Source organism: Streptomyces sp. NPDC048370 (assembly GCF_043200825.1).
GTDB lineage: Bacteria > Actinomycetota > Actinomycetes > Streptomycetales > Streptomycetaceae > Streptomyces.
In genome coordinates this window covers 629,393-742,568 of record NZ_JBICYI010000002.1, presented here as the reverse complement: position 1 = coordinate 742,568, position 113,176 = coordinate 629,393, and the positions used below count along the sequence as shown (strand labels likewise).

At 72.6% G+C, this 113,176-nt stretch carries 96 protein-coding genes and 2 pseudogenes (2 of these 98 cut by a window edge); 42 read left to right on the top strand and 56 right to left on the bottom strand.

From position 1 onward, the window contains the following. From ACGFYP_RS06985 to ACGFYP_RS06960, 6 genes are all read right to left on the bottom strand, one after another. A protein-coding gene (locus ACGFYP_RS06985) for a fumarate reductase/succinate dehydrogenase flavoprotein subunit (protein ID WP_393487288.1) crosses the window boundary here: on the bottom strand, positions 1 to 1,019 show its start. It extends 1,744 nt beyond the left edge of the window; only the first 1,019 of its 2,763 coding nucleotides appear in the window; its start codon is at positions 1,017 to 1,019; its stop codon lies beyond the left edge, outside the window. Between the two features lie 119 nt (positions 1,020 to 1,138). Beyond that, positions 1,139 to 1,891, bottom strand: coding sequence for an ABC transporter ATP-binding protein (locus ACGFYP_RS06980; protein ID WP_393487285.1), 753 nt, complete (start codon positions 1,889 to 1,891; stop codon positions 1,139 to 1,141). Then, complete coding sequence (locus ACGFYP_RS06975) at positions 1,888 to 2,772, bottom strand: ABC transporter permease (protein ID WP_393487282.1); 885 nt, start codon at positions 2,770 to 2,772, stop codon at positions 1,888 to 1,890. Before ACGFYP_RS06975 ends, ACGFYP_RS06980 begins: the two co-directional genes overlap by 4 nt. After that, positions 2,769 to 4,127: an ABC transporter substrate-binding protein gene (locus ACGFYP_RS06970; protein ID WP_393487280.1), complete on the bottom strand. Its 1,359-nt coding sequence runs from the start codon at positions 4,125 to 4,127 to the stop codon at positions 2,769 to 2,771. Before ACGFYP_RS06970 ends, ACGFYP_RS06975 begins: the two co-directional genes overlap by 4 nt. 14 nt (positions 4,128 to 4,141) lie before the next feature. Next, positions 4,142 to 4,369: a ferredoxin family protein gene (locus ACGFYP_RS06965; protein WP_189962398.1), complete on the bottom strand. Its 228-nt coding sequence runs from the start codon at positions 4,367 to 4,369 to the stop codon at positions 4,142 to 4,144. An 87-nt stretch (positions 4,370 to 4,456) separates the two neighbouring features. Next, the gene (locus ACGFYP_RS06960; protein ID WP_361961408.1) at positions 4,457 to 5,224 is read right to left on the bottom strand and encodes a GntR family transcriptional regulator; all 768 of its coding nucleotides are present in this window, start codon (positions 5,222 to 5,224) and stop codon (positions 4,457 to 4,459) included. Between the two features lie 275 nt (positions 5,225 to 5,499). Here ACGFYP_RS06960 and ACGFYP_RS06955 point away from each other — a divergent pair, with 275 nt between their 5' ends. Next, positions 5,500 to 6,408: an LLM class F420-dependent oxidoreductase gene (locus ACGFYP_RS06955; RefSeq protein ID WP_393487275.1), complete on the top strand. Its 909-nt coding sequence runs from the start codon at positions 5,500 to 5,502 to the stop codon at positions 6,406 to 6,408. A gap of 150 nt (positions 6,409 to 6,558) precedes the next feature. Further along, positions 6,559 to 6,855 carry a hypothetical protein gene (locus ACGFYP_RS06950; protein WP_361961412.1) on the top strand — a complete coding sequence of 99 codons (297 nt, stop codon included), beginning with the start codon at positions 6,559 to 6,561 and terminating at the stop codon, positions 6,853 to 6,855. A gap of 67 nt (positions 6,856 to 6,922) precedes the next feature. Here the strand turns inward: ACGFYP_RS06950 and ACGFYP_RS06945 are convergent, their stop codons facing one another. The 5 genes from ACGFYP_RS06945 to ACGFYP_RS06925 form a co-directional block, all read right to left on the bottom strand. Continuing rightward, the gene (locus ACGFYP_RS06945) at positions 6,923 to 7,681 is read right to left on the bottom strand and encodes a lactate utilization protein C (RefSeq protein WP_393487271.1); all 759 of its coding nucleotides are present in this window, start codon (positions 7,679 to 7,681) and stop codon (positions 6,923 to 6,925) included. Beyond that, positions 7,678 to 9,111, bottom strand: coding sequence for a LutB/LldF family L-lactate oxidation iron-sulfur protein (locus ACGFYP_RS06940; protein WP_393487269.1), 1,434 nt, complete (start codon positions 9,109 to 9,111; stop codon positions 7,678 to 7,680). Before ACGFYP_RS06940 ends, ACGFYP_RS06945 begins: the two co-directional genes overlap by 4 nt. After that, the gene (locus ACGFYP_RS06935; protein ID WP_393487267.1) at positions 9,108 to 9,863 is read right to left on the bottom strand and encodes a (Fe-S)-binding protein; all 756 of its coding nucleotides are present in this window, start codon (positions 9,861 to 9,863) and stop codon (positions 9,108 to 9,110) included. Before ACGFYP_RS06935 ends, ACGFYP_RS06940 begins: the two co-directional genes overlap by 4 nt. A gap of 74 nt (positions 9,864 to 9,937) precedes the next feature. Continuing rightward, complete coding sequence (locus ACGFYP_RS06930; protein WP_393487266.1) at positions 9,938 to 10,711, bottom strand: DJ-1/PfpI family protein; 774 nt, start codon at positions 10,709 to 10,711, stop codon at positions 9,938 to 9,940. Positions 10,712 to 10,863: 152 nt separating this feature from the next. After that, a complete protein-coding gene (locus ACGFYP_RS06925) occupies positions 10,864 to 11,316 on the bottom strand; it encodes a MarR family winged helix-turn-helix transcriptional regulator (RefSeq protein ID WP_393487264.1) in 453 nt (150 codons plus the stop codon). Between the two features lie 114 nt (positions 11,317 to 11,430). On the opposite strand from ACGFYP_RS06925, the gene ACGFYP_RS06920 reads away from it, so the two are divergent. The 5 genes from ACGFYP_RS06920 (at position 11,431) to ACGFYP_RS06900 (ending at position 16,059) form a co-directional block, all read left to right on the top strand. Then, the gene (locus ACGFYP_RS06920) at positions 11,431 to 12,405 is read left to right on the top strand and encodes an SDR family NAD(P)-dependent oxidoreductase (protein WP_393487262.1); all 975 of its coding nucleotides are present in this window, start codon (positions 11,431 to 11,433) and stop codon (positions 12,403 to 12,405) included. Then, the gene (locus tag ACGFYP_RS06915; protein ID WP_393487259.1) at positions 12,402 to 13,271 is read left to right on the top strand and encodes an amidohydrolase family protein; all 870 of its coding nucleotides are present in this window, start codon (positions 12,402 to 12,404) and stop codon (positions 13,269 to 13,271) included. The genes ACGFYP_RS06920 and ACGFYP_RS06915 overlap by 4 nt, the downstream gene beginning before the upstream one ends. 13 nt (positions 13,272 to 13,284) lie before the next feature. Further along, entirely contained in the window at positions 13,285 to 14,826 is a 1,542-nt protein-coding gene (locus tag ACGFYP_RS06910; RefSeq protein WP_393487256.1) for a long-chain fatty acid--CoA ligase, read from the top strand. Then, entirely contained in the window at positions 14,823 to 15,287 is a 465-nt protein-coding gene (locus ACGFYP_RS06905) for a MaoC family dehydratase (RefSeq protein ID WP_393487253.1), read from the top strand. The genes ACGFYP_RS06910 and ACGFYP_RS06905 overlap by 4 nt, the downstream gene beginning before the upstream one ends. 223 nt (positions 15,288 to 15,510) lie before the next feature. Continuing rightward, positions 15,511 to 16,059, top strand: a complete 549-nt coding sequence (locus ACGFYP_RS06900; protein WP_393487250.1) for a DUF1062 domain-containing protein — start codon at positions 15,511 to 15,513, stop codon at positions 16,057 to 16,059. 217 nt (positions 16,060 to 16,276) lie between these two features. Here ACGFYP_RS06900 and ACGFYP_RS06895 read toward each other — a convergent pair whose 3' ends face one another. The 5 genes from ACGFYP_RS06895 to ACGFYP_RS06875 are packed head-to-tail and all read right to left on the bottom strand — an operon-like array spanning position 16,277 to position 21,639. Beyond that, complete coding sequence (locus ACGFYP_RS06895; RefSeq protein WP_393487247.1) at positions 16,277 to 17,131, bottom strand: ABC transporter ATP-binding protein; 855 nt, start codon at positions 17,129 to 17,131, stop codon at positions 16,277 to 16,279. Continuing rightward, positions 17,128 to 18,165 carry an ABC transporter ATP-binding protein gene (locus tag ACGFYP_RS06890; protein ID WP_393487528.1) on the bottom strand — a complete coding sequence of 346 codons (1,038 nt, stop codon included), beginning with the start codon at positions 18,163 to 18,165 and terminating at the stop codon, positions 17,128 to 17,130. The genes ACGFYP_RS06895 and ACGFYP_RS06890 overlap by 4 nt, the downstream gene beginning before the upstream one ends. Before the next feature lie 20 nt (positions 18,166 to 18,185). Further along, complete coding sequence (locus ACGFYP_RS06885) at positions 18,186 to 19,064, bottom strand: ABC transporter permease (protein WP_393487245.1); 879 nt, start codon at positions 19,062 to 19,064, stop codon at positions 18,186 to 18,188. Next, positions 19,061 to 20,014 carry an ABC transporter permease gene (locus tag ACGFYP_RS06880; protein ID WP_393487241.1) on the bottom strand — a complete coding sequence of 318 codons (954 nt, stop codon included), beginning with the start codon at positions 20,012 to 20,014 and terminating at the stop codon, positions 19,061 to 19,063. The genes ACGFYP_RS06885 and ACGFYP_RS06880 overlap by 4 nt, the downstream gene beginning before the upstream one ends. Further along, on the bottom strand, positions 20,011 to 21,639 hold the full coding sequence (locus ACGFYP_RS06875; RefSeq protein ID WP_393487526.1) for an ABC transporter substrate-binding protein: 1,629 nt from the start codon (positions 21,637 to 21,639) through the stop codon (positions 20,011 to 20,013). The genes ACGFYP_RS06880 and ACGFYP_RS06875 overlap by 4 nt, the downstream gene beginning before the upstream one ends. A 136-nt stretch (positions 21,640 to 21,775) precedes the next feature. Here ACGFYP_RS06875 and ACGFYP_RS06870 point away from each other — a divergent pair, with 136 nt between their 5' ends. Further along, positions 21,776 to 22,927 (top strand): LacI family DNA-binding transcriptional regulator, encoded by a 1,152-nt coding sequence (locus ACGFYP_RS06870; RefSeq protein ID WP_393487239.1) that lies wholly within the window; start codon positions 21,776 to 21,778, stop codon positions 22,925 to 22,927. A 2-nt stretch (positions 22,928 to 22,929) separates the two neighbouring features. On the opposite strand, the gene ACGFYP_RS06865 is transcribed toward ACGFYP_RS06870, so the two are convergent. Beyond that, positions 22,930 to 24,564, bottom strand: a complete 1,635-nt coding sequence (locus ACGFYP_RS06865; protein WP_361961442.1) for an amidohydrolase — start codon at positions 24,562 to 24,564, stop codon at positions 22,930 to 22,932. Positions 24,565 to 24,659: 95 nt separating this feature from the next. Here ACGFYP_RS06865 and ACGFYP_RS06860 point away from each other — a divergent pair, with 95 nt between their 5' ends. Beyond that, positions 24,660 to 25,358 carry a TetR/AcrR family transcriptional regulator gene (locus ACGFYP_RS06860; RefSeq protein WP_393487234.1) on the top strand — a complete coding sequence of 233 codons (699 nt, stop codon included), beginning with the start codon at positions 24,660 to 24,662 and terminating at the stop codon, positions 25,356 to 25,358. A gap of 85 nt (positions 25,359 to 25,443) precedes the next feature. On the opposite strand, the gene ACGFYP_RS06855 is transcribed toward ACGFYP_RS06860, so the two are convergent. After that, the gene (locus ACGFYP_RS06855; RefSeq protein ID WP_393487231.1) at positions 25,444 to 26,196 is read right to left on the bottom strand and encodes a sigma-70 family RNA polymerase sigma factor; all 753 of its coding nucleotides are present in this window, start codon (positions 26,194 to 26,196) and stop codon (positions 25,444 to 25,446) included. A 117-nt stretch (positions 26,197 to 26,313) separates the two neighbouring features. Next, entirely contained in the window at positions 26,314 to 27,006 is a 693-nt protein-coding gene (locus ACGFYP_RS06850) for a hypothetical protein (RefSeq protein ID WP_393487228.1), read from the bottom strand. Between the two features lie 183 nt (positions 27,007 to 27,189). Between ACGFYP_RS06850 and ACGFYP_RS06845 the strand changes: the two genes are divergently transcribed. Beyond that, a complete protein-coding gene (locus ACGFYP_RS06845) occupies positions 27,190 to 28,413 on the top strand; it encodes an MFS transporter (RefSeq protein ID WP_393487226.1) in 1,224 nt (407 codons plus the stop codon). 107 nt (positions 28,414 to 28,520) lie between these two features. Beyond that, positions 28,521 to 29,675 (top strand): sugar ABC transporter permease, encoded by a 1,155-nt coding sequence (locus ACGFYP_RS06840; RefSeq protein ID WP_393487224.1) that lies wholly within the window; start codon positions 28,521 to 28,523, stop codon positions 29,673 to 29,675. On the opposite strand, the gene ACGFYP_RS06835 is transcribed toward ACGFYP_RS06840, so the two are convergent. After that, positions 29,662 to 30,825, bottom strand: coding sequence for an acyl-CoA dehydrogenase family protein (locus tag ACGFYP_RS06835; protein WP_393487222.1), 1,164 nt, complete (start codon positions 30,823 to 30,825; stop codon positions 29,662 to 29,664). The genes ACGFYP_RS06840 and ACGFYP_RS06835 overlap by 14 nt on opposite strands. 216 nt (positions 30,826 to 31,041) lie before the next feature. Between ACGFYP_RS06835 and ACGFYP_RS06830 the strand changes: the two genes are divergently transcribed. Both ACGFYP_RS06830 and ACGFYP_RS06825 read left to right on the top strand, forming a co-directional pair. Then, a complete protein-coding gene (locus tag ACGFYP_RS06830; protein ID WP_393487220.1) occupies positions 31,042 to 32,922 on the top strand; it encodes a CoA transferase in 1,881 nt (626 codons plus the stop codon). After that, on the top strand, positions 32,919 to 34,715 hold the full coding sequence (locus ACGFYP_RS06825; protein WP_393487217.1) for an AMP-binding protein: 1,797 nt from the start codon (positions 32,919 to 32,921) through the stop codon (positions 34,713 to 34,715). Before ACGFYP_RS06830 ends, ACGFYP_RS06825 begins: the two co-directional genes overlap by 4 nt. Positions 34,716 to 34,822: 107 nt before the next feature. Here the strand turns inward: ACGFYP_RS06825 and ACGFYP_RS06820 are convergent, their stop codons facing one another. Genes ACGFYP_RS06820 through ACGFYP_RS06810 form a run of 3 tightly spaced genes read right to left on the bottom strand, consistent with a single transcriptional unit; the run spans position 34,823 to position 37,100 of the window. After that, positions 34,823 to 35,647, bottom strand: coding sequence for a metal ABC transporter solute-binding protein, Zn/Mn family (locus ACGFYP_RS06820; protein WP_393487214.1), 825 nt, complete (start codon positions 35,645 to 35,647; stop codon positions 34,823 to 34,825). Beyond that, a complete protein-coding gene (locus ACGFYP_RS06815) occupies positions 35,590 to 36,468 on the bottom strand; it encodes a metal ABC transporter permease (protein ID WP_393487210.1) in 879 nt (292 codons plus the stop codon). Before ACGFYP_RS06815 ends, ACGFYP_RS06820 begins: the two co-directional genes overlap by 58 nt. Continuing rightward, positions 36,465 to 37,100: an ATP-binding cassette domain-containing protein gene (locus tag ACGFYP_RS06810; protein ID WP_361961466.1), complete on the bottom strand. Its 636-nt coding sequence runs from the start codon at positions 37,098 to 37,100 to the stop codon at positions 36,465 to 36,467. The genes ACGFYP_RS06815 and ACGFYP_RS06810 overlap by 4 nt, the downstream gene beginning before the upstream one ends. A gap of 220 nt (positions 37,101 to 37,320) precedes the next feature. On the opposite strand from ACGFYP_RS06810, the gene ACGFYP_RS06805 reads away from it, so the two are divergent. Beyond that, a complete protein-coding gene (locus ACGFYP_RS06805; RefSeq protein ID WP_393487207.1) occupies positions 37,321 to 42,297 on the top strand; it encodes a CHAT domain-containing protein in 4,977 nt (1,658 codons plus the stop codon). Between the two features lie 35 nt (positions 42,298 to 42,332). Here ACGFYP_RS06805 and ACGFYP_RS06800 read toward each other — a convergent pair whose 3' ends face one another. Continuing rightward, positions 42,333 to 42,503 (bottom strand): hypothetical protein, encoded by a 171-nt coding sequence (locus ACGFYP_RS06800; protein ID WP_393487205.1) that lies wholly within the window; start codon positions 42,501 to 42,503, stop codon positions 42,333 to 42,335. Next, a complete protein-coding gene (locus ACGFYP_RS06795) occupies positions 42,478 to 43,173 on the bottom strand; it encodes a DUF6338 family protein (RefSeq protein ID WP_393487202.1) in 696 nt (231 codons plus the stop codon). Before ACGFYP_RS06795 ends, ACGFYP_RS06800 begins: the two co-directional genes overlap by 26 nt. Positions 43,174 to 43,329: 156 nt before the next feature. Between ACGFYP_RS06795 and ACGFYP_RS06790 the strand changes: the two genes are divergently transcribed. Further along, positions 43,330 to 46,509: a BTAD domain-containing putative transcriptional regulator gene (locus ACGFYP_RS06790; RefSeq protein WP_393487199.1), complete on the top strand. Its 3,180-nt coding sequence runs from the start codon at positions 43,330 to 43,332 to the stop codon at positions 46,507 to 46,509. Between the two features lie 133 nt (positions 46,510 to 46,642). Here the strand turns inward: ACGFYP_RS06790 and ACGFYP_RS06785 are convergent, their stop codons facing one another. Continuing rightward, on the bottom strand, positions 46,643 to 47,725 hold the full coding sequence (locus tag ACGFYP_RS06785; RefSeq protein WP_393487196.1) for an ATP-binding cassette domain-containing protein: 1,083 nt from the start codon (positions 47,723 to 47,725) through the stop codon (positions 46,643 to 46,645). Positions 47,726 to 48,037: 312 nt separating this feature from the next. Between ACGFYP_RS06785 and ACGFYP_RS06780 the strand changes: the two genes are divergently transcribed. The 8 genes and pseudogenes from ACGFYP_RS06780 (at position 48,038) to ACGFYP_RS06745 (ending at position 57,956) form a co-directional block, all read left to right on the top strand. Beyond that, on the top strand, positions 48,038 to 49,801 hold the full coding sequence (locus tag ACGFYP_RS06780) for an APC family permease (RefSeq protein ID WP_393487524.1): 1,764 nt from the start codon (positions 48,038 to 48,040) through the stop codon (positions 49,799 to 49,801). 310 nt (positions 49,802 to 50,111) lie between these two features. Beyond that, positions 50,112 to 50,240, top strand: coding sequence for a hypothetical protein (locus tag ACGFYP_RS06775; RefSeq protein WP_361961487.1), 129 nt, complete (start codon positions 50,112 to 50,114; stop codon positions 50,238 to 50,240). Further along, entirely contained in the window at positions 50,237 to 50,326 is a 90-nt protein-coding gene (gene kdpF, locus ACGFYP_RS06770) for a K(+)-transporting ATPase subunit F (protein ID WP_329853613.1), read from the top strand. Before ACGFYP_RS06775 ends, kdpF begins: the two co-directional genes overlap by 4 nt. Positions 50,327 to 50,334: 8 nt before the next feature. After that, the gene (kdpA, locus tag ACGFYP_RS06765) at positions 50,335 to 51,999 is read left to right on the top strand and encodes a potassium-transporting ATPase subunit KdpA (protein WP_393487191.1); all 1,665 of its coding nucleotides are present in this window, start codon (positions 50,335 to 50,337) and stop codon (positions 51,997 to 51,999) included. Beyond that, positions 51,996 to 54,131, top strand: coding sequence for a potassium-transporting ATPase subunit KdpB (kdpB, locus tag ACGFYP_RS06760; protein ID WP_393487189.1), 2,136 nt, complete (start codon positions 51,996 to 51,998; stop codon positions 54,129 to 54,131). The genes kdpA and kdpB overlap by 4 nt, the downstream gene beginning before the upstream one ends. A gap of 19 nt (positions 54,132 to 54,150) precedes the next feature. After that, complete coding sequence (locus tag ACGFYP_RS06755) at positions 54,151 to 54,825, top strand: potassium-transporting ATPase subunit C (RefSeq protein ID WP_393487187.1); 675 nt, start codon at positions 54,151 to 54,153, stop codon at positions 54,823 to 54,825. Between the two features lie 101 nt (positions 54,826 to 54,926). Further along, a pseudogene (locus ACGFYP_RS06750) lies at positions 54,927 to 55,366 on the top strand (DNA-binding response regulator). 49 nt (positions 55,367 to 55,415) lie between these two features. Then, on the top strand, positions 55,416 to 57,956 hold the full coding sequence (locus tag ACGFYP_RS06745; protein WP_393487185.1) for an ATP-binding protein: 2,541 nt from the start codon (positions 55,416 to 55,418) through the stop codon (positions 57,954 to 57,956). A 57-nt stretch (positions 57,957 to 58,013) separates the two neighbouring features. On the opposite strand, the gene ACGFYP_RS06740 is transcribed toward ACGFYP_RS06745, so the two are convergent. From ACGFYP_RS06740 to ACGFYP_RS06730, 3 genes are read right to left on the bottom strand one after another with little or no spacing between them, the layout of a single operon-like run. Next, the gene (locus ACGFYP_RS06740; protein ID WP_393487181.1) at positions 58,014 to 58,331 is read right to left on the bottom strand and encodes a hypothetical protein; all 318 of its coding nucleotides are present in this window, start codon (positions 58,329 to 58,331) and stop codon (positions 58,014 to 58,016) included. Then, positions 58,328 to 58,756, bottom strand: coding sequence for a hypothetical protein (locus tag ACGFYP_RS06735; protein WP_393487179.1), 429 nt, complete (start codon positions 58,754 to 58,756; stop codon positions 58,328 to 58,330). Before ACGFYP_RS06735 ends, ACGFYP_RS06740 begins: the two co-directional genes overlap by 4 nt. After that, positions 58,743 to 59,627 carry a hypothetical protein gene (locus tag ACGFYP_RS06730; RefSeq protein ID WP_393487176.1) on the bottom strand — a complete coding sequence of 295 codons (885 nt, stop codon included), beginning with the start codon at positions 59,625 to 59,627 and terminating at the stop codon, positions 58,743 to 58,745. Before ACGFYP_RS06730 ends, ACGFYP_RS06735 begins: the two co-directional genes overlap by 14 nt. Positions 59,628 to 59,808: 181 nt before the next feature. On the opposite strand from ACGFYP_RS06730, the gene ACGFYP_RS06725 reads away from it, so the two are divergent. The 3 genes and pseudogenes from ACGFYP_RS06725 to ACGFYP_RS06715 form a co-directional block, all read left to right on the top strand. Continuing rightward, positions 59,809 to 60,030 (top strand): hypothetical protein, encoded by a 222-nt coding sequence (locus tag ACGFYP_RS06725; RefSeq protein ID WP_361961504.1) that lies wholly within the window; start codon positions 59,809 to 59,811, stop codon positions 60,028 to 60,030. Between the two features lie 82 nt (positions 60,031 to 60,112). After that, positions 60,113 to 60,472: an ArsR/SmtB family transcription factor gene (locus ACGFYP_RS06720; RefSeq protein WP_393487173.1), complete on the top strand. Its 360-nt coding sequence runs from the start codon at positions 60,113 to 60,115 to the stop codon at positions 60,470 to 60,472. Positions 60,473 to 60,573: 101 nt separating this feature from the next. Next, positions 60,574 to 61,782 (top strand): annotated as a pseudogene (locus tag ACGFYP_RS06715) (MFS transporter); the annotation flags it as partial. Between the two features lie 98 nt (positions 61,783 to 61,880). Here ACGFYP_RS06715 and ACGFYP_RS06710 read toward each other — a convergent pair. From ACGFYP_RS06710 to ACGFYP_RS06690, 5 genes are all read right to left on the bottom strand, one after another. Further along, positions 61,881 to 64,931, bottom strand: a complete 3,051-nt coding sequence (locus ACGFYP_RS06710) for an alpha-mannosidase (RefSeq protein ID WP_393487170.1) — start codon at positions 64,929 to 64,931, stop codon at positions 61,881 to 61,883. Between the two features lie 34 nt (positions 64,932 to 64,965). Then, positions 64,966 to 66,243, bottom strand: a complete 1,278-nt coding sequence (locus tag ACGFYP_RS06705) for a glycosyl hydrolase (RefSeq protein WP_393487168.1) — start codon at positions 66,241 to 66,243, stop codon at positions 64,966 to 64,968. 26 nt (positions 66,244 to 66,269) lie between these two features. Further along, a complete protein-coding gene (locus ACGFYP_RS06700; RefSeq protein WP_393487165.1) occupies positions 66,270 to 67,124 on the bottom strand; it encodes a carbohydrate ABC transporter permease in 855 nt (284 codons plus the stop codon). Positions 67,125 to 67,126: 2 nt separating this feature from the next. Continuing rightward, the gene (locus ACGFYP_RS06695) at positions 67,127 to 67,999 is read right to left on the bottom strand and encodes a sugar ABC transporter permease (RefSeq protein WP_361961513.1); all 873 of its coding nucleotides are present in this window, start codon (positions 67,997 to 67,999) and stop codon (positions 67,127 to 67,129) included. A 101-nt stretch (positions 68,000 to 68,100) separates the two neighbouring features. Continuing rightward, positions 68,101 to 69,387: an ABC transporter substrate-binding protein gene (locus ACGFYP_RS06690; protein WP_393487160.1), complete on the bottom strand. Its 1,287-nt coding sequence runs from the start codon at positions 69,385 to 69,387 to the stop codon at positions 68,101 to 68,103. Between the two features lie 215 nt (positions 69,388 to 69,602). On the opposite strand from ACGFYP_RS06690, the gene ACGFYP_RS06685 reads away from it, so the two are divergent. From ACGFYP_RS06685 to ACGFYP_RS06670, 4 genes are all read left to right on the top strand, one after another. Next, the gene (locus ACGFYP_RS06685) at positions 69,603 to 70,637 is read left to right on the top strand and encodes a LacI family DNA-binding transcriptional regulator (protein ID WP_393487156.1); all 1,035 of its coding nucleotides are present in this window, start codon (positions 69,603 to 69,605) and stop codon (positions 70,635 to 70,637) included. Positions 70,638 to 70,797: 160 nt separating this feature from the next. After that, positions 70,798 to 73,236 carry a discoidin domain-containing protein gene (locus ACGFYP_RS06680; RefSeq protein WP_393487153.1) on the top strand — a complete coding sequence of 813 codons (2,439 nt, stop codon included), beginning with the start codon at positions 70,798 to 70,800 and terminating at the stop codon, positions 73,234 to 73,236. A 215-nt stretch (positions 73,237 to 73,451) separates the two neighbouring features. Continuing rightward, positions 73,452 to 74,240: a TIGR01458 family HAD-type hydrolase gene (locus ACGFYP_RS06675; RefSeq protein WP_393487149.1), complete on the top strand. Its 789-nt coding sequence runs from the start codon at positions 73,452 to 73,454 to the stop codon at positions 74,238 to 74,240. A gap of 104 nt (positions 74,241 to 74,344) precedes the next feature. Continuing rightward, complete coding sequence (locus tag ACGFYP_RS06670) at positions 74,345 to 74,689, top strand: hypothetical protein (protein WP_393487146.1); 345 nt, start codon at positions 74,345 to 74,347, stop codon at positions 74,687 to 74,689. 32 nt (positions 74,690 to 74,721) lie between these two features. Here the strand turns inward: ACGFYP_RS06670 and ACGFYP_RS06665 are convergent, their stop codons facing one another. From ACGFYP_RS06665 to ACGFYP_RS06655, 3 genes are all read right to left on the bottom strand, one after another. Next, on the bottom strand, positions 74,722 to 75,174 hold the full coding sequence (locus tag ACGFYP_RS06665) for an SRPBCC family protein (RefSeq protein WP_393487144.1): 453 nt from the start codon (positions 75,172 to 75,174) through the stop codon (positions 74,722 to 74,724). Between the two features lie 135 nt (positions 75,175 to 75,309). Beyond that, entirely contained in the window at positions 75,310 to 76,008 is a 699-nt protein-coding gene (locus ACGFYP_RS06660) for an HAD family hydrolase (RefSeq protein WP_393487141.1), read from the bottom strand. Positions 76,009 to 76,074: 66 nt separating this feature from the next. Further along, positions 76,075 to 76,557, bottom strand: a complete 483-nt coding sequence (locus ACGFYP_RS06655; protein WP_393487139.1) for an Lrp/AsnC family transcriptional regulator — start codon at positions 76,555 to 76,557, stop codon at positions 76,075 to 76,077. Between the two features lie 310 nt (positions 76,558 to 76,867). Between ACGFYP_RS06655 and ACGFYP_RS06650 the strand changes: the two genes are divergently transcribed. Both ACGFYP_RS06650 and ACGFYP_RS06645 read left to right on the top strand, forming a co-directional pair. Then, positions 76,868 to 78,370 (top strand): FUSC family protein, encoded by a 1,503-nt coding sequence (locus ACGFYP_RS06650; RefSeq protein ID WP_393487137.1) that lies wholly within the window; start codon positions 76,868 to 76,870, stop codon positions 78,368 to 78,370. A gap of 128 nt (positions 78,371 to 78,498) precedes the next feature. Then, on the top strand, positions 78,499 to 79,551 hold the full coding sequence (locus tag ACGFYP_RS06645) for a lactonase family protein (protein ID WP_393487134.1): 1,053 nt from the start codon (positions 78,499 to 78,501) through the stop codon (positions 79,549 to 79,551). Between the two features lie 123 nt (positions 79,552 to 79,674). Here ACGFYP_RS06645 and ACGFYP_RS06640 read toward each other — a convergent pair whose 3' ends face one another. Together ACGFYP_RS06640 and ACGFYP_RS06635 are read right to left on the bottom strand one after the other, a co-directional pair. Further along, entirely contained in the window at positions 79,675 to 80,598 is a 924-nt protein-coding gene (locus ACGFYP_RS06640; protein ID WP_393487131.1) for a sirohydrochlorin chelatase, read from the bottom strand. 87 nt (positions 80,599 to 80,685) lie between these two features. Beyond that, complete coding sequence (locus ACGFYP_RS06635) at positions 80,686 to 81,702, bottom strand: N-acetylglucosamine kinase (RefSeq protein WP_393487129.1); 1,017 nt, start codon at positions 81,700 to 81,702, stop codon at positions 80,686 to 80,688. 129 nt (positions 81,703 to 81,831) lie between these two features. Here ACGFYP_RS06635 and ACGFYP_RS06630 point away from each other — a divergent pair, with 129 nt between their 5' ends. From ACGFYP_RS06630 to ACGFYP_RS06620, 3 genes are all read left to right on the top strand, one after another. Beyond that, positions 81,832 to 82,509: a uracil-DNA glycosylase gene (locus ACGFYP_RS06630; protein ID WP_393487126.1), complete on the top strand. Its 678-nt coding sequence runs from the start codon at positions 81,832 to 81,834 to the stop codon at positions 82,507 to 82,509. Positions 82,510 to 82,554: 45 nt separating this feature from the next. Continuing rightward, complete coding sequence (locus ACGFYP_RS06625; protein ID WP_393487124.1) at positions 82,555 to 82,923, top strand: low affinity iron permease family protein; 369 nt, start codon at positions 82,555 to 82,557, stop codon at positions 82,921 to 82,923. Positions 82,924 to 83,230: 307 nt separating this feature from the next. Then, on the top strand, positions 83,231 to 85,663 hold the full coding sequence (locus tag ACGFYP_RS06620; RefSeq protein WP_393487121.1) for a polysaccharide lyase 8 family protein: 2,433 nt from the start codon (positions 83,231 to 83,233) through the stop codon (positions 85,661 to 85,663). A gap of 39 nt (positions 85,664 to 85,702) precedes the next feature. Here the strand turns inward: ACGFYP_RS06620 and ACGFYP_RS06615 are convergent, their stop codons facing one another. The 7 genes from ACGFYP_RS06615 to ACGFYP_RS06585 all read right to left on the bottom strand — a co-directional run bounded on the left by ACGFYP_RS06615 (position 85,703) and on the right by ACGFYP_RS06585 (position 95,866). Continuing rightward, the gene (locus ACGFYP_RS06615; protein ID WP_393487119.1) at positions 85,703 to 87,202 is read right to left on the bottom strand and encodes an HAD-IA family hydrolase; all 1,500 of its coding nucleotides are present in this window, start codon (positions 87,200 to 87,202) and stop codon (positions 85,703 to 85,705) included. Between the two features lie 80 nt (positions 87,203 to 87,282). Continuing rightward, entirely contained in the window at positions 87,283 to 90,168 is a 2,886-nt protein-coding gene (locus ACGFYP_RS06610) for a glycoside hydrolase family 2 TIM barrel-domain containing protein (RefSeq protein ID WP_393487117.1), read from the bottom strand. Positions 90,169 to 90,269: 101 nt separating this feature from the next. Beyond that, positions 90,270 to 91,247, bottom strand: a complete 978-nt coding sequence (locus ACGFYP_RS06605; protein ID WP_393487521.1) for a hydroxyacid dehydrogenase — start codon at positions 91,245 to 91,247, stop codon at positions 90,270 to 90,272. Between the two features lie 86 nt (positions 91,248 to 91,333). After that, positions 91,334 to 92,269 (bottom strand): carbohydrate ABC transporter permease, encoded by a 936-nt coding sequence (locus ACGFYP_RS06600; protein WP_393487114.1) that lies wholly within the window; start codon positions 92,267 to 92,269, stop codon positions 91,334 to 91,336. Next, a complete protein-coding gene (locus ACGFYP_RS06595; protein WP_393487518.1) occupies positions 92,266 to 93,087 on the bottom strand; it encodes a carbohydrate ABC transporter permease in 822 nt (273 codons plus the stop codon). Before ACGFYP_RS06595 ends, ACGFYP_RS06600 begins: the two co-directional genes overlap by 4 nt. Before the next feature lie 254 nt (positions 93,088 to 93,341). After that, the gene (locus ACGFYP_RS06590; RefSeq protein WP_393487112.1) at positions 93,342 to 94,649 is read right to left on the bottom strand and encodes an ABC transporter substrate-binding protein; all 1,308 of its coding nucleotides are present in this window, start codon (positions 94,647 to 94,649) and stop codon (positions 93,342 to 93,344) included. Positions 94,650 to 94,774: 125 nt separating this feature from the next. After that, positions 94,775 to 95,866 carry a substrate-binding domain-containing protein gene (locus ACGFYP_RS06585; RefSeq protein WP_393487110.1) on the bottom strand — a complete coding sequence of 364 codons (1,092 nt, stop codon included), beginning with the start codon at positions 95,864 to 95,866 and terminating at the stop codon, positions 94,775 to 94,777. 264 nt (positions 95,867 to 96,130) lie between these two features. On the opposite strand from ACGFYP_RS06585, the gene ACGFYP_RS06580 reads away from it, so the two are divergent. Next, a complete protein-coding gene (locus tag ACGFYP_RS06580; RefSeq protein ID WP_393487107.1) occupies positions 96,131 to 97,279 on the top strand; it encodes an ROK family transcriptional regulator in 1,149 nt (382 codons plus the stop codon). 58 nt (positions 97,280 to 97,337) lie between these two features. Next, positions 97,338 to 98,591, top strand: a complete 1,254-nt coding sequence (locus tag ACGFYP_RS06575; protein ID WP_393487103.1) for a Gfo/Idh/MocA family protein — start codon at positions 97,338 to 97,340, stop codon at positions 98,589 to 98,591. 119 nt (positions 98,592 to 98,710) lie between these two features. On the opposite strand, the gene ACGFYP_RS06570 is transcribed toward ACGFYP_RS06575, so the two are convergent. Both ACGFYP_RS06570 and ACGFYP_RS06565 read right to left on the bottom strand, forming a co-directional pair. Further along, on the bottom strand, positions 98,711 to 99,796 hold the full coding sequence (locus tag ACGFYP_RS06570; protein ID WP_393487100.1) for a WD40/YVTN/BNR-like repeat-containing protein: 1,086 nt from the start codon (positions 99,794 to 99,796) through the stop codon (positions 98,711 to 98,713). Between the two features lie 214 nt (positions 99,797 to 100,010). Continuing rightward, the gene (locus tag ACGFYP_RS06565) at positions 100,011 to 101,093 is read right to left on the bottom strand and encodes an NADH:flavin oxidoreductase/NADH oxidase (protein WP_393487097.1); all 1,083 of its coding nucleotides are present in this window, start codon (positions 101,091 to 101,093) and stop codon (positions 100,011 to 100,013) included. 132 nt (positions 101,094 to 101,225) lie between these two features. Here ACGFYP_RS06565 and ACGFYP_RS06560 point away from each other — a divergent pair, with 132 nt between their 5' ends. Further along, positions 101,226 to 101,576, top strand: a complete 351-nt coding sequence (locus ACGFYP_RS06560) for an ArsR/SmtB family transcription factor (RefSeq protein WP_393487095.1) — start codon at positions 101,226 to 101,228, stop codon at positions 101,574 to 101,576. Positions 101,577 to 101,686: 110 nt separating this feature from the next. Here the strand turns inward: ACGFYP_RS06560 and ACGFYP_RS06555 are convergent, their stop codons facing one another. Together ACGFYP_RS06555 and ACGFYP_RS06550 are read right to left on the bottom strand one after the other, a co-directional pair. Next, a complete protein-coding gene (locus tag ACGFYP_RS06555) occupies positions 101,687 to 103,093 on the bottom strand; it encodes an FAD-dependent oxidoreductase (protein WP_393487092.1) in 1,407 nt (468 codons plus the stop codon). Positions 103,094 to 103,362: 269 nt separating this feature from the next. Then, positions 103,363 to 104,016 carry a DUF305 domain-containing protein gene (locus tag ACGFYP_RS06550; protein WP_393487090.1) on the bottom strand — a complete coding sequence of 218 codons (654 nt, stop codon included), beginning with the start codon at positions 104,014 to 104,016 and terminating at the stop codon, positions 103,363 to 103,365. A 196-nt stretch (positions 104,017 to 104,212) separates the two neighbouring features. Between ACGFYP_RS06550 and ACGFYP_RS06545 the strand changes: the two genes are divergently transcribed. After that, on the top strand, positions 104,213 to 105,760 hold the full coding sequence (locus tag ACGFYP_RS06545) for an LVIVD repeat-containing protein (RefSeq protein ID WP_393487088.1): 1,548 nt from the start codon (positions 104,213 to 104,215) through the stop codon (positions 105,758 to 105,760). Here ACGFYP_RS06545 and ACGFYP_RS06540 read toward each other — a convergent pair. The 4 genes from ACGFYP_RS06540 to ACGFYP_RS06525 form a co-directional block, all read right to left on the bottom strand. After that, positions 105,718 to 106,410 (bottom strand): helix-turn-helix domain-containing protein, encoded by a 693-nt coding sequence (locus tag ACGFYP_RS06540; RefSeq protein ID WP_361963469.1) that lies wholly within the window; start codon positions 106,408 to 106,410, stop codon positions 105,718 to 105,720. The two genes, ACGFYP_RS06545 and ACGFYP_RS06540, sit on opposite strands and share 43 nt — an antisense overlap. A 129-nt stretch (positions 106,411 to 106,539) precedes the next feature. Continuing rightward, complete coding sequence (locus ACGFYP_RS06535) at positions 106,540 to 107,229, bottom strand: phosphatase PAP2 family protein (RefSeq protein WP_393487085.1); 690 nt, start codon at positions 107,227 to 107,229, stop codon at positions 106,540 to 106,542. A 54-nt stretch (positions 107,230 to 107,283) separates the two neighbouring features. Beyond that, the gene (locus ACGFYP_RS06530; protein WP_361963465.1) at positions 107,284 to 108,219 is read right to left on the bottom strand and encodes a M56 family metallopeptidase; all 936 of its coding nucleotides are present in this window, start codon (positions 108,217 to 108,219) and stop codon (positions 107,284 to 107,286) included. Positions 108,220 to 108,408: 189 nt separating this feature from the next. Continuing rightward, a complete protein-coding gene (locus ACGFYP_RS06525) occupies positions 108,409 to 108,990 on the bottom strand; it encodes a DUF5134 domain-containing protein (RefSeq protein ID WP_393487083.1) in 582 nt (193 codons plus the stop codon). A gap of 148 nt (positions 108,991 to 109,138) precedes the next feature. Between ACGFYP_RS06525 and ACGFYP_RS06520 the strand changes: the two genes are divergently transcribed. Then, complete coding sequence (locus tag ACGFYP_RS06520) at positions 109,139 to 109,690, top strand: GNAT family N-acetyltransferase (RefSeq protein WP_393487080.1); 552 nt, start codon at positions 109,139 to 109,141, stop codon at positions 109,688 to 109,690. Between the two features lie 48 nt (positions 109,691 to 109,738). Here the strand turns inward: ACGFYP_RS06520 and ACGFYP_RS06515 are convergent, their stop codons facing one another. Both ACGFYP_RS06515 and ACGFYP_RS06510 read right to left on the bottom strand, forming a co-directional pair. Further along, on the bottom strand, positions 109,739 to 110,422 hold the full coding sequence (locus ACGFYP_RS06515; protein WP_393487078.1) for a glycerophosphodiester phosphodiesterase: 684 nt from the start codon (positions 110,420 to 110,422) through the stop codon (positions 109,739 to 109,741). Positions 110,423 to 110,743: 321 nt separating this feature from the next. Continuing rightward, entirely contained in the window at positions 110,744 to 111,358 is a 615-nt protein-coding gene (locus ACGFYP_RS06510) for a PadR family transcriptional regulator (RefSeq protein WP_393487075.1), read from the bottom strand. 259 nt (positions 111,359 to 111,617) lie between these two features. Between ACGFYP_RS06510 and ACGFYP_RS06505 the strand changes: the two genes are divergently transcribed. After that, entirely contained in the window at positions 111,618 to 113,024 is a 1,407-nt protein-coding gene (locus ACGFYP_RS06505) for a DUF6421 family protein (RefSeq protein WP_393487073.1), read from the top strand. A gap of 29 nt (positions 113,025 to 113,053) precedes the next feature. After that, positions 113,054 to 113,176: the start of an SDR family NAD(P)-dependent oxidoreductase gene (locus ACGFYP_RS06500; protein ID WP_393487069.1), read on the top strand. The gene runs 636 nt beyond the window's last position; only the first 123 of its 759 coding nucleotides appear in the window; the start codon lies at positions 113,054 to 113,056; the stop codon falls past the right edge of the window.

The following is a 113,176-nucleotide window of genomic DNA, read 5'->3' as shown; positions in this document are numbered from 1 at the left end:
TGGAAGGTGCCGCGCGTGGGGCGCTCCGTCGTGTGCAGGATCGACTCGACGGCGCCGATCGTCTCCTCGGGCAGATGGCTGAGCTTCAGGTACACCGGCCCACGGTCCGAGGCGAGTTCGGCAGCGAACTCGGACATCATCTGCCCGGACCAGTAGTCCGACTCCACGAACCGCTCGCCGTGTCGGTTCACCTGGTACCCGCCGAACGGGTTCGCCACGTAGGCGCAGGCGGGCCCGTTGTAGTCCTTGATCAGCGGGTTGATCTGGAAGCACTCGATGCCGGTCAGGGCGGCGCCCGCGTGGTACGCCATGGCGTAGCCGTCACCCGCGTTGGTGGGGTTCTCGTACGTCCCGTAGAGGTAGCCGGAGGCGGGCAGTCCGAGCCTGCCGCAGGCGCCCGTCGCCAGGATCACCGCGCCCGCCCGCACGGTGACGAACGCGCCGGTACGGGTGTGGAACCCGGCCGCGCCGATGGCCCGCCCGTCCTCCGGGTGCGTGAGGACGCGCACCGGCATGATCCGGTTCTCGATCCGGATCCGCTCCCGCATCTCGCGTCGCCGCAACTGCCGGTAGAGGACCTTCTTGACGTCCTTGCCCTCCGGCATGGGCAGCACGTACGAGCCGGAGCGGTGCACCTGGCGGACCGCGTACTCGCCGTGCTCGTCCTTCTCGAACTTCACCCCGTACGACTCGAGCCGCTGGACCATCGCGAAGCCTCGGGTCGCGGTCTGCCGGACGGTCGACTGGTCGACGATGCCGTCGTTGGCGCGGGTGATCTCGGCGACGTAGTCGTCGGGTTCGGCCCGGCCCGGGATGATCGCGTTGTTGACCCCGTCCATGCCCATCGCCAGGGCGCCGGAGTGCCGGACGTGCGCCTTCTCCAGGAGGAGGACGTCGGCGCCGCGCCCGGCGGCCGTGAGCGCGGCCATGGTGCCGGCCGTACCGCCGCCGATGACGAGGACGTCGCAGGTCAGCTCGGTCGCGTCGGCGAGGTCGGGGACGGCCAGGGGGGTCTCCACGAGGGTGTCCACGGGGTGCCTTTCGGGATCTTCGGGCGGGTCGGCGGAGCAGCGGATCGGTGAGGAGCGGATCGGCGGAGCAGCGGATCGGAGCAGGAGCGGGTCGGCGGATCCGCCGGTCAGAGGGATGCGAGGACGCGGCGGCGCAGCGCAGCGGTGGCGGGCGCCTGCCGGGCGTCCCGACGGCGCGGGTGCGGTACGTCGAGCACCTGGCCGGAGGGGAGGAGCGCGACGCGGTCGCCCAGGTGGAGGGCCTCGTCCACGTCGTGCGTGACGAAGACGACGGTGGCTCCCGTGCCGCGCAGGATCTCCACGAGGAGGTCCTGCATCCCGGCGCGGGTGTGCGCGTCGAGCGCGCCGAAGGGCTCGTCCATGAGGACCGCCCGGGGCCTGCCGGCCAGGGCCCGGGCCAGCTGGACGCGCTGCCGCTGCCCGCCGGACAGTTGGTGGGGCAGTTTGGCGGCGTGGTCGGAGAGGCCGACCCGGTCCAGCCAGTCGGCGGCGGACCGGCGCCGTTCGGCGCGGGGGACCCGGCGGATCGCCAGGGGCAGTTCCACGTTGGCGCGGACGGTCCGCCAGGGCAGCAGCGCGTCGTCCTGGAAGACCAGCGCCCGGTCGGCGTCCGGCCCGTCGACGGGCCGGCCGTCGTGGGTCACCCGCCCGGCCAGGGGCGGGAGCAGCCCGGCGAGGGTGCGCAGCAGGGTCGACTTGCCGCACCCGGACGGGCCGACCACGGCCAGCAACTCGCCGGGCCGCACACGCAGTTCGGCGGCCGTGAAGACGACGGCACCGTCCGCGTGCCCGAGCCGTACGTCGTGCAGGGCGAGTTCCGCGCCGGAGGCGAGGGTGTCGGACGCGGGCGCGCTGGTCATGGCACCGGCTCCTTGTCGAGGGTGGGAACGGGGGCGGGGGCGGAAACGGGGCCCGTGGCGGAGTCGCCGCGACGGAGCAGCGGTCGAGCGCGCAGGCGGGACACCGGCCGCGCGGCCGGCCGGGGCAGCCAGGAGGTCACCCGGCGGCCGAGGAGCTCCACGGCGGTGGAGGTGAGCCAGCCCAGGGCCCCGATGGTGGCCATGCCGACGAAGACGCCCGGATAGTCGACGACCGTGTAGTCCTGCCAGGTGCGGTAGCCGACCCCGTACTCGCCGGAGATCATCTCCGCCGAGATCACACAGATCCACGAGACGCCGACCCCCACCGAGAGCCCGCCGAAGACCCCCGGCAGCGCGCCGGGCAGCACCACCGAGAACAGCACCCGCAGCCGGCCGCCGCCCATGGTGAGCACGGCCTCCTCCCATACGGGGGAGAGGGCCCGCACCGCGTGCCGGGTCGACACGAGCACCGGGAAGAAGGCGGCGGTGAAGGTGATGAAGACGATGCCCTGTTCGTTGCTGGGCAGCAGCAGGATGGCGACCGGGACCAGGGCGATGGCCGGAATCGGACGCGCCACTTCGAGGACCGGACCCAGCAGGTCGGCGGCCCAGCGGGAGCGGGCCACCAAGGTCCCGACCGCCACGCCGAGCACCGAGGCCAGCAGGAAGCCGACCACGATCCGGCGCAGGCTGTGGCCCAGGTCCTGCCAGTACGCGTCGGTCGGGACCCGGTCGGCGAACGCGGAGGCCACCTCGCCGACCGTGGGGAACTGCTCGAACCGCAGCCAGACGTTGACGTCCAGGGTGGTCAGCAGCTGCCAGAGCCCGAGGGCCGCCACGAGCGAGCCGACCCGCAGCAGCCGGCGGCCGACCGCGCTCATGACGACGCCAGCCGAAGGGCGGTCGCGTAGTCGACCACCCGCGACGTGGCATGCCCGTCGACGTACGCCCGCGCTCCGGCCGGGGTCACGAAGGCGCGGAGCTCGGTGCCTTCGGCGACCCAGACCGCCTTGTCGGCGAACCAGGACGTGCCGGTCACCGCGTCCGGCACGTACGCGGCCCGGACATCGGCGCCCGAGCCGCCGACCGCCTTCAGGAGCGCCTTCGGGCTGTCGAACGTACGGGTGGTGCTCTGCCCCTTCAGCCACAGCTCGGGCCGGGCGGCGGAAGCCTTCGGGTACGGGGCGTGCTTCGCGGCGGCGCGCGCCAGCGGCGCCCGGTCGACGAAGGCGTCCACGTCGACGTCGCCCACCAGCTTCGCCGCCTTCAGGAGCGGCACGTCCTTCTTCAGCGCGTCGATCAGCTCCGGGCGGAGCTCGGGGTCGAAGGTCGCGATGCCCTGGGCGCCGTTGTAGAGGTGCACGACCTCGGCCGGAAGACCGGTCTCCTTCGCCACCGACTCGGCGGCGGCGACCGGCCGGGCGCGCAGGTGGTCGGTGGCCCGCCGCTGCGCGGTGAGGAAGTCGTCGAGGACGCCCGCCCGTTCCTGGGCGAACTTCTCCCGGACGGTGACCCCGTGGAAGGTCGGCAGGTTCAGCTCGGCCCCGTCGTACAGCGCCTTCGCCCGGCCATCGAAGGCCAACAGGCCCGGCCAGGCGACGAACTGGGACAGTGCGTCGACGCTCCCGGCGGTCAGGGCGGACGCGCCGACGCTGGGCTGCTGGTTCAGCTTCCGGATGTCCTTCTCCGGGTCGACGCCCGCGCGCTGGAGGGCCCGGACCAGCGTCCCGTCGGCGGCCGAGCCGACGCTGGTGGACACCTTCCTGCCCCGCAGCTCGGCCAGCGAGCGCAGGGGCGAATCGGGCGCGGTCACCACGGTGTTGAGGCCGCCGCGCAGGTTGTAGCCGGTGACCGAGACCAGCCGCGTCGGCTGCTTCAGTTGCTTGCCGCGCGCCGCGTTGATGAGCAGCGGGAAGTCGCCCATCGAGCCGATGTCGATCTTTCCGGCGGTCATCTGGGCGGTGATCGGGGCACCGGTCGCGTAGTCCTGCCAGACGACCTCGTAGCTGACGCCGTCCTTCTTGCCGCGCGCCGCGAGCTCCTCCTCGAAGTAGCCGAGCGAGCGCAACAGGGTGCCGGCGGTGACCGTGTTGATGGTCTTCGACTGGTAGCCGACGGTCACCGTGACGGTGCGCGAGCCGGCCGGTTCTCCGGCATCCGCCGCGCCGCCGCAGGCGGTGGCCAGCGGCAGCAGCAGCGCGAGGGGCAGGAGGGGGATGAAGCGCTTGCCAAGCATGGGAGTCGAGCCTTTCACCGGAGCAGGTAGGGCATGTTGACGGTGACCGCGCCGGTGGGGCAGCGGGCGGCGCACGGGCCGCAGTACCAGCACTCGTCCACGTGCATGTACGCCTTGCCGTTGTCCTCGCGGATCGCGAGCGAGTCCAGGGGACACATGTCGACGCAGAGCGTGCAGCCGTCGATGCAGAGGGACTCGTCGATGGTCACGGGCACGTCGGCGCGTTGCGGCACCAGAGGCATGGCTGTCTCCAGGAAGGAAGTACGAGGGAAGGCGGGGAGTCGGGGTGCGCCCGCGGAGGGTGCGGAGGGTACGGAGGGGTGCGGCGGTCAGAGGGAGCGGTGCAGCACGCCGCTCATGGTGATCCGGTCGCCCCGGAACCGGATGAACTCCAGGTCCACGGGGCGCCCGTCGGGCAGACAGGTCAGCCGCTCCAGCATCAGCACGGCCGCCCCGCGCGGGGCCTGGAGTACGGCGGCGGAGTGCGCGTCGGCGTTGACGGCTTCGAGAGTGATCTCGGCGTGCCCCAGTGGCCGGCCGGTCAGGGTCTCCAGGAGCCGGAAGACATCGGTGTTCTCCAGGTCGCAGCCGAGGAGTTCACCGCCGATGTCCATGGGCAGGTACGACAGGTCGAGGGAGAGCGGCAGTCCGTTCAGCCGACGCAGCCGCTCGATGCAGAGGACGTCCGTGTGCTCGGGCAGGCGCAGCCGGTGGGCCACAGGACCGGACGCGGCGACCGGCCCCATGGTCCGTACCTCGTTGGTGACCCGACCGTGTTCGTGCAGGGTCTCCGCCAGGCCCTGGAGCCGGTCGAGGCCGTGCGGGTACTTCTCGCAGACGACGACCGTGCCGACCCCCGGCTGCCGCTCGACGAGCTGCTCGCCGCGCAGCAGGTCCAGGGCCTGGCGGACGGTGTTGCGGCTGGCCCGGTGGTCTGCGGCGATGACGTCCTCCAGGGGGAGGACGCCACCGGGGAAGCCGCCCGTCAGGATCTGATGGCGCAGCAGGTCGGCGAGTTGCCTGGCCCGGTCCGCGCGGAGTCGCCGACGCCGCGCGGCGGCGACCGGGAGGGAGGCGGGAGTGGGTTCGGCTGGCATGTCGAGGAACGTACCGGCGCGGGCCCGGGGTTGGTGTTGCGGCGGTATTGCGCCACCTGACGCCCCGAGAGCACCGCTGTGACCTGCGGTTTCCCGGGCGGCCCCACAAGATCCGCCACCCGTGCGACCACCTGGTGGACACCTTCTGCCCACGATGTGACACCCCGTGCCCGGACCGGACGGGTGCTCGAACCCGGGCGGGACGGCGTCCGAACCCCCACGAGACGGGTACCCCGCCCCGGAATGCCGGTCGCATCGCGCGCTGTTGCCCGACCATGACCATCGGAGTGACTCTGAGCTCGACCGCCTACCAACTCTCCATCGACAGCACCGTGCGGCTCGCGCGGGAGGCCCACGACGCGGGCCTGCGCTCGGCCTGGTTCGGGCAGACCTTCTCGTACGACTCTCCCCAGCTCGCCGCGATCGTCGGGCGCGAGGTGCCCGGGCTGCAGGTGGGGACCTCCGCGATCCCGATCTTCGGCCGCCACCCGCTCCTCGTCTCCAGCCAGGCGCAGACCGCGCAGGCGGCGACCGGCGGCCGCTACCACCTCGGGCTCGCCCTCGGCACCCGGCACCTGACGGAGGACGGCTTCGGCATCCCGTACGAGCGTCCCATCGCGCTGCTCCGGGAGTTCCTGACCGCCCTGCGCCCATTGGTGGAGACGGGCGTCGCCGACTTCCACGGCGAGCTGCTGACCGCCACGACCCCGCTCCCGGCGGCCGTGCCGATCCTGGTCGCCGCGATGGGGCCGCAGGCCCTGCGCGTCACCGGTGAACTCGCCGACGGCGCCCTGCCGTTCCTGGCCGGGCCGCGCGCCCTCGCGGACCACATCGTCCCGGCCCTCACCGCGGCCGCCGAGGCGGCCGGACGGCCGGCGCCGCGTGTCGTGGCGCTCGTCCCCGGCGTGGTCACGTCCGACGCCGACGCCGTACGGGAGAAGGCGGCGGAGACCCTGGCGCTGTACGAGAAGATCCCCTCCTACCAGCGGGTCATCGGCCTGTCCGGCGCCGAGCGGGCCGCCGATGTGGCGGTGATCGGCGACGAGGAGACCGTCGCGGCGGAGGTCCGGCGCTACCGGGACGCGGGGGCGACGGAGGTGGTGTTCACGGCGACCGACCTGGGCGGCGAGGACGACCGGCGCCGCACCTGGAAGCTGCTCGGAGAGCTGGCGTCCGGCAGCTGAGGGGCCCGGGCGCCGACGACGGGCGGGGCCGGCCGCAGGAAGGGTGCCTGACCTGGGTTTTCCCGGGGCAAATGCCGGGAACCTGGCTTTTTGCCCTTGGTTCATCCGCTGGAGGCCGGGGCCATACCCGAGGTTCCGTCTGGAGGTCGCATGCTTCTCACCCACCACATCGACGTCGGCACGCTCCACGTCACGCTGCATCAGGGCCTCGACGTCACGAACCGGGCCGCGGCCGCCCTGCTCATCCAGGCCCTGGTCGACGCCCACCGGCCCCGGGCCGTCGTGCTCGCCCTGCCCGGCGGCCCGGCCTCCGCCGCGACCATGAGCGCGGTCGCCCGCGCGAAGAGGATGTGCGACAGCCTCTCCATCCCGTTCACCCTCGTCCACGGGCCGGCCGAGCGCATGCCGCTCTCCCGTGAGCGGCTCGCGGCGGCAGCGGGGGAGTGAGGGGGGTCCCGCCGGGCAGGCGCCCGGCGGGACGGTGCTCAGGGCGCCGCGCGGGCGGTGCCGTTCATCAGCCGACCGGGGCGTCGACCGGGGCGTCGACCGGGGTGTCGACCAGGACATCGACCAGGGCGTCGACCGGGACATCGACCAGGACGACGTCCAGCCGTCGCGGGCCGTGGACGCCCTCGACGCGGTCGAGTTCGATGTCGCTGGTGGCCGAGGGGCCGGAGATCCAGGTCAGGGGGCGGGTGGGGTCGAGCCGTTCGAGGGCCTGGGGGACCGAGCCGACGACCTGGTCCGGGACGCGGACCAGACAGACGTGGTGGTCGGGAACGAGGGTGATGCGGCGGCCGCCCTGGTCCGGGCCGGCGTCGAGGACGACGGTGCCGGTCTCGGCGACGGCCACCGCGCAGCCGGTCACGACGGTGTCGACGGCGTCGAGGTCGTACGGGGTGAGGTCGGGCCGGTCCTCCACGACGGTGGCGTCCGTCCGGCTCAGGAGCGGGCGCGGCAGTCCCGCCGGGACGAGGACCCGGCGTGTGCCGCGCTCGGCGAGGAGCGCGCCGATCAGCTCCGCCAGTCCGTCCTGGCGGCAGCGGTGGACGACGGCCCGGTACTCTGCCAGGTTCTCGGCGAGGAGCTCGACGGTCCGGTCCGTGTCCCTGTCCCCGTGCTCCCGCAGGTACGTGCGGGGTACGGCCTGTTCGTAGAGGGTGTCGGTCTCCGGTACGTCGGTCTGCGGTACGTCGGCCTTCGGCACGTCGGTCCGCGGTACGTCGGTCAGGGCTCGGCGGATCCGGCCCAGGACGAGGTCCCTGCTGCTCACGCGGACCCCTCCTTTCCTTCGTGCTCGCGCTTCCACCAGGTACGGAACGACTCCGCGGGGACCTCGGGCAGATCGCGGCTGTCCGACCACGCACGCCCCGGACCGGGCAGGCGGGAGGGGTGCAGGCGCCGGGTGAGGGAGGCGAGTCGCTGCCCGGCCTCGTACGCGCGGGGATGGTCGAAGGCCCAGGCCGCCGCCCCCATCGCCGCTCTCTCCAGGCGGTGCCCGCCCTGTTCGACGACCTTCTCGCGGAGGTGGACGAGGACCTCGGGGATGTCGATGGCGACCGGACACACGTCGTAACAGGCCCCGCAGAGGGAGGAGGCGTACGGCAGCGAGGCATCGATCTCGCTCGCGGTGCCCCGGAGTTGGGGCGTGAGGATCGCGCCGATCGGGCCGGGGTAGACGGAGCCGTACGCGTGGCCGCCGGCCCGTTCGTACACGGGGCACACGTTGAGGCAGGCGGAGCAGCGGATGCAGCGCAGCGCCTGGCGTCCGACCTCGTCGGCGAGGGTGTCGGTGCGGCCGTTGTCGAGCAGGACGAGATGGAAGTCCTTCGGCCCGTCCCCGTCCGTCGTCCCCGTCCACAGGGAGGTGTACGGGTTCATCCGCTCGGCGGTCGAGGAGCGGGGCAGGGTCTGGAGGAAGACCTCCAGGTCCCGCCAGGTCGGCACCACCTTCTCGATGCCGACGACGGAGATCAGCGTCTCGGGCAGGGTCAGGCACATCCGGCCGTTGCCCTCGGACTCGACCACCACCAGGGTGCCCGTCTCGGCGACCATGAAGTTGGCGCCGGAGATGCCGACCTTGGCGCGCAGGAACTTCTCCCGCAGATGGAGCCGGGCGGCCTCCGCCAGGTCGGCGGGGCGGTCGGTGAGGGTCTCGGGCGCCGGGCGGCCCCAATTCCCCATCTCCGCGCGGAAGATGTCCCGGATCTCGGCCCGGTTGCGGTGGATGGCCGGGACGAGGATGTGCGAGGGACGGTCCTTGCCCAACTGCACGATCAGCTCGGCGAGATCGGTCTCGTAGGCGGCGATGCCCTCCGCCTCCAAGGCCTCGTTGAGCCCGATCTCCTGCGTGGCCATCGACTTGACCTTCACGACCTCGCTCTCCCCGGTGGCCTTCACCAGGTCGACGACGATCCGGTTGGCCTCGTCGGCGTCGGCCGCCCAGTGGACCGTCCCGCCGGCCGCCGTGACGGACTCCTCCAACTGGACCAGATAGTGGTCGAGATGGCGCAGGGTGTGGTCCTTGATCCGCTTTCCGGCCTCGCGCAGCTCCGCCCAGTCCTCCAGCTCCGCGACCGCCTTGGCCCGCTTGTCGCGGATGGTGTGCGTGGCGTGCCGGAGGTTGGCGCGCAGGGTCGGGTTCCCTACCGCCTCGTGTGCGGCCACCGGGAAGGCGGGCATGCCCAGGAAGGTACCGCTCATACCAGGGGCTCCTCTTCGGTGCTCGCCAGGATCTCGGCGATGTGGACGGGCCGGACTCCGACCGCGAGCCGGCTCATCGTGCCGCCGAGGTGCGTCAGACACGAGTTGTCGCCGGCGCACAGCACGTCCGCGCCGGTCGAGACGGCGCTCCGGACCTTGTCGGCGCCCATCGCGGCGGACACATCGGGGTTCTTCACCGCGAAGGTGCCGCCGAAGCCGCAGCACTCCTCCGCACCCGGCAGCTCCACGAGCTCCAGGCCCTTGACCGCCGCGAGCAGCCGGTGCGGCCGGTCGGCGAGGCCGAGGCCGCGCAGGCCGTGGCAGGTGGGGTGGTAGGTGACCTTGTGCGGGTAGTACGCGCCGACGTCCGTCAACCCGAGGACGTCGACGAGGAATTCCGTCAGCTCGTACGTCTTCGGCACGACCGGCGCCACGGTCGCGGCGAGCCCGTCGCCGCGCCCCTCGGCCCGGGCCCGCGCGCCCATGCGCGGGTACAGCTCGCGCACCATGGCCCCGCACGAACCGGACGGGGTGACGATGGCGTCGTACGCGCCGAAGACCTCGGCGAAGCGCCGGGCGAGCGGCTCCGCCTGATGGCGGTAGCCGGTGTTGTACTGCGGCTGCCCGCAGCAGGTCTGGCCCGGCGGGAAGTCGACGTCGACGCCCAGCCGGTTCAGCAGCCGCACGACGGCGCGCCCGGTGTCGGGATGGAGCGTGTCGTTGACACAGGTCAGGAAGAGAGCGACACGCATCAGGCTCCTAGGGTCAGGTCACGTCCTTCGATCTTGCCCCGGAACGTACCCCGCGGGCACCCCTGCCCAGGAGCTCATGCTCCAGCCGTACGCAGGACCGTGCCACGGCGCTCGAACTCCATCAGCGCCTCGACGCGCGTGGCCACCTCGGAGCCGAGCTCCCGCTCCAGGAGCCACAGCGAGCCGTCCATGCCGGAGCTGACGCCACCCGCGCACACGAGGTTGCCGTCGTCGACGACACGGACGGTACGGACGTCGGCGCCCTGGTCCTTCAGGTACTGCTGCGCCCCGTGGTGGGTCGTGCAGGGGCGGTCGCGGATCAGGCCGGCCGCGTGCAGGACGATCACTCCGGTGCAGACGCCGAGCACGGTCAGGGACGGCCGTTCGGCGCGGCCCAGCGCGCGGGGGAGGACGCCCTTGGCGATCTCGGACCAGATGCCGGGCGCGTCGCGCTTGCGGAAGCCGCCGCCCGGGACGACGACGACGTCGGCCGTGCTCGCGTCCCAGCCGTTCGGGACGGCGATCTCGGTGCCGAAGCTCGCCGTGACCCGGCCGGGCCGCCTTCCGCCGGTGACGAGCAGGGGGCGTACGGGATACCCCATGGCCGCGGCCGCCGCGAACACCTCCAGCGGGCCGAAGACATCGAGCTCCTCGGCGCCGTCGAACGCGACGATGTGGACGCGCAACGGCCGCTCGGCACTCCACGCGGGCCTCGCGGCCGCCGTTGCCCGTGCCGCCGTCGGGGCGGTCCCCGCTGTCGCGGTCCCCGTCGTCGCGCTCAGGCCGGCGACGGCCGCGCCCGCGCCCGCCGCCGACCTCAGCGCGCTCCGTCGATCGATCCCCACCATGCTGTCCGTCTCCCGCACTGCTCAGCCGTGCCGCTGAACCTCAGCGGCCTCACGGGAAGTTGGTCGCATCGCGGAGCACGGGAGTTCCGGGGGGTCTTGCTCGGGCCTTGCTCGGGCCTTGCTCGGGCCTGCTCGGGCCCAGGGCGGGTGTCTCAGCCCTCGCCGGCGACGCGCAGCAACAGGTCACGCAGGACCGTGCGTTCGTCGGCGGTCAGGGGGGAGGTCAGCTCCTCGCTCACGCCCTGGCTCGTCCGGTCGGTGTCCCGCAGGAATGCTCCGCCGTCGCCGGTCAGGACGACGATCCGGCTGCGCCGGTCGCCGGGGGCAGGGCGGCGCTCCACGAAGCCCAGCCGCTCCAGGTCGTCGACGAGGCTGACGATCGCGCTCGGGTCGTAGCCGAGGCTCGTGCTCAACTCCCGCTGCAGGGCGCCCTCCACGGTGGCGAGGTACCGCAGCACCGCGTAGTGCCGCAGGCGTACGCCGGACTCCTGGAGTGCCGCGTTGAAGAGCTGCCCCGAGCGCAGGCCGAGCCGGTAGAGCAGGTAGCCGGTGTCGGAGTGGAGCGAGCGCATCCACGGTTCGTCGGAGTCCATCGCCAGGTTCATGGCCCCAGGATGCGCCATCCTCGACCCTTACGACAACTATTGACGTCAACAATCATTGGTCTTAGCTTCCATCTCGTCGCTCCATCACCAGCACCACCTGTCGAAGGGACACCCGTGTCGTCACCCACCCCTCCGCCCACGCAGCTCGCCGCCCCGCCGGTCGACCTGCGGGGGAAGGTCGCCGTCGTCACGGGATCCGGGCGCGGTCTCGGCCTCGCCTACGCCACCGCCCTGGCCCGCGCCGGAGCCCGCGTCGTCCTGAACGACCTCGACCCCGAGGTCGCCGAGCGGGCGGCCGAATCCGTCCGTGAGGCCGTCGGCGAGAGCGCCGCCGTCGCCGAGGCCGTGGCCGTCGGCACCGCCGAGGCCGCGCAGCGGCTGGTCGACCGGGCCGTCGCGGAGTTCGGCCGGCTCGACGTGATGGTCACCAACGCCGGCATCCTGCGCGACCGCGTGCTCTGGAAGATGACCGACGACGACTTCGACGCCGTCGTCACCACCCACCTCAAGGGCACCTTCACCTGCGCCCGCGCCGCCGCCGTGCGGATGCGCGAACAGGGCGAGGGCGGCAGCCTCGTCCTCGTCGGCTCACCCGCCGGCCAGCGCGGCAACTTCGGCCAGACCAACTACGCCGCCGCGAAGGCGGGCATCGCGGCCATGACCCGTACCTGGTCCATGGAGCTGGCCAAGGCCGGCATCACCGTCAACGCGATCGTCCCGGTCGCCGCCACCGCCATGACGGAGACCGTCCCGGCCTTCGCGCCGCACGTCGCGGCGCTCCGCGAGCGCGGCGAGCCGCTCCCGGACGCCCTGCGCAAGGGCGAGGGCTTCGGCACCGTCGAGGACTGCGCCGCACTCGTGCCCTTCCTCGCCTCGGACGCGGCACGCCACGTGACCGGCCAGTGCGTCGGCATCGGGGGCGACCGGCTGACGCTCTGGTCGCACCCCCAGGAGATCGCCTCGGCGTACGCGGACGGCGGCTGGACCCCGGACGCGATCGCCACCGCCTGGCACACGTCCGTCGGCGCGCAGCCGCAGACCGTGGGCATCCCAGCCCCCAGGGTCCCGGCCCCGGTGGACCCCCGATGAACCTCGACGCCCTCGTCGCCATCGACGTCCACACCCACGTCGAGGTCTCCGCCCAGGGCCACGTGTCCCTCGGGGACGAGCTGAACGCGGCCTCCTCGGCGTACTTCAAGGTCGCGGGCGAGCGCAGGCCGACCGTGCCGGAGATGGCCGCCCACTACCGTGAACGGAACATGGCCGCCGTCGTCTTCACCGTCGACGCCGAGTCCGCGACCGGCACCCCGCCGGTCCCGAACGAGGAGATCGCCGAGGCCGCCGCGGCCCACTCCGACGTGCTGATCCCCTTCGCCTCCGTCGATCCGTTCCGGGGCAGGGCGGGCGTCCGGCAGGCCCGCCGACTGGTCGAGGAGTACGGCGTACGGGGCTTCAAGTTCCACCCGAGCATCCAGGGCTTCTTCCCCAACGACCGGTCGCTCGTCTACGCGTTGTACGAGGTGCTCGAAGAGACCGGCGCCATCGCGCTCTTCCACACCGGCCAGACCGGCATCGGGGCCGGCGTCCCGGGCGGTGGCGGGATCCGGCTGAAGTACTCCAACCCGCTCCACGTCGACGATGTCGCCGCCGACTTCCCGCACCTGAGGATCATCCTCGCCCACCCCTCCTTCCCGTGGCAGGACGAGGCCCTGGCCGTCGCCACCCACAAGCCGGGTGTGCACATCGACCTTTCGGGCTGGTCGCCGAAGTACTTCCCGCCGCAGCTCGTGCACTACGCCAACACGCTGCTCCAGGACAAGGTCCTCTTCGGCTCCGACTACCCCGTCCTGACCCCGGACCGCTGGCTCGCCGACTTCGAGAAGCTGGCGATCAAGGACGAGGTCCGCCCGAAGATCCTCAAGGAGAACGCCGCCCGGCTGCTCGGGCTCGTCTGAAGGGCCGTGCCAGATGCCTCACTCGGGTACGCACATGGGTCTCGGCTCGTGGCCCGCACGCCGGGCCCGCAAGACCCCCGACCGCACCGCCCTGGTCCACCGGGGGACATCCCTCACCTACGCCGAGCTGCACGACCGGGTCGGGCGGCTCGCGGCCGCCCTGCGTGAGCGCGGCGTGCGCCGCGGCGACCGGATCGCCTACCTGGGCCCCAACCACCCGGCCTTCCTGGAGACGCTGTTCGCCGCCGGACTGCTCGGCGCCGTCTTCGTCCCGCTCAACACCCGCCTCGCGCCGCCCGAGATCGACCACCAGCTCTCCGACTCGGGCGCGCACACCCTGGTACACGCGCCCGGACACGGCGAAGGCTCGGCGACGAGCCCTCCGTACCGCATCCAAGTAGGCGTGGAGTACGAAGAGTTGATCGCCGGGGCGGAGGGCGCGACCAGACCCGATGAGCCGGTCTCCGGGGACGACGTCTGCATCATCATGTACACCTCGGGGACGACCGGCCGTGCCAAGGGCGCCATGCTCACGCACGCCAACCTCACCTGGAACGCCCTCAACGTGCTGATCGACACCGATCTGCGCTCCGACGAACGCGCCCTGGTCGTGGCCCCGTTGTTCCACACCGCGGGCCTGAACATGCTGGCCCTGCCCGTCCTGCTCAAGGGCGGCACCTGCGTCCTGGAGGAGCGGTTCTACGCCGACACGACCCTCGACCTGGTGCAACGGCACGGCATCACCGCGATGTTCGGCGTGCCCACCATGTACGAGCTGATGGCCCGTTCACCCCGCTGGGTGGACGCCGACCTGTCGACGCTCCGCACGCTCACCTGCGGCGGCTCGCCCGTGCCCGGCCGCCTCATCTCCACGTACCAGGAACGCGGCCTCGCCTTCCAGCAGGGGTACGGGCTGACGGAGGCCTCGCCCGGTGTGCTGTACCTCGACGCCGAGCACTCCGTCGACAAGGCGGGCTCGGCGGGCGTGCCGCACTTCTTCACCGACGTCAGGATCGTGCGGCCCGACCGGAGCGACGCGGAGCCCGGCGAGACCGGCGAGGTGCTCGTACGGGGCCCCCACGTCATGTCCGGCTACTGGGGGCTGCCGGAGGCGAGCGCCGCCGCGCTCGACGACGGCTGGCTGCGCACCGGTGACGCAGCCGGTGCCGACGCCGACGGCTATGTGACCGTCGCCGACCGCATCAAGGACATGATCATCTCCGGCGGCGAGAACATCTACCCGGCCGAGGTCGAGGACGCCCTGCTGGCCCACCCGGACGTCGCCGAGTGCGCCGTCATCGGTGTACCGGACGAGCGGTGGGGCGAGGTCCCGCGCGCGGTCCTCGTGCCGCACCCCGGCACCGCGCTCGACGCGGACGCCGTCCTCGCCTCGCTGGCCGGCCACCTCGCACCGTACAAGATCCCGAAGGCGGCCGTGGTCGTGCCGGAGGCGCTGCCCCGGACGGCCTCCGGCAAGCTCCGCAAGCCCGAACTGCGCCGTATCCACGGCGAGTCGCCCCCCGATCCCGACACCTCCGAGGAGCACCCCGCATGACCCTGACCGTGCACGGCATCGACGCACTGAAGAAGCTGGCCCGGGAGGGTGACGGCGACCTCGGTACGAGCGACTGGCTGGAGATCACCCAACAGCGCGTCGACACCTTCGCCGACGCCACCGACGACCACCAGTGGATCCACACCGATCCCGAGCGCGCGGCCGCAGGTCCTTTCGGAGCGCCGATCGCCCACGGCTGTCTGACGCTCTCCCTGTTCATCCCGCTCTTCACCGGCCTGCTCGACGTGCAGGGCGTCACGACGAAGGTCAACTACGGCCTGGACAAGGTCCGTTTCCCCGCTCCGGTGCGGGTCGGCTCCCGCATCCGGCTCGTCGGCAGGCTCGCGTCGGTGGACGACGTCCCCGGCGGGGTGCAGATCGCCGTCGACGGCACGGTCGAGATCGAGGGCGGCGCGAAGCCGGCGGCCGTACTGCGGTCGCTCTCCCGCTTCTACGTCTGATCCACGTCTCACCGCCGGGCCGACCCCCTGGCGGTGAGACGCTCGAAAATCGGTGGAGCGGCGCCGCTGCGCGCCATTACCGTGCTGCCGAACCAAGTCGTCTGGGCAAGGACGTGCCGTTGTACACCGTGTGAGACCCCCCGAGCGCTGAATCGTCGCGCGTCGCGCCTGTGCGCCGCGCTCCTTTTTGCTGCGGACTTCTCACTGAAACCGGTGTACTTCTGTGCTCACCACCTGGGTGGTCATGCCCACCTGCCTGCCGCTCGTCCTGCGCCGTTGCCACACGTGCGCGACCGAGCGCTTCCGGGCGAACGGCAAATTTCGCGTCAACGCCCACCACAAGCTCCTCGACGCCTGGCTCCTCGTGCGCTGCACGGCCTGCGGGGAAACGGCGAAGCTCACGGTCTTCGAGCGGATGAACGTGCGCTCCGTACGGCCTGAACTCCTGGCCCGGCTGCACGACAACGACCCTGCTCTGGCAGCCGATTTGCTCCAGGATCCGGTCGTACGGCGGCGCAATCGCATCGCCCTCGACTGGGACGACGCCTGGCGCCTCGACACCGGCGGATCGGACCACCTGGACCAGGAGGTCATCGACGTCTCGGTCCGCTTCACGGCACGGATCCCCGTCCGGCCGGTGCGGCTGATCGCCGAAGGGTGCGGTCTGTCGCGGGCCGAGGTCGAGCGACTGATCACGGAGGGGAGTCTCGTCTCGGCGGTCCGGCTGAGCGGCAAACTCTCCGACGACTTCACCTTCACACTCAAGCGCTGAGCCCCCCGACGACGAAAGGCCATGGGCCTGTCCGGCACGATCCGCCGGACAGGCCCTCGCCGTCGGATCCCCGCGCGGCCAAGCGCGTGGAGTCCAACGCCCAGCTCTCCGCTGTCCATCAACGACGGCAGACCGTCTGATCCGAAGGCCCTGGGCCACGAAGCAGTACAGCCGAAGCCCCTGATGGTTGGCCCCGCGCGCCCGGAGGGCGGCGGTCTCATGCCCCCGAAGGCCGGCGGCTTGTCGAGACCGAGGACGGGTTCCAGCCGCGGCGGGGGACGGAGTCGAGGAGGAGGCGGGTGTAGGGGTGGGCGGGGGCGTCCAGGAGGCGGGACGTCGGGCCCTGTTCCACCACCCGGCCCGCCTTGAGGACCATCAGCTCGTCCGTGATGTGCCGGACGACCGCCAGGTCGTGCGTGACGAAGAGGAAGCCGATGCCGACCTCCCGGCGGATGGTGTTCAGGAGTTCGAGGACCTGCGCCTGGATGGAGACGTCCAGAGCCGCCACCGCCTCGTCCAGGACGAGCACCCGCGGCTCGGCGGCCAGCGCGCGGGCGATCGCCACACGCTGGCGCTGACCGCCCGACAACTTGCCGGGCAGCGCCGCCGCCTCCCGCTCGCCGAGCCCCACCTGGTCGAGGAGTTCGGCGACACGCGCCTCCCTGGCCCGTGCCTCCATGGGGTGGTGCAGCCGCAGCACCTCCTCCACGCACCGGCCCACCGGCACCCGCGGATCGAGGGAGAGGTACGGATCCTGGAAGACCATCTGGATCTCGCGGGCGCGTGCGAGGCGTTCGGCCCTCCCACGGGCCGGAGCCGAGCGGTCCCGTCCGCCGACGCGGACCGTCCCGCCGTCGGGACGCTCCAGGCCGACCAGCATGCGCACGGTCGTGGTCTTGCCGGAGCCGGACTCGCCGACGATGCCGAGCGAGGCGCCCGGCGCCAGGGTGAACGACACGTCGTCCACAGCCAGATGGTCGCCGTACCGCTTGCACAGTCCTTCGACGACCAGCTCCTCCGGCGTACCGCCCACGCCTCGAACCTCGGCCAGCTCCTCCGGCGTACCGCTCACAGCTCGATCCTTTCGTCGGCGCGGTGGCAGGCGGCCAGGCCGTCGCCCTGGGGGGCCAGTACGGGGGTCTCCTCCACGCACCTCGGCAGCACGTGCGCGCAGCGCGCGGCGAAGGCGCAGCCCGGCGGGGCCTCGGCGAGGGAGACGGGGCGGCCCGGGATGGGGCGTGGGGCCGAGGCCTCGGCCTCGATCCGAGGGGTGCAGGCGAGCAGCCCCGCCGTGTACGGGTGGCGTGGGCGGTCGAACAGCGCGTCCGTGCCCGCCGTCTCGACGATCCGGCCGGCGTACATCACGTACACGCGGTCGCAGATCGCCGACGCCAGCTCCAGGTCGTGCGTGACGAAGAGCAGCCCCGTGCCGCGTTCGGCCTGGAGGCGGGTGAGGATCGCGATGATCTCCGCCTGCGTGGTGACGTCGAGCGCGGTCGTCGGCTCGTCGGCGACCAGCAGCTCCGGCTCGCCCGCGAGCGCGGCCGCGATCACCACCCGCTGGAGCATGCCGCCGGAGAACTGGTGCGGATAGCGGCGCAGCGCGCCGCGCGGGTCGCGGATGCCGACGGCGTCGAGGAGTTCCTCGGCCCGGGCGCGAGCCACCGCGGCGGGGGTTCCGGCGCCCCGCAGCCCCTCGGTGAGGAAGTCGCCGACGCGGCGCAACGGATTCACCGAGGCCCGGGGGTCCTGATAGATCATGGCGACCTGCCGGGCCCGCAGCCGGTTCAGCTCCGCCCGGTCCATCGTCAGGACGTCCCGGCCCCCGACCCGCACCTCACCCGTCGTCCGTGCCGTGGCAGGCAGCAGACCGAGCACACTGCGGCACGCGACCGACTTGCCCGAGCCGGACTCGCCGACCAGACCCACCGTCTCGCCGGCCGCGACCCGGAGCGTGACCCCGTCGAGGAGCGGCCGCGCAGCCTGCCCGTCCGGCAGCCGCACCCCGAGCCCGTCGATCTCCAGGACCGGCGACGCATTGCCCGGCGAGGCGATGCCCAGCGACGACTTGCCCAGCGACGGCGTGCCCGTCGACTCCCTGCCCATCGACTGCTTCTCCATCGCGCTCACCGCTCCCGCTTCGCGATCCGGTCGGCGATGCCCTCGCCGACGATGCCGAACGCCACCACGGCGAGGACGACGCAGACCGACGGCGCCATCGCGGGCAGCATCGCGCCCTGCTGAAGCGCCCCCTGACCCTCGTTGATCATGGCTCCCCAGTCGGCGGTGGGCGGCTGGACGCCGAAGCCGAGGAACGACAGCGCGGCGAGGTCCATCAGGGCGTACCCGAAGTTCATCGCGGACTGCGCGAAGACCGTCGGGGCGATGTTGGGCAGCAGATGGCGCAGACAGATCGTCCGGCCCGACCAGCCCTGCACCCGGTACGACTCGATGTACGGACGGGCCTTCTCCTGACGGGCGATCCCGCGCACGAGCCTTCCCACGTACGGCGTGTACGCCACCGCCATGGCGATCACCGGCGCGGTCATGCCCGAGCCGAGGACGGCCACGAGGAGGATCGCGAGCAGCAGCCCCGGCAGCGCGAAGACCAGGTCCATCGACCGCGAGAGCACGGTGTCCGCCCAGCCTCCCCGCCACGCGGCGACGAGACCCAGGAGCGTGCCGAGGAGCGTCGAGACGCCGACCACGAGCAGCGGACCGAGCAGCCCCGTCCGGGCGCCGTGCAGCAACCGCGACAGGATGTCCCGGCCCGACTGGTCGGTGCCGAGGAGATGGTCGCCGCCCGTGCCGACCAGGCTCGCCGACAGATCGAGCGCCTCGGGGTCGTACGGCGCGAGGACGGGCGCGAGGACGGCGACGAGGACGAGCGAGACGAGGACGACGACGGCGGCCGTGAAGAGCGGCCCCTGTCCGAGGACGCGCAGCCCGCCCAGACCGGGGCGGCGGCGCAGCGCACTCGTGGCGGGCGTGAGGGTGGTGGTCATCGGGACGCCTCCCCGTGGAGCGAAAGACGGGGGTCGACGAGCGGAACGAGCAGGTCGACGAGGAGATTGACGACGACGAAGGCCGTCACGCCGAGCAGGGTGATCGCCTGGACGACGGCGAAGTCCTTCGCGGTCACGGACTGCACGAGCAGCGAACCGACCCCGGACACGTTGAAGGCGGTCTCGACGATGGACGTGCTGATCAGCAGGCCGGCCAGCATGGTGCCGCCGACGGTGACGATCGGGCCGAGCGCGTTGCGCAGCACATGGCGGCGGACGACGGCGCGGCCCGCGACCCCGCGGGCGCGCGCCACCTCGACGTGCTCGCGCCCCATCTCGTCGAGCATCGCCGACCGGGTCACCCGGGCCAGCAGCCCCGCGAAGGTGATCGCGAGGGCGAAGGCCGGCAGCGTCAGGTGGTACACCCGGTCGGTGAAGCCCTCGGGCGTGCCACCGGGCCCGGGGAACCAGCCCAGTTGGACGGAGAAGAGCGAGACGAGCGCGATGGCGCTGACGAACGAGGGCGTCGCCGTCGCCACGCCCGTGCCGAGCAGCACCGCCCGGTCCACCGCCCCGGGCCGCAGGGCCGCGAGCACGCCGCCGGACACACCGAGGAGGGCGACGAGGAGCGCCGCGTACCCGATGAGCACCCCGGTGCCCGGCAGACGCGAGCCGATGAGCGCGCCGACGTCCTGGTGGAACTGCGAGGAGCGGCCGAAGTCGCCCTGGAGGACCCCGCCCAGCCACTTCGCGTACTGGACCGGGAGGGGATCGTCCAGGTGGTACTGGGCGCGCAGCGACGCGACCGCTTCGGGCGTCGCGGGGCGGCCGTGCAGAAGGAACGAGACCGGGTCGCCGGGGGCGAGGTGCACGGCGCCGAAGACCACGACCGAGGTCACGAACAGCACCGCCACCAGGCCGAGGAGACGGCCCGCGAGATAGCGCGTCATGACTGTGCGGCCCCGATCGTCGCGGCCCACGGGTAGTACAGCTGGGCGATCCCGGTGGGCGCGCCGGTCACCCGGCTGCCGAGGAAGACCGAGTACGGCGCCTCGTAGAGCGGGATGATCGGGAGCTCGCGTACGGCGATCTTCTGGAGCTCGGCGGTCAGGTCCGCGCGGCGGGCCGGGTCGGGCTCCGCGTTGGCCCGGTCGAAGGCGGCGTCGTACGTGACGTCCGACCAGTTGCCGTAGTTCCCGAAGTCGCCCGTGCGCAGGTACTGGTAGAACTCCAGAGGGTCGGGCGTGTTGTCGTACCCGTTGGTGATGACCAGGTCCAGGCCCTTGCGGGCGGCGGGGTCGACGAAGATGCTGCTGTACGCCTCCGGGGCGACGGACTTCAGCCGTACGTCGAGCCCGATCTCCTTGCCCGCCGCCTGGACCGCGTTGGCCACGACGCTGATCTCCGGCGCAAGCGTGCTGGTCGCGAGCGTGAGCCGTCGCCCGGTGGCGCCCGCCTCCTCGATCAGCTTCTTCGCGGCGGCCACGTCGTACACCGGCTCCGGGAGCGCCGCGAAGTACGCGTCGGTCTTCTCCGGTACGAGCGCCCAGGCGCCGCGCGCGGTGGGGGCCTTCGCGGGGACGCCGACGCCGCCGGCCGCCGCCTTGACGAGGTTCTTCCGGTCCAGCGCCATGGAGAGGGCCCGGCGGACCTTGAGGTCGCCGAGCGGCCCCTTGAAGTCGAGGACGGAGAGGTCGGCGGCGGCCGTGTTGGGGCCGAAGTACAGCGTGCCCTTGGTGGTGCTCCGCAGCTGCGCGATCGAGGAGGACGGCACCATGTAGCCGCCGTCGGCGGTGCCGGACAGGAACGCGCTGGCGCGGGCCGCCGGGTCCTCGATGAAGGTGAAGGTCACGGTGTCGTTCTTCGGGACCAGGGAGGAGTCCCAGTACGCCGGGTATTTCTTGAGCGTCACGCTCTCGCCCTGGGCCCAGCCGTCGAGCGCGTACGGACCGGTGCAGTTCACCTTGCCCTTCGGGCCGCCGTACTCCTTGCCGGCCTTCTTCAGGAAGGCGGCGCTCTCGACCGTGCCGGGGGAGGCGGCGAGGAGTTCGTTGAGGAGGACGTCGGGCTTGGTCAGCCTGATCGTCACCTCCAGCGGTCCCGAGGAGGTGATGGAGTCGACGTTCTTGAACGCGGAACCCCACGGGGAGCCGGTGGCCGGGTCCATGTGGCGCGTGAGCGAGGCGACCACGTCATCCGCGGTCATCGTCGTGCCGTCGTGGAACGTCACCCCGGAGCGGAGCGAGTACACCCAGGTCTTCGGGTCCGGATGGGTGTACTTCACGGCGAGCCCGGGGCCGATCTTCAGATCGGGGGTGACCCGCAGCAGCTGCTCGCAGACGTTGGCGAGGACGGTGTTGGGCGGGTAGTCGTAGGCCAGCGCGTAGTCGAGCGTGTACGGCTCGGCGTAGAGCGACCAGGTGAGGGAGGTGAGCGCTCCCTTCGCCGGCGGAGAGGTGGGGGTGACCGTGTAGGCGGCGGCACCGGACCCGGATCCGGTCGCGCCGGAACACCCGGCGGTGGTGGCCGCGGCGGCGGCGACGGTACAGACGAGCAGTGCGGTGGCTCTGGACATGCGCAAGGAGACCCACCCCTTTACGGGTGTAGTGACGGGCGCTGGGGGATGGAGCGAGTATTGATGCGGGAACGTTCCCGCACAAGGCTTCGCGGGAACGGTTCTTTCGAGGTCGCAGGGGTGGCAGCATCGGTCCATGACCGAAGCCCCCGGGCACGGCGGACAGCCTTCGCCGCCCCCTTCGCGCCCCGTCCCGCCCCGTGTCCGTCTGGTCGACGTCGCACGCGAGGCGGGGCTCTCCAAGACGACCGTCTCGGCCGCGCTCAACGGCACGGGTCGGCTCTCTCCCGCGGTACGGGAGAAGGCCAGGGAGACGGCGCGCAGGATGGGGTACCGGCCCAACGCCGCCGCGCGCCAGCTGCGCGCGGGACGGGCCCGGCTGATCGGGTACGTGGTCGGGGAGTTCGCGGGGAGGCCGTGGGCGTACCTGGATTCGCCGTACTTCGCCCAGCTGACCAGCGCCACCGCCGCGGCGGCGCTCCGGCACGGGTACGCGCTGGTGATGCTGCCGGCGGGCTCGCTGCAGGGTGAGTGGGCCGATCTGCCGTTCGAGGCCGTGATCGTCGCCGATCCGGTCGCCGACGACGCCGTCGTCGAGGACCTGCTCGCCGCCCGGATCCCCGTCTTCAGCGACTCCTCGGTGGCGGGCCGGGCCGGCGCACGCTGGGTGGACGTCGACGCCGGGGCGGCGGTCCGCGAGACCCTGGACCACCTGGGGGAGCAGGGGGCGCGGCGGACCGCGCTGGTCCTGCCCGACAGCACGACCGTCTTCCACCGGGACGTCCTCGCGGCCTACCGCGCCTGGTGCGCCGCCCACGGCGCCACGCCCCGGGTGACCCTCGCCGACGAGCCGGGCAACGGTCCGGTCGTACGGGCGGTGGAGGAGGCGCTGTCGGGCGGGGGCCGGGGGGACGGCGGCGGTGACGGACCTGATGCCGGAGGCCGGCCCGATGTGGGAGGCCGACCCGACGCGTTGTTCGTCGTCGCCGAGCTGAGCCCGCCCTTGGTCCTGGAGGCGGCGCGCCGGCACGGCTACGAGGTGCCCGACGACCTGCTGGTGGTGTGCGTGAGCGAGGACACGACCGCCGCGTACTGCGCCCCGCCCGTGTCGACGCTGAGCCTGCGGCCCGACGCCGTCGCCGATGCGGGCATAGAGCTCCTCGTGGCCGCCCTGGAGAACGGCGCCGACGAGCCGTCGGGGGTCCTGGTGCCGACCCGTCTGCTCGTACGGGAGTCCTCGCGGCGCGCGGGCGGGTCGGGCGGCGCGGGCGGGGCCGTGTCGGTGTGACATCAGGCGGAGTACACCCGGGCGCCGCCGACGTACGTGCTGTCCACCCTCGCCTCGGCGATCTCCTCCGCGGGCGCGGTGAAGATGTCGCGGTCGAGCACCACCAGGTCGGCGAGCATGCCCGGGCGGAGCGTGCCGGTCTCGTCGTGTCCGTTCACATGCGCCGAACCGGCCGTGTACGCGGCGACGGCGGTCGTCAGGTCGAGGCGCTGCTCCGGCAGGAAGACCCGCTCGTCGGTCGTTCCCGGCTCCTTCCGGTTCACCGCGACGTGCAGGCCCGCGATCGGGTCGGGGCTGGAGACGGGCCAGTCGCTGCCTGCCGCCAGGGTGGCCCCCGCGCGGAGCAGCGAGCCGAACGGGTACTGCCAGGAAGCCCGTTCGGGACCGAGGAAGGGGATCGTCAGCTCGTCCATCTGCGGTTCGTGCGCGGCCCACAGCGGCTGGATGTTGGCGACGGCGCCCAGGTGGGCGAAGCGCTCCATGTCGTCGGGGTGGACCACCTGCAGATGCGCGAGGTGGTGCCGGTTGCCGCGCCGGCCGTTGGCCTCGACCGCGGCCTCGACCGCGTCCAGGGCCTCGCGCACCGCGCGGTCGCCGAGCGCGTGGAAGTGCACCTGGAAGTCGAGGGCGTCAAGGCGGGTCACGTACGAGCGCAGCGCGACCGGATCGACGAAGCTCAGGCCCGAGTTGGCGGTGGCGCAGCCGCAGCCGTCGAGGTAGGGCGTGGTCATCGCGGCCGTGAAGTTCTCGGCGACACCGTCCTGCATGATCTTCACGGAGTCGGCCCGGAACCGCCCGTACGCCAACTCCCGGCGCCGCTCGACGAGTTCGTCGATCTGCTCCGCCCCACGCTCGCGGTCCCACCACAGCGCCCCGTTGACCCGGGCGGTCAGCGTTCCCGCGCGGGCCGCGGCGAGATAGGCGTCGGAGGGGTCGGGGTTGCCGCCGTACACCCCGAGCATCGCGTCCTGCCAGCCGGTGATGCCGAGCGAGTGCAGCAGCTCCTGGGCGCGCAGCAGACCGGCGAGCCGCGCGGCCGGGGTACTCGGCGGGACGAGCCGTGAGACCAGGCCTGTGGCGCCCTCCTGCAGGGTGCCGCTCGGGGTGCCGTCCGCCTCGCGCTCGATCCGGCCGTCGACGGGATCGACCGACTCCCGGGTGAGCCCGGCGAGTTCGAGGGCGCGCGTGTTCGCCCAGGCGCCGTGGTGGTCGCGGTTGACGAGGTAGACCGGGCGGTCGGGGACCACGGAGTCGAGGAGCTGCCGGGTGGGCAGCCCGCCCTCGAAGCTCTCCATCGACCAGCCGCCACCGGTGATCCACGGGCGGTCCGGGTGGGCGTCGGCGAACTCCCGGATCCGGGCCAGGTAGTCCTGGACGCCGACCGTGCCGGTCAGGTCGCACTCCGCCAGCTCCGTGCCGCCGAACACGGCGTGGACGTGCGAGTCCTGGAAGCCGGGCAGGAGCAGCTTGCCCCGCAGGTCCACGACCTCGGTGTCGGGACCGATGAGTTCGCGTACGTCGTCGTGTCCGACGGCCGTGATGCGCTCCCCGGTGACGGCCAGACTGCTCGCCCGGGTGCGGGCGGGATCACCGGTGTGGACGGGGCCATGGGTGAAGACCAGATCGGCCTTGGTCATGGGTGCTCCAGAACGAGAGAAGGAGGGGCCTGGTGAACGGATATGGAACTGGGCGGCGCATTTACATGTCAATGGTGTTGTCATAAGGTCCGGGCATGGTCGAGCGAGTGGTCCCCGAGGGGCAGCGGCGGCGCCGCAGGCCCACCAAGCAAGGCGCCGTCCTCTCGGAACGGCTGATCATCGAGACCGCGCTGCGGCTCGTCGCGCAGCACGGCGCGGAGGCCCTGTCCGTACGGCGGCTCGGCACCGCCCTCGGCGCCGACCCCAGCTCGCTGTACCGGTACTTCCGGAACACGGACGACCTGCTGCTCGCCCTTGCCGACGAGTTCATCGGCCGCGCGCAGGAGGGCTGGACGCCCAGCGGCGACTGGCGCGCGGACCTCCGCGAGATGGGGCTGCGGATCCACGCGGTCTACCTGGAGAACCCGCAGGTCGCGCTGCTCGCGGCGCACCGGACGACGGGCCGCGCCCACGAGACGGCGGCGGTGGAGAAGATCCTCGGCATCCTGCGCGGGGCCGGCTTCCCCGACCCGACGGCCGTACGGCTCTACCACGCCTTCGTCGACCAGTCGCTGGCCTTCGCGGCCCTGGACGCCGCCGCCCTCGCCCTGCCGGATCCGGCGCGCGAGGCGGACGAGGCGGTGTGGCTCGCCTCGTACGGGAAACTCCCGCAGGACACGTACCCGAACGTCGCCGCGACGTTCCCCCTGCTCGCCGCCGACATGCGGGACAGCGGCTACCCCTTCGCCCTGGAACTGATGCTGGACGCGGCGGAGGCGCGACTGCGGGGGTAGGGCCTGTCTCCGTCCTCCGGCCGAGGCCGCGAGCGGCCGGGTCGGGCTGCTCGCGGCCTCGGCGTGCGCGGGGCGCTCTGGTGCCTCAGGCGGCCAGGTGGGCCGTGTCGCTCGTACGAGTCCGAGTGCGCGTACGAGGACGAGGGCGGGCGCTCGGACCGGCCGGCGAGGGCGACGGCGAGGGTGACGGCGAGGGTGACGGCGACGGGCCCGGGGCGGTGGTGCCGGGCTGTGGCGCGGGCGGTGTCGTGGTGGGCTCCTCGGTGAGGAGGGCGATCAACGTGGAGCGGGCGCGGGCGACCCGGGAGCGGGCCGTGCCGACCGGACAGCCGATCGCGGCGGCCGCGTCGGCGTACGGCAGTCCGAGCAGCTGCGTGAGGACGAACGCCTCGCGGCGCTCGGCCGATATCGCCGCGAGGAGTTCGGCGAGCGCAATGCCGTCCTCGAAGCCCGGCAGGCCGCGCGGCTGGGCCAGTTCCGCCGCCGTCTGCCAGTCGTCCCGGCCCGAGAGCCTCGGGCGGGCGGCGGCGTGCCGCACGCTGTCGATCACCGTGCGGCGGGCGATCGCGAGGAGCCAGGTCCGCGCGGACGAACGGCCCTCGAAGCGGTGGAGCGCGCCCAGTGCCCGCAGGAACGTGTCCTGGGTCAGATCGTCGGCCGCCTGCGCGTCGGCGCTGAGGAAGGCGACGTACCGCCAGACGTCGCGCTGGGTGGCGCGCACGAAGCTGTCCACGGCGTGCGGGTCGCCGCCGCGCGCGGCAAGCGCCAGCAGGGTCACGGCTTCGTCGGTACCGGCGGAGTGCCGCGAAGCGCGCGGCTGTTTCAGGGCAGGGGTCATCGCCTCGGGTCCTTCGTGAGGAATGGGGTCCGGCGGCGCGCGTGAGTGAGGCGCGGCCGGTGAGTCGTACGGCCGGGCGCGGCGCGCTCGACCGGTGGTTCCGGGTGCCGCTGTCCGTCAGAGGGCAGCGGCAGCCGGAGGTGGACCCCGGGAGGTGAGGACGTGGGCGAGGAGGAGTTGCCGGAGCCGTCGGGCCCGCTCTTCGCGGCGGGCCCGGATCCGGGGGCGGTGGGGCGGTGCGGGCAGCCGGAGGACCAGGCGGAGCGGCGCCAGGAGGAGGGCCGCGAGGGCGCGCAGGACACGGAAGGCGGCGCGCTCGCCGTGGGCGAGCCAGAGGCCGCACAGGAGCGCGGCCAGGAGGTGGGCGGCGAGCATGCCGCTCGGGGACATGTCCGCCATGTCATGGCCGGACATGGGGGCCAACCCCATGGGGTCGTGGGCCATGTGGTCGTGACCCATGGCGGCGTGCGAGGAGTGGGCTCCGACGGTGGTCGCGGTGCCGGTGCCGGTGCCGGTCCAGGTCGTGGTCGCGGAGGCCGGGCCCGAGGCGCCGGAGGTCAGGTACGAGAGCCAGGAGCCGGGTGCCGAGGCGGTGCCTGCCTGGGCCAGGGAGAAGCAGGTGTGCAGGGCGCCTTGCACGGCGACCGCCGCCGCCGTGATCCCGACAGGACCGCGTTCCCGGCCGGCGAGGCACCAGGCCGCCCCGCCCGTCGCGGCGAACGCCGCCGCCAGCGCCCACCCGGGCACGGACGTGTCCGACATCAGGACGTGGCCGGTGGCCGTGAGCAACACACAGGCGGCCGCGAACACCGCGGCCCGTATCCCTCGACACCATCGGTCCGGAATCATTGCGGGGGTCATCCTCGCACTCCCCCCGTCGGCAGCCACCGGTAGGTACGGAACTTTCCCGATGCCGTACTCAGTAAAGGAGTTGTGGCACAGGTCACACAAGTGGCGGGGAACTGCGCCGTGTTCCGAACCGACCCTTCCCTCATGACCAAGGGGGACACGCGGGCGGGGCGCCGGCCCACGGCACCGCCCACAGCACGGCTCACGGCGCTGCTCACCTGCGCGATGGCGTTCTCGATGCTGCAGTTGTTCCTGCTCGGCGCGCTCGGGCCGCGCCTCGTCGACGAACTGGGTATCTCTCCCACGATGTTGGGACTGACGACGACCATCGGCTTCGGCACGGCCGCCGTGCTCTCGCCGTCGGGCGGGCGGCTCGTGGACCTGATCGGCCCCCGCCGCTCGCTCGTCCTCCTCCTCTTCGTCTCCTCGGCGGCGCTCGCGTTGATCGGCGCGGCGCCGGGGGCGGGGGTGCTGCTCGGCGCGGTCGCCCTGGGCGGACTCCCGCAGGCGCTGGCGAACCCCGCGACCAGCAAGGCCGTCCTGGCTGCCGTTCCGCCCGACCGGCGAGGCGCGGTGACCGGGATGAAGCAGTCCGGCGTCCAACTCGGCGCGTTCGCGGCGGGATTGCCGCTGGCCGCGCTCGCGGGCGGGGTCGGGTGGCGGGGCGCCGTGTGGACCGCCGCGGGTACGGCGCTGCTCACCGGCCTGTGGGCGTGGCGCGCGCTCCCGGCTGACCCTCCCGCGCCCCCGGTGCCGGGCGGTCGCCCGTCGCTCGTGCCGCGTGGGCCGATCGCCTGGCTGGCGGTCTTCTCGCTCTTCCTGGGCTGCGGGATCGCCTCCGTGAACACCTACCTCGCCCTCTTCGGCACGCGGGAACTGGGCCTTGGACCGACCGCCGCCGGCGCGCTGGTGGCGGTCCTGGGCGTGGCCGGGATCGTCGGCCGCGTCGGCTGGTCGCGGGCGGCCCGCCCCGGCCGCGCCGAGTGGCTCCCGGGCCTGCTGGCCGCCGGCGCGGTCGGCGCGGCGCTGCTGCTGGCGGCGGCGCCCACGGTCGGGCTGCTGGCCTGGGTGGCAGCGGCGGCGGTCGGAATCTTCGCGGTCTCGGGCAACGCGGTCTCGATGGTCCTCGTCCTCCAACGCGCCGCCCCCGGCCGCGCGGGCCAGGACTCGGCCCTCGTCGCCGCAGGCTTCTTCACCGGCTTCGCGGTAGGCCCCCCGCTCTTCGGCCTCCTCGCCGAAACGGGCCGCTACGGCACGGGCTGGCTCCTGGTGGCGGCGGAGTTCGCCACGGCGAGCGCGGTCTCCCTCCTGTGGGCGACCAGGGACCGCGCTCACCGCGCTCCGAGCCGGGCGAAGGCCGCCGCGTGACGCCGACGGGGGAGGGGCGGGGTGCGGACGTGGCGGGCGTGGACGGGCACTCTGCGGGTGGGTCGGGTGCGCAGGGCGTGGACGGGCGGGCTACGGATGCGCAGGGCGTGGACGGCCCGGCTACGGAGCGGGTGTTCGGCCTCTCGGCCGAGGGCGTACGCGCGGCACGGAACCGGGACCCCGCCGCTCGCGAGTGCCCCGACGCGGGCCGGTCCGACTCGGCGCGGCAGCAGGGGGACTGGGCCTCGGAGGCGCTCGGCGCGGTGCTCGACCGGGTGGCGGTGAGCCACGCCGAAGTCGGGGCGCGTTTCCCGCTGTTCGCCGACCCCGACACCGGCCGCTGGACCACGACCGGGCGCGGCTCCTGGGTCGGCGGGTTCTGGGCCGGGCTGCTCTGGCTGAGGGCCCGGCACACCGGCGACGAGCGGGACCGGGCGACGGCGGCGGAGTGCACCGCCCGGCTCGCGCCCTGGGCGGAGGCCGACACCGCGACGCGGGGACTCATCCTCTGGTACGGGACCGCGCTCGCCGACAACGACCCGGGCGCCGACGCGCTCCGGGCCCGCGCGGCGCGAGCCTGTCTACGGGACTACGAGCCCCGAATCGGCCTGGTCCCCTGGGGCGCGGCGCTCGGCGGACCCCGTCTGCTGGCCCGGGCGGACGGCGTGCCCGGCACGGTCCGGCTGCTGGCCACCGAGAACCCCACCGCCGCCGCCTCCCATCTGCACACCCACCTCGCCCTGTGCGTCCGTGGCGCCGACGGCCCGCGCCCCGCCTGGCAGTGGGACGCCGCCACCGGCTGGCAGCCCTGCGAGGACCCGCCCGCCGACTGGGCGCGCGGCCGCGCCTGGCTCCTCCTCGCCCTGGCCGACGCGCTCCTGACGTCCTCAGCCGACCTGCGTACCCAACAGGCCTACGAAGCCCTGGAGTTGCTGCTGCCCCGCCCCGGCGACCCGCTCGTGCCGCCCGCCCACGCCGATCACGGCGACGGGCCCCTCGACACCTCCGCCGCCGCGATCACCGCCGTCGCGCTGTGGAAACTCGCGCTACTGCGGGACGGCCGGTCCGGGTCGTACACGGAACGGGCCGTGCAAACTCTCCGTCGCCTCGTCTCCGCGCACCTCGCCGACGGCAGACTCCTCGACGGCTGCTACGACGCGGGGCGCGGCACCGCCGTCCGGCATCAACTCGTCTGGGGAGACTTCTTCCTGGCCTTCGGGCTCGCCGCGCTCACCGGACTCCTCGACCTCACGGCCGTGTAGCGGCGGCGCCCGGGGCGCCGCGCAGGACACGGCGGGCGACCGCAGCGATGTGGAGCTCGTCCGGGCCGTCGAGGATCCGCGCCGCGCGGCCGGTGCGGAAGAGCGCAGGCAGCGCGGTGTCCGGGCCGAGCCCCGCCGCGCCGTGGACCTGGATCGCCGCGTCCGTGACCTGCTGCAGCATCCGCGCGGCCGCGACCTTCGCCAGGCCGACCTCGGTGCGTGCGTCCCGCCCCGCCGCCAGCAGCGTCACCGCCTCCTGCACGAGGGGACGGGTCGTGCGCAGGGCGAGCAGGGCCTCGAAGACGTGCTGCTGGACCAGTTGATGACCGGCCAGCGGCCCGCGCGAACCTGTCCGGGACACCGCGCGGTCACACATCAGATCGAACGCGCGCTGCGCCTGGCCGAGCCAGCGCAGACACCGCAGCGTCCGCCCCCACAGCAGCCGCTCCCCGGCGACGGCCAGGCCCTGGCCCCGCCCGCCGACGAGATGGTCGGCGGGCACGACGACTCCGTCCAATTCGATCTCCCACTGGCCGCCCGCCCCGAACACGGGCAGTTCGCGCACGACTCGGAACCCGGGTGAGCCCGTGGGCACGAGCAGCAGCGACAGGCCGTCACGGTCACCGTCCGTGCCGTCCGTACGGGCGAGCACCGTCACCAGGTCGGCGTCCCCCGCACCCGACGTGAACCACTTCCGGCCCGTCACCCGCCAGCTCCCGTCCGGCCGCCGCTCGGCCCGTGTCGCGGTGAGGAACGGGTCCGTGCCGGGCGAGTCCGGCTCCGTCATGGCGTAACAGCTCCGCGTCTTCCCGGCCACGAGCGCCTTCAGATATCGGTCCCGTACCCCCGCACTGCCGTGCCGCGCCAGCATCCGTACGTCGAGCAGCGGAGCAGAACCCAGCGCGGCGGGCCCGTGGTCGCTCGCCCCCTCCGCCTCGGCGTACGCCGCGTACTCCGCCAACCCAAGCCCGCCGCCGCCCAGTTCGGCGGGGAGCGGCAGCGCCCACAATCCCCGGGCCACCGCCTCGTCCCGCAGCTCGCTCAGTGCTGCCGAGGCCGCCGCGCCGCCGGCGTCGAGCACGTCCTCGCGCGGGACGACCAGGGTCCGTACGAACGCGGCCACCCGCTCCTGCACGCCCGAATCAGGCACGTCACTCCTCCACTTCGCGGGCCAGTCCTCGGGGCCAGTTCCAGGCGCCCGTCCCAGGGGTCCGGTCCAGGGGCCAGGTCAAGGTCGTCGGGAACCCGTGGGAACGACTGTCCGACTGACTTCTTCGTGGAACTGGTCGGTAGCGGGACCCGTCGGGTTCCCGATCACCCAACAACCGCCGGGCGCCGCCCACCGCCGCGCCGGGAGAGGAGAGGCATGGCGACATCCGTCACCCCACAGACGGTCCGGCCGCTCGACACGCTCCGGTTCGACGCCGTCGGGCCCCCGGAGATCGCCGGCGTCGTCGCCCACCATCTGCGACTGCTCGGCGCCACGGCGACCACCCCCGAACGCGGACACGGCCCCGGTTCCGGCATCGAACGTACCGTCGCATCAGCCGAGTTGAAGGGTGGCGGATTCGCCGGCGTTGAGGCCTCGATGTCCTGGAGCGGCGCGCCGGCCGTGCACGGGATCGCGGACGAGGCCACCGTCCAGGCCGCCACCGGCGTCATGGCCGTGCACGGCCGCCGCGACGGCACCCCGCGCGGGCTCGCCGCCGACTGGACCGCCGCCGCCACCGGCGTACTCACCGTGCAGGGCATGCTGGCGGCCTTCCTCGCCCAGGCCCGGGGCGGCACGGCGCCCGCCCGCGTCGACACCTCGGCGGACCGGGCCGGGCTGCTCGCCGTCTCCCAGTACCTCGCGGCCGCCGGGGCCGACGAGGGCGAGGCCGCCGAACTCGCCCCCGGTGGACCTCCGTTCACCTCCGCAGACGGAGTCCTGTTCGAGCTGGAGACCCTCGACCCCGGGGCCTGGGCCGCGTTCTGGCGAGCCCTCGACGCCCCCGCCGACGCGATACGGGCGGGCTGGCGCCCCTTCCAGTTCCGTTACGCCACCGCCTGCGCGCCCTTCCCGCCCGCGCTCCACACCACCACGCGCGCCCACGCCTGGGAACGCGTGCGCCGGGCCGCGAACGCCTCCGGAGCAGAGGTCTGCGCCCTGCGCACCCTGGCCGACCGCGCGGCGGAGGACGACGGCGCCGCCCCCTGGGCGCTCGGCCTCCTCCGACCGGGCACCACCGCGCCCGCCGGAGCCGCACCCACCGCCGCGTCCGCAGGCTCCGCGCCCACCCCCGAACGCCCGCTCGCGGGCCTGACCGTCCTGGAGGCGGGCCGCCGCATCCAGGCCCCGCTCGCCGCCCATCTCCTCGGCCTCCTGGGCGCCGACGTCATCCGGATCGAACCGTCCGGCGGCGACCCCCTGCGCGGGATGCCGCCCGCCTGCTCGGGAGTCTCCGCCCGCTGGCTCGCCCTCAACCGGGGCAAACGCGCCGTCGAGATCGACATCAAGGCGGCCGCCGACCGGCGCCGACTGCGCGAGATGGCCGCAGAGGCCGATGTCTTCCTGCACAACTGGGCCCCGGGCAAGGCGGCAGAACTCGGCCTCGACGCCGAGGACTTCGCCGCCGTCAACCCGGCCCTCGTCTACGCGTACACCAGCGGCTGGGCCGACCGTCTGGCCGACGCCCCGATGGGTACGGACTTCATGGTCCAGGCCCGTACGGGAGTCGGCGAGGCCGTCCGCCCGCGCGGCGAACCCGCCGCGCCGTCCCTGATGACACTCCTCGACGTCCTCGGCGGACTCCTCGGCACGGAGGCGGTGCTCGCCGGGCTCCTGCTGCGCGAACGCGGCGGGCACGGCGGACACGGAGGCCATGGCTTTCGCGGCGGCCACGGCATCCACGGCGTCCGCGTGGACTCCTCCCTCCTCGGCGCCGCCGACACGTTGACCGCTCCCGCTCTGCGGCGGGCCGCACGCGGCGCGGACCCGCGTCGCCCGGCCGGGTTCCGCCACCCGCTGCCCACCGCCGACGGCTGGGTCGCCCCTGGCGACGCGTGCGCGGGGGCGGCGGCCGCGTACGACCTGCGCGAGCTGCCCACCGAGGAAGCCGTACGGCAGCTGCGCGCACACGGTCTGACCGCGACGGCGGTCACCACCGACCTCTCCGACCTGCACCACGACCCGCGCTTCGCCGGCTCGATCAGCCGCGACGCGCACGGCGCACCCGCAGTCCCCGACCCCTGGAGCTTCGCATGACCGCCGACAGCCTCGCCGCCGACAGTTTTGCCGCCGACAGCCGCACCGCCCACGGTCTCGCCGTCCACAGCCCCCTGCCCGCCGCCCGGACCCCCGCCCCCACCAACCCCCTCCGGGACCTCCTGCCCTCGCGGCTGCGCCGCTCCTGGGCCGTCGACGGCACCTGTCCCGACCTCGACCTCTACAGCCTCTTCCGTGCCCGCCAGATCGCCGATCTGCACCGCACGGCCGTTCTCGACGCCAAGGGCAAGCTCTGTTACACCGCCCTCGACCGCAAGGTCCGATGTCTGGCCACCGGCCTGAGAGACCTCGGCATACGCGAGGGCGACGTGGTCGGCGTCCAGCTCCCCGACAACCGCAACGCCGTCATCGCCGACCTGGCCCTCGCCGCCCTCGGTGCCGTCGCGCTGCCGTTCCCGGCCGGCCGCCGCGCACAGGAGGCCGGGTCCCTGCTGCGGCGCGCCGATGCCGTCGCCGTCATCGCCGCGACCGAGCACCGCGACGCGCACCCCGCCGCCGAGCTGCTGGCCCTGGCACCGCGCCTGCCCGCCCTGCGCCACGTCGTCGCCGCAGGACCCGGCACCGCACCCGAAGGGGCCGTGGCCTTCGCCCAGTTGCTGCGCGCGGATCCGGCCGACTTCGTCGCGGCCCGCCCCGACCCCGACAGCGCGGCACGCATCCTCGTCTCCTCCGGCTCCGAGGCGGAGCCGAAGATGATCGCGTACTCGCACAACGCGCTCGCGGGCGGACGGGGCAACTTCCTCGCCTCCCTCATCCCCGAGGCCACCATCCCGCCGCGCTGCCTCTTCCTGGTTCCGCTCGCCTCCGCGTTCGGCTCCAACGGCACGGCCGTCACCCTGGCCCGGCACGGCGGCACTCTCGTGCTGCTCGACCGGTTCACCCCAGAGGCCGCCCTCGCGGCGATCCGTGAGCACCGGCCGACCCACATCCTCGGCGTGCCGACGATGATCCGCATGATGCTCGACCGACTTGACGCGACCGTCGACGCGACCGTCGACGCGTCCGGCGCGAAGCTGCCCGCGCCCACCGCCCTCGTCCTGGGTGGCGCGCCCCTCGACGAGACGACCGCGGCCGACGCGGCGGCGGCCTTCGGCTGCCCGGTCGTCAATCTGTACGGGTCCGCCGACGGCGTCAACTGCCATACGGGACTGGACAATCGCACCCCGCCCACCGACGGGACGGGGGTCGTCGCCGGTCGGCCCGACCCCCGGGTCGCCGAGATCCGGATCACCGACACCGAGACCCACGAACCGCTCCCGGAGGGCGGCGTCGGGGAGATCGTCGCGCGCGGCCCGATGACCCCGCTCTGCTACGTCGGTGCCCCCGAACTCGACGCCCGCTACCGCACCGCCGACGGCTGGGTCCGCACCGGCGACCTCGGCTTCCTCGACCCGGACGGCCTCCTCCACGTGGTCGGCCGCCTCAAGGACATCGTGATCCGCGGCGGCGTCAACATCAGCCCCGCGGAGGTGGAGCGCGCCCTCGCCTCCCACCCCGGGATCCGGGACGTCGTCTGTGTCGGAGTTCCGGACGAGCTGATGGGGGAGCGGCTCGCCGCCTGCGTGGTGCCCCGCGCCGACGGGCCGGCCGCGCCGCCCCTCGCGCTCTCCTCCCTGGGGGCGCACCTGACCGCGTACGGCCTCGAACAGCGCAAGCACCCCGAACGCCTGCTGACCCTCGCCGAACTCCCGCTGACCCCGGCGGGCAAACCCGACCGCGCGGCGCTGCGCGCCCAACTCACCGCTGTGGACAGCGGCGTTCGGGCCGGATGACGACATGCCGGTGGGGGCGGTCCACGCGGACCGCCCCCACCGGCATGACGCTCGTGTGACTCCCGGGTGGTGCCCCACCCTCATCGATGACCGCCCGCGCGCCCGGCTCAGGACGTGGCGCCCATCGCCTTCTTCAACTCGGCGGCCGCCGCCCGATGGACGGCCAGCAGATCGAGGTCCTCGCCCGGGTAGTTGACGATCTTCACCTGGGTGGCGCCGGAGTCGGGCAGCACTGTGCCCGTCGACATGTGCGCGTTGTCGAGGACCAGCGCCGGCTTCTTCTTCGACAGGTCCGCGAGCTGCGCGGGCGTGACGGCCTCGGGACCGTACGTACCGACCGTGGTGGCGCCCGCCAGCTTCGCCGACCAGGCGGTGAAGACCTGCGCGACGACGTTCGGGCTCTTCCCGCCCGGCCAGGAGGACTTGAGCTCCGCCGACAGCTTCGCGTACTCGGTGTCGAAGCCGGACTTCCAGGCCGTCGCCGCGTCCTCGGTGCCGAACAGCTTCCCCAGCCGGGTGACTTCGGCGCGGACCTTGTCGGCGTCGTTGTCGAGGCCGACCTCGACCAGCTCGGCCCGGGAGCCCGCCGCCTCCTTGATCTTCGCGGCGTACGGCTCGAAGGGCGCGTACAGCACGAAGTCCGCCTTCGCGACGGCGGCGAGGTCGGAGGGCTTGGGGTCGTAGTCGGGGGCGTGGTGGGTGGACGGGGGCACGATCACCGTGATGTCCTCGGCGCCCGCCGCCTTGGCGAAGGCGCCCTCCCAGGTGGTGGTGACCACCACGACAGGCTTCCCGCCCTGCGGACGCGCGCCGCTTCCGTCGTCGGACGAGCCCGTGTCGCCGCCGCAGCCGGTCACCAGAGCCAGTGCCGTGCTCAGTGCGAGGACGGGGAGGAGGGAAGAGATGCGGATGCGGACGCGGGTGCGCGCCATGAGCGGGTTCTCCGTTCGGGGATGAGGTGGACGGCGAGGACGACAGCCCCCGCCGTCAGGACGAGGACAGGGCCGGGGGGCCAGTCCAGACAGAGGGCGATGAGGAAACCGGTCAGATTGACGGCGACGCCGACGGCGATCGCCCAGAGGGTGATGGACTTCAGTGAGTTGCCGAGCCGCCGGGCGGCAAGGGCGGGCAGCAGGGTCAGCGCGTCCACGAGCAGCGCGCCGGTCAGCTTGATCGCCCCGGCGACGGCCACCGCCACCAGGACGAGCAGCACGAGCGTCAGGGCGCGCACCGGTACGCCGGAGCAGAGCGCCAGCTCACGGTCGTACAGCAGGAGCGTCACATCCCGCCGCTTCCACCAGAACAGACCCGGTACGAGGACGGCCAGCACCCCCAGCACGACGAGGTCGGCGGTCCCGACGGACAGGATCGATCCCCACAACAGGGCGAACGCCCCGGAGGCGTTGACACCCGACACGGCGAGGACGAGCAGGGCGGCGGCGATGGCCAGGCTCATCAGCAGCCCCATCGCCCCGGACAGTCCGTCGGGGGTGCGGGCCAGGGGAGCGACCCCGGCGCCCGCCAGGGCGCACGCGACCAGCGCGCACACCATCGGATCGAGACCGGTCAGAAGGCCGACGGCGATGCCGAGCAGCGCCACGTGCATCATCGCGAAACGCACCGGCATGATGTCGAGGCCGACGATCACCACGCCGACCACCGGCAGTCCGACCGCCGCGAGCAGCAGCGCGAACCCGGCGCGCTGCACCGGCAACAGCTGGAGCAGTTCCCCCAGGTCGGCGGCGAGGTTCACCGGACCTCCCGCAGCCGCCCGGCGGCCATCTCCAGGACCCGGTCGCACCGCTCGGCGAGTGCCCGGTCGTGCGTCACCACGATCAGGGTGACCGGCAGCGACGTGAGCGCGTCGGCCGCCTCCTCCTGACCCTCGAAGTCGAGGGCGGCGGTGGGCTCGTCCGCGAGCAGCACCTGCGCCCCCGCGGCCACGCAGCCCATCGCCCGCGCGAGGTACATGCGCTGCAACTGGCCCCCGGAGAGGGTGTGCACCGGCCGTTCACCGAGCTGCGCGACCCCCAGCCGGGCGGCGGCCTCCACGGCCTCGGGCGCCGCGCCGCCGCTCGCCAGCAACTCGGCCGCGAGCAGCGGGAACCGGCCGGCCGCAGGCTTCTGCGGGATCCAGGCGCAGGCCCGGCGCCGCCAGGCAAGCCCCGCAGGGGAACCGGTGCCCCGCCCGCCGACCAGGATGGAGCCGCTCACCGGCCGGTGCAGCCCCAACACGGCCCGCAGCAAGGTGGTCTTGCCCGACCCGTTGGTCCCGGTCAGCGCCACCCGCTCGCCGGCCGCGATCTCCAGGTCCACGCCCGAGACGGCCTCGACCCGGCCATGGCGGCAGGCGACCCCCCGCATGTGAACGTCAAGCCCGCCCATCCCCTGCCTTCCCGCCGTGCTCGTGGAGTCCGCCCGGGTAGTCGGACGCGAAGGCCGTCCGGTTCCCGACGGCCACGGGGTTCTGACGACGCTCCACAGCCGTTGGTGGCCGGGACGCTCCCGTGAGGCCCGTCCTCCTTGGGCAACACCCGTACCGCTGAGCTACGTTGACCTCGACCGGGCACGACGGTGGGGCCGACGGGGGAGTGGGTACGAGGCGATGGACATCGAGGAGGCGGCGCAGCCCATCCTGGACCACGTCCTGCGGGCGGAGGACGACGCCGACGCCCTCGGCTGGTTCCTGACCGAGGAGGCCGCCGCGACCGCCGACGCGGTGCGCGAAGCCGGGCGCCTCCCGGACGGCAACGTCCTGCTGGCCGCCGTCAACGCGATCGGCTACTACGACTGGGGCCGCTTCCTCGCCGGCGGCGCGAATGACCTCGCGGCGCTCGGCTCGGCCGTCCTCTGCTTCCTCGACGTCCACCGCGCGTCGCCCGAACACGTCCCGCCCGTGCTGAGCCCGCTGCTCGCGCTCCTCGCGGGCGAGCCCGCAGGAGCGGACGCCGACCCCGGGAGCGCGTACGAGGCGGGGGCCGGGATCCTCCTCCACTACACACAGCACCGCAATCCGGTCCTGCTGCCCGCATCGGCCGCGCTGCTGCGCCACGCCGTCGCCGGGTTCCCCCAGGGCAGCGCCGAACAGGGCACGTGCCTGTCCGACCTCGGTCTGGTCCTCCTCTACGGATTCCGGGACGGCGGCGGCCCCGAACTCCTCGAAGAGGCCGTCCGCCACAGCCGCGCCTCCGTGGCCGCCGCCTCCCCGGAGCGGGTCGAACAGGCCCGCAGACAGGGCAACCTGGGTCTCGTCCTGAGGCACGCGGCGGAGGCCTCGTCCGATCCGGACACGGCGCGCGAGAGCGTCGACACCCTGCGCCGGACGCTGCGCGTGAGCCTGCCGGGAGAGCCGTACCACGCCCTGCACCTCGGCCTGCTCGGCTCCGCGCTCCTCAGCGCAGCGACACGGCTCGACGAGCCGGAGCTCCTCGTCGAGGCCGTCGACTTCCTGCGTCGGTCGATCGCGGCCGAGCCCCCGGGGCAGGCGCCGCCCGCCGCCCATCTCTCCGATCTGGGCATGGCGGCGATCGCGCTCTCCCTCGCGCCGCCGCATGTCACCGGAGCCCAGGACCGGACCGCGCTCCAGGACGAGGGCGTCGATACCGTCCGACGCGCGGCCGCCGTGGCCGGCAACCCGGTCGAGGCCTCCCTCTACCTCTCCCACCTCGCCTTCGCCCTCAACGGCCGCGCGATCAACGCCAGGAACCCCGCCGCCCTCGACGACGCGCACCGAGCCGCCGGCGACGCCCTGGCGGCGGCCCCGCCCGGTCACCCGGCCCACGCCCACGCCCGGTACGTCCTGTCCGAGGTCCTGCGCACCCGGTACGTCGAGACCGGCGTCCTCGCCGAACTGGACTCCGCGATCGGGCACGCCAGGAGCGCGCTGGACGCCACCGCGCCGCACGACGGTCAGTACGAGGGCCGGGCCGTGGACTTTGCCGACCTGCTGCGGCTGCGCGCCAACGCCGTCGGCGACGCGCCCGAGGCGCTCGCCGAAGCGCTCGCGCTGCTGCGCCGCGTCGCCGCCGACACCACGCCGCACTCCGGCGGGCGCGCCCGCGTGCTGCTCAGACTGGCGCGGGTGCTGGACGCGTCGGGCCGCGGCACGGGCGAGCAGGCCGAGGCGCACGCGGCGGAGGCGGAGCGTACGTACCGGGAGTGCGTCATGCTGACGGTCGGGAACGACGGCGACGGCGCCGCCGCCCGCAACTCCCTCGGGCAGTCGCTCGTCCGACGGGCGAACCTCGCCGAGGCGCACGGCCCCCTCTCCGCCCCGGCGGCGGCGCACGCCGAGGACGTACGCCGTGAAGGGTTCGCCCTGATCGAGGAGGCGCTCGACCTGTTGGGCGAGGACGATCCGCGGCGCTCGGAGTACCTGTCCGACTTCGGCTGCGTCCTTCTGGAGCAGGCCGACACGACCGACGACCCCGGAGCCTGCGTCGAAGCCGTGCGCGCCCTGCGCCTCGCCGTGGCGGCCGCCCCGCCCGAGTCCGTGCACGACAGGGCGGCGGCCTGCTCCAACCTCGGCGCCGCGCTGGCGCGCCTGGGCACCCTCACCGCCGACGAGTCCCCGCTGTCCGAGGGCGTACGGGCGCACCGGGAGGCCGTCGCGCTGACCGGCCCGCACGACCACTACCGCGCGCACCGCCTCGGCAACCTGGGCGACGCGCTCCAACGCCTCGGCCAGCACCGCTCGGACGTCGCCCTCGTCGAGGAGGCCGTCCACGTGCTGCGCGAGGCCCTCCGTGCCGGAGGCCCCGCCGTGCCCGGTACGACCGACAACTACACCCGTCTCGGCAACGCCCTGCGCTCCCTCACGCGCTTCACCGGCGACGAGGCGCCCCTCGAAGAAGCCGTCCACCGTCAACGACAGGCCGTCGCCGCGGCGGAGGCCGCCTCCCCGAGGGCCGCGGGCACCCGCCCGGCCTCCGTGTGGCGCGCCCGCGTCAACCTCGCCAACGTCCTCCTGGAGCTCCACCAGCGCACCCCGGACGAGTCCCTGCGCTCGGAAGCCCTGGACCACTACCGCGCCGCGATCGACAGCACCCAGGAACCCGGCGAGCGCCACGTGGCCCTCACCAACTACGGCAACGCCCTCTTCGGCCGCGCCGCCGACACCGTCGACGACACCCTCATGGACACGGCCCTCGGCATCCTGCGGGAGGCCACCGCCGCCGTCCCCGCCCATCACACGGGGCGCTCGGGCGTCCTCATGAACCTGGGCCTCGCCCTCGTGCGGCGTTCGCGCATCACCGGCGACCGCACCTGGCTCGCCGAGGGCCTGACCGTCCTGCGCCGCGCCGTGGCCGAGGGCACACCGACCTCTTTCGAACGAGCCGTCCAACTCTCCAACCTCGCCGAGGCGTTGAGCGTCCGGTACTACGTCACCGGCGACCGGGCCGCCGCCGACGAGGCGGCGGAGCTGCTGCGCGAGGCCATCTCCCTGGAACACGGCGAGCGGCACGGCAGGGACATCGCGCGCGTCAACCTCGGCGTCGTGCTGCACCGTGTCGCCATGCCCCGCGACGGGGACGTGGACACCGAGCTCCTTTTGGAGGCGAGGCGCGTCCTGGAGGAGGCCGTCGCGGGCCTCCACGACCGCCACCCCCGGCGGACGATCGCCCTGCTCAACGTGGCCGGCACCATCATGGCCACCGCGGACGTGGCCGAGGACCCCACGAGCCCGGACCTGCGCCCCCTGCTTGACCGAGGCCTGAGCGCCGTACGGGAGGCGCTCGGCCGACTCTCCGAGGACCACCCGGACCACCCGCAGGCCCTGTGGATCCTGGCCAGAACCCAGCTCGCCCGAGCCCGCCTCGACGGGATGTCAGCCGGTGCCGCGCGGGCGGATCGCGACGGGGTGTCGAACCGTGCCGCGCGGGCGACGGATCTCGCCGAGGCGGTGCGGTGCGCGCGGCAGGCCGCCCACAGCACGGTCGCCTCGGTTTCCAAGCGGCTGCTGGCCGCCCGTTCCTGGGGCGACGCGGCGGCCGCCGCCGGTGACGACGCCGAGGCGCTCGGCGGCTACGCGTACGCCGTCGGTCTGCTGCCCCGGCTCGCCCCACGCGGTCTCGGCCGCGCGGACCAGGAGGACCGGCTGGTCATCGGCACCGGCCTCGCCTCCGACGCCGCCGCCTTCGCGCTGCGCGCGGGCGACCCGCCGGCCGCGCTCACCCTCCTCGAACAGGGCCGTGGCATCCTGCTCGCCCAGGGCGTGGAGGCTCGCGGCGACCTCTCCCGGCTGCGTGCGGCCGACCCCGCCCTGGCCGCCGAGTTCGAGCGGGTCCGCGACGCCCTGAGCGCCGGGTCGACCGGCGACGGCACCACGATGATGATCCCCGCCGATCTCGGACACGCCGGCCCGTCGTACTCGGGGCACGAGGCCGGGCTGCTCGCCGAGTCGCGGCACGCCCTGGCCCGGAGGTGGGACGAGCTCCTCGACCGGATCCGCCGGCTGCGCGGCCTCGAAGACTTCCTGGGCACGCCGACGGCGGCGGAGCTGCTCGGCGCGGCCTCCGGCGGACCGGTCGTGGTCGTCAACGTCAGCCGACACGGCTCCGACGCCCTCCTCGTCACCGCCGACGAGGGCATCCAGGTCGTGCCGCTGCCCGCCCTGACGTTCGACGAAGCCCTCGACCGGGTCACGGAGTTCGTCGAGGCTGTCGACCAGGCGTACGGGGACCAAGGGGCCCGCCAGGCCTTCACCGCGATGGGAACCCTGTCCGGCACCCTGGACTGGCTCTGGTCCGCCGTCGCCGAACCGGTCCTCGACCGGCTGGGCCCGCTCGCCGCCCCGCGCGAGGACGGACCGTCCACCCGACTGTGGTGGTGCCCCACCGGCTGGCTGTCGTTCCTGCCGCTGCACGCCGCGGGACGTCCCGACCCGAGGGTGGGCGAGACCGTCATGGACCGGGTCGTCTCCTCGTACACCCCGACCCTGCGCGCCCTGATACGCGCCCGGCAGGCGCCCGCGGGGGCCGCCGTGACCGCGCCCACCCCGCTGATCGTCACCCTGGCCGACACCCCCGGCGCCCCCTCGTTGCCCGGCGCCTCCCAGGAGGCGAAGGCGCTACGGAAGCTGTTCCCCGCGCACGTCGAACTCGAGGGCGAAGCCGCCACCGTCGCGGCCGTCCGTGACGCCCTGCCGGCGCACCCCTGGGTCCACTTCAGCTGCCACGGCGTGAGCGACCCGGACACGCCGTCCGCGAGCGGGCTGATGCTCCACGACGGGCGGCTCACGGTCCGCGACGCCGCCGAGCAGCGCCCCCGCGAGGCGGTCCTCGCCGTCCTGTCGGCCTGCTCGACGTCCCAGGGCGGGTTCACGCTGCCCGACGAGGCGGTGCACCTGGCCTCCGCGTTCCAACTGGCCGGATACCCGCATGTGATCGGCACGCTCTGGCCCGTCGCCGACAAGGTGGCGACCCGGCTGACCGAGCAGCTGTACGCGAGCCTCGTGGACGACCTCGCACGGGGCCGACCGATCGACCCGGCGACAGCCCTGCACCACCCGGTCAGGGAGCTGCGCCGCCGTCTCGCCCGCGCCCCGCACCTGTGGGCCGCGCACATCCACACCGGTCCGTGAGACACGCGACGGCCGCGCAGGGCGGTCAGGGCGTGTCACTCGGACGACGACGACGCCGCCTCGCCCATCGCCGTACCGGACGGTGCCTGGGGAACGTCCTCCGGCTCCGCCGCGTCGTCGGACGGCCGGTAGGTCCGGCGCTCCGAGAACTCCGCGAGCAGATCGTCCAACTCCTCGTCCTCACCCTGCTTGTGATGTCGTGTCATGATCGGCTCCTTCCTCCCCGTGCGACCGCGTCGAGGGGACGCCCGGCGCCGTCGGTCGCAGCAGTACTTCCAGTACGTCGATGTCGGCGGCGCGCAGATACACCCCGCCGGTGTCCGGAACCCGCCCGAGGAACCTACCGTCGGGCCCCATCCGGTACTGGGCCTGCAGATAGACGTCGCCCGGCTGCGGATAGGCCGACACCGCCGACCTCGACCCCAGCCAACCACCCACCCACAGGCCGTTCTTGAGCCGGGCCCGGACGAAGCACGAGCCGCGGTCCCGGAAGAGCGCGTCCCAGGCCGTCGGCGTCGGCTCGTACCGGGCCCGCCTGCGCCGCCGGTCCAACCGGGCCTCCGCCCAGGCGATTCCGGCCGGCACCAGGACCACCAGGAGGAGCGCCGCGAGGCCCGCCTCCCGAGGGTGCGCCAGCACCCCGGCGACCGGCCCCTTGCCCTGCCCCGCGAGCAGCCGCACCAGCCACGGCCCGGCGGCCACCGCGTAGGCGGCGTCGAGCAGGGCCCCCGCCGCGATGGCCCGCACGATCCGGTTCTGCGGCTCCTGCTCCGCCGCGACCGCGCCGCGCAGATGCTCCCGTACGGCCTGGTAGAAGACTCCGGGCAGCACCAGAACCAGCAGGATGGTCAGCTGCTGCACCGTCCCCGGAACCATCGCTCACCCTTCCGTCGCCCGTGTCGCCCGCATTGCGTGTGTCGTCAACTGTCCGGCTCACACCGTACGTCGGTGACGGAGCCGACCGAGGCGACACTCGGGAACGCATGATCGATAGGATGCCGGAGTTCGTCGCGCCAGGGGGAGGTTGCCGCCGTGAAGATCGTGCTGCTCGGTCCGGTGGGGGCCGCGGGCGACGACGGTTCGTCCGTCGACATCGGCGGCGTCCGACTGCGCATGCTGCTGGCCAGGCTCGCCCTGGAGGGCGGACGGCCCGTCTCCGTCGACACCCTCGTCGACGGGCTGTGGGGCGCCGACTCCCCGGCCGAGGCGCAGAACGCCCTCCAGGCCCTGGTGTCCCGGCTGCGCAAGGCCCTGCGGGGCGTTGCCACCCTGGAGTCCGGCGCCGGCGGATACCGGCTTTCGGTACGGGACGAGGACATCGACGCCCACCGCTTCGAGGAGCTGGCCGCGCGCGGCAGGCGCGAACTGGCCGGCGGGGATCCGGACGAGGCCGCCTCGCTGCTCGGCGCGGCGCTCGGACTGTGGCGGGGTCCGGCGCTCGCCGACGTCCTGGACGCCCCCTTCGCCCGCGCCGCCGCCACCCGCCTGGACGATCTGCGAGCCGCGGCCGCCGAGGACCGCTTCGACGCCGAACTCCGCCTCGGCCGGTACGCCGAGGTCCTCGCCGACCTCGAAGCGGCGGGCGTGGAACGCCCGTTGAGCGAACGCCTCGCCGGTCTGCGGATGCGCGCGCTGTCCGCCGCCGGGCGCCAGTCCGACGCCCTCGCCGTGTACGAGCAGATGCGCGGCCACCTGGGCGACGAACTCGGCGTCGATCCGTCGGCGGAGCTCCAGGAAGTCCATCTCGCGCTTCTACGGGGAGAGTTGACCACGCCATCGGCCCGGACCGAGGCCGCGCCCAGCCGGCTTCCGGCCCGCCTGACGAGCTTCGTCGGCCGGGACGGGGAGCTCGGACGGGTCGCCGGGCTGCTGGCCTTCTCTCGGCTCGTCACCGTCGTCGGCTTCGGCGGCGCAGGGAAGACCCGGCTCTCCCTGGAGGCCGCGACCCGGCACCGGGCCCACGGGCGCGGCCGGGTCTGGTTCGCACCGCTGGCGGGCATCGGCCCGGGCGACCAGCTGGCCGACGCGGTCCTCGGCGCGCTCAGCTCCAAGGACGGCCGCTTCTACGACGGCGCACAGGGCCTGCGCTCCACCCCCGTCGACCGGCTGGCCGAGCTCTTCGAGGGCGGCGAGGCCGTGCTCGTCCTCGACAACTGCGAGCACCTCGTCGAGGCCGCAGCCGAACTCGCCGAGGAACTCCTCGACAGGCTCCCGCAGTTGAGGATCCTCGCCACCAGCAGGGAAGCCCTCGCCATCACCGGGGAGGTGCTCTGCCCGCTCGGCCCGCTGGAGCTCCCCGCACCCGCCCACGAGCTCGCCGATGCCGGTGACGCGGCCGCCGTCCGGCTCTTCGTCGACCGGGCCGTCGGCGTCCGCCCCGACTTCACCCTCGACGGGACGACAGCGGCCGCCGTCGTGGAGATCTGCCGACGCCTCGACGGGATGCCCCTCGCCCTGGAGCTGGCCGCGGCCAAGCTGCGCTCGATGAGCGTCGACCAGATCGCGCGCCGCCTCGACGACCGCTTCCGCCTGCTCACCTCGGGAAGCCGCACCGCGCTGCCCCGGCAGCGCACGCTCCTCGCCCTGGTCGAGTGGAGCTGGGACCTCCTCGACGAGCCCGAACGGATCCTGGCGCGCCGGCTGTCGGTCTTCCCCGGCGGAGCCACCGTCGCCGCCCTGGAGGGCGTCTGCGCCGACGCCGCCCTGCCCACCGATGACGTGGTGTACGTACTCGACACTCTGGTCGAGAAGTCCCTGGTGACCCGCTCCGGCGAGGGCGAGCCCCGGTACCGGATGCTGGAGACGGTCCGCGCCTTCGCCGCCGACCGGCTCGTACGGGACGGGGACGACGTCTCCCTGCCGTTCGCCGACCACTTCCTCGCCCTCGCCGAGGAGCTCGAACCCCTTCTCCGCACCCGCGAACAGCTCCGCGCGATCGCGGGCTTCGACGCCGAGCACGACAACATGGTCGCCGCGCTGCGCTCGGTCCTCGACGCGCGCGACGCGGCACGGGCGGCCCGCTTCGTCCGGGCCCTGTTCTGGTACTGGGGCATCAGGGGGATGACCACCCAGTTCGAGACCTTCCTTGCCGGGGTCCTCGACCTCGGCGCCGCGCTCCCCGAGGAGACGCGGGTGGCCTTCGGACTCGTCCGGAGCGCGGCCGGCGCCCCCGACTCCGAGGGCGGCGAGGCCCCCACGGCACCGGAGGACGTCGACCGGGCCGAGGTGCTCGCCTTCCATCCGGCGCTGCCGCTGCTACGGATGTCCCAGCTCGCGGGCTCCGAGGAGGAGCGGGAGCGCGGCCTCCAGCAGTCCCTACGGTCCTCGGACCCCTGGGTCCGGGCCAGTGCGTACTGGGGCCACGACTTCGTCCTCCGGGAGCAGGGGGACCTGGAGAGCGGCGTCCAAGCGCGGTACGAGGCGCTGCGCGGCTTCGAGGAGGTGGGGGACCGCTGGGGGCTCGTGATGACGCTGCTCCCTGTCGGAGGCCACCACTCCGTGCGCGGCGAGCACGACGAGGCCTTCGCGGCCTTCGAACGGGCCGTCGCCATCAGCGACGAACTCGGCACCGAGGAACACCTGCTGTGGGCCAAGTCCCGGCTCGCGATGGAACGGCGGCGCACGGGCGACCTGGAAGGGGCCCTGCGGGACGTCCGGGCCGCCATGCGGCAGGGGAAGGAGCGCGGCCACCGGAGGGTCGAGGTCGGGATGCTGTCCCAGCTCGCCGCCGTGTACCGCGCCATGGGCGACCTGGCCCGCGCCGACGAGGCCCTGGACCGCATGGACGCCCTGGTCCACCGGCTCCCGTACGCCGAGGAGACGAGCCGGGACATCCTCGCCGCCGACAGGATGGCGAACCGGCTCGCGGAAGGCGCCGTCGACGGGGCGCGCGCCCTGTTCCCGCGGAGCGTCCGGGGCCTGCTCAACGGGGGCGACAGCGACGCGGTGGCCGGGTGCGCGCTGCTCCTCGCCCGCCTGCGGGCGCTGGAGGGCGACGCGGCCGGCGCCGCGACCGCCCTCGGCCTGACGCGGTCCGTGCGCGGCGCGTTCGACCACGGCGACCCCGACGAGCGCGATCTGATCGCCCGCCTGCGGGAGCGGATCGGCGAGGACGCGTACGCCGAGGCCTTCCGACGCGGGGCCGAGACGCCGCGTCCGGAGGCGCTGGCCCAGATCGGAGAGTTGGGGGCGCCGCCGGGCGCGGGGGTCTGAGGGCCGATTTCGCGCGCCGCCGGGGGCGGGGGGCTGAGGGGGCGGTTCCGCGCGCCGCCGGGGGCGGAGGCGTGACGGGGTAGCTCAACGTGCCGCCGGCCGTGGGTCGGTCACGGTGCCGGGCTCGGGCCGGTCACCGAGTCGGCGAGCCGGTCGCGCTGCCGGGCTCGGGCCGGTCACCGAGTCGGCGAGCCGGTCGCGCTGCCGGTTGGTCGGCGGATCCGCCGCCTGTCAGGGTGGCCACGACGTCCTCCAGGCCCGGCCGGCACAGGCCCAGGTCCTCGGTGCCGATGCCGGCGCGCTCCAGGCGCCGTACGAGCGCGGAGAGCAGCATCGGATCGGAGGCCGGTACGGAGAGGAGACCGGTGTGCCGGTCGCGTGACGGGCCCGTGCCGGTCAGCTCGGTCAGGATCCGGCCCACCGCGTCCCCGTCCCCTGCCAGGCTCGGACGGACCCGCAGCGACGGTTCGCCGATCCGCCGCTTGAGCTCCTCCGGCCGCCCCTCCGCGACGACCCTGCCGTCGTCCAGGAGGGTGACACGGTCGGCCAAACCGTCTGCCTCGCCCGGGTGTTGGGTCGTGAACAGCACGGCCTTCCCCTCCGCCGCCAGCTGCCGGACGACGTCCCGCACCGTCCGCCGGGCCCGGGGATCGAGCCCCCTGTCCGGCTCGTCCAGGAGCAGCACCCGGGGACCGCCGAGCAGACGCGCCACCAGTTCCAGGCCGCGCCGCACCCCGTCGGAGAGCGTGCCGACCGGGCGGCCGACGGCGCCGGTCAGCTCGAAGCGCTCCAGCAGGTCACCGGCCCGGGCCCGCGCCTCCCGACCGCCCCCGCCCCGGGCCGCCTCGTCGGGCCCGCCCCAGGACGGCTCGCCGTACAACCCCTCGCCGCGCAACCCCTCCAATCCGTCCAACCCCTCCAACCCCCCTCCGTACAACCCCTCGCCGAACCCGCCCCCGGCCGGCCACCCCGTGGCCCCGATCAGCTCGCGGACCCGCGCCCGCTCCCGTACGACGTCATGGCCGCAGACCGTCGCGCGGCCCGCGTCCGGCCGGGCGAGGGTGGCCAGGACGCGCAGGGCCGTCGTCTTGCCCGCGCCGTTGGGCCCGAGCAGGGCCACCACTTCGCCGGGCCGCACGGTCAGACCGACCCCGTCCAGCGCGACCGTGGTTCCGTACCTCTTGACCAGGCCTTCGGCCCGGACGGCGTACGACATCCGACACTCCCTCCTCCAGCCCCCGGGCGTTCCCGGCGGACGGGTACGACGTTGCCGGGCCCCGCTGACATTCCGCTGACCGCGCGTTGACAGACGGGCCGGGACCCCCATGGCCGAGATCGTTGTCAGGGATGCGTAAGGAGGGGGCGGGGGCGCGTCAAGAGCGCGCAAGGGCCGCGGGAAAGCGGCTCCGCGGGGGCCGAACCTGAGCGGACCCGCCACGAAAGGGATCAGCAAGATGGCCGTCCTGACCACCGAGACCGGTGCCGCCCCAGCGCCGAGGAGCCCCCCGATACCGGTGCGCGCCACCGGCTGACCGCCGTCACCGGGCTCGCCGCGCTGTCGCTCGACGCGATGGCCTCGGTGGCCTACGGACCCGAGGCGATCGTCCTCGTCCTCGCCGCGGCCGGCGCGCACGGCCTCGGCTTCACCCTCCCGGTCACGCTCGCCATCGCCGGCCTGCTGGCCGTCCTGGTCGCCTCGTACCGGCAGGTCATCAAGGCCTTCCCGGACGGCGGCGGAGCCTACGCGGTGGCCAAGGCCCACCTGGGCCGGCGGACCAGCCTCGTCGCGGCGGGCTCCCTCGTCCTGGACTACGTCCTCAACGTCGCCGTGGCCGTCACCGCCGGTGTCGCGGCCCTCACCTCGGCCTTCCCCGCGCTCTACGGTGAGCGCCTCTGGATCTGCCTCGCCGTCCTCGTCCTCATCACCGCCGTGAACCTGCGCGGCATCGTGGACTCGGCGCGTGCCTTCATCGTGCCGACCGCCGTCTTCATCGGCGCGATCCTCGTCCTCATCACCGTCGGCCTCTTCCGTGACGCGCCCGTCTCCACGGCCGCCTCCGCGGGCCACGCCTCCGTCCTCGCCGACAACGCCGGCACCGTCGGCGCGCTGCTGCTCCTGAAGGCCTTCGCCTCGGGCTGCTCCGCGCTCACCGGGGTCGAGGCGATAGCCAACGCGGTGCCGTCCTTCCGCGCCCCCGCCGCCAAGCGGGCGATGCGCGCGGAGGTGGCCCTCGGTGCGCTGCTCGGCGTGATGCTGATCGGCCTGTCCGTCCTGATCTCCCGCTTCGGGCTCCAGCCGGTCGAGGGCGTCACCGTCCTCGCGCAGCTCGCGGACGCCTCCCTCGGCCACAACTGGGGTTTCTACGTCATCCAGTTCGCCACCGTGGTGCTGCTCCCGCTCTCCGCGAACACCTCCTTCGGCGGCCTGCCCGTCCTGCTGAAGCTGCTCGCCCGTGACAACTACCTGCCGCACGTCTTCGGTCTCAAGGCGGACCGCCAGGTCCACCGCCACGGTGTCGTCTGGCTCTCGCTCGTCCCCGCCGCGCTGCTGCTCTTCTCCGGCGGCGACACCAACACCCTCGTCCCGCTCTTCGCGATCGGTGTCTTCGTCGGCTTCACCATCGCCCAGACCGGCATGGTGCTGCACTGGCGCCGCGAACGCGGCCCGCGCTGGGCGGGCAAGGCCGCCCTGAACGGCCTCGGCGCCCTCCTGACCGGTGTCTCCGCCGTCGTCGTCACGGCGACCAAGTTCCACGACGGCGCCTGGCTGATCGTGATCGCGCTGCCGCTCCTCGTCCTCGTCTTCGAAACCGTGCACCGCGCGTACGGCACGATCGGCGAGCGCCTCGGCGTCGGCCGGATCCCCGAACCCCCGCACCGCGAGCGGTCGTTGGTCCTCGTCCCCGTCTCCTCCCTGGCGCGCCTCACCAGCGAGGCCCTCACGGCGGCCGTCTCCCTCGGCGACGAGGTCCGCGCCGTGACCGTCTGCCACCCGGAGCCGGAGGACCGCGCCGCGACCGAGGCCCTGGAACGCGACTGGGCACTCTGGAACCCGGGCATCGACCTCGTCAGGCTCTCCTCCGAGCGCCGCTCGCTCGGCCGCCCCATCACCGCGTACGTCCGCGGCCTCGCGGAGACCGAACCGGGCACCCAGGTCACCGTCCTCATCCCGGAGGCGGAGCCCGCGCACCTCTGGCAGCGGCTGCTGCAGAACCAGCGCGGCGCGGTCGTCGCCCACGCCGTCCGCCGCGACACCGACGCGGTGATCTGCCGCCTCCGCTTCCGCTGCTGACCGACCGCCGCCAGAAATCCGTCAAGGACCCTCCGCCCGGTGCCGCCGGGGACGGTCAGGCCACTGACGTCCCGGGTCGGTGAGCGACCGAGACGGGAATCCAGCCGCCCGGCGACGCTCCGTGCGCACTCGCGCACAGGATTTGACGGCCCTCTGACGGCCGACCGGGGCAGCACGCAAGGGGCACCGACGGGCCTCGAAGCCCGCTGCCTCGGGCCCGGTCGCGCCGGCCCGTAGAGGATCCGTAAAGAGCGCGCCCCCGGTCGTCAGGGAGGCGTTAACGGCGGCTGCGGAGTGGCCGAAAGGCGCTTTGCTCATCCAGTCCGAGAATCCGTTCTTCACTCAGGAGCTCACGATGGCCGACCTGGCCTTCGTCGTCACCACGATCGCGGTCTTCGCGCTGGTGGCCTTCATCGCCAAGGGGGTGGCCAAGCTGTGACTGCCGAGAACATCGTCGGTCTGATCGTGGCCGTCGCCCTGCTGGTCTATCTCGTCCTCGCCCTCGTCAAGCCGGAGAGGTTCTGAGTACGGACATGAGCCCTGTTCTTGCTGGTGTCCTCCAGCTCCTCGCGCTGATCGCCGCTCTCGGGCTTGCCTACCGGCCGCTCGGTGACCACATGGCCCGGGTCTACTCCTCCGACAAGCATCTGCGGGTCGAGAAGTGGATCTACAAGGGCATCGGGGCCAACCCGAACACGGAGATGCGCTGGCCCGCCTATCTGCGCGGCGTCCTCGCCTTCTCCGTGGTGAGCGTCCTCTTCCTCTACCTGCTGCAGCGGCTGCAGGGTTCGCTGCCCGGCTCGCTCGGCTTCGCGTCGATCGACCCCGACCAGGCGTTCAACACCGCCGCCTCGTTCGTGGCGAACACGAACTGGCAGTCGTACTACGGCGAGCAGGCCATGGGCCACGTCGTGCAGACCGGCGGCCTCGCGGTGCAGAACTTCGTCTCGGCCGCCGTCGGCATCGCCGTCGCCGTCGCCCTCGTGCGCGGCTTCGCCCGCAGCCGTACGGGCGAGTTGGGCAACTTCTGGGCCGACCTGGTCCGCGGCACCGTCCGCATCCTGCTCCCGATCGCGGTCGTGGGCGCCCTGGTCCTGGTCGCGTGCGGCGCGATCCAGAACTTCGCCGGTATCCACGAGGTCGGCCAGTTCATGGGCGGCTCGCAGCAGTGGAACGGCGGCGCGGTCGCCTCGCAGGAGGTCATCAAGGAGCTGGGCACGAACGGTGGCGGTTACTTCAACGCCAACAGCGCCCACCCCTTCGAGAACCCCAACCCGCTCTCGAACCTGTTCGAGATCTGGTTGATCCTCGTCATCCCCTTCGCGCTGACCCGCACGTTCGGCCGGATGGTCGGCTCGCTGAAGCAGGGTTACGCGATCCTGGCGACGATGGCCACGATCTGGCTCGGTTTCACCGCGCTGATGATGTGGACCGAGTTCCACCACGGCGGTCCGGCGTTCGACCTGGCCGGCGGTGCCATGGAGGGCAAGGAGACCCGGTTCGGCATCGGCGGTTCGTCGATCTTCGCCGTGGCCACGACCCTCACCTCCACGGGTGCGGTCAACTCCTTCCACTCCTCCTACACCGGCTTCGGCGGCGGGATCACGATGCTGGGCATGCAGCTCGGCGAGATCGCTCCCGGCGGTGTCGGTTCCGGCCTCTACGGCATGCTGATCATGGCGATCATCGCGGTGTTCATCGCCGGTCTGATGGTCGGCCGCACGCCCGAGTACCTGGGCAAGAAGATCGGCAACCGCGAGATCAAGTACGCGGCCTGCTACATCCTGGTCACCCCGGCGCTGGTGCTCTGCTTCACCGCCGCGGCGATGGCGCTGGACACCCCGGCGAACTCGATGACGAACAGCGGCGCGCACGGCTTCTCCGAGATCCTCTACGCCTACACCTCCGGCGCCAACAACAACGGTTCCGCGTTCGCGGGTCTGAACGCCGACACCCAGTGGTTCAACTCGACGATCGGCATCGCGATGCTGCTCGGCCGGTTCCTGCCGATGGTGTTCGTCCTGGCCCTGGCCGGTTCGCTGGCCGAGCAGAAGCCCGTTCCTGAGACCGCGGGCACGCTGCGGACCGAGAAGCCGCTGTTCACCGGTCTTCTGGTCGGCACGATCATGATCATCACCGGTCTGACCTACTTCCCGGCCCTCGCCCTTGGCCCGCTCGCCGAAGGGCTCGCGGCATGAACATCGACGTGAAGAAGCACGAGGACGCCATGTCCACCCTCACCCCGACGAAGGCGCCGCACGGCGACCTGTCCGCAGGACACAAGCCGGCCGGACGGGTCGGCGGGGGTCTGTTCGACCCGAAGCAGCTGGTCACGTCCTTCCCGGACGCGATCAAGAAACTCGACCCGCGCGTGATGGTCAAGTCGCCCGTGATGTTCGTGGTCCTGGTCGGCTCGGTGGTCACCACCGTGCTCGCGATCAAGGACCCGGGCGACTGGTTCGGCTGGGCGATCGCCGGCTGGCTCTGGCTCACCACGATCTTCGCCAACCTGGCGGAGGCCGTGGCCGAGGGCCGGGGCAAGGCGCAGGCCGACACGCTCCGCAAGGCCAAGACCGACACGGTCGCGCGCCGCCTGATCGGCAGGAACGAGGAGCGCGTCCCCGGCACCGAGCTGAAGATCGGCGACCTGGTGGTCTGCGAGGCCGGCGACGTCATCCCCGGCGACGGTGACGTCGTCGAGGGGGTCGCGAGCGTCGACGAGTCCGCCATCACCGGCGAGTCGGCCCCGGTCATCCGCGAGTCCGGCGGCGACCGTTCGGCCGTCACCGGCGGTACGAAGGTGCTGTCCGACCGGATCGTCGTCAAGATCACGACGAAGCCCGGCGAGACCTTCATCGACCGGATGATCAACCTGGTCGAGGGTGCCGCGCGGCAGAAGACCCCGAACGAGATCGCCCTCAACATCCTCCTCGCGTCCCTCACGATCGTCTTCCTGCTGGCCGTCGTCACGCTGAAGCCGTTCGCGATCTACGCGGGCGCCGACGAGCAGACCTCGATGATCGTCCTCACGGCCCTCCTCGTGTGTCTGATCCCGACGACGATCGGCGCGCTGCTCTCCGCGATCGGCATCGCCGGCATGGACCGCCTCGTGCAGCGCAACGTCCTCGCCATGTCGGGCCGCGCGGTCGAGGCCGCCGGTGACGTCTCCACTCTGCTCCTGGACAAGACCGGCACCATCACCCTCGGCAACCGCCAGGCCTCCGAGTTCGTCCCGGTCAAGGGCACCACCGAGGCCGAGGTCGCGGACGCCGCCCAACTGTCGTCGCTCGCCGACGAGACGCCCGAGGGCCGCTCGATCGTGGTCCTCGCCAAGGAGAAGTACGGGCTGCGCGAGCGTCACCAGGGCGAGCTGTCCGGCGCCGAGTGGATCGCCTTCACCGCCCAGACCCGGATGTCGGGTGTGGACGTCGACGGGCGCAAGATCCGCAAGGGCGCGACCGGTTCGGTCCTCGCCTGGGTCGAGGAGCGGGGCGGTTCCGTCTCCGACGACGCCCGGAAGCTCAACGACACGATCTCCCAGGCCGGCGGCACGCCGCTGCTGGTCGCCGTGGACGACGACAAGGGCGCCCGCGTCCTCGGCGTCATCCACCTCAAGGACGTCGTCAAGGAAGGCATGCGGGAGCGGTTCGACGAACTGCGCCGCATGGGCATCAAGACGGTCATGATCACGGGTGACAACCCGCTGACCGCGAAGGCCATCGCCGAGGAGGCGGGCGTCGACGACTTCCTCGCCGAGGCCACCCCCGAGGACAAGATGGCGCTGATCAAGCGCGAGCAGGCCGGGGGCAAGTTGGTCGCGATGACCGGTGACGGTACGAACGACGCTCCGGCGCTGGCGCAGGCGGACGTCGGTGTGGCGATGAACACGGGTACCTCGGCCGCCAAGGAGGCCGGGAACATGGTGGACCTGGACTCCAACCCGACCAAGCTCATCGAGATCGTCGAGATCGGCAAGCAACTCCTCATCACCCGAGGCGCGCTGACCACTTTCTCCATCGCCAACGACGTCGCGAAATACTTCGCCATCATCCCCGCGATGTTCACGGTGGCCTACCCGTCGCTGGACAAGCTCAACATCATGGGCCTGTCCTCGCCGGAGTCCGCGATCCTCTCCGCGGTCATCTTCAACGCGCTGATCATCATCGCGCTGGTCCCGCTCGCGCTGAAGGGCGTGCGGTACCGGCCGACGAGCGCGGACAGGATGCTCCGCCGGAACCTCGGTATCTACGGTCTCGGTGGCCTGATCGCCCCGTTCATCGGCATCAAGATCATCGACCTTCTCATCTCCCTCATCCCCGGGCTGCGTTGATTCGGAAAGCGTGCTGATCATGAACAACTCCGTAGGAAACGCAGGGCGCTTGCTCTGGGCGGGCCTGCGCGCCCTCCTGGTCCTGACCGTCGTGACGGGTGTGCTCTACCCGCTGGTCGTCACGGGCCTGGCCCAGGTGGCGTTCAACGACAAGGCCAACGGCTCCGAGATCAAGAGCGAGGGCAAGGTCGTCGGCTCCCACCTCATCGGCCAGACCTACAACCTGCCGAAGAAGAACCCGGACGACGCCGAGGAGGCAGCGGTCCCGGACCTGAAGTGGTTCCAGCCGCGCCCCTCCAGCGGTCTGGGCTCCAACAGCGTCAACAGCCAGTACTCGATCATCCTGTCCGGCGCGACCAACCGCTCCGGTGACAACGAGGACCTGATCACCTGGGTGAAGGACGCCAAGGCGGCCGTCGTCAAGGACAACTCGACCGCCGACCACAAGGTGAAGCCCGAGGACGTGCCGGCCGACGCCGTCACCTCCTCCGGCTCCGGCCTGGACCCGCACATCTCCCCGGAGTACGCGGAGTTGCAGGTCCACCGGGTGGCGGAGAAGAACGGCCTGGGCGTCGAGCAGGTCGAGAAGATCGTCGCCGACCACACCGACGACCGGATCCTCGGCTTCATCGGCGAACCCCGCGTCAACGTCCTCGAGCTCAACATCGCGCTCAAGGAACTGACCAAGGGCTGATGGCCTCGAAGCAACGAAGGGGGAGTCGGCGGGTCTCCGGGACGATCCCGGACCCGCCGGCTCCCGTCGCGCGTGGACGACAAGAGGAAGGCAGCACGCCGATGACCCAGGTGCTTGTCGTGGAGGACGACGCGCAGCTCGCACGAGCCTTGGTGATCAATCTCCAGGCCCGTCAGTACCTGGTGGACGCGGTACCCGACGGTGCCACCGCCCTCCGCCTCGTGGCCGCGGAACAGCCGGACATGATCCTGATCGACCTCGGACTGCCCGACATGGACGGCGTCGACGTCATCAGAGCCCTCCGCGGCTGGAGCCGGGCGCCGGTCCTGGTCCTCTCCGCCCGCAGCGGCTCCGAGGACAAGATCCGCGCGCTCGACGCGGGCGCGGACGACTACATGACCAAGCCGGCCCCAGCTACGGCGGGAAGACCAACTATCTCCGGGTCTACATGGCCCAGTTGCGGCGCAAGTTGGAGCGAGACCCCTCGCACCCCCGCCATCTGATCACCGAACTCGGCATGGGCCACCGCTTCGAGGCGTGACCCGCTCACCCCGGTCCGTCCTCCATCGAAGAAACGGCATCACACCACCATGGGACGCGGCAAGCTACGGATCTACCTCGGCGCGGCACCGGGCGTCGGCAAGACGTACGCGATGCTCTCCGAGGGGCACCGTCGGGTCGAGCGCGGCACGGACTGTGTCGTCGCCTTCGTCGAGCACCACGGCCGGCCGCGTACGGAGGTGATGCTGCACGGTCTGGAGCAGGTCCCGCGCCGGACGATCGCGTACCGCGACACCACCTTCACCGAGACGGACGTCGACGCCGTCCTGGCCAGGAAACCCGCCGTCGCCCTCGTCGACGAACTGCCGCACACCAACGTGCCCGGCTCGCGCAACTCCAAACGCTGGCAGGACATCGAGGAACTCCTCGCCGCCGGGATCGACGTCGTCTCGACCGTCAACATCCAGCACCTCGAATCGCTGGGCGACGTCGTCGAGTCGATCACGGGCGTGCGGCAGAAGGAGACCGTTCCCGACGAGGTCGTGCGGCGGGCGGACCAGATCGAGCTGGTCGACATGTCGCCACAGGCCCTGCGGCGGCGCATGGCCCACGGCAACATCTACAAGCCGGACAAGGTCGATGCCGCCCTGTCCAACTACTTCCGGCCGGGCAACCTCACGGCGCTGCGTGAACTCGCCCTGCTCTGGACCGCCGACCGGGTCGACGAGTACCTCCAGGAATACCGCACCGAGCACCGCGTCTCGAAGATCTGGGGCTCCCGCGAACGCATCGTCGTCGGCCTCACCGGCGGTCCCGAGGGCCGTACGCTCATCCGGCGCGCCGCCCGGCTGGCGGAGAAGGGCGCGGGCGGTGAGGTGCTCGCCGTCTACATCGCCCGCAGCGACGGCCTCACGGCCGCCTCGCCCAAGGAACTCGCCGTCCAGCGCACGCTCGTCGAGGACCTGGGCGGAACGTTCCACCACGTCATCGGCGACGACGTCTCCTCCGGCCTCCTGGAGTTCGCCCGGGGGGTCAACGCCACCCAGATCGTCCTCGGCGTGAGCCGCAGACGCTCGTGGCAGTACGTGTTCGGGCCGGGCGTCAGCGCCACGGTCGCCCGCGAGTCGGGACCCGACCTCGACGTCCACATCGTCACCCACGACGAGGCGGCGAAGGGCCGCGGCCTGCCCGTGGCCCGCGGCGCCCGGCTCGGCCGCTCCCGGACCCTCTGGGGCTGGTTCACCGGCCTGGTGGGCCCCACGCTGCTCACCCTGCTCCTCGGGGTCGCCCCGGACGTCGGGCTCGCCAACGACGTCCTGCTCTTCCTCACCCTCACCGTCGCCGCCGCCCTGCTCGGCGGACTCGAGCCGGCCCTCGCCTCCGCGGCGGTCGGATCGGTGCTCCTGAACTACTACTTCACCCCGCCGGTCCACGAACTCACGATCTCCGACCCGAAGAACATGGTCGCCCTCGTGATCTTCGTGGGCGTGGCGATCTCCGTCGCCTCCGTGGTGGACCTGGCGGCCCGCCGCACCCACCAGGCCGCCCGCCTGCGGGCCGAGGCCGAGACGCTGTCCTTCCTCGCCGGGAGCGTGCTGCGTGGGGAGACCAGCCTGCAGTCGCTCCTCGAACGGGTCCGGGAGACCTTCGTCATGGACTCGGTCGCCCTCCTCGAACGCCGGGAGGAGTCCGCCCCCTGGTCCTGCGTCGCCGGGGTCGGCACCCGGCGGACCGGCCGGCCCGAGGACGCGGACGTGGACATGCCCGTCGGCGACCACCTGGCGCTCGCCCTGACCGGCCGGGTCCTCCCGGCCGAGGACCGGCGCGTCCTCGGCGCCTTCGCCGCCCAGGCCGCCGTCGTCCTGGACCGGCAGCGCCTCGTGGGTCAGGCCGAGGAGGCCCGCAAGCTGGCCGAGGGCAACAAGATCCGTACCTCGCTCCTCGCGGCCGTCAGCCACGACCTGCGTACCCCGCTCGCCGGCATCAAGGCCGCCGTCACCTCGCTGCGCGCCGACGACGTCGAGTGGTCCGAGGAGGACCGGGCGGAGCTCCTGGCGGGCATCGAGGACGGTGCGGACCGCCTCGACCACCTCGTCGGCAACCTGCTCGACGTCTCCCGCCTGGAGACCGGCACCGTCACCCCCGTCATCCGCGAGACCGACGTCGACGAGGTCGTCCCGATGGCGCTGGTCGGGGTGGTGGAGGGCAGCGTGGAGCTCGACATCCCCGAGACCCTGCCGATGGTCGCCGTCGACCGGGGCCTGCTCGAACGGGCCGTCGCCAACATCGTCGAGAACGCCGTCACGTACAGCCCGGAAGGCGAGCCGGTCCTCGTGGCCGCCAGCGCCATCGCCGACCGCGTCGAACTGCGCGTGGTGGACCGGGGCCCCGGCGTCCCGGACGAGGCCAAGGACCGCATCTTCGGCGCCTTCCAGCGCTACGGAGACGCCCCGCGCGGCGCCGGCGTGGGCCTCGGCCTCGCGGTGGCCCGCGGCTTCGTCGAGGCGATGGGCGGCACGGTCTCCGCCGAGGACACCCCGGGCGGGGGACTGACGATGGTCCTCAGCCTCCGCACGGCGGAGGGCATGCCCCCGTCCCGCGCGGAGTTCCCGGCGGCGACGACAACCTGACGAGAGGCCCTGAGGACCGTCCGGCGGATCGTGGCCGGACGGAGCCCGCCGGACCGTTCAGGGTGTCAGCAACCCCCACAGGAGCGTGACGCCGGCACCCCCGATCACTGCGCCGATCGCCATCGCGATCAGGCCGAAGCGCACGTTCTCCGGCTGGTAGGCGCCCAGCACGCTGAAGCACAGCCGCGCCCCGTACGACAGCCCGATCAGGCCGACGCCGGTGATCGCGAAGCCGGCGAGGATCGCGTCCCATTGCGTCTCGAAGAGACGCTGGTACGGGCCGGGTCGACGGGTGGCCAGGGCGTACAACGCGACGGTGAGGACCGTTGCCGGTAACGCCACCGCGGTGAGGGCGAGACTCGCCAGCCGCTTCATCGGAACGATCCTCCTTCGATGGGGAATCGGGACAGCCGTCCGCGTACCGACTTGATCAGCGCGGGGTCCCATTGCGCCTGGTCGGCGAGGTGGGAGAACACCTCGCGCAGGCGGTTGACGTTGTAGAGCATGGCGCTCTCCGCGGCGGCGATCCGCAGGAGGCTCGGACGGATGAATCCGATCCAGCTGACGGCGACGACCCCGAGGGCCGCCGCCGCGACGATCAGCGGTACGAGCGTCCCCGCGTCGCCGCCGCCCGACCCCGCCAGCGCCAGTCCGAGGGCGAGCCCGGCCACGAGCCCCGACACCGCGCGCGTCAGGCGGGCCGCCCGCAGTGTGGCCCGCTGGGTGTGCACGATCGCGAGCTGCCTCTCCGCCAGGTCCAGGCTGTGCAGGAAGGCGTCCGTACGGTCACGCTTCCCCATCGGACCCGCCTCCCTCCGACGCGATGAACCGCTGCAGCTCGTGGCTGAAGTGGCCGCGGAGCCCACCGATCTGCGAGTCGTCGAGGAGCGAGTTCCGGTTCTGGAGCCCCGGCAGGAACCTGTGGCGGATCACCCGTGAGGCCATCGGCAGCACGCCGAGCCGCAGCGAGGTCTCGCTCCGCAGATCGCGCAGGGAGGCCGAGAACCGCGAGTCCGCGGGCGCGGCGCCCGGGATGTAGTAGTCGCGGGCCGCGTCGAGCCGGTCCCAGAAGAGGTCCGCCTTCGAGACCACGACGATCATCCACCGGAGCCGTTTGGCGAGCTCTCCGTCGATGATCGCGTCGGCGAGGACGCGGAAGTCCGCGGCCTCCTTCGCCAGGTGCCAGTCCCGTACCGCCTCCTCGTCCACCGTGCCCCCGCCGATCTCCAGCTCTTCGCGGACATCGCGCTCGGCGCTGCGCTTCCAGATCCGGTTGTGTCCCCAGCAGGTCACATGGATGATCCCGTGCGGAGAGGCGTTGCCCCGCATGGTGTCGGTGAGGGCCTGTTCACGTTCCGTCGACAGCTGCCCCGGGATCACCGTCACGGCCGTCTGCGTGCGGCGGCCGGACGAGCGGAGGACCGCCTTGTGCTTCTCGATGTCAGGGCTCCGTTCGCTGTCGCGGTCCCCCGACCGGATCGCCTGCAGCAGCGCGTCGCAGAGCACCGTCTTGCCGGTCCCCGCCTCACCGGTGATCGACACGGGGTTCCCTGACAGCTTGGGGCCGCCCCGGCTGACCGCTCCGGCCGCCGCGGGCGGCGGACTGCCGTCGTCGACGGACTCCCGGATGCGCTCCCACAAGGACCGGACCTCGTCCCACTGATCGGGCATGTGCGAGCCCTTCCCCCGGCGCGGATCTCGACGCCGACGATCGTACCGATCAACTCCCTCTTCCCACAGGTATGTTGGCGTAACGGCCGCCCGGATCGGCCGCCGCGACCGGTCGGCCGGGTCATCCCGGGGGCGTGCGTGTCTGTGCCCCTGCCCTTACGGGGGGCATACTGACAGGACGATGACGAACCGATCCGCGCCCCGGCGCCACCTGTCCACCAGCCCCTTCGCGGCTCCCACCGATCCCGTGATCAAGGAGTTCGCCGTCGGTGACCGCGTCTCCCACGATCGTCACGGCCTCGGGAAGATCATCGGCCAGGAGCCGACGGGAGCGCTGCTCGTCGACTTCGGAGCCACCCAGGTCCGAGTCCTCAGCCCCTTCAAAGGCATGCACAAGCTCTGACGGCCCCCGACAGCCTCACGGAGGACCGCCCCGCCGCCCCGCGCGCCGGGGCGGCTTTCGTCTCCGTGCCTACGATGGCCCCATGTCGGAACGCGAACCGTCCTCACCTGCGAGCATCGTGCACCAGCGCACGCCGGGCGCCCGCGAGCTCGCGGCGGCGGCGGGAGTCTTCGCGCTCCTCGCGGACCCGACCAGGCTGCACCTGGTCTGGCTGCTCTCGCGCGGCGAGTCCGACGTCGGCGCCCTCGCGGAGGCCTGCGGCGCGGCCCGGCCGGCCGTGAGCCAGCACCTGGCGAAGCTGCGGCTCAGCGGGCTCGTCCAGCACCGCAAGGACGGCCGCCGCGTCGTCTACACGCTGCCCGACGGTCATATGCGGCGCCTCGTGGTCGAGGCGATCAGCCACGCCGACCACCAGGTGACCGGAGAGCCCTGGCACGACTGAACCGTCCCTCGCTCGAACCGTCCCTCGCTCTGACATGTGCGCAACCATGCACATGTTCGCTACGGTGGTCACGACCCCCGGAGCCGAACGAGGGCGGGCCCATGCTGTCCGTGCTGCGCCACCGCACCTACCGCCGCCTCTTCACCGCGCAGGTCGTCGCCCTGGCCGGCACCGGGCTCGCGACCGTCGCCCTCGGCCTCCTCGCGTACGACCTCGCGGGCGCCGACGCCACCGCCGTCCTCGGGACCGCGCTCGCGATCAAGATGGTCGCCTACGTCTCCATCGCGCCCCTGATCGGCGCCCTCGCCGACCGGATACCCCGGCGTGCGCTCCTCGTCGCCATGGACCTCACCCGTGCCACGGCCGCCCTCGCCCTGCCCTGCGTCACCGAGGTCTGGCAGGTCTACGTCCTGATCCTGCTGCTCCAGGCCGCCTCCGCCGCCTTCACCCCGACCTTCCAGGCGACCGTCCCCGACGTCCTGCCCGACGAGCGCGACTACACCCGTGCCCTCGCGCTCTCCCGCCTCGCCTACGACCTGGAGAACCTGTTCAGCCCGGCGCTCGCGGCCGCCCTGCTCACCCTCGTCCCGTCCGGCCTGCTCTTCACCGGCACCGCCGTCGGCTTCCTCGCCTCCGCCGCCCTCGTCGCGTCCGTCCTCCTGCCCGCCCCCGCCCCCACCGAGCGGGCGGGCGGGGTGTACGCCAAGGCGGCCCTCGGGATCCGGCTCGTCCTCGCGACCCCGCGCCTGCGCGCCCTCCTGGCGCTCGACCTGGTCGTCGCCGCCGGTGGCGCGATGGTCCTCGTCACCACCGTCGTCCTGGTCCGCGAGGTCCTCGGCCGCCCGGTCGGCGACGTGACGCTCGCCCTCGGCGCGTACGGAGCGGGCTCCATGGCCGTCGCGCTGCTGCTGCCCCGCGTCCTCGAACGGGTCGGCGACCGCACCCTGATGCTGCCCGCCGCCTTCGTCACGGCCGGAGTCCTGCTCCTCCTGCCCGCGGGCACGGCGGCCGTCCACGGCCCCTGGGCCTGGCCCGCCCTCCTCACCGCCTGGCTGCTGCTCGGCGCCGCCTCCTCGGCCGTCCTGACGCCCGGCGGACGGCTGCTGCGGCGTTCGGCGGGCAGCGCGGACCTGCCCGCCGTCTTCGCCGCCCGGTTCTCCCTCGCCCACGGCTGCTGGCTGCTGACCTACCCCCTCGCGGGGTGGACGGCCGCGCGCGCCGGCCTCGTGGTCGCCGCGGGCGCGCTCGGCCTCCTCGCCCTCGGCGCGGCCTTCGCCGCCCTACGGCTCTGGCCGCGCGAGGACCCGGACGAACTGGAACACCGCCACCCCGAGCTGGCCACCGACCATCCGCACCTGTCCGGCGCGGACGGCCGGTGCCACAGCCACGACTTCCGCATCGACGCCCTTCACCCGCGCTGGCCGGCCCCCGCGAAGCGCAGCGTGACCAGCTCGAAGGGGCGCAGGGACAGCTCAGCGCCCCCGTCCTCCCCGCGCACCGCCCCCGGCGGCACGTCGGCGAGCGGACGCTCCAGGAGGTCGCACACGGTCACCCCGTCCCAGCCGAAGTCGGTGGTCAGGCGGGTCCGGGCCCGCCCGCCCCGGGACTCGTAGAGCCGGACGACCACGTCGCCGCTGCGGTCGTCGGCCAGCTTCACCGCGCTGACCACGACGGCCTCCTCGTCCACGGAGACCAGCGGCACGACCTCCGCGTCCCCCGGCACCACGCGCTCCGGAAGGTTGATCCGATAGCCCTCGCGCACCGCGTCCCCGATCGAGGCGCCCGGCACCAGGGCGTGGTGGAACCGGTGCACGCCCTGGTCGGTGTGCGGGTCGGGGAAGCGCGGGGCGCGCAGCAGGGACATCCGTACGGTCGTTGTGGTGCCGCCGTCCTCGGGCCGTACGGTACGGGTCACGTCGTGCCCGTACGTCGACGCCGTCACCAGGGCGACGCCCCAGCCGGGCTCCTCGACGTGCACGAACCGGTGGTTGCACGCCTCGAACTTGGCCGCCTCCCAACTGGTGTTGGTGTGCGTGGGCCGGAAGAGATGGCCGAACTGGGTCTCCGAGGCGTACCGGTCGGTGTGGACGTCGAGCGGGAACGCCGTCTTGAGGAACTTCTCCGTCTCGTGCCAGTCGACCTCCGTGTCCAGGTCGAGCCGCTTCGCCCCGGCCGCGAGCCTCAGCGTCTGGACCGCCCGCGAGGCGCCGAACGTCCTCGTCACGCGTACGGACACGGCCCGCGGGCCCTCCTCGGCGAGCACCACCTCGTCCGCCTCGGTCAGGTCCGTGACGGTGTTCCGGTAGAACTGGTCGACGTCCCAGGCGTCCCACATGTTCGGGAAGTCGGGGTGGATCTGCAGCAGGTTGGCCGCCGCGCCCGGCGCGAGTGTCTCCCGGCCCGAGGCGAGGTCGAGCACCGACACCACCAGGCCACGCCCGTCCACCGTCACCCGCAGCAGCCCGTTGTCGAGCACGAATCCGCCGTCCGGCCGCGCCTGTGCCGTGGAGTCGCCGGCCGTCGCGGCGAGCCTCGCCCCGCCCGCGGGGACGCCCGCGCGCTCGTGCGGGGCCGCGTTGAAGACCATCGCGCCGCCCGCCGTCGGATCGCCCGCGAGGACCCGTTGGGCGCGGCCGATGATGCCGTTCAGCTCCTCGGCCACCGCCGCGTACGTCCGCTCCGCCTCGCGGTGCACCCACGCGATCGAGGAGCCGGGCAGGATGTCGTGGAACTGGTGCAGCAGCACCGTCTTCCAGATCCGGTCCAACTCCTCGTACGGATACGGCACTCCGGCCCGAACCGAGGCCGTCGCCGCCCAGAGCTCCGCCTCCCGCAGCAGGTTCTCGCTCGCCCGGTTGCCCTGCTTGGTCCGCGCCTGACTCGTCAGCGTCGCCCTGTGCAGCTCCAGATACAACTCGCCCACCCAGACCGGCGCGTGCGGATACTCGGCCTCCGCCTTCGCGAAGAACTCCGCGGGACGCTCCCAGCGCACCCGCGCCGAGCCCTCCAGGTCCCGCAGCCGGGCCGCCTTCGCGACCATCTCACGGGTGGTGCCGCCACCGCCGTCGCCCCAGCCGGTCGGCGCGATCGAGTGCCGGGCCCGCCCCTTGTCCTTGAAGTTGCGGACCGCGTGCGCGATCTCCTTGCCCTTCATCGAGCAGTTGTACGTGTCGATCGGCGGGAAGTGCGTGAAGATCCGGGTCCCGTCGATGCCCTCCCACCAGAAGGTGTGGTGCGGGAAGGAGTTGACCTGGCTCCACGAGATCTTCTGCGTGAGCAGCCACTTCGACCCGGCCGCCTTGATGATCTGAGGCAGACCGCCCGCGAAGCCGAAGGTGTCCGGCAGCCACGCCTCCTCGTTCTCGACGCCGAACTCCTCCAGGAAGAACCGCTTGCCGTGCACGAACTGACGGGCCATCGCCTCCGAGGACGGCATGTTGGTGTCCGACTCCACCCACATGCCCCCGGCCGGCACGAACCGGCCTTCCGAGACCGCCTTCTTGACCCGCGCGTACACCTCGGGACGGTGCTCCTTGATCCACGCGTACTGCTGGGCCTGCGACATCGTGTAGACGAAGTCCGGCTCGTCCTCCAGGAGCGCCGTCATGTTCGCCGTCGTCCGCGCCACCTTGCGGACCGTCTCGCGCAGCGGCCACAGCCAGGCCGAGTCGATGTGGGCGTGGCCGACGGCGCTGATCCGGTGCGCCGACGGCTCGGCGGGCGAGGACAACACCTCCACCAGGCGTGAACGGGCCGCCTCGGCGGTCCCGTTCACGTCCTGGAGGTCGATCGCGTCCAGCGCGCTCTCCACGGCCCGCAGGATCTCCCAGCGGCGGGCGCCCTCCACCGGCAGCTCCGCCATCAGCTCCCCCAGCACCTCCAGGTCGATCACCAGCTGCCAGACGGTCTCGTCGAAGACCGCCAGGTCCATCCGCGCGAGCCGGTACTGCGGGGTGCCGCCCGCCGTCTCCTTCTCGCCGAGCTCGGTCGGCAGGAAGGGGTGGTAGTCCAGGATCACCGGATTGGACGCGGCCTCCACGTGCAGCAGCACCTCCTCGCCGCCGGCCGCCCGGTCCGCGACCCGGACCCACTGGTTGCGCGGGTTGAGCCCCTTCACCGGCGAGCCGTCGGGCCGGTAGACCAGGCCCTCGCACTGGAATCCGGGCATGTTCGCGTCGAACCCGAGGTCGATCAGCGCCTCCACCGTCCGGCCCGCCCAGGCCTCCGGCACCGCCCCGGAGACGGTGAGCCAGCTCGTTCCCCAGGGCGCGCCCCAGGCGTCGCCCGCCGCGATCGGGGTGCGGGGCGCGGCGATCCCCTCGGCCACCGGCACCGGTTCGTCCGGCGCGGTCCAGATCCCGACCTCCAGGGGCACCGACTCCGGATGGATCGCCGGGCGGATGCGCTCCTCCAGGACGCGCTTGAGACGGGACTCGATCAGGGTGCGGTCGTCATGCATGCCAGTCGCTCCATCACGTAAGAGAGGGTGGTCGTCAGGGCCTGTCGACGTCGTCGACGGTGACCGTCTCGGTGATCCCGCGTGCGGTGAGATGATCGCGGTCCGCCGCGCGTGACGCCAGTACGACCGTCGGCCGCGCGCCGTCCGCGGCCAGCCGCATGAACGCCTCGAAGAACGCCCCGCCCGGCGCGCAGGTCGAGCGCTTCGGCGCCTCGTCCGGCAGGTCGAGGACGAGGGCCGTGGTCCGTGGACGCGGCCGGTGGTGGGTCCGGGCCCGGACCTCCGCGACGGCGTCGGCGAGTGCGCGTCCGGCCGGTTTCACCTCACGCGAGCTGGTCAACAGGCCGAGGCTGTACTCCAGTTCGGGGAAGTCGGCGAGCGAACGGTCGACGTCGTGGGAGCACCACCAGGTGATGCCCCAGAGGTCCGGGCAGTCGAGCGCCGCCGCCACCGTCGTACGGGTGAAGGCGGCGGCCCGGTCGGGCGCGATGTGCGGGGCGGGCGCCCCCACCTCCTGCAGCCACACCGGGCGCGCCGGGTCCTCGGCCCAGGCCTTCGACAGCTCGATCAGATACGCGGCGTGCTGACCGGTCGCCACCGAGTCGGCGCCGTGGCGCTGGGCCGTGCCGTTGAAGACCCAGGAGTGGACGGCCGTCGCCGCGCCGATCCGGGCCGAGTGGGCGGGCGTGAAGGGATGGTCGTCCAGGTACCAGGCGGCGTCGTACTCCGCGTGCAGATGCAGCCGTCCTGGCGCCGCCCGCTCGCACTCCCCGAGCATGCGCCGCAGCCAGCTCTCCGCCTCGTCCGGGGTGATCCGGTCCGGATCGGGGTGCGGGTCGCCCGAGAACTGGTTGATCTCGTTGCCGAGCGTCATGCCCAGGAAGTTCGGCCGGTCCGCGAGGGCCGAGGCGAGGGTGCGCAGGTACGCGGCCTGGCCGTCGAGGACCTCGGGGTCGGTGAACAGGTTCCGCCGGTGCCAGGTGAGCGTCCACGAGGGTCGGAAGTCGAAGCTGGACAGATGCCCCTGCAAGCCGTCGACGCCCACGTCGAGGCCCCGTTCGGCCGCCGCGTCGACCAGCGAGACCAGCTGCTCGACCGCACGCGGGCGGATCAGGGCGCGGTTCGGCTGGAAGACGGGCCACAGCGGGAAGACCCGGACGTGGTCGAGGCCGAGGGCGGCGATCGAGTCCAGGTCGGCACGGACCGGGTCGAGGTCGAAGTCGAGCCAGTGGTGGAACCAGCCCTGGCTCGGGGTGTAGTTGACGCCGAAGCGAGGGGCGTCGCGCGGAGCGGGCATGAGCGGACGGGGCATGCTCGGCATGGGGTCCTTTCCACAGGTCATCCCTTGATGGCGCCTTCCTCGACGCCCTTGAAGAAGAACCGCTGGAGCGCGGCGAAGACGGCCACGATCGGCAGGAAGGCGATCATGGTCCCGGCGGCGATCAGCCGGGGATTGGCGGTGAACGTGCCGTCGAGGTACTGCAGCCCCACGGTGAGGGTGTACCGCTCGGGGTCGTTGAGCACGATCAGCGGCCACAGGAAGTCGTCCCACGCGCCGATGAAGGTGAAGATCACCACGACGCTCAGCATGCCCCGGACGTTCGGCAGCCCCACATGGACCAGGCGCTGCCACACGTTCGCCCCGTCGACCAGGGCGGCGGCGTCGAGCTCGGGCGGGACGGCCTGGAAGGCCGTGTACATCAGCAGGACGTTCAGCATCGCGATCGCCCCGGGCAGCGCCACCCCGAGCAGCGTGTCCGTCAGGCCCATGCTGCGTACCGTCACGTACTGGGAGACGATCGTGACCTCACCGGGCAGCACCAGCGTGGCCAGGAACAGGCCGAGGACGAGCCGCGCGCCCCGGAACCGCAGCCGGGAGAGCGCGAAGCCGGCCAGGGTGGCCCCGACGACGTTCCCGAGGACCGCGATCCCCGCCACCGTCAGCGAGTTGACGGCGTACGTCCACACCGGGATGGTGTCGGCGACCTGCGCGTAGTTGGAGAACGTCGGATCGCTCGGCAGGAAGTCGGGCGTACGGGAGTACACATCCTCGCCCGGGCCCTTGAGCGAGGTGGACAGCTGCCACAGGAAGGGCCCGATCGTGAGCAGCAGGACCAGCGCGAGCAGCGCGTAGCGGACCGCCTGCGCGGCCGGGCCGGGTGTGCCGAAACCCCGGGACGCTCGTACGTGCATGGTCAGGACGCCTTCCGGTTCAGCCGGGCGAGGAGCAGCATCGGGCCGACGGTGATCACGAAGAGCAGCAGGCTCAGGGCGGAGGCGTAGCCGATGTGCCCGCTGAAGCCGCGGCTGTACATCTGGATGAGCATGACCACCGACATGTCCCGGCCGCCCGGTCCGCCGGTGCCGTGGGAGAGGACGTACAGCTCGGAGAAGACGCGCAGCGCGGAGACCGAGATGAGGACGGAGACCAGCATCATCGTGGTCCGCACGCCGGGCAGGGTGACGTGCCAGAAGCGGCGCACGGCGGACGCCCCGTCCACGGCGGCGGCCTCGTGCAGCTCCCGGCCGACGTTCCCGAGCGCGGAGAGGTAGATGACCATGTAGTACCCGAGGCCCTTCCACACGGTCAGGGCGATGGCGCTGAAGAGCAGCAGCCAGCGGTCGGTGAGGAAGTCCACCGGCCGGTCCGCGAGGCCGAGCCGGCCGAGCATTCCGTTGAGGAGCCCGCGGTCGTCCAGGAGCCAGCCCCAGATCAGGGCGACGACGACGGCGGAGGCGACCACCGGGGTGTAGAAGGCGGTACGGAAGAAGGTGATGCCGGGCAGCTTCTTCTCCACGAGCAGCGCGAGCAGCAGCGGCAACAGGGTCAGCAGGGGCAGACAGATCAGCAGATAGACGATGCTGTTGATCAGGGCGTCGATCAACTGCTCGTCGTTCAGGGCGCGTTCGTAGTTGGCGAGGCCGGTGAAGCGGCCGCCCCCCAACGGCTTGGCGTTGGTGAACGACAGGATCACCGTGTTCACGGCGGGCCACACGTTGAAGACGAGGAGCCAGACGACGGCCGGCCCCGCGAGCAGCCACGGGGTGAACCAGCGCCGGTGGGTCATGGGGTGCCTTCCGGGTGGGGGAGCGGCGCCGGGGGAAGTCGGCGCCGCTCGTGGTCCGGTGGTGGGTGCGGTGGTCGGTGCGGCGGTAGGTCGTCCCGTCGTCAGTCCTTCAGCAGCTGGTTGGCGCGGTCGACCGCGGTGTCCAGAGCCTCCTTCGAACCGGCCTGGCCGTTCAGGGCGAGGGCGATCTGCTGGTTGATCACCGTCTTGACCGCGTCGTTGGCCTGGACCGGCTCCAGCATCGTGGCCTTCGCCAGCGAGCCGAACGCGGTGACCTTGGCGTCCCCGGAGTTCGTCCCGTCGCTCTTGCTGAAGAAGGGGTCCGATGCGGAGGCCTTGGTGGAGGGGAAGATGCTGGTGAGGTGGGCGAAGGCGGCCTGGTTCTCGGCGTTGGTGACCCAGCGGGCCAGGGCGAGCGCGGTGGCCCGGTTCTTGGTCGCCTTGGCGACCGACAGGCCCTGGACGTACAGCGGCGGGGTGCCCATCGCGGGGGAGGAGACGACCTGGGGCGCGAGGGTCGGGTTGTCGGTGGCCAGCGAGGTGATGTAGTTGCCGCCCGCCGTGGTCCAGGCGGCGGTGCCGGAGGAGAAGAGCTTGGTGTTGCCCGCGTACGTCTCCGTCAGTACGTCCTTGGGTAGCAGGCCCTCCTTGAACGCGGCGCGGTAGGTGTCCAGGAGGGCGGCGGCCTCGGGGGTGTTGAAGGTGAAGGTCTTCCCGTCGTCGGACATCAGCTGCACGCCGGCGTTGGCGAAGTCCATGAGCCCCGGCTTGCGGCTCATCAGATGGACCGAGCCCTTCGACTTCTCCTTGACGGTCCTGGCCGCCGCGATCAGCTCGTCCAGGGTGGCCGGCGGCTTCTTCGGGTCCAGGCCGTACCGCGTGAGCAGCGTGGAGTTCCAGTAGTTGACGTCGGTGTTGAGGTACCAGGGATAGCCGTACGTACCCTCGTGACCGGCGAAGCGGTACGCGGCGGTGCCGCCCTCGACGTAGTCGGCGGTCAGCTTCGGGTCGGCGCCCGCCACGTCGAGCAGCATGTTCTGCTTTACCAGCGGCAGTGCGAAGTCCGGCGGCAGATTGACGACATCGGGCAGCGTGCCGCCGGCCGCCTGGCTGAGCACCTTCTCGGAGTAGCCGTCGCCCGGCTGGTCGAGCCACTCCACCTCGACGCCCGGGTGCTTCTTCTCGAAGGCGTCGATCACGCCTTCCATGTACGCGGTGAACTTCGGCTTCAGGGCCCAGGTCTGGAGCGAGACCTTGCCCGTGACCTCGCCCCCGCCGCCCCCGCCGGCGTCGTCCGATCCGCTCGGGTCGCCGAGGCCGCAGCCGGCGAGGGTCACCGCGGCGACGGCGGCCACGGCCAGCCGTATCCAGTGGCTGCTTGTGCGCATATGAGAGGTCTCCCGGTCTGTTCTGGCGGACGAGGCAGCTTTACTAAACCGGTCTAGCGATGGGGGACTATGCTCCCGCTACACTCCGCTGTCAAGACGCTGCGCACGGAGTGGTCGAGTCGGTGCGCACGGAGCCGGACAAGAGAGCCGTACAAGACAGTGCGCGCGGACCGAACAGTGCGGACCCGTACCGCGCGAGACCGAAGGGGCACCGCGTGGCCAGACCGACGATCGCCGACATCGCCCGCCGGGCCGGGGTCTCCAAGGGCGCCGTGTCCTTCGCGCTCAACGGCCGCCCGGGCGTGAGCGACACCACCCGCGCCCGCATCCTGCGGGTCGCGGAGGAGATGAACTGGCGCCCGCACAGCGCGGCGCGCGCCCTCGGCGGAGCCCGGGCGGGAGCCGTCGGCCTGGTCCTCGCCCGCCCCGCGCGGACCATCGGCCTCGAACCCTTCTTCAGTCAACTCCTCAGCGGACTGCAGGCCGGACTCTCCACCCGCGGCACGGCCCTCAACCTCCTGGTCGTCGAGGACACGGCGGCCGAGATCGAGGTCTACCGGCGCTGGACCTCCGAGCACCGCGTCGACGGCTTCGTCCTGGTCGACCTCCAGGTCCGCGACCCGCGGATCCCGGTACTCGAAGAGCTCGGCGTGCCCACCACCGTCCTCGGCGGTCCTGGCCGGCACGGCAGCCTGCCGAGTGTCTGGGCGGACGACCGCGAGGCCATGGTGTCGATCGTCGACTACCTCGCCGCCCTCGGCCACCGCCGCATCGCGCACCTGGCCGGACTCCCCGCCTTCCAGCACACCCAGCGCCGCATCAGGGCCGTACGGGACAGCGCCCGGCGCCTCGGCCTCACCGAGGCGGTCTCGCTGCCGACCGACTTCAGCGACGCCGAGGGCGCCGCCGCAACCCGGGCCCTGCTCGCCCGCTCGCAGCGGCCGACGGCGATCATCTACGACAGCGACGTCATGGCCGTGGCCGGTCTCGGCGTCGCCACCGAGATGGGCGTGGCCGTCCCCGGCGAACTCTCCATCGTCTCCTTCGACGACTCCGCCCTCGCCCGCATCGTCCACCCCTCCCTCACCGCGCTCTCCCGCGACACCTTCGCCCTCGGCGAGCAGGTCGCGCGGGAACTCCTCGCCGTCGTCGACGACCCGGCCTCCGCGCGGGACGTCAAGAACCCGACCCCCCGGCTCACGGTCCGCGAGTCCACCGCGCCACCGGCCCTTGACGTCACCGGCTCTTGACGTCACCGGCCCTTGACGTCACCGGCTCTTGACGCCACCGGCTCTTGACCCGTCCCACTAAAGCCGTTTAGCCTCCCCGCTCGAAGCACCGCACGCTCGTACCGCCGCACTTCCGTACGCCCAGCAACCCCCCACCCCTCCCGCTGGACCGGAGAATCGGATGAGACGACACGTCCCCCTGCTGACGGTCGCGGCGCTCATAGCCGCCCTGTTCGGCCTCGCACCCCTCACGCCCCTTGCGCCCGAGGCGCACGCCGCGCCCCAAGGGCCGGCCGCCGCCGGCGACCAGCCCTACGCCTCGTACTGGCACCCCAACACCATCCTCAACTGGGACCCGGCCACCGACCCCGACGCGCGGTTCAACCGCTCCCGCGTCCCGCTGCGGCCCCGCGTCTCCGACCCCGCGCTGAAGGCCAACGCCAACGCCCGCGCGGGCGAGGGGAAGATCGCCTCCCTGGTCTCCTTCGGCCCCACCTCGAACAACCCCTCGCAGGGCTCCACCAACCCGCACTACTACGCCTTCGGCCACTGGCAGTACATCGACAAGCTGGTCTTCTGGGGCGGCTCCGCGAGCGAGGGCCTGATCCTCGCCCCGAACGCGACCGTCATCGACGCCGCCCACCGCAACGGCGTCAAGGTCTACGGCACCGTCTTCTTCCCGCCCACCGCCTACGGCGGCCAGATCCAGTGGGTCCGCGACTTCGTCCAGAAGTCCGGCTCCACCTACCCCGTCGCCGACAAGCTCGCCCAAGTCGCCCAGCACTACGGCTTCGACGGCTGGTTCATCAACCAGGAGACGGCGGGCGGAGACGCCGCCCTCGCCACCGAGCTACGTAACGAGATGCGGTACGCCCGCTCCCTCGGCCCCGTCGAGTTCATGTGGTACGACGCCATGACCGAGTCCGGCGCGGTGAGTTGGCAGGACTCCCTCACCTCCGCCAACGACTCTTTCCTGCAGGAGGGTTCGCAGCGGACCTCCGACTCGATGTTCCTCGACTTCGGCTGGAGCGCCTCCGGGCTCAGCTCCTCCCGTACGCTCGCGCGGAGTCTCGGCCGCAGCGAGTACGAGCTGTACTCGGGCATCGACACCGAGGCGAACGGCTCCAACACCTCCGTGCCGTGGGCCTCGGTCTTCCCCGCAGGACAACCGCACGTCACCTCGCTCGGCATCTACCGCCCCGAATGGACCTTCACCTCGTCCTCCGGCCGGGCCGACTCCCATGCCCGCGAGGCCCGTTACTGGGACGGCGCCAACGGCGACCCGTCGAACACCACGACGACCTCGGCCTGGAAGGGCCTCGCCCACTACGTACCCGAGTCCTCGGCCGTCACCGCCAAACCGTTCGTCACCTCCTTCGGCGCGGGCCAGGGCGACTTCTTCCACTCCGGCGGCGTACGGGTCTCCTCCACCGGCTGGAACAACCTCTCCCTCCAGGACGTGCCGCCCACCTACCGCTGGATCGTCACCTCCACCGGCTCGAAGCTCACCCCGTCCATCGACTTCGCCGACGCCTACGAGGGCGGCTCCTCCCTGCGTCTGACGGGCACCCTCGACGCGGTGAACACCGTGCGGCTCTACCAGACGAAGCTGCCCGTCGCCGCCGACACCAAGCTTTCCGTGGTCCTGAAGACCCCGGCCGCGGGGCCCACCCGCCTGAAGGCGGCCGTCTCCTTCACCGACGCGCCGACCACCTTCACCACCCTCGACCTCGGCTCGACCACCACCGCCGGCTGGGAGCGCAAGACACTCGACCTCTCCGCCTTCGCCGGCCGGACCATCGCCCAGATCGGCCTGCAGGCCGCCGGCTCCGTCCCCTCGTACGACATCAGGGTGGGTCAGCTCGCGGTCTTCGACGGCGCCGTGGACTCCGCCGCCGCCCCGACCGGCGTCACCGTCCTCGGCACCACCGACGTGAGCACCGGCGCCAAGTCGCTGCGCCTGGCCTGGACGCCCTCCTCCTCGGGCTCCGTCCACCACTACGAGGTCTACCGGCGGAACGCCGACTCCACCCGTACCTTCCTCGGCGCCACCCCCAACGACGCCCTCTTCGTCCCCCGGCTCGACCGCGCCGGCACGGAGACGTCGACGACCCTCGACGTCGAGGCCGTCTCCACCGAGTACGGCCGCTCACCGGCCGCCACCACCACGGTCGGCTGGGCCCCCGGCGGCACCGAGTCCAACCTCGCCCTCGGCCGCCCCGCGACTGCCTCAGGCCAGTGCAACACCGCCGAGACCCCGGCCAAGGCGGTCAACGGCACCGTCTCCGGCGGCACCACCGACAAGTGGTGCACGACCAGCTCCGCGAAGTGGCTGGAGGTCGACCTCGGCGCGGTCCGCACGCTCGACCGCCTCACGGTGAAGCACGCGGCGGCGGGCGGCGAGAACGCGGCCTGGAACACCCGGGACTTCACCCTCCAGGTCCGCGCCTCCACCGCCGACCCCTGGACGACGGTCGCGACCGTCACCGGCAACGCGGCGGCCACGACCACGCACCCGGTGGGCCGAACGGTACGCCACGTACGCCTGGACATCACCCGGCCGACCCAGACCACCGACCCCGCCGCACGGATCTACGAGTTCGAGGCCTGGGGGTCTTGACGAGGGGGAAATAAGGAGGAAAATCCCTAATACGCCAGAAAACCAGAGCGAGCCGCACTCGACGGCGAAGACGTTCGCCGCCCCGCGTGACCCACTCGCTGGCTCTGGCCAGGCCCCCGGCAGATCCTCCCGGACTCCAGGCCTCTCGGTGACGGCCGAGACGTCCGAGTGCGGAGACGGACTACCGGGGACTGCATGTGTGGAGGCCCCTCCCCATGTCCCGTGTCCGAGCGGTACTGATCGACATCGACGGTGTCCTCACCGTCTCCTGGAAGCCGCTGCCCGGTGCGGTGGCGGCCATGGAGCGCCTGCGGGCCGACGCCCTTCCGTTCGCGCTGGTCACCAACACGACCTCGCGCACCCGCGCCTCCATCGCCGCCACCCTGGCCGCCGAGGGGTTCCCCGTCGGCGTCGACGACATCCTCACCGCGCCCGCCGCCACCGCGGCCCACCTGCGGGAGCACCACCCCGGCGCGCGCTGTCTGCTGATCAACACCGGAGACGTACGCGACGACCTCGTCGGCCTGACCCTCGCGGAAGAGGGTGAACGGCCCGACGTGGTCGTCCTCGGGGGTGCCGGTGACGCCTTCGACTACGCGGCCCTCAACCGGGCGTTCCGGCACGTGCGGGACGGTGCGCGGCTCGTGGCCATGCACCGCAATCTGTACTGGCGCACCGCCGACGGACTCGACCTCGACACCGGAGCCTTCGTCATCGGGCTCGAACGGGCCACCGGCGCCGAGGCGGAGATCACCGGCAAACCCTCCCCGGCCTTCTTCGAGGCCGCCCTCGGGCACCTCGGTGCCGACGCCGCCGACACGCTGATGGTGGGCGACGACATCGAGTCCGACGTCCTCGCCGCCCAGCGCTGCGGGATCACCGGCGCCCTGGTGAAGACCGGCAAGTACCTGCCCGAGACCCACCGAGCGGCCTCCGGCACCCCCGACCACGTCCTCGACTCCTTCGCCGACGTGCCCGCGCTCGTCCGAACGAGCGGCGGCTGATCGTTTCCGCATGTCAGGGCGGTGTGGGGGTGATCGTTCCGGGGGAGGGCGGGGGAGGCCGGAAGTCACTCCGGCCGCCACCGACGATCGATGGGACCTCGTCCATGCGCCTGCGCACCCTGGCGACCGCCACCGCCTGCGGCCTCGCCGTGCTCTTCGCCGCCGCCCCCTCCGCCTCCGCCGCGGAGGGGCACTTCTTCTACACCGTCAACGACCCGGCCGACGGCCCGGTCCTCTCCTACCTCGCCAACCCGCGGAGCGGTGAGTGCCTGGTCCTCCCCGAGGTCGCGGACCCGTCGACCGAACCCGCGCACTCCCCGCGGAACCACACCGACTCCACCGCCACGGTCTTCACCGGTGCCGACTGCTCGGGCGACCGCTTCACACTGCGGCCGAACGGGGGCCACGCCTCGGAGCGGCTGAAGCTCCGCTCCGTGATCTTCAGCTGAGTCGGCACCCTTCTCCCGCTGCGGCGGGACGGTCAACGCGCGGCGCCCGCCTCCAAGATGCCCTTGAGGGTCAGCTCGTCCTCCGGCATCTCCTTGCGCACGTGCGGGCGGACGACGAGCGGGACGAGCACCTTGCCGATGCCGTGACCCTCGAAGTCGACCGCCAGCGTCAGCCGTGAGTGCGTGCCGTCGTCGATCGGCTCGATCCTGCCCTGGATGTCCCCGCGTACGGGTCCGTCGATCCCGTGGACGTGCCAACTCCTCGGCGGATCGAGCTCGATGACCTGCATGGTCATGGTCATCTCCCGGCGCCCCATCCGCCGCGTCACGGAGACCTTCGAGCCGACGGCGATCGGCTCCTCGCTCAGACGGCGGACCCTGACGGCGCTCTCCTGCCACTCCGGCAGATGCGTGGGGTCGGTCACGTAGGAGAAGACCTCCTCCGGGGTGCGGGAGATGTCGATCGATTCCTTGATGGCAGACATGGCAGGCGCCCTCTTCGTGAGTCTCCGATGGCCATCGTCGGGCATATGTCGCTTCATACAAATGATCCCACGGGTGGCGGAACGTCGCCATCGAGTCGGCCCGGATCAGCGCGTCCGGGGCCCGTACCTCCCGGATCAGCGCGAGCGGGACGGGTCCAGTTCCAGCCAGTCCAGCGCCGCCCGTGCGGTGAACTCCGTCTGCCCGCCCGGGAAGAGCAGATCGGCCGCCCGGAACGCCGGATCGTCCGCCGTCGCCGCCACGTACGGCAGCGCCACGCACCGCATGCCCGCCGCCCGCGCCGCCAGGGCGCCCGGCGGGGCGTCCTCGAAGACCACGCACCGCGCCGGGTCCACGCCGAGCCGGCGCGCCGCCTCCAGGAAGACGTCCGGCTCCGGCTTGCCGCGGTCGACCTCCTCCGCCGAGACCAGCGTCGTCAGGAACGCGTCCAGGCCGGTACCCGTCAGGACCACCTCGATCGCGGCACGGGACGAACCGGAGGCCACCGCCATCGGCACACCCGTCGCGTACAGCCGCTCCACGAACGTCCGCATCTCCGGATAGACCGGGGTCGAGGCCCGCGCGAGCTCCAGATAGCTCCGGTTCGTGGCGTCGAGCAACTCCTCCACGGGCGCCTCGATCCCGTACCGGGGGCCGAGGATCTCCAGCGACTCCAGGGTTCCGATCCCGATGAAACCGGTGTGCCGCTCCCAGTCGAAGTCCGTGTCCCCGGCGAAGGCCGTGAGGGTCCGCCTGGTGGCCTCGTAGTAGTTCGGCTCGCTGTCCACCAGCGTTCCGTCGAGATCGAAGACGACCGCGGTGTGGTGAGTGCTCATGCGGTCAAGCATCTCAACCCGCGCGGACCCTCCCCAGGTCCGAAAGTCCCTGGTCCCGGCCGCCGGTCAGCCCCTCCGGGCCGACGCCCGGCCCACCGACTCCACCAGCGGCAGCAGCCGGTGCGGCACCCGCTCGCGCAGCGCCATCTCCGTACGGGTCCTGACCACGCCCGGCAGCTGGATCAGCCGCTGGATCACGTCCTCCAGGTGCCCGTTGTCCCGGGCCACCACCCGCGTCAGCAGGTCCCCGCCGCCGGTGATCGAGAACGCCTCGACGATCTCCGGCACGGCGGCGAGCGCGTCCCCGACCTCGTCCAGATGCCCCTGGGTCACCTCGATGTGGACGAACGCGAGCACCGGATGGCCGAGCGCGGCGGGGGAGAGGACCGGACCGGTCGCCGTGATCACCCCGTCCCGCTCCAAACGGTCGATCCGCGCCTGCACCGTGCCCCGGGCCACCCCGAGGATCCGGGCGTACTCGCGCACGCTCGTGCGCCGCTGCTCGATCAGGAGCCGCAGGATCCGCGTGTCGAGCTCGTCCACCGCCATGGTCCGTTGGCTCCTTTCTGGCCGCCCCCGTAGCAATCCCACTGTACCAATGGTCCATCCCTCGCCGCCTCGGTTGAGCCAGTGGGCGTCGGGGTGTTTCCCTGGGGGAACAGTAAGAAGACATGGCGCCGCGCAGGCGCCGGACCGGCGACGATGCCGGAACCGGACCGCGGCGCCTTTCCCATGTCCTGGGGCCGCCACAAGCAGGCCGGGGCACGAGATGACGCGAAGAGGGTGTGTGTACGGCAGCGGGGGCGGAACAACCGTCGTGAAGAAGGGCCGGGCGACCGGTCGTCGGCTGGTGAGGCTCATGTTCGTGGCGCCCGATCCGGGCCGTGTCCGGCTGCGCGTCTCCTCGCGCGCCGTCCTCGCCATCGCGCTCGCGGTCGCCGCGGCCGAACTCTGCGGACTCTCCCTCACGGCCTCGATCACGGGCGGACTCGCCGCCCTGCTCGCGCTCTTCACCGTCGGCGACCCCACCGTGCGCCGCCAGGCCGTGACGACCGCCCTGCTCCCCGCCGTCGGCTTCCCCGTCCTCGCCCTCGCGACCGCACTGCACGGCGCGCCGCTGCTGCGCGACGCGTCCTGGCTGCTCGTGATCTTTGCGGGTGTGTACGCGCGGCGCTGGGGCCCGCGCGGGCACGCGCTGGGCATCTTCGCGTTCATGATGTTCTTCGTCACCCAGTTCCTGCACGCGCTTCCCGCGCAGCTGCCGGAGCTGTACGCGGCGGTGGGCCTGGCCCTCCTCGCCGCAGGCGCCGTCCGCTTCGTGGCCTGGTGCATCGAGCGGCGCGTCCCGCCGCCCGCCGCGCCCACCCCGCTGCCGGGCCGGGGCCTCCACCGGCCCACCACCCGGCAGGCGTTCCAGGCGACCGCCGCGTGCGCGGTCGCGCTCGCCGCCGGCCAGTTCATCTCGCACGAGCGCTGGTACTGGGCGGTCGGCACCGCCTGGTGGATCTTCGTCAACACCGCCTCCCGTGGCGAGACCCTGGTCCGCGGCTTCCGCCGGGTCGTCGGCACCGTCACCGGCATCGCCGCCGGCTTCCTGATCGCGATCCCGCTGGCCGGCGCGCCCGCGCCGACGGCCGCCCTGGTCGCCGTCTGCGTCTTCGGGATCTTCTACACGGCCGCGCTCTCGTACAGCTGGATGATGTTCTTCGTGACCGTCATGGCGGGACTGCTCTACGGTCTCCTCGGCGTCCTCCACCCGGGCCTGCTGGTCCTCCGCTTCGAGGAGACGGCGGTCGGCGCGCTCGGCGCGGCCGTCGGCGTCGCGTTGCTGCCGGTGACCACGCACGCCGCCACAAACGCCTGGATCGAGCGGGCCGTGACCTGCGTGCACGCCTGCAGCACGGCCGCGGCGCGACGGCTCGCCGGCGACCCGGAGGCCGACCCGGCTCCGCACGCCGCCCAGCTGGAGGTGCTGCTCGGCCGCGTGCGGCTCTCCCTGGCGCCCCTGGTCCACCCGCTGAGCCCGCTGCGGGCCCGTAAGGCCCGCGCCCGCAAGGTCCTCGCGCTGCTCGACGACTGCGCCCGCGAGATCCGGGGGCTCGCGGCGGTCGCCGCCGACCCGGACGCCTCGCACGACGCCCGGCTCGCCGCCGCCTCCTGGCGCGTCGAGGCGGCCGTCCACGCCCTGGTCCCGCCGGCCCACCCCGCGCGCCGGACCGCCGTCGAGGCGTCTGTCGCCACGCCCCACCACCCGGGCGCCGAAGCCGCGCTCGGCCACCTCCACGGCCTTGAGCGCGCCCTGACCGCCCTGGCCACCCCGCTCCGCTCGGCCCCGAGCGCCCCGCTGGTCCCCGCCGCCTGAGCCGCCGCCCCGGCCGTCGCTCGCGGGCTCCCCGCGTCCGATGATCCAAGTTGGTCTAGACCGCCTGCTAACGTCGGCCACGACTACGGGGCGGTCGGCCGAGCGCTCCGGTGGAGAGGGGAGACGCCATGGGCGGCACAGACGCGCGGGAAGCGGTACGGGTACGGGCCTTCGTCGGGTCGTTCACCTCGGCGGGGGGCCGGGGCATCCTCAGCGCCGACGTGGACCCGGAGACCGGCGCCCTGACCGTCACCGGCGCGACGGACGCACTCCCCGACCCGTCGTACCTCGCCGTCGCCGGCCCGGTCCTCTACGCGGTCTCCGAGGCCGAGGAGGGCGCCGCGGCCGCCTTCGACGTCTCCGGAGCCGTACCCCGGCCCCTCGGCGCGCCCGCGTCCGTACGCGGCGCGGCACCCACCCACCTCGCCGTCACCGAGGGCCACGTCCTCACCGCCAACTACACCTCCGGCAGCGTCAGCGCCCTGCCGATCGCGGTGGACGGTTCCCTGGGCGCCGCCACGGACGTCGTGCGGCACGAGGGTTCGGGGCCCGTCGTCGACCGCCAGGGCGGCCCGCACGCCCACCAGGTCCTGGCCGCCCCCGGCGGGCGTTGGGCGGTCGCTGTGGACCTCGGCTCCGACTCCGTACGGATCTACGCCCTCGACCCCGCCTCCGGCGCCCTGCGGCCGCACGGCGAGACCGCGCTCAAGCCGGGCGCGGGCCCGCGCCACCTGGCCTTCCACCCGGCCGGCACCCACGCCTACGTCCTGAACGAGCTGGAGCCCACCCTCACGGTCTGCCGCTGGGACGGGGAGACGGGCACCCTGGAGCCGCTCGGGGAGGCCGCCGTCGTCCCCGCCGGCACCACCGGCCCGAGCTACCCCTCCGAGGTCGTCGTCGCCCCCGACGGCCGCTTCCTCTGGGCTGCCGTACGCGGCGACGACACCCTCGCCGTCCTCGCCCTGGACGCGAGCGGCGAGCGGGCCGAGTTCCGCGCCGCCGTGCCCTGCGGCGGGCGCTGGCCGCGCGACCTGGCCCTCGACCCCTCAGGACTGCGGCTCTACGCGGCCAACGAGCGCTCCGGCGACGTGACCTGGTTCGACGTCGACCAGGAGACCGGCGTCCCGCACCGCGCGGGCTCGGTCGACGCCCCGGCGGCCTCCTGCGTGGTCTTCGGCTGACCCCGCCGTACGCCTGAGGGCCCGCGTGACCCCGCCGTACGCCTGAGGGCCCGCGTGACCCCCGTACGGCTGAGGGCCCGCGCCGGACGCATCCGGTGCGGGCCCTCAGCCATGTCCTGCCACTCAGTGAGTGGGGGCTCCCTGCGGCTGCTGCGGGGCGATGCCCAGCGCGGCCGTGTACTGCGAGAGCACCAGCTTGCCGATCGCCGGGTACGCGCCCAGCGGCTCGGCGGCGGCGCAGCCCGCCTCCTTGGCGGCCGTGTCGAGCAGGCCGTCGGCCAGCTCGGGGCCGATCAGGTACGGGGCGAGCGCCAGCTGCTCCGAGCCGGAGCCGCGCAGCTGCTCGGCGATCGCGGTGATCGAACCCTCCTGGTCCAGCGCGGCGGCCATGACCGGGACGGCCAGTCGCGCGGCCAGCAACATGCCGGTGATCCCGGCGGCCTGGACGGCCTCCTCGCCGCCGACCGTGGCGAGCACGATGCCGTCGGCGGCCGTGGCGACCGTGAAGAGCCGCGCGCGGTCGGCACGGGCCAGACCGGCCTCCGACAGGCGCACGTGCAGCGCCTCGGCGAGCAGCGGGTGCGGACCGAGGACGTCCGTCAGCTCGGCAACGTTGCCGCTGTCCATCACGGCCTGGCGGATCCGGCGCATCAGGGCGCTGTCCGGGCCCGCGAGCAGCGGCACCACGACCGCGGCCGGGCCCGCGGGGGCGCTGACCTCGCGGCCGGCGGCCACGGCCAGCTCGTACCGCTCGGTGCGCAGGGTCTCGGCGCGCGCCAGGACGCCTCCGAGGGTGGGGTACTCGGCGTCGTCACCGTCCAGGTAGCCGATCGCGGCCTCCAGGCCGGGCAGCTCGGACCGGGCGATGCTCACGACCTCTTCGGCCAGCGAGCGTATGGCGGGCGACGGCGTGCCGGGGACGGCGAGCACCAGGGTGGGAGCGCCCTCGGGCGCCGCCGCGGGTTCGGGGCGACGGTGCCGTCCGGGCTGGCGGGGTCGCGGCATTCGTACAGGCAGGCCGGAAGCAGGCCCAGTGGGGGAGCTCATGCGGCCGCATGCTACTGGTTTTGCCCGCCGCGCAGTGCGGTGAGGTGCGGCTGAGCGTTATCTGTCCCCCTTTGTCCGAACCGCGAATTACATGGTCACATGCAACAACTTCGGCTCCACGGGCAGCCGTAGCGCATCCGTGGCCAGGGCCGCGGCCAGTGCGAGCGCGCCGTCGAGCGGATCCCCGGCCGCCGACGTCGGCCGGGCGTGCGGCAGTTGCCCGGCCAGCTCGGCACGGAGCGGTTCGAGGAGAGGGTCGCCGAGCTTGAACAGCCCGCCGGTCAGCGCCACTTCGTACGCACCCGGGGCCGGGCACACGGCGGCCGCCGCCTCGGCCACGTGCCCGGCCGCCCGCCGCAGGACGTCCACCGCCACCGGGTCGCCCTCGGCGGCGCAGCCGGCCACGTCGGGCGCGAACGAGGCGAGCACGGCGGGCCGGTCGGTCCGGGGGTACAGCGCGGCCGGCAGTCCGGCGGCCGGACCGAAACGGGCCTCGGCGCGGGCGAGCAGGGCGGGCGAACCGCCCCGCCGGCCGTCGTGGGCGCGCATCGCCGCCTCGAGCCCCGCCCGGCCGATCCACGCGCCGCTGCCGCAGTCGCCCAGGAGATGGCCCCAGCCGTCGGCACGGCGCCAGGTCGTCAGGTCCGTACCGAGGGCGATGAGGCCCGTGCCGCCCGCCACGACCGCCCCGGGCCGCTGCCCGAGCGCCCCGGCGTAGGCGGTGACGGCGTCGGCCGCGAGCGCGAGGGACCGTACGCCGAGGGCCTCCCGCAGCGCGCCGGGCAGAACGGCCCGCAGCTCCTCGCCGAGCGTCGCCATGCCGGCGGCGCCGACGGCCGCGGCGACGACGGGCCCCGCCCCCACGCGTCCGCGCAGCGACTCGACGGCGGGCAGCAGCTGGCCGAGCAGATGGGCGGCCTCGATCCCGCCGGGACCCGTCCGCACCGGTTCACGGGACGTGACGGTCTCCACGGCCCGCGCGTCCGAGGCGCGCGCCAGGGCGATCCGGAGCCCGGAACCACCGGAGTCGACCCCGACGACCCAGCCGTCGGCCCGACCCCCGCCGCCGGCCTCCCTCTCGGACGAACGCCTATGTGACCTCATGGACCGGCTCCGGGACGAAGGAGGAATGACGGCGGCAGGCTATCCCGGGTCGACGCGTTCGGGGAGCGTGAGGTGCGCGGTCGTCGCCGCGTTCAGAGGTGTCGGTGTGCGCCACTAGAGTGACGTGCTGTGGCAGCTCAATCATTGAACGAACTTGTGGAGCCCGGCTGGGCGGACGCGCTGGGGCCGGTGGCAGGGCAGATCGCCGCCATGGGCGACTTCCTGCGCGCGGAGATCGCGGCCGGCCGCACATACCTCCCGGCAGGCCCCCATATCCTGCGCGCCTTCCAGCAGCCCTTCGACGAGGTGCGCGTGCTCATCGTCGGACAGGATCCCTACCCGACACCGGGAATGGCGATCGGGCACAGCTTCGCCGTCTCGCCCGACGTGCGCTCGCTGCCGGGCAGCCTGGAGAACATCTACCGGGAGCTGCACACCGACCTGGGCCTGCCGCGCCCGTCCAACGGCGACCTGACGCCGTGGACCCGCCAGGGCGTCCTGCTGCTCAACAGGGCGCTGACGACAGCGCCTCGCAAGCCCGCGGCCCACCGCGGAAAGGGCTGGGAGGCGGTCACGGAGCAGGCCATCAAGGCGCTCGCCGCGCGCGGGAAGCCGCTGGTCTCGATCCTGTGGGGCCGTGACGCCCGCAATCTGAGGCCCCTGCTGAGCGACCTGCCGGCGATCGAGTCCGCACACCCCTCGCCGATGTCGGCGGACCGCGGCTTCTTCGGCTCGCGCCCCTTCAGCCGTACCAATGAACACCTGGAGCGGATGGGCGCGCAGCCGGTGGACTGGCGGCTGCCGTAGCCCCGCGGAGGTGCGGTCCAGATCCTCCTGCGGTAGTCACGGAGTATGACCCTGCAGCACCCTTCCGAACGAGGAAGCGACGGGCGAGGCCGGTTCGAACGCCTCGCGGAGCGAGCGTCGAACCTGACGAGCTCCCCTGTGTTCTTCTCGTTCTGTCTGCTGCTCGTCGGAGTCTTCATCGGGATCCACGCGGCGGGTCTGCCACTGAGCTGGCAGCTCGTCGTCGGGGACACCATGGTCTCGGTGACCCTGCTGCTGCTGGCCCTCCTCAAGAATGCCGAGCGGCGGGCGGAGCGTGCCATCCAGCGCAAACTCGACGCGATCGCGCTGGCGCTGCTCGAGGATCGCCGACGGACCACCGGTAAGGCCTTCGACTCACTGGAGGAGGCCATCGGCATGGAGGAAGAATCCTGAGATCCGCCGTGACGCGGTCTCTCCCGTAGCCGGAACCTCCTCGCCCTCTTGAGGGCCCAAGAAACGATCGAAACGCTCAACTTCGGCATTGGTATGGATCGTTTGAGCGTGTGCGTGCTAAAAACCAGCCAACCAGGACTCGCTTCCTCCGCTTCCCGGAGCCACTCCTGGCCTCGGTCGCAGAAACCGGCGCAGCCCCGCCACGTACACATGCGCCACGTACACCCGCGCCCCGCGCACCCCCGCCACGCACGCACACGCCCCCGGCACTCGCCGCAGTGCCCTCCTCACCCAGCAGGAGCCCGCAATGACGCGATCCTGGTCCCGCCGCACCTTCCTCCACGCCACCGGAGGTACGGCACTCGCCCTCGGTCTCACCGGCAGCCCGCTGCTGACCGGTCAGGCCGTCGCCGCGGACGAGTTCAGCACACTGCGCGCCACGTGGCGCACGCTGATACTCGGTGAGGGCTTCAGCCCCACCGCCGAACCGTTCAAGACCATGCTGGCCCAACTCGGCACCCGCGCCGCCGAGTTCCGGGCGACCATGGCCCCGGCCGCCGGGTCCCTGTGGCCCGACGCGGTGTGGACCGACCCGGAGCCCGACACCGACCAGGAGTCGTACGGCTACTCGGCGAAGATGAACGAGAGCTACGCACGGCTGTCCACCATGGCCCAGGCCTACCGTCAGCCGGGCACCGGTCTGACCGGCAACGCCTCCCTCGCGGCCGACATCGTCACCGGCCTCGACCACATGTACTCCCGGATCTACCACGAGAACCAGACGCGCTACGGCAACTGGTACAACTGGCAGATCGGCGCACCGCAGGCGCTGCTCGACGTCTGCGTGCTGATGTACGACCAGTTGTCGGCCACGCAGATCGCCCACTACTGCGCCGCGGTCGACCACTTCGTCCCCGACTCCTCCGTCGCCGCCTACAGCGGGACCAGTACCGGCGCCAACCGCGTCGACCTGTGCCGGGTGCTGATCCTGCGCGGCATCGTCGGCAACAGTTCCGCCAAGGTCGCTCTCGGCCGGAACGCGCTCTCGCCCGTCTTCCCGTACGTCACCTCCGGCGACGGCCTCTACGCCGACGGGTCCTTCATCCAGCACACCTCCGTCCCCTACGCCGGCACGTACGGTTCGGTCATGCTCGGCGGCCTCGGCATGCTCTTCGCGCTGCTCGCCGGCTCCACCTGGGCGGTCACCGACCCGAACCGGCAGATCGTCTTCGACGCGGTCGAGAACGCCTGGGCCCCGTTCCTCTACAACGGGCTCGTCATGGACAACGTCTCCGGGCGCGGGATGAGCCGCGGCATCGCCCTCAACGACCCCAGGCAGATCCAGTCCGACGACCATCTGCGCGGCCACAGCATCCTCTCCTCCGTCGTGCTGCTCGGGCAGGGCGCGAGCGCAGCCGAGAACGCGCGCTGGCGGGGCCTGGTCAAGGGGTGGATCCAACGCGACTACTACAGCCCGGTGTTGAGCGACCCCGGGCTCAGCCTGGTGGGTCTCACACGGCTGAAGTCCGTGGCGGAGGACACCTCGGTCTCCGCGATCGCCGAACCCACCGGGCACCGGCTCTTCCCGGCCATGGCGCGGGCCACCCACCGCCGCCCCGGCTGGGCCGCCTCGATCAGCATGGCGAGCAAGCGCATCACGTACTACGAGACCGGCAACGGCGAGAACCTGCGCGGCTGGCACACGGGCTCCGGAATGCTCTACTGGTGGGGCGACACCTACGCCAACGGGCAGTACAGCGACGCCTTCTGGCCCACCGTCGACCCGTACCGACTGCCCGGCACCACCAATTCACGCATCGTGCTCGCGGACGGTGCGGGCGGCGACTGGGGCGGCCCCAAGCCCGACGTCAACTGGGTGGGCGGCGCCACCGACGGCACCCGCGCCGCCGTCGGCCAGTACCTCAAGGGCCTCCAGAGCACCCTGGTGGCGAAGAAGTCCTGGTTCTGTCTGGACGACTCCCTCGTCTGTCTGGGCGCGGGCATCAGAAGCACCGACGGCGCCGCGGTCGAGTCCGTCGTCGAGAACCGCAACCTGGGGCCCGGCGGAACCCACGCCCTCACCGTCAACGGCACCGTGAAGCCCGTGGGTCACCCCTGGTCCGAGACGCTGACCGGGGCCACCTGGGCGCACATCGGCGGCATGGGCGGGTACGTCTTCCCCGGCGGCGCGACGATCAAGGCGCTGCGCGAGGAACGCACCGGCCGGTGGAGCGACATCAACCGGGGCATGGCCACCACCCCGATCACCCGCCGGTACCTGACCCTGTGGGCCGACCACGGCACCAACCCGACCAACGGCACGTACTCCTCCATCCTGATGCCCGGCGCGAGCACCACGCAGACCGCGGCGCGCGCCGCCGACACCGGCTGGATGCAGATCCTCGCCAACACCGACAACCAGCAGGGCGTGCGCGTGCCCTCGCTGGGATTCACCGGCGTCAACTTCTGGTTCGGCGGCGCCGTCGGGGCGCTCACCGCGAGCGCGCCCTGCTCCGTCATGATCTCCGAGAAGACCGACGGCACCGCCGTGATCTGCGTCAGCGACCCGATGCGCATGCAGACGGGTCTCACCCTCACCTGGAACCGGGCCGTCGCCTCCGTGACCTCCAAGCCCTCCACGGTCACCGCGACGGCCACCGGCTCCTCGCTGAGCCTGACGTTCGGCGACCTCACCGGCACCATGGGGGCCACGCAGAGGATCACCGTCCGGCTCGGCTGACCGGAAGGGACATCCCCCGGTCCGGCACGACAGCGCCCCTCACTCCCGTCCGCGGGGCGCCCGGCCGGCCTCCAGGAGCTCCCTCAGCTCCTGGAGGCCGGTCAGGACCCGTCGGCCGGGGCGGGCCTCGACCGGTACGAGCGAGGGCACGGCGGCGACCCGGCAGCCGGCGGCCTCCGCCGCGGCGATGCCCGCCGGGCTGTCCTCCACCGCCAGACAGCCCGCCGGATCGACGCCCAGCGCACGAGCCGCGGCCAGATACGGCTCGGGATGGGGCTTCGTCCGGTCCGTGTCGTCCGCGGTCACCGTCACCTGGAACGACTCGGCGCCGAGCAGTTTGAGCACCGACTCGACGACGGGCCGGGGCGAGGCGGTGACGAGGGCGGTCGGGATGCCCATGTCCCCCAAGGCGCCCAGGAGTTCCCGGGCTCCGGGGAGCACGACGGTCTCCCCCTCGACCGCCGCGAGGAAGCCTGCGTCCAGCTCGGCGACCAGGGCGTCGAGCGGGCGCCCGGTGCCCGAGACCCGCCACAGATGGGCCGCGGTGTCCGCCGCGCAGCGGCCCACGACCTCGGCGGTGTCCGCGTCGGAGAGCCGGTGCCCGATCCCTTCCGCCACCTCCTGCGCGGTGCGCCACCACAGGGCCTCGGTGTCGACGAGCGTGCCGTCCATGTCAAGCAGGACGGCCTGCGGTTCCGCGGCGAACGGGTGCCCGTCCAGGGTCCAGTGCGAGTCCGCGGGGCAGTCGAGGGAGGCGAACACCTGGGCGGCGACGTCCTGGTGGCGCAGCCCGCCCACCCGCGCACCCGCCGGGACGTCGGGTCCTGCGCACGCGATCCAGGCGGTGCGCTCCAGCTCCGAACGGCCGCCGTGACCACCCTCGTCACGGTGGCCGTGATCCGTGACGACGACGAACGTCCAGGCTTCCTCCGCGTACGAGGCACGGCCGCGGACCGCGGCGAAAAGGCGGCCGAGCCGCTCGTCGGCGCGGACGACCGCCCGCTCGTACTCCTCGCCGCAGCCCAGGATGTGGGCCGTCTCGTCGACCGCGCCCAGATAGACGAAGGACGCCTCGGGGTCGTACACGTCGAGCACCCGCACGGCGTCGGCGGTGACCAGCTCGTCGGCCTCCTCCCAGCCCTCGCAGTCGTCTGCGGCCGGGGCGACGTAACTCGCCCGGCCGGGGCCGCGGAAGAGCGGACCGCCGTTCGCCACCGTCATCAGCGGTTCCCAGGCGGCCGCCACATACGTGCGCCGGCCGGCGTCCCGCAGCCGGGTCGTGAAGTCCGGGAAGACGGCGAGCCGGTTGCCGCTGAAGTCGTTGCTCCAGACGGCGTGCTTGTCCACCGTCACTCCGGTCACGACGGTCGCCCAGCACGGCCCCGACATGGTCGGTGTGCCGGGCTCGACCACGACCGGCGCGAGGAACCCGGCCGCCGCGAGGGCGTCCAGGTGGGGGGTGTCGAGCCGCCTCAGCGTGTCGAGGCGCACCCCGTCGATGCCGACGACGAGAACGCGACGGCGAGCGGCAACGGGCATGGTTTTCCTCCGGATCGGACGGTGCGGGGTGGTCGTGCGGCCCGCCCCGACGGTGTGCGGGCTGTGCTGCCGAGGGCCTTTCAGAGAGCGCGGAGGACCAGGCCGAGCACGGCAGGCCCCGCGCCCAGCGCGTGCTGCGGCAGCGGGCCCGGACCGCAGGACGCGGTCCCGATGCCGTGGTGCGCCACGTCGAGGTTGACGTGCACCCGGTCGCCCGGCACCAGGTCGGTGGTGTGCCGTGCGGCATCCAGGTCCGCGCTCGTCCAGCGGCGGACCGTGAGGTCGTACGAGGGAAGGCCGCCGATCAGCAGTCCGCCGCGGGCGCCGGTCAGCAGGGCCCGGCGGACCGACCGTCGGTTGCCGTTCTCCTGCGGGCGCACGTACGGAGTCTGCAGCGCGTCCACCGTCTGCCGGTAGCTGCCGAGCCGCGCCGCCGCGGTCGTGTCCCGGTACGCCTCACCGGGCCCGAGGCCGTACCAGTCGACGGTGTCGATCCAGCCGGGCAGCGAGAAGGCCAGGCCGATCCTGGGCAGCGGACACGGCCACTCGCCCTCGGGGGCGATGTCGACGTCCAGCCACAACGACCGGCCGTCCGACCGCCAGTGGTAGGCGGCCCGCACGGCGTGGTCGGCCCCGGCGGGCGCCGTCCGCGTACATACCGTCAGCCCCTCGCCCGTCGCCGCGACGTCGAGCACCTTGGTGGTGAGCCGGTGCAGACCGGCGGCGCGCCAGCGGTCGGCGACCCGGTCACCGAGCAGGTCGTTGTCGGTCGGAGCCCGCCACAGGTCGAGCCGGAACGCCCCGACGTCCAGCCCCCCGACGGCGAGCAGCCGCCCGTTGTGGGCGTCGAAGGCGGCAGGTCCGAGGGTGAGCCGGCCTCCGTGGCCCGCTGCCGCCGGAAGGGAGCGGCCAGGCCCCGGGGCCGGTACGGCGGGGGCGAGGACGGTCTGGCCCCAGGCGATCTCGTGGCCCTCCGGAGCCCAGGGCTCGGGGGCGGCGAGCTCGGCGACGACCGTCAGGGAACGCTCGGCGTCCTTCCGCGGCGGAAGCTCCGGCAGAGGGAGGCTCGCACGCTCGCCGGGCGCGAGGACCGGGACGGCGAGCACGCCGTCCCCGACGCGTTCGCCGTCGTCCTCGGCCCACCAGCGGAAGCGCAGGTGAGCGGTGTCGCGGAAGTCGTGGCCGTTGCGGACCTCGACGCCCTCTCCGTCCGCGCCGAAGCCGATCGTGACCGGCTCGATCACCTTCTTGTACTCGAGGAGTCCGGGGGAGGGCGTGCGGTCGGGGAGGACGAGGCCGTCGGCGACGAAGTTGCCGTCGTGCACGGGTTCGCCGAAATCGCCGCCGTAGGCGTGGAACACCCGCCCGTCCGCGGTGCGCCGCGCGATGCCGTGATCGATCCACTCCCAGACGAAGCCGCCCTGGAGCCGCGGGAACGTCTCGAAGAGGCGCTGGTACTCGCTCAGTCCGCCCGGCCCGTTGCCCATGGCGTGCGCGTACTCGCAGAGGATGAACGGCAGCCCGCGCCGGTGCGCGTCGAGCGACGGGTCCTCCGTCGGCGGTTCCTCGCCCCGGCCGATCAGTTCGGTCTCGGCGTGGTCGGCGTACATCCGGCTGTAGACGTCGACGTATCCGCTGTCCCGGTTGCCCTCGTAGTGGAGTGGGCGCGAGGGGTCGCGGGTGCGGGCCCACTCCGCCATCGCCGCGAGGTTCTCGCCGGTGCCGCTCTCGTTGCCGAGCGACCACATGAGGATGCTCGGATGGTTCTTGTCGCGCTCGACGACCCGCCGCATCCGGTCGAGCATGGCCTCCCGCCACCGCTCGTCGTCGCTCGGGTTGCCGCGCCAGCCGACCTGCTCGAAGCCGTGGGTCTCCAGGTCGCACTCGTCGACCACCCACAATCCGTACGCGTCGCAGAGGTCGAGGAAGTCGCTGCTCGGCGGATAGTGGCTGGTGCGCACCGCGTTGATGTTGTGCCGCTTCATGAGCAGCACGTCCCGCAGCATCGTCTCGTACGAGAGCGTCCTGCCGGTCTCCGGATCCCACTCGTGCCGGTTGACACCGCGCAGCAGCAGGGCGCGGCCGTTGGCCTTCAGCAGGCCGTCCTCGACGACGACCCGGCGGAAACCGATACGCACCGGGATCCGCTCGCCGGCCGCGGTCAGTTCGCCCTCGTAGAGGCGCGGCCGCTCGGCGTTCCACGGCTCCACGTCCGCGAAGGTGTGCGGGCCCGCGGGGTCGGCGTCGACGAGGCCGAGTTCCGGCACCGAGAGCCGCGCCGGGCCCGAGGTGTCGACGGACAGGGTGCCGGTGCCGGTGAGGTGGTCGTGGTCGGCGTGGACGAAGAAGTCCTCGACGGAGCCCTCGGGCCGGGACAGCAGCCGTACGGGACGGAAGATCCCGGACAGCCACCACATGTCCTGGTCCTCCAGGTAGCTGCCGGCCGACCACTGGTGGACGCGTACGGCGACGACGTTGCGGCCCGGCCGCAGCGCCTCCGTCGCGTCGAACTCGGTGGGGACGCGGCTGCCCTTGCCGTCGCCGAGCCGGACGCCGTTGAGCCAGACCGCGAAGCAGGAGTCGACGCCGTCGAAGCGCAGCACGCTCCGTCCCGCGGGCCACCCGTCGGGGAGCGTGAAGTCCCTGCGGTACTCGCCCGTCGGGTTCTCGTCGGGCACCCGCGGAGGGTCGAGGGGGAAGGGGTAGGTGACGTTGGTGTACGCGGGGGAGCCGACGCCCTGGAGCTGCCAGCAGGACGGCACCGGCAGCCGGTTCCAGGCGGTGTCGTCGAACGCGGGGTCCTCGAACCCGGCGGTGAGGTCGCCGAGACCGGTGGCGGCCCGGAAGCGCCACGTGCCGTCCAGGCCGATCGCCGGGGCGTCCGAGCGGAAGGCGGCCCGCGGCGCCAGCCGGCCGCTGCCGGGGGAGCGGTCCTCGACGTAACGGGTTCCGTGCGGCTGGTCCATGGCGTGTCCTGTGGGGTCGGGGCCGGGCGGCGGACGGCGGCCGCCCGGCCGGGACGGTGGTCGTCAGGCCGGGACGGTCTGCGGTCCTGGGACGGTCTTCGTCAGGCCGAGCGGGCGAGCTCGTCGGGGCCCACGCCATGGGCGAGGGGCCGGCCCTCGGCGTAGCGCTCCACCTCGTCGGTGGCCCAATGGGCCATCCGTACGAGCTCGTTGCCGAGCGAACCGGCGATGTGCGGGGTGAGCAGGACGTTGGGCAGCGTGTACAGCGGCGAACCGGGGGGCAGCACCTCGGGCTCCGTGACGTCGAGCACGGCATGGATCCGGCCGGCCAGCAGCTCCTCGGTGAGCGCGTCGGTGTCGACGAGGGAGCCGCGTGCCGTGTTGATGAGCGTGGCCCCGTCCCGCAGCAGCCCCAGCCGCCGCCGGTCGAACATGTGCTGTGTCTCCGGGAGTTGCGGAGCGTGGATGGAGACCACGCTGCTGCGCCGCACGAGTTCGTCGAGGTCGACGCGGCGCGCGCCGAGCGTCTCGGCCTCGGCCGCCTCCACGTACGGGTCGTACAGCAGGACCTCGAAGTCGAACGGGCGCAGGAGCTGCAGGACGCGGCGGCCGATCCGTGACGCGCCGACGACGCCCACGGTACGGCGGTGGTTGCCGTGGCCGGCGAAGTACGGCAGCAGGGGCACCTGGTCGCGTGCCTCCCGGTAGACCCGGGCGCTGTCGAGGATCCGCTTGCCGGTGAAGAGGATCGCGGCGAGGGTGAACTCGGCGACCGGCAGCGCGTTGGCCCCCGCCGCGGTGGAGACGGCGATGCCGCGCTCCCAGACGGCCTCGGTGACGTGGTGTTTGACGGACCCGGCCGCGTGGATGACGGCCCGCAGCCGGGGCATCGCGCGCACCGCGTCCGCGGTGAGCAGCGGGGCGCCCCAGTGGGTGAAGAGCACCTCGGTGTCGGCGAGCGCCGCGGGGTCCGCGTCGCTGAAGTCGCTGACGAACCGGGCGGTGTCCACGGCCGCGACGTCCGCAAGCCGGTCGAGGGCGCCTTCGGCGAGAAGCTGGGCGTGGATGGGGGCACCCATGGCCAGCAGGGTGCGCGGGCGATGCGCGGAGGCCGCCGGGGTGGTGTGGCCGTCGTTCAGGACGGAGCCTTCCGGTTCGGGCACGGTCACTTCACCGCGCCCGCGGTGAGGCCCGAGCGCCAGAAGCGCTGCAGGCAGACGAAGGCGATGATGAGCGGGACGACGGCCACGAGCGAACCGGTGATCACGAGGGAGTAGAACTCGGGCTGCAGCTGGGTGGTGCTGTTCCACATGTACAGGCCGAGGTTGACCGGGTAGAGCTCGTCGTCGTTGAGCATGACCAGCGCACCGAAGAAGTTGTTCCAGCTTCCGGTGAAGGAGAAGAGGAAGATGGTCATGAAGCCGGGCGAGAGCATCGGCAGCGCGATCCGTGTGAACGTGCTCAGTTCGCCGGCGCCGTCCACGCGGGCGGCCTCCAACACCTCGTTCGGCACGTACCCCTCGGAGAAGACCCGGGCGAGGTAGACGCCGAACGGGTTGACCAGCGCGGGCAGCAGCAGCGCCCAGTACGTGTTGACCAGGCCGACCTTGGAGGCAAGGAGGTACATCGGCAGCTGGATCACCGTGGCGGGGACGAGCAGGCCGCCGAGGACGACCCCGAACAGCTTCTCCTTCCCGCGGAACTCGTACTTGTCGAAGGCGTAGCCGGTGGCGACGCACAGCAGGGTCGAGGCGGCCGAACCGACCACGGAGTAGATGACGCTGTTGCCGAGCCAGCGCAGGTAGATGCCGTCGTTGAAGGTGAAGACCGCGGCGAGGTTGGAGAAGAGGTTGAAGTCGGCGAAGGCGAAGCCGTCGCTGGAGAAGAGATCGCCGTGGTCCTTGGTGGCGGCGAACAGCAGCCAGCTGACCGGCATCAGCATGTAGAAGGAGGCGAGGAGGAGCACCCCGTTGACGACGCCCTTGGAGAGCAGGCTGCCCGGGCGCGTGCGGCGGGGGTCGCGGCGCCTGACCGATGCGGAGGCCGCGCCGGCGCGTGCTTCGGCGGCCGCGGGTTCCTGGGTGACCGTGTGCGTACTCATGCCGCCTTCCACCGGTTTCCGATCTTGGTGACGATGTACGAGAGCACGACGCCGAGCGCGGCGAGCAGGAGGGACGCGGCGGCTGCGAGGCCGTAGTCGTGCTGGACGAAGGCCGTCTTCCAGATGTACATCGTGGGTGACCACTCCGTGTCGACGGCGGCTGTGCCGCGCTGGTTGAGCAGCTTCGGCTCGGTGAACAGCTGGATGGCGCCGACACAGGTGAACAGGACGGCCATCACGACCGCGGAGGCGATCATGGGCACCTTGATCTGCAGCGCGGTGCGGATCGGCCCGGCCCCGTCCATGTCCGCGGCCTCGATGAGTTCGCGGGGGACGGCCTGCAGGGCGGCGTAGAAGATGATCATGTTGTACCCCATCCACTGCCAGGCGGTGAGGTTCACGATGGACGAGTACACGTGGTCGGAGCTGAAGAAGTCCCACGAGCCGCCGGCCGCCCCGATCCAGTCGAGCACCGGGCTGAGCCCCGGGGTGTAGAGGTAGATCCACAGGATCGAGGCGATGAGCCCGGGGATGGCGTGCGGCAGGAAGAGCGCGAGCTGGAAGAAGCGCCGGGCGCGCGCCACGGCCGAGTCGACCAGCAGCGCGAGGGCGAGCGCCCCGCCGATCATGACCGGGATGTACAGCGTGCAGTACAGGGCGATGTGCAGGAACGACTCGCGGAAGCCCGCGTCCGAGAGCGCCCTGAAGTAGTTCTCGACGCCGGTGAACGCCCGCTCGGTGCCGCCGAAGCCGAGCCCGGACGACTGCTCCGTGAACAGGCTCATCCACACCGCGTAGACGATGGGCGCAGCCGTCATGGCGGCGAAGAGCACGAAGAACGGGACGATGAACAGGGCGGCTGTGGCGCGCTGGTTGCGCCTGAGCTGTGATCTGCCGTTGCGGGTGCGGCCGGTGCGCGGGCCGGCGGCGCGGGTGCCGCCGGCCGCGGGCGGCGGCGCGGCCTTCGCGAGTGGTGCTGCCACGGGTGCTCCTTGGCGTGTGGGCGCTGCGGGTCCGGGAGGTGGGGCGGCGGGGCCCGGCCGGGGTCAGGGACCGGCCGGGCCCCACCGGGTCACTCGGCGAGCTTCAGCCCGCGCTCCTGGATGCCCGACCTGGCCTTCGCCTGACCGGCGGTGACACCGCCGGTGAAGCCGGTCTTGGCGGTCTCGTCCTGGATGGCCGTGTAGACGTCCATCTGGTTCGGGCCCCAGGTCCAGCCGGGGACGATCGTGTCGACCTGCTCGGAGGCCAGCTTGTAGAGGTCCTGGCCGTTGTAGTACGCGGTGTCGAACTTCGCGGCGGCCACCTCACGCATCTCCGGGTTGGCCGGCAGGGCGCTGCTGGGCTTCTTCGGGTCGCTGAGCCGGGCCTTGACCGCGTCGCCGTTGGTGGTGATCCACTTGATGAACTCGGCCGCGGCCTCGACGTTCTTGCTGCCCTTCAGCACGCCGTAGGACGTGCCGCCGTAGTTGCCGCTGGCCGGGTTGCCCCAGTGCGGCATGGGCGCGGCGGCCCACTTGCCCTTCTGGTCCGGGAGGTTGGTCTTCATACCGGCCGCGGTCCAGGAGGCGCCGAGGACGGAGAGGGTCTTGCCCTCGACCCGGGCCTTGGTCTCCTCGGGGCTGTAGCCGGTGTAGCTCTGCACGAGGTCGTTCTTGACCAGGTCGTCCCAGTAGGCGGCGACCTTCTTGGACGCGGCGTCGTCGACGCCGGGCTTCCACGCGTCGCCCTCGGTGCCGAACCACTTGCCGCCGGCCTGCCAGGAGAGCGCCGCGAGAAGGGCCGGGTCGGACTTGGTCATGTTGGCCAGGCGGACGTTCTTGTCGGCCTTCTTGACCTTCTCGGCGGCGGCCCTGAACTCGTCCCAGGTCTTGGGGACCTCGATGCCGTACTTCTTGAACAGGTCCGTGCGGTAGTAGTAGACCTGCGGCGCGGCGTCGAAGGGAACGGTCCAGGTCTTGCCGCCGAAGGTCACCAGGTCCTGGATGGCCTGGGGGAACTTCTCCTTGACGGTGGCGCCGGCGTGTTCCGTGAGGTCGACGAGGTGTCCCTGGCTCGCGAACTCGGGGACCATCTGGTACTCGATCGTGGCCACGTCGGGCGCGTTGCCCGCCTTCACCCCGTTGGCCAGCTTGCTGTAGCCGTCGGTGCCACCGGTGATCTCGGTGAACTCGACCTGGATGTCCTTGTGCGTCCGGTTGAACTCCTCGACCGTGGCCTTGGCTCCACCCGTCCAGGTCCAGTAGGTGAGGGTGACCGGCTTGCCGTCGGAGGCGGCGTCGGCCGAGCCGTCGCCGCCACCGCACGCGGTGGCGAACAGGCCGAGGGCGGCGAGGGTGGCGGTGGCGGCTATGCGGAACGAACGTGAACTGCGCGACATGGCACGGCTCCTACGGAAACCTCGATGGGAGAGAGGCGAACGTGGGACATCTTTTTCGCCAACTCGATCACCGTCAAGAGCAAACGCACAAGACAATCAAAACGATCGCACTACGATCGATAGGCTCATCGGGCGTCCGGCGGCGCCTGGAGGCCCCCGCAGGAGGCACGTACCCTCAACTTCGGCAGCAGGTCGAGGTGTTGGCGCGGCTCCGGTTCCCTGCCCGTGTGCCGTTCGGCCAGCCGCTGGAGCAGCAGCTTCGCCGCGAGCTCACCGACCGCCTGCTTCGGCGGGGCGATCGCCGTCAGGGGTACGTCGGCCAGGGCGGCCACCTCGTCCTCGTACGCGATCAGTGCGAGGTCCTCCGGAACGCTGATGCCGCGCGCCTGCAGCCGGGGCACCAGTACGATCGCGTCCTCGTCGCTGTGCACCAGGGCCGCCGTGACCCCGTGCCGCTCCACGGCCTCGACGAGGTACTCCGCGACCTCGTCGTACTCCTCGCCGGGCGTACGGACCGACGGCGAGCCCGGGACCGTCTCCAGGCCCAGCGACTGCACCGCGTTCAGGTACCCGGCCGTGATGCCCGCCGTGTGCGGGCCGTGCTGGAGGACGGCGGCGACGGAGCGGTGGCCGAGGGACGCGAAATGACTCACCGCCAGCGCGGCGCCGTGCGCACGGTCCGTGCGCACCCGGTCGAGCAGGGCCGCCGGGTTGACGGCCGACGCCGTACGCTCCACCAGGACCGTCGGCGCCTCGCAGGCCATCAGCCACTCCTCCTGGCCGTCGGCGGGCGACCCGCCGAACCAGCTGGGCGCCACCAGCAGCCCCTCGGCGCCGCTGTTCAGCAGATGGCCGGCCTGGACGGGGTCCTCGCTGTCGACGTACCCGGACACGCCGAGCACCAGCCGGCCCCCCTGCGCCTCGACCGCCTTGCGGGCCCCGTTGACGACGTCTCCGAAGATGTACCGGGTCGTCGGAACGATCATTCCGATCACCCGACCGCCGACGTCCGGCTCCTCCGCGCGTACCTCGCCCGGCCAGACCACCGCGCCGTGCATGCGCTGCACCTTGCCCTGGTCGGCGAGCGCGTCGACGTCCCGCCGCAAGGTCACGGGAGAGACGCCGAGTTCGGCCGCGAGCTCGGTGACCCGGATGCTGCCGCGCGCCCGGACGAGTTCGAGTACCCGATCGTGGCGGTGGTCGACATGGTGTCGCATGGCTCCCCCTGGAGTGCTACGGAGGCGTCACCGTACGCCTTTGGTCGCTAGCGTATCGATCGATTGCGATCGAATCGATCAAAACGAGGAGTCCCCCTGCGCAACGCTGTCGAGGAGGTGGGCGAAAGGTCTTAAGTGAAAGTTTCTTTGATAACTTCAGGAGTCGCCGCCTGATGCTCTGACAGGCATCCATTGACTCCCTCGCAGTGGTTATGCAAGTCTCTTTCTCTATGAGCTTGAGGTGAGTCGATGAAGGACGTGGGCGTGACCAGTGGCATGCGAGGGAAGGACCTCGCTGGTCTGCGGAAGATCAACGCAGCCGCGGTGCTCCGCGCCTTGCACGCCCGCAGTCCTCAGACGCTCAGCCAGCTGACCGCGGTCACAGGACTGTCCCGGCCCACGGTCGAGGGCCTGGTGGAGAAGCTGTCCGCCCTCGGTTGGGTCGCCGAGGCCGAGGAGAGCCCCTCGGGAAGGGCCGGCGGGAGGCCCGCCCGCTCCTTCCGGTTCCGGGGCGAGGCGGGCGTGGTCGTCGGCGTGGACATCGGCCTGCACAAGATCGTGCTGCAGCTCTCCGACCTCGCGGGCCGGACGCTCGCCCGTGCCCGGGAGGACACCGATCCGGGGATGACGGGGTTGGCGCGTCTGGAGTTCCTGCGCGCACGGCTCGCGAGCTTCCTGTCCGCGCACTCCGTGACCGCCGACCGGCTGCTTGCGATCGCCGTCGCCGTGCCCGGCATGGTCGACGCGACGGGACGGGTCACGTCCCAGGTGATCCCGGAGTGGAACGACGTCGACCTCGCCCGCCGGCTCGCGGAGACCTTCCCCTGCAGGATCCTCGTGGAGAACGACGCCAACCTGGCCGTGGTCGCCGAACGCTGGCGAGGCTCCGCCGCGTTGGTGGACGACATCGTCTGCGTCCTCGCCGGCCACCGGATCGCCGCCGGGCTGCTGCTGTCGGGCCGCCTGCACCGAGGACGACGGGGAGGGGCGGGCGAGATGGGCACGCTGCCCCACCTCGGTCTGGGGCCCGCTCGGAAGTCCCTGCGCTGGAGCGGTGAGCGCCGGCCCGGCGAATCGGACATCGAGGCGCTCGCCCGCGCGGCGGCGGACAAGGATCCGCAGGCCCTCGCTGCCGTCGACGACTTCGCACGGCGGCTGGCTCCCGGCATCGCGGCGCTGATCCTGGCGGTCGACCCGGACCTCGTGGTCCTCGCCGGCGGGATCAGCCCGCTGGCCGACGCCATGATCCCCTCGCTGACCGATCAGCTCGGCCACATCACCCAGCACGTGCCGCGCGTGACCGGCAGCACGCTCGGCGACGAGGTGGTGGCCTGCGGCGCCGTACGCATCGCCCTGGACGCCGTGAACGGCGAGCTCCTGGACGATCCGGGATCCCTGCCGCCCATGCCCTGACGTACGACCTGCGCCTTCGCCCACCCTGCCCGACGCGCTGCGAAAGAAGGAGCGACACATGTCCCAGGTGACAACACTGCTGGTGGTCGGTGCGGGTGACCGCGGAACCGGTCATGCCCGCTACGCGCTGCGACATCCGGACCGCGCGCGGGTCGTGGCCGTGGCGGAGCCGTTGCCCGTACGGCGCGAGCGGTTCGCCGCCGAGCACGGCCTCGTCGGCGACGCCGTGGTGGCGGACTGGCGCCAGGTCGTGTCGCGCGGCCGGATCGCGGACGCCGTCCTGATCTGCACGCTGGACCGCGACCATCTGGAGCCCGCTCTGGCGTTCGCCGCGCAGGGCTACCACATCATGCTGGAGAAGCCGATGGCCCTGGACGACGAGTCCTGCCGCGCCATCGTCGACGCCGTCGAGAAGGCCGGAGTGATCCTCGCCGTCGGCCACGTCCTGCGCTACACCCCGTACACCCGGACCCTGAAGGCCCTCCTCGACGAGGGCCGGATCGGGGACGTCGTCACCGTCCAGCACCTGGAACCGGTCGGCCACTGGCACCAGGCGCACTCGTACGTCCGCGGCAACTGGCGGCGCACGGACGAGGCCACGTCGATGCTGATGGCCAAGTCCTGCCACGATCTCGACTGGTTGCAGCACATCGTCGGGGAGCCGCCGGCCCGCGTCTCCAGCTTCGGCCGTCTCACGCACTTCACGCCCGCCAACCGCCCCAAGGACGCCGCCGACCGCTGCGTGGACTGTCCGGTTTCCGGCGACTGCGCCTTCAACGCGGTCCGGTTCTACGGCGACCGGCTCACCGCCGGCGACCACGGCTGGCCGCTCTCCGTCGTCCTCGACACCTTCACCGAACAGGCACTGGACGACGCCCTGCGCACCGGCCCGTACGGCCGTTGCGTGTACGCCTGCGACAACGACGTCGTCGACCACCAGGTCGTCGCCATGGAGTTCGCCGGCGGCGCCACCGCCACCTTCACCATGACCGGCTTCACGGAGATGGCCAACCGCCGCACCCAGATCTTCGGCACCCGCGGCGAGATCCGCGGCGACGGCCGCACGCTGCACATCCACGACTTCCGCACCGGCGTCACCGAGGAGGTCGACACCCTTCCCACCGGGGACATGAGCGCCTCCGGCGGTCACGGCGGCGGCGACGAAGGCCTGATGGACGCCTTCGTCGCGGCGGTCGCCGCCGAGGACCCCTCGCTCGTCTCCTCAGGGCCGAGTGAGTCCCTGCTCAGCCATCTGTCCGTGCTCGCCGCGGAACACGCCCGTCAGACCGGCACCGTCGTCGACGTGTCCTGAGCGGGGAGTTGTTCCACTTCCAGGAGCAGCGCGTCGCCGGGGTTCAGGATTCCACGGTCGTGCTGTCACGGCCGTGCTGTCACGGCCGGGTCACTTCACCGGCGCGGCGTCACGGCCCCTCACCCGATCACCGCCGCCCGTACGCACAGCACGTCCGGCAGGTGCTCGGCGAGGAGCTGCCAGGTGTCGCCGTCGTCCGCGCTCGCGTACACCTCGCCGTTGCGGTTGCCGAAGTAGACGCCCGCGGGGTCCCCGTCGTCCGTGCACATCGCGTCCCGCAGCACCGTGCCGTAGTGGTCGCCCTCGGGCAGCCCGGCCGTGAGCGGTTCCCAGCTGGCTCCGGCGTCACTCGTACGGTAGACCCGGCAGCGGCGGCCCGCGGGCACTCGGTCGGAGTCGGCGTTGATGGGGAACACGTAGGCCACATCGGCCCGATGGGGGTGCGCGGCGACGGCGAAGCCGAAGTCGGAGGGCAGGCCGGCGCCGATGTCCGTCCACTTCCCGCCCGCGTCGTCGCTGCGGAACACGCCCCAGTGGTTCTGCAGGTAGAGCCGGTCCAGGTCGCCCGCGTCCTGGGCGATCTTGTGCACGCACTGCCCGAACTCCGGGTCGGGGTCGGGAAGGAAGACCGCGGACACCCCGTGGTTGGAGGGGTCCCAGCTCGCCCCGCCGTCCCGGGACCGGAAGACCCCGGCCGTCGACACCGCGACCGTCACCGCCGCCGCGTCGCGCCGGTCGGTCACGATCGTGTGCACGGCCTCGCCGCCTCCGCCCGGCACCCACCGGGACCGGGTGGGGTGCTCCCAGAGCGGGCGGACGAGCTCGAACGACTCACCGCCGTCCTCGGACCGGAACAGGGCGGCGGGCTCCGTCCCGGCGTAGACGACGTCCGGGGAGTGCGCGGGCGCGGGGTGCAGTTGCCAGACGCGCTCCAGCGAAGCCCCCGTGTCCTGGGGGAACTTGACGGCCGGCTTCGCCGGCTCGGTCCAGGTGCCACCGAGGTCGTCGGAGTGGAAGACGGACGGCCCCCAGTGCGAGCTGTCCCCGCCGACGAGCAGCCGGGGAGTGGACCGGCGGGTGTCGATGGCGACCGAGTAGATCGCCTGCGCGTTGAAGTGGGGATCGTCGAACTCCCACCGGCCGTCGCGCCGTCGGCCGATGAACAGGCCTTTGCGGGTACCTACGGTCAGGACTACGTCGGGCATGGCCGACACCTCCAGGACGCCGTTGTCGCGGATACGGGCCAGTCTGCACCCGACCACTGACAGCGGCCCCCGGGAACGGCTTCGCCCCAGGTGGGAGGCGTGTTCTGCGTGCCGTGTTCCGTCGGCCAGGACTCAGTCCTGCCTCGGCCCGGCCTCCACTCCTGCCTCGGCCCGCCTCCAGCCCGGCCTCAGCCCGGCCTCCAGTCCGGCAGCCTCAGATCGCCCAGGCGTACTGCGTCGGCGCGTGGGTGCTCGCGCCCAGCTCGCGTGCTGCCCGGCGGGCCCAGGAGGCGTCGCGGAGCAGCTCCCGGCCGAGCAGGACGGCGTCGGCCTCGCCGTTGGCGACGATCTTCTCCGCCTGCTCGCTCTCCGTGATCAGCCCGACGGCGGCGACCGGCAGACCCGTCTCGGCCTTCACGCGGGCGGCGAAGGGCACCTGGTAGCCCGGGCCGACGGGGATGCTGGCGGGGCCTCCGTTGCCGCCGCTGGAGACGTCCAGGAGGTCGACGCCGTGCTCGTGCAGCAGGCGCGCGAAGCGGACCGTGTCGTCGCCGGTCCAGCCCTGGTCCTCCAGCCAGTCGGTGGCGGAGATCTTGAAGAAGACCGGCAGCTCCTCGGGCCACACGCTCCGGACGGCGTCCACGACCTCGAGAGCGAGGCGGGTGCGGTTCTCGAAGGAACCGCCGTAGGCGTCGGTGCGGTGGTTGGCGTACGGGGAGAGGAAGCTGCTGATCAGATAGCCGTGGGCGCCGTGCACCTCGACGACCTCGAAGCCGGCGGTGCGCGCGCGGCGGGCCGCGGCGGCGAACTGACCGGGGATCTCCGCGATCTGGGCTGCCGTCAGCTCTGTGGGGACGGGGTGGTCCTCGGCGAAGGGGAGGGGGCTCGGGCCGACCGGCTGCCAGCCGTGCTCGCCGGTGCCGACCGGTCCGCGACCCTCCCAGGGGCGCTTGGTGGACGCCTTGCGGCCGCCGTGCCCGAGCTGGATGCCGGGTACCGTGCCGTGCTCCTTGAGGAACCGGGCGATCCGGCCCAGCGCCTCCGTCTGGGTGTCGTTCCAGATGCCGAGGTCGGCGGGGCTGATCCGGCCCTCGGGGGAGACGGCGGTCGCCTCGACGAGGATCAGGCCCGTTCCGCCGGTGGCGCGGGAGGCGTAGTGGGCGAAGTGCCAGTCGTTCGGCACGCCCGCGTTCGGGCCGGACGCCTCCGCCGAGTACTGGTCCATGGGGGCCATCCATACCCGGTTCGGGATGGTCAGGGACCGCAGGGTGTAGGGCTCGAACAGGGCGACGCTCATGACGGACTCCTCTGGCGGGGGCCTTGCGGATGGCCTCCCGGGGGTACTCGTACGATAGCCGTCGTAGTACGGCGCATGTCAAACTACGAGGATTATCGTACAATGAAGGCTTCCGGATGAAGTGGAGCCGCCGTGACGACCGCGACCAAGCCCCGGGTCCTGGATCACCCCACGCGGGAGGAGATACGCCTGGAGGGCGTGCTGCACGCGCTCTCGGACGCGGTGAGGCTGCGGATCGTCAGCGACATGGCGCAGGCGGACGGCGCCGAGCTGAGCTGCTCGTTCTTCGAACTGCCGGTGACCAAGTCGACGCGTACGCACCACTTCCGCGTCCTGCGCGAGAGCGGCGTCATCGAGCAGGTCTACCGTGGCACGGCCAAGCTGAACGCCCTGCGCCGCGACGACCTCGACACCCTCTTCCCCGGCCTCCTCGACAGCGTCCTGCGCGCGACGGACGCCCAGACGGCCCGCCTGGGGGCCTAGGGCCGACCGCGCGTGGGCGGTCCGGCGCGACCGCTCGACCGCGCGACCGCGCGCCACGGAGCCGTACGTCCGCCGCCGCAGGCCGTGCGTACGGGGGCCGCCGGGGAGTCTCAGGTGTCCCCGGTGGCGTCCTCACGGGCCGCCGCCCGCAGGCCCGCCCAGTCGGGGATCTTGACCCGGCCGCGGCCGAGCGAGTGACCCAGGGCGGACTCCGCGCGTTCGATGGAGAGCCAGCCCCGCCAGGCGACCGGCTCGTGGCCCAGATCCCGCAGCGCGTCGAGCGGGTCGCCCGCGAGCTGCCGGTCGGTCAGGGCCTCCGCGTCGGCCAGCAGCGAGGCCACCGTCTCCTTCGCGCACGGGCGGTTCGTGCCGATGACGCCCGTCGGCCCGCGCTTGATCCAGCCGGCCACGTACTCGCCGAGCGACGGGGCGCCGTCACGCAGCACCCGGCCCGCCTCGTTCGGGACGGTGCCCCTGGCCTCGTCGAAGGGCAGCCCCGGAAGTGGAACTCCCTTGTACCCGACGGCCCGCAGCACCAGTTGGGCCTCGATCTCCTCGTACGCGCCGGTGCCCCGCACACCCCCGGCACCGTCCGGTTCGGTCCGCTCGAAGCGGACTGCGGCCACCCGCCCGTTCTCGCCGAGCAGCTCGACGGGCCGCAGGAAGAACCGCAGCCGGATCCCGCGCGGCCCGCCGAACGTGCCGAAGGCGTCGGACGATTCGGAGCCGCCCGCGCCGTCGGCGGCCCAGCCCCGCACGACCTCCAGGTTCCGCCGGTTCACGGCCGGCAGGCCCGTGGGGTCGGCGTACGCGGGGTCGAGGGCCAGGTCCGCCGGATCCACCCGCACCCGCGCGCCCGGCAGCCCGCCCAGCTCCCGCAGCTCCTTCGTCGTGAACTTGGCCTGCCCGGGCCCGCGTCGGCCGACCATGTGCACCTCGCGCACCCGGCTGGCCTCAAGGGCTCGCAGCGCCCCCTCCGGCACGTCCGTGGGCAGCAGCTCGTCCGCTCCCCGCGCCAGGATCCGGGTGACGTCCACGGCCACGTTGCCGACCCCGATCACGACGGCCGAGCGGCCGTCCAGACCGGTTCCCGACCCGGCGAAGCCGTTGGCCACCGCGTCGGGATGCGCGCTGTACCAGGAGACGAAGTCCGTCGCGGAGAAACTGCCCGCCAGATCCTCGCCCGGTACGCCCAGACGGCGGTCCCGCGCGGCGCCCACGCAGTACACGACCGCGTGGTACATCTCCAGGAGCCGGGCCGGGGTCAGCCCCTGCTCGCCGATCTCGACGTCCCCGACGAAGGCGATCCGCTCGTCCTCGAGGACCGCCCTGAGGTTCTGCTGGAGCGACTTGATCTTCTCGTGGTCGGGCGCGACCCCGTAGCGGACCAGGCCGTAAGGGCAGGGCAGCCGGTCCAGGACGTCGACCCGCACCCCGGGCACCACCGACTGCTGGACCAGCGACTGGGCCGTATAGACCCCGCTGGGCCCGGAACCGACGACAGCGACACGAAGCACGTCCGTACCCCTTCCCGCCGCGGGGATGCCCGCCGAGAGGCTTCCAGCATCCCACCGGAAGCCCCCGGAGGGGAGGTCCGCGACACGACACGCGGCCCGCGTCGGGCGGTGCGGGATTCCCCGGCGGCCCCGCGTCGGGCTCGTTCCGGGCCTCGCGTCGTACCCGCGCCGGGGCCCGTGCCGGGGCCCGCGCCGGGCTTCGCGGCGTACCTGCGCCGGGGCCCGCGCCGGGGCCCGTGCCGGGCCTCGCGGCGTACCCCGCCGCGCCCCTACATCCCCCGCATCCGGTTGATCTCCGCCGTCTGCTGCGCGATCACGTCGTTCGCCATCTCCTCCACGAGCACGTTGTTCCCGCTGCCCAGCACCTCGGCGGCCATCGTCACCGCGCCCTCGTGGTGGGTCATCATCAGCTTCAGGAACAGCTCGTCGAACGCGGCGCCCTTCGCCTTCCGCAGCTGCGCGAGCTGGGCCTCCGTCGCCATCCCCGGCATCGTGTGGTGGTCGTGAGCGCCCTGGTCGCGCGGGCCGCCGTTGTTCTTCAGCCAGCCCTCCATCGCGCCGATCTCCGGCTGCTGCGCCGCGGTGATCCGTTCCGCCAACTTCTTGACCTGCGTCGATCCGGCCCGCTCAGGGACGAGCGCGGTCATCGTCAGCGCCTGCCGGTGGTGGACGATCATCATCTGCGCGTACGTGAAGTCCGCCGCGTTGGGCTTGTCGTCGGGGAGCAGCTTGGAGGCCTCGGCGGGGGATATCCGCCGCGCCGGTTCGCCCGGCTTCCCCGGTGCCACGACCGCGGGTTCCGTGGACCCCTTGCTCTGCGGCGCGTCCCCGCCGGGCTCCGAGTCGCAGGCGGCAAGGGCGAGCACGGCGACGGCGCTCAGCGCAACGGCGACGGGTCCGCGGATGCGGCGGCGGTTCAACAAGACGACCTCCAGGGGTGGTTCCGAAGGGACTGGGCCGGGGCAAGGCCGCGGGACCGTTCCTAGCACGCTTCCACGGGTCGTTGATCAAAAACCTTCATTACATGTCTGTTGCCATCTGTTGAGATGTGCACGCTAAGGACGATACTGCCGGGGTCCATCAACCGTTCAACTGCGAACGGATACAAGGGAGGACGGAGTGACTTCGTTGCGAACCACGCGCATCACGCGCACCCCGCGTGCTCGGATCAGAGGCCTGGGTGTGGCGACCGCCGCGGCCGGACTGCTGGTCAGCCTGCTCGCGGCCGGCCCCGCGGCCGCCACGCCCGACCCGGGTGACGCCACCGCGCGGGGCACGGTCACCTCGGAACAGGCGGCCGAAGCACGGTCCGCCATCCGGAGTGGCGAGATACCCGGCGTGGACGAGATAGTCCACAGCGACAACATCAAGCACCTCGTGAACATCCCCAAGGATGCTCTCAAGGGCACCAACTCCGACCTCGCGTTCCAGGGCAAGTACGCCTTCGCCGGCAACTACGACGGTTTCCGGATCTTCGACATCAGTAACCCGCGCGCCCCGAAGACGGTCGCCCAGGTCCTGTGTCCCGGATCGCAGAACGACATCTCCGTCTCCGGCAACCTCGTCTTCCTCTCCACCGACTCCTCCCGCAGTGACAACTCCTGTGCCAGCGTCAGCCAGCCGGCCACGGAGAAGTCCTCCTGGGAGGGCATGAAGATCTTCGACATCAGCGACATCCGCAACCCGAAGTACGTCGCGGCCGTCGAGACCTCCTGCGGCTCGCACACCCACACGCTGGTGCCCAAGAAGCGGGACGTGTACGTCTACGTCTCCTCGTACTCGCCCAACGCCGCCTTCCCGGACTGCCAGCCGCCGCACGACGGCATCTCGGTCATCAAGGTGCCCCGCAAGGCCCCGGAGAAGTCGGCGATCGTCTCGTTCCCCGTCCTCTTCCCCGGTGAGGGACCGGACGGCGGCGGCAACCCGGGTGGTCCGACCAACCCGGGCGTCTCCAAGACCACCGGCTGCCACGACATCACCGTGCTGCCCGGCAAGGACATCGCGGCCGGCGCCTGCATGGGCGACGGCATCCTCTTCGACATCAAGGACCCCGAGCGCCCGAAGGTCATCGACCAGGTCCAGGACAACGTCAACTTCGCGTTCTGGCACTCGGCGACCTTCAACCAGAAGGCCAACAAGGTCGTCTTCACCGACGAGCTCGGCGGCGGCGGCGCGGCCACCTGCAACGAGGCCGTGGGCCCGAACCGCGGTGCCGACGGCATCTACGACATCGTCGGCAAGGGCAAGAAGAGCAAGCTCGTCTTCCGCAGCTACTTCAAGATCCCCCGCCACCAGGCCGACACCGAGAACTGCGTCGCCCACAACGGCTCGCTGATCCCGGTCAAGGGCAAGGACATCATGGTCCAGGCCTGGTACCAGGGCGGCGTCTCCGTCTGGGACTTCACCGACTCCCGCAAGCCCAAGGAGATCGCGTTCTTCGAGCGCGGCCCGATCTCCGCGGACTCGCTCGTCGGCGGCGGCACGTGGTCGGCGTACTACTACAACGGCTACATCTACTCGAACGACATGGCCAAGGGCTTCGACGTCCTGAGGCTCGACGACCGTCGTACGGACGCGGCGAAGCGGGTGCGCATGGACGGGCTCAACGTCCAGACGCAGCCCGACTACTTCGACGACTTCGACGGCGGCTGGGGCGACGACGACTGACACGGCACGCGGAGCGTCAGCTCCGCAGCGGTGAACGGCATGCCGTCGGGCGGACCCCCGTCCGGCGGCATGCCCTGCTCCCAGTCGAGTCCGTACCGCTGGAACAGCTCGGCCCGCAGCCGCGACATCGGCATCGGCGCCCCCGGCAGCAGCACCGCCACGACGGCGCCCATCAGCAGCGCCCGCAGCAGCGGATAGTCCTCGTCCACGTTCGCCGAGCCGTACCGGGTCACCGTGTCGCGCAGCAGGAACGCCAGCCGCTGCTGCTCGGGGCACTGCACGAACCCCTCGGCCTGCAGGATGCCCGCCATGTGCGTCCGCATCAGCACCGGACGGTCCACGGCCAGGCCCAGGATCGCGTCGATGGCCCGCGCCATCCGCTCCCGTCCGTCCTCCGTCCGCGGCTCCCGCTCGAGACCCTCCTCCAGCGTGCGGTGCATCAGCCGGTGCACCGCCGACTGCAGGAGCTGGCGTTTGCCGGGGAAGTAGTACGAGATCAGTCCGCGCGCCGAACCCGCGCGCTCGGCGATGTCGCCCAGCGTCGTCGCCTCGTAACCGCGCTCCGACACGAGCTCGACGGTGGCCTGGAGCAGCCGCTCCCGCGAGCGCCGCCGAAGCTCTTCATTGACCGATGGGCTACGCGGGGACATGCTTGACTCCTGCGTTGACTGGCTCGCAACCAATATACTCAGCGCAGCCTGCTGTCGCGCCTTCGTGGCTGGTCAGCGGGTGGGCCGTCTGTTCTGGGCGACGCGGGGGATCGTCCAGGACAGGCGGCTTCATGTCGTTTCTCCCATTCTGCTCCGGTTCGGGCCCGATGAGGCCGGCCGTCCGGTTTTCGATCCGTCCCCGCCGTAGCGGCGGTACGTGATGATCGCCACAGCGACGACGCACCAGCCGAGCAGCCAGCCCGCGACGACGTCCGTCAGCCAGTGCACGCCCAGATAGAGCCGGGTCCACCCCGCACCGGCCACGGACACCAGGGCCGCCACCGCGAGCACGCTCCAGCCGCGCCAGGTGTCTCGCCAGCGCAGGGCGAGCACCCAGAGCAGCAGCCCGCACCCCACCATCGCCGTCGTCGCGTGCCCCGAGGGGAAGGCCGCGAACTGCGCCGAGTCGACGGGATCCGGCCAGCCGGGCCGCTCCCGGCCGAGCGCCGCCTTCAGCGCCTGCTGCACGCCCGCCGCCACCAGGAGCGCGCCCACCAGCCACAGGGCGAGCCAGGGCTCGCGCCGCCGCCACAGCAAGAGCAGCGCCGCGAGGACGACAAGGGCGCGCATCGTCCACGGATCCCACACCCAGTCGGACAGCACGCGGTTGAACCGGGTGAGACCGGGCTCGGCGACTGCGGTGCGGTGCAGGGACTCGGCGACCGACCGGTCCAGGGAGAGGAGCGGCGACCAACCGACCCCCACGAGCACGAGCAGCACCACGAACAGAGCACCGGAGACCATCGCGGAGGAACGCATGGGCCGATCTTCCCCGACCCGCGCGCCGGCGCGTCACCGTCCGCGCTGTCCGGGCTATCCGAGCGCCCTCAACGCGGGGACGAACGCCACCAGGACGGGCACCACGGGCACCAGGGCGGCGGCGGCCGTCAGACGCAGCCGCCGAACCGGTGTGAGCCGGGGCGCGGCCGTGAGGAGCCGGTTCACCCGCCGGGGCAGGTCCGCGCCGGGGGTCGTACCGGGGCCGAACACCCCGCGCTCCTCGTTGAGTTCCACCAGCGCGAGCGCGATCGTCAGCCGCCCGAACCGCCGTGAGGCGACGTCGTCGGCCGCCAGCTCCACCAGCCCGTGCATCTGGTCACGGAAGGCCGCGAAGACCGGAATGCCGGGGAAGCCGTTCGCGAGCGCGCCCGAGCAGTGCAGCAACCAGTCGTGGCGCGCCCGGGCGTGTCCCTGCTCGTGGGCGAGGACGGCGTCGAGCTGGCGCCCCTTCAGCCGGCGCAGCGCCGCCGTCGTGATGACCAACTGGGGCGTGGTTCCCGGCAGCCACCAGGCGTCAGGCCGCTCGCCCTCCAGGACGACGAGCGGCTCGCTCCCCGGCTCCTCGCCGGGCAACAGCGGGGAACGGACGAGCAGTTCGCAGCGCCGCTGCCGGCGGCGGGCCCGCGCCCCGCGGATCTCCCGGGTGAGCATCGCGCCGGTCCACAGCCCGCCACAGGCGAGGAGCACGGCGAGCGCCGCCGACCACGGCTGGTGGGTGCCCAGTTCGTACGCCTCGATGACCTGGCGCGGCGCGGGAGCGAAGACCTGGCCGCGCACCACGTGCCAGGCGGCGGCCGCGCTGAACGTCATCGACAGCGCGAAGCAGAGGAGCACGGCCGCCACCACGCACTGCCACATCCAGAGCGCCACCACGGGCTCGCGTTCCGCCCAGTCGGACCGCGAGAGCAGTCGTGGGGCCGCGACGGCGGTCAGGACGCCGAGCGCGAGCAACGCGAGGGAGACCAACATGGCGTCAGCCTATGAGGCCGTGCAACGCCGAGGTAACGGCCTGGCGCACCAAGTGACGTACGCCACGGCATCGCGGGCCTGGCGGCTGCCCGATCGCCCGCGAGTCAGCCTCCGCGAGTCCGCCTCCGTGAGTCCGCCCGCCAGGCCGCTCGGCAGACCGACCGCCCGTCCGCCCGGTTCTCCGGAGGTTCACAGCGTGACGAGCATCGCCAGCATCGCGAGGGCCATCGACAGTCGGCACACGAGCGTGAACTCCGGCCGGACGACCCACACCGGTGCGGACCCGCCCCCGGGCCCCGCCACCGCGACCGCCGCGGGCCCCGCCACCGGGACGAGTCGCGCGCCCGAGCGGAGCACGTACGCGAGGTAGTAGACGAGCAGCGCGCCCGTCACCAGCGGCACGGCCCCGCCGCCCCCGCCGCCCCCGTGGCCCCCGTGCGCCGCCACCTGGGCGCCGCCGGGCCACGCCATGTAGACCATCACCAGCGAACCCACCAGGTGGTGCAGATGGTGACCGCCGCGCCGCACCGACGCGAGCGCGTGCAGCGCCGCCGCCCCGAACACCGCCGCGTACACCGCCCACGACCAGGCCGGCGGGGTCACGACCGTCGCGGGCAGCGCCATCGCCGCCATCCCGAACCCCATCACCGCCTCGCCCACGGCCGTTCTGCGCTCCTCTCCCACACAGCGGCGCGCCCGCAGCAGGCAGTAGACCGCGCTCGCCCCGCACAGCGTCAGCAACAGCCAGGCCGTCATGGCCGGTCCGTGCACGACACACCTCCCCGTGGTCTTCTCCTCCGGGTCGATTCCCGCACCGGGAGCGGCGTACGCGAGCGCACAGGTGTACGTGGGGGAGCACGCCCCGAGCGCGTTACCCTCGGGGGGATCGTCAGCGCCCCCGAGGGGAGACCCGAACAGCATGGACACCGCCACGCCCCAGGACACCGACCGGATCGCCTACCGCGACGCGGTGGAGGACGACGTCCCGGTCCTCGTGCCCCTCGTCGAGTCGGCGTACCGAGGCGACTCCAGCCGGGCCGGCTGGACGACCGAGGCGGACATCCTGCAGGGCAAGCGCACCGACGAGAAGGAGGTGCGCGCCGTCATCAGCACCCCGGGCAGCCGGCTGATGGTGGTGGAGCGCGACGGCGAGATCGTCGCCTGCTGCCAGCTCGAACACCGTGGTGATGTCGCCTACTTCGGCATGTTCGCCGTCCGCCCCGAGCTCCAGGGCGCGGGCCTCGGCCGCCGCATCATCGAGGAGGCGGAGCGCCGGGTCCGGGAGATCTGGGGCGTGAGCGAGATGCACATGACCGTGATCTCCGTGCGCGAGGAGCTCGTCGCCTGGTACGAGCGGCGCGGCTACCGCCGTACGGGCCGGATGACCCCGTACCCGCACGGCGACGAGCGTTTCGGCATCCCGCAGCGGGACGGCCTGCAGTTCGAGCTCCTGGTGAAGCCGTTGGTCTGAGCCCCGGGACGAGTCCCCGGGGCGAGCCCCGCGGCAAGTCCCCGCGGCTCAGGCCGTGAAGCGGCCCGTGCGGCGGATCTCGGGGTAGTCGGTCGTCGCGCCGTCCAGCTCAAGGGCGCGGACGAGCCGCAGGTGGTCCTGGGTGTTGACCACCCAGCCGATCACCCGCAGCCCCTCCCGGTGGGCGTGCTCGACCGTCTCCAGGGTGAGGTTCCGGATGCTCAGGACGAGCGCGCCGGCGCCGACGGCCTTCGCCCGGTCCACGAGGTCCTCGCCCCACTCCTCGGCCACCAGCGCGGTACGGACGCCGGGGACCAGGCGCGTGACCTCGGTCAGCGCCTCGTCGTGGAAGGAGAGGACCTCCACGCGGCCGACCAGATCGCGCCGGATCATCACCTCGGCGAGCACGCGGGCCGCCGCCGCGTCCTTGATCTCCGCCTGGAGCGGGGAGCGCACCGCGTCGAGGACCTCCTCGAAAACGGGGACCCGCTCCCCGTGCCCCGCGTCGAGCTCGCGCAGCTCCGCGAGGGTCTTGTCGGCGATCGGGCCGCTGCCGTCGGTCGTCCGGCCGACGTCCGCGTCGTGCATGACGACGAGGGCGCCGTCCTTGCTCAGGTGCAGGTCCAGCTCGATGACGTCCATGCCGGACTGTTCGGCGCGGACGAAGGAACGCAGGGTGTTCTCGGGCTCGACGCCCATGACTCCGCGGTGACCGATGGTGAGGAAACTCAAGATCTTCTCGCTTCCGTCGATGTCCGGGCCCAGGTCCCTCCGGGCTCCCGGTGCGGCTCGGGGCGCAGCCTAATGACTTCACCGGAAGAAGGAAGCGCATGCGCGCGAGCCATCGGAACCCACCCCTCCGACGTACGCGCAGCCCCTAGGTCGCGTCCGGAAAGTCTGGCCTGGCTCGCGACGCCCGGCACGCACGCTCGCCGCGTTGCCGAAATGCCCACGTAGCTCCGCTACGAGAGCATCCCGGCGCCTTGCGATCGCACGCACCGGACGCCGCGAGCCCCGCCCTTCGGGCGGACGACCATACTTTCCGGACACTCCCTAGGCCGCGTCCGGAGAGCCCTCGGGCGAGCCCACCCCTTCCAACCCCGCCAGATCCGCCAGCATCGCCTCCGCGAGGTCCAGCTCCGCCAGGTGCTGCCGCACGCTCCAGCGCAGGGCCACGGCCGGGTGGCGCCACTGCGGTACGGACTCCGCGTGGGCCAGGGCGTCCCTGGCCTCCTTCAGCTCCGCGCGGGTCCGGTCGATGTGCTCCTCGACGAGCGCGCGCAGCCGGTCCGGCTCGGCGAGGTGCCCCAGCCAGACCCGCAGCACCAGCGGGTGCTTCAGGACCACCGACCCGCCGTCGCCGCCCGCCCAGCCCGCCAGCGCCGTCCTGCCCGCCTCGGTGATCGCGTACCGCCGCTTGGTGCGGGGCTCCTCAGGGCCCGAGCGCGCGGACGTCACGTACCCGCACTCCTCGAGCCGGCGCAGCTCCGCGTAGATCTGGCTGATCGCCGGCGACCAGTAGAAGAAGCGCAGCGACGCGTCCGCCCACTTCTTCAGCTCGTAGCCGGTGCGCTCGCCGGGGAACGAGAGCAGCCCGAGCACCGCCCACGCGGTCTGCGGCAGTCCCCGCTCCGGCTGCTGCCTCTTCTTGGACGGACGACTGGTCATATGGCGAATTGAAAGAGAGGGCAGCCCCGCAGGACAACCCCTTCGAGGGCATGTGCGTGATGAGTCGTCCCGTACGTCACCGAGGGCAAGGGCGCCCGATGGCCGCGGCGGCGGATGCGAGTGCCTCGACGCCGTCCGGCAGGAAAATTCACGGTGACCATGGGGGTGTCGCAGGATAATTTCTCTTGCCCCTCTTGTCTGGAGGAACCGTGGACGGATACGGTGTCTTGACGCGAGGTTCTCCTGTGGAGGAAGTGAAATGACGGAAATTCTTGTGCAGGACGCAACCCGTGGGGGAATAGCGACCGCTGTCCCGGTGGTCGAGCACCCTGCCTGGCCCGAGCTCAAGGGTGCCGTGGAGCAGATCCGCCCCTGGCAGAGCAAGGACGGCTCCATCGACTTCGAGGCCGAGGGCGCGCCGTCCCGCACCCTCGCCGAGTCCACCGTCGAGCGGATCGTCGTCGCGGTCGAGCAGCTCTCCCCGCTGCTCCCGCACGACGCCGCGTACCACCGCGCGCTCGTCGCCGACCTGCGCAAGTGGGTCGAGGGCGGCTTCGAGGTCCCGGACTTCCTGGACTCGCTGCTCGCCTTCCAGCCGGCCGCCGACCGCCAGGACGGGCTCCAGCACCTGGCGCTCTTCCCGATGTACACCCAGAACGGCAACCCGGACCGCAACCTCGAAGCGGTCGTGCTGCGCATGGTCTGGCCGGAGTGGCTCTCCGAGCTGGAGCGCACCCGCTACGACAACCCGCTGTTCTGTGGCATCACCTTCGAGGACTTCACCGCCGGTTACGACACGAACTCGGCCGTCCTCTTCCCCGAGACCATCGCCGTGCGCGAGGCCCCCGAGCGCTTCAGCTGGGGCGGCATCTTCTGCGACCGCGAGGCGGCCCGCTTCCGCAAGGTCACCGAGGCCGCCGTCGACATCCTCGGCATCGAGCTGCCCGAGGACATCGCGGCCATGGTCGAGGACCAGAAGCGCTGCGAGGCCGCCTTCGTGCTCTGGGACATGGTCCACGACCGCACCCACAGCCACGGCGACCTGCCCTTCGACCCCTTCATGATCAAGCAGCGCCAGCCGTTCTGGATGTACGGCCTTGAGGAGCTGCGCTGCGACCTCACCGCCTTCAAGGAGGCCGTGAAGCTGGAGGCCGAGGGCAACGCCCACGGGCGTGACGTGCAGTACGCCGTGCTCTTCGACCGGATGTTCCGCTTCCCCGTCACCGGTGACCGCAATCGGAACTACGACGGTCTGGGCGGCCAGCTCCTCTTCGCGTACCTCCACAAGCACGACGTCGTGCGCTGGACGGACAACAAGCTGAAGATCGACTGGCAGCGCGCCCCCGAGGTCACCAACCAGCTCTGCGCCGAGATCGAGAAGCTGTACCGCGACGGCATCGACCGCCCGAAGCTGGTCCACTGGTTCAAGGCGTACGACCTCGTCTCCACCTACCTCGCCCCGCACCCCGGATCGCGCTGGGCCAAGGGCCCCGACGCCCTGGACCTGACCCAGCCGCCGCGCAAGCTCGTCGACGACGTGCTTCCGGACGAGTTTCCGCTCAGCATGTTCTATGAGGCCCTCTCCAAGAAGCTGAAGGGCGTGATCGCCGCGACCAAGGGCATCACCGCCGCCAACGCTTCGCGGGCCGAGCAGGCTGCCGCGTGAACCCAGTCACGGAGGAGGAGGGGACGACCATGAACGGCAACGGAAACGGTGGGCCGCTGGAGGGTGCCGTCATCGCGGTCGCCGGAGCGGCCGGTCCGGCCGGGCGCGCGACCCTGATGCGCCTCGCCGAAGCGGGAGCCGTCGTCGTCGGC

Excerpts from the sequence above, each read along its gene's own strand:
- ACGFYP_RS06980 (WP_393487285.1), bottom strand. The coding sequence starts at position 1,891 with ATGACCAGCGCGCCCGCGTCCGACACCCTCGCCTCCGGCGCGGAACTC.
- ACGFYP_RS06975 (WP_393487282.1), bottom strand. The coding sequence starts at position 2,772 with ATGAGCGCGGTCGGCCGCCGGCTGCTGCGGGTCGGCTCGCTCGTGGCG.
- ACGFYP_RS06970 (WP_393487280.1), bottom strand. The coding sequence starts at position 4,127 with ATGCTTGGCAAGCGCTTCATCCCCCTCCTGCCCCTCGCGCTGCTGCTG.
- ACGFYP_RS06965 (WP_189962398.1), bottom strand. The coding sequence starts at position 4,369 with ATGCCTCTGGTGCCGCAACGCGCCGACGTGCCCGTGACCATCGACGAG.
- ACGFYP_RS06960 (WP_361961408.1), bottom strand. The coding sequence starts at position 5,224 with ATGCCAGCCGAACCCACTCCCGCCTCCCTCCCGGTCGCCGCCGCGCGG.
- ACGFYP_RS06955 (WP_393487275.1), top strand. The coding sequence starts at position 5,500 with ATGACCATCGGAGTGACTCTGAGCTCGACCGCCTACCAACTCTCCATC.
- ACGFYP_RS06950 (WP_361961412.1), top strand. The coding sequence starts at position 6,559 with ATGCTTCTCACCCACCACATCGACGTCGGCACGCTCCACGTCACGCTG.
- ACGFYP_RS06940 (WP_393487269.1), bottom strand. The coding sequence starts at position 9,111 with ATGAGCGGTACCTTCCTGGGCATGCCCGCCTTCCCGGTGGCCGCACAC.
- ACGFYP_RS06935 (WP_393487267.1), bottom strand. The coding sequence starts at position 9,863 with ATGCGTGTCGCTCTCTTCCTGACCTGTGTCAACGACACGCTCCATCCC.
- ACGFYP_RS06930 (WP_393487266.1), bottom strand. The coding sequence starts at position 10,711 with ATGGTGGGGATCGATCGACGGAGCGCGCTGAGGTCGGCGGCGGGCGCG.
- ACGFYP_RS06925 (WP_393487264.1), bottom strand. The coding sequence starts at position 11,316 with ATGAACCTGGCGATGGACTCCGACGAACCGTGGATGCGCTCGCTCCAC.
- ACGFYP_RS06915 (WP_393487259.1), top strand. The coding sequence starts at position 12,402 with ATGAACCTCGACGCCCTCGTCGCCATCGACGTCCACACCCACGTCGAG.
- ACGFYP_RS06910 (WP_393487256.1), top strand. The coding sequence starts at position 13,285 with ATGCCTCACTCGGGTACGCACATGGGTCTCGGCTCGTGGCCCGCACGC.
- ACGFYP_RS06905 (WP_393487253.1), top strand. The coding sequence starts at position 14,823 with ATGACCCTGACCGTGCACGGCATCGACGCACTGAAGAAGCTGGCCCGG.
- ACGFYP_RS06890 (WP_393487528.1), bottom strand. The coding sequence starts at position 18,165 with ATGGGCAGGGAGTCGACGGGCACGCCGTCGCTGGGCAAGTCGTCGCTG.
- ACGFYP_RS06885 (WP_393487245.1), bottom strand. The coding sequence starts at position 19,064 with ATGACCACCACCCTCACGCCCGCCACGAGTGCGCTGCGCCGCCGCCCC.
- ACGFYP_RS06880 (WP_393487241.1), bottom strand. The coding sequence starts at position 20,014 with ATGACGCGCTATCTCGCGGGCCGTCTCCTCGGCCTGGTGGCGGTGCTG.
- ACGFYP_RS06875 (WP_393487526.1), bottom strand. The coding sequence starts at position 21,639 with ATGTCCAGAGCCACCGCACTGCTCGTCTGTACCGTCGCCGCCGCCGCG.
- ACGFYP_RS06870 (WP_393487239.1), top strand. The coding sequence starts at position 21,776 with ATGACCGAAGCCCCCGGGCACGGCGGACAGCCTTCGCCGCCCCCTTCG.
- ACGFYP_RS06865 (WP_361961442.1), bottom strand. The coding sequence starts at position 24,564 with ATGACCAAGGCCGATCTGGTCTTCACCCATGGCCCCGTCCACACCGGT.
- ACGFYP_RS06860 (WP_393487234.1), top strand. The coding sequence starts at position 24,660 with ATGGTCGAGCGAGTGGTCCCCGAGGGGCAGCGGCGGCGCCGCAGGCCC.
- ACGFYP_RS06855 (WP_393487231.1), bottom strand. The coding sequence starts at position 26,196 with ATGACCCCTGCCCTGAAACAGCCGCGCGCTTCGCGGCACTCCGCCGGT.
- ACGFYP_RS06845 (WP_393487226.1), top strand. The coding sequence starts at position 27,190 with ATGACCAAGGGGGACACGCGGGCGGGGCGCCGGCCCACGGCACCGCCC.
- ACGFYP_RS06830 (WP_393487220.1), top strand. The coding sequence starts at position 31,042 with ATGGCGACATCCGTCACCCCACAGACGGTCCGGCCGCTCGACACGCTC.
- ACGFYP_RS06825 (WP_393487217.1), top strand. The coding sequence starts at position 32,919 with ATGACCGCCGACAGCCTCGCCGCCGACAGTTTTGCCGCCGACAGCCGC.
- ACGFYP_RS06820 (WP_393487214.1), bottom strand. The coding sequence starts at position 35,647 with ATGGCGCGCACCCGCGTCCGCATCCGCATCTCTTCCCTCCTCCCCGTC.
- ACGFYP_RS06810 (WP_361961466.1), bottom strand. The coding sequence starts at position 37,100 with ATGGGCGGGCTTGACGTTCACATGCGGGGGGTCGCCTGCCGCCATGGC.
- ACGFYP_RS06805 (WP_393487207.1), top strand. The coding sequence starts at position 37,321 with ATGGACATCGAGGAGGCGGCGCAGCCCATCCTGGACCACGTCCTGCGG.
- ACGFYP_RS06800 (WP_393487205.1), bottom strand. The coding sequence starts at position 42,503 with ATGACACGACATCACAAGCAGGGTGAGGACGAGGAGTTGGACGATCTG.
- ACGFYP_RS06795 (WP_393487202.1), bottom strand. The coding sequence starts at position 43,173 with ATGGTTCCGGGGACGGTGCAGCAGCTGACCATCCTGCTGGTTCTGGTG.
- ACGFYP_RS06785 (WP_393487196.1), bottom strand. The coding sequence starts at position 47,725 with ATGTCGTACGCCGTCCGGGCCGAAGGCCTGGTCAAGAGGTACGGAACC.
- kdpA (WP_393487191.1), top strand. The coding sequence starts at position 50,335 with ATGAGCCCTGTTCTTGCTGGTGTCCTCCAGCTCCTCGCGCTGATCGCC.
- kdpB (WP_393487189.1), top strand. The coding sequence starts at position 51,996 with ATGAACATCGACGTGAAGAAGCACGAGGACGCCATGTCCACCCTCACC.
- ACGFYP_RS06755 (WP_393487187.1), top strand. The coding sequence starts at position 54,151 with ATGAACAACTCCGTAGGAAACGCAGGGCGCTTGCTCTGGGCGGGCCTG.
- ACGFYP_RS06745 (WP_393487185.1), top strand. The coding sequence starts at position 55,416 with ATGGGACGCGGCAAGCTACGGATCTACCTCGGCGCGGCACCGGGCGTC.
- ACGFYP_RS06740 (WP_393487181.1), bottom strand. The coding sequence starts at position 58,331 with ATGAAGCGGCTGGCGAGTCTCGCCCTCACCGCGGTGGCGTTACCGGCA.
- ACGFYP_RS06735 (WP_393487179.1), bottom strand. The coding sequence starts at position 58,756 with ATGGGGAAGCGTGACCGTACGGACGCCTTCCTGCACAGCCTGGACCTG.
- ACGFYP_RS06730 (WP_393487176.1), bottom strand. The coding sequence starts at position 59,627 with ATGCCCGATCAGTGGGACGAGGTCCGGTCCTTGTGGGAGCGCATCCGG.
- ACGFYP_RS06725 (WP_361961504.1), top strand. The coding sequence starts at position 59,809 with ATGACGAACCGATCCGCGCCCCGGCGCCACCTGTCCACCAGCCCCTTC.
- ACGFYP_RS06720 (WP_393487173.1), top strand. The coding sequence starts at position 60,113 with ATGTCGGAACGCGAACCGTCCTCACCTGCGAGCATCGTGCACCAGCGC.
- ACGFYP_RS06710 (WP_393487170.1), bottom strand. The coding sequence starts at position 64,931 with ATGCATGACGACCGCACCCTGATCGAGTCCCGTCTCAAGCGCGTCCTG.
- ACGFYP_RS06705 (WP_393487168.1), bottom strand. The coding sequence starts at position 66,243 with ATGCCCCGTCCGCTCATGCCCGCTCCGCGCGACGCCCCTCGCTTCGGC.
- ACGFYP_RS06700 (WP_393487165.1), bottom strand. The coding sequence starts at position 67,124 with ATGCACGTACGAGCGTCCCGGGGTTTCGGCACACCCGGCCCGGCCGCG.
- ACGFYP_RS06695 (WP_361961513.1), bottom strand. The coding sequence starts at position 67,999 with ATGACCCACCGGCGCTGGTTCACCCCGTGGCTGCTCGCGGGGCCGGCC.
- ACGFYP_RS06690 (WP_393487160.1), bottom strand. The coding sequence starts at position 69,387 with ATGCGCACAAGCAGCCACTGGATACGGCTGGCCGTGGCCGCCGTCGCC.
- ACGFYP_RS06680 (WP_393487153.1), top strand. The coding sequence starts at position 70,798 with ATGAGACGACACGTCCCCCTGCTGACGGTCGCGGCGCTCATAGCCGCC.
- ACGFYP_RS06675 (WP_393487149.1), top strand. The coding sequence starts at position 73,452 with ATGTCCCGTGTCCGAGCGGTACTGATCGACATCGACGGTGTCCTCACC.
- ACGFYP_RS06670 (WP_393487146.1), top strand. The coding sequence starts at position 74,345 with ATGCGCCTGCGCACCCTGGCGACCGCCACCGCCTGCGGCCTCGCCGTG.
- ACGFYP_RS06665 (WP_393487144.1), bottom strand. The coding sequence starts at position 75,174 with ATGTCTGCCATCAAGGAATCGATCGACATCTCCCGCACCCCGGAGGAG.
- ACGFYP_RS06660 (WP_393487141.1), bottom strand. The coding sequence starts at position 76,008 with ATGAGCACTCACCACACCGCGGTCGTCTTCGATCTCGACGGAACGCTG.
- ACGFYP_RS06655 (WP_393487139.1), bottom strand. The coding sequence starts at position 76,557 with ATGGCGGTGGACGAGCTCGACACGCGGATCCTGCGGCTCCTGATCGAG.
- ACGFYP_RS06650 (WP_393487137.1), top strand. The coding sequence starts at position 76,868 with ATGTTCGTGGCGCCCGATCCGGGCCGTGTCCGGCTGCGCGTCTCCTCG.
- ACGFYP_RS06645 (WP_393487134.1), top strand. The coding sequence starts at position 78,499 with ATGGGCGGCACAGACGCGCGGGAAGCGGTACGGGTACGGGCCTTCGTC.
- ACGFYP_RS06640 (WP_393487131.1), bottom strand. The coding sequence starts at position 80,598 with ATGAGCTCCCCCACTGGGCCTGCTTCCGGCCTGCCTGTACGAATGCCG.
- ACGFYP_RS06635 (WP_393487129.1), bottom strand. The coding sequence starts at position 81,702 with ATGAGGTCACATAGGCGTTCGTCCGAGAGGGAGGCCGGCGGCGGGGGT.
- ACGFYP_RS06625 (WP_393487124.1), top strand. The coding sequence starts at position 82,555 with ATGACCCTGCAGCACCCTTCCGAACGAGGAAGCGACGGGCGAGGCCGG.
- ACGFYP_RS06620 (WP_393487121.1), top strand. The coding sequence starts at position 83,231 with ATGACGCGATCCTGGTCCCGCCGCACCTTCCTCCACGCCACCGGAGGT.
- ACGFYP_RS06615 (WP_393487119.1), bottom strand. The coding sequence starts at position 87,202 with ATGCCCGTTGCCGCTCGCCGTCGCGTTCTCGTCGTCGGCATCGACGGG.
- ACGFYP_RS06610 (WP_393487117.1), bottom strand. The coding sequence starts at position 90,168 with ATGGACCAGCCGCACGGAACCCGTTACGTCGAGGACCGCTCCCCCGGC.
- ACGFYP_RS06605 (WP_393487521.1), bottom strand. The coding sequence starts at position 91,247 with ATGGGTGCCCCCATCCACGCCCAGCTTCTCGCCGAAGGCGCCCTCGAC.
- ACGFYP_RS06600 (WP_393487114.1), bottom strand. The coding sequence starts at position 92,269 with ATGAGTACGCACACGGTCACCCAGGAACCCGCGGCCGCCGAAGCACGC.
- ACGFYP_RS06595 (WP_393487518.1), bottom strand. The coding sequence starts at position 93,087 with ATGACGGCTGCGCCCATCGTCTACGCGGTGTGGATGAGCCTGTTCACG.
- ACGFYP_RS06590 (WP_393487112.1), bottom strand. The coding sequence starts at position 94,649 with ATGTCGCGCAGTTCACGTTCGTTCCGCATAGCCGCCACCGCCACCCTC.
- ACGFYP_RS06585 (WP_393487110.1), bottom strand. The coding sequence starts at position 95,866 with ATGCGACACCATGTCGACCACCGCCACGATCGGGTACTCGAACTCGTC.
- ACGFYP_RS06575 (WP_393487103.1), top strand. The coding sequence starts at position 97,338 with ATGTCCCAGGTGACAACACTGCTGGTGGTCGGTGCGGGTGACCGCGGA.
- ACGFYP_RS06570 (WP_393487100.1), bottom strand. The coding sequence starts at position 99,796 with ATGCCCGACGTAGTCCTGACCGTAGGTACCCGCAAAGGCCTGTTCATC.
- ACGFYP_RS06565 (WP_393487097.1), bottom strand. The coding sequence starts at position 101,093 with ATGAGCGTCGCCCTGTTCGAGCCCTACACCCTGCGGTCCCTGACCATC.
- ACGFYP_RS06540 (WP_361963469.1), bottom strand. The coding sequence starts at position 106,410 with ATGTCCCCGCGTAGCCCATCGGTCAATGAAGAGCTTCGGCGGCGCTCG.
- ACGFYP_RS06535 (WP_393487085.1), bottom strand. The coding sequence starts at position 107,229 with ATGCGTTCCTCCGCGATGGTCTCCGGTGCTCTGTTCGTGGTGCTGCTC.
- ACGFYP_RS06530 (WP_361963465.1), bottom strand. The coding sequence starts at position 108,219 with ATGTTGGTCTCCCTCGCGTTGCTCGCGCTCGGCGTCCTGACCGCCGTC.
- ACGFYP_RS06520 (WP_393487080.1), top strand. The coding sequence starts at position 109,139 with ATGGACACCGCCACGCCCCAGGACACCGACCGGATCGCCTACCGCGAC.
- ACGFYP_RS06510 (WP_393487075.1), bottom strand. The coding sequence starts at position 111,358 with ATGACCAGTCGTCCGTCCAAGAAGAGGCAGCAGCCGGAGCGGGGACTG.
- ACGFYP_RS06505 (WP_393487073.1), top strand. The coding sequence starts at position 111,618 with ATGACGGAAATTCTTGTGCAGGACGCAACCCGTGGGGGAATAGCGACC.